Annotated in this window: 78 protein-coding genes and 1 pseudogene (2 of these 79 only partly in view); 37 read left to right on the top strand and 42 right to left on the bottom strand. The window is 63.5% G+C overall.

What is annotated here, in order from left to right; all coding sequences use genetic code 11:
• On the top strand, window positions 1-234 hold the final stretch of the coding sequence (locus tag ACZ1II_RS05320) for a hypothetical protein (RefSeq protein WP_465143375.1). The gene continues 270 nt to the left of window position 1, outside the view; 234 of the gene's 504 nt are visible here — the last part of the coding sequence; the start codon falls outside the window, past its left edge; its stop codon occupies window positions 232-234.
• A gap of 142 nt (window positions 235-376) precedes the next feature.
• Here ACZ1II_RS05320 and ACZ1II_RS05315 read toward each other — a convergent pair whose 3' ends face one another.
• Genes ACZ1II_RS05315 through ACZ1II_RS05290 form a run of 6 tightly spaced genes read right to left on the bottom strand, consistent with a single transcriptional unit; the run spans window position 377 to window position 7,007 of the window.
• On the bottom strand, window positions 377-1,819 hold the full coding sequence (locus ACZ1II_RS05315; RefSeq protein ID WP_465143374.1) for a GMC family oxidoreductase N-terminal domain-containing protein: 1,443 nt from the start codon (window positions 1,817-1,819) through the stop codon (window positions 377-379).
• On the bottom strand, window positions 1,816-2,187 hold the full coding sequence (locus tag ACZ1II_RS05310; protein WP_465143373.1) for a hypothetical protein: 372 nt from the start codon (window positions 2,185-2,187) through the stop codon (window positions 1,816-1,818). The genes ACZ1II_RS05315 and ACZ1II_RS05310 overlap by 4 nt, the downstream gene beginning before the upstream one ends.
• Complete coding sequence (locus ACZ1II_RS05305; RefSeq protein WP_465143372.1) at window positions 2,180-2,875, bottom strand: HAD family hydrolase; 696 nt, start codon at window positions 2,873-2,875, stop codon at window positions 2,180-2,182. Before ACZ1II_RS05305 ends, ACZ1II_RS05310 begins: the two co-directional genes overlap by 8 nt.
• 13 nt (window positions 2,876-2,888) lie before the next feature.
• On the bottom strand, window positions 2,889-3,896 hold the full coding sequence (locus ACZ1II_RS05300; protein ID WP_465143371.1) for a UbiA family prenyltransferase: 1,008 nt from the start codon (window positions 3,894-3,896) through the stop codon (window positions 2,889-2,891).
• Between the two features lie 53 nt (window positions 3,897-3,949).
• Window positions 3,950-5,530 (bottom strand): glycosyltransferase family 39 protein, encoded by a 1,581-nt coding sequence (locus tag ACZ1II_RS05295; protein WP_465143370.1) that lies wholly within the window; start codon window positions 5,528-5,530, stop codon window positions 3,950-3,952.
• 4 nt (window positions 5,531-5,534) lie between these two features.
• A complete protein-coding gene (locus ACZ1II_RS05290) occupies window positions 5,535-7,007 on the bottom strand; it encodes an aspartate aminotransferase family protein (RefSeq protein ID WP_465143369.1) in 1,473 nt (490 codons plus the stop codon).
• 291 nt (window positions 7,008-7,298) lie between these two features.
• On the opposite strand from ACZ1II_RS05290, the gene ACZ1II_RS05285 reads away from it, so the two are divergent.
• Window positions 7,299-9,401 (top strand): transglycosylase domain-containing protein, encoded by a 2,103-nt coding sequence (locus tag ACZ1II_RS05285; protein ID WP_465143368.1) that lies wholly within the window; start codon window positions 7,299-7,301, stop codon window positions 9,399-9,401.
• Between the two features lie 21 nt (window positions 9,402-9,422).
• Here ACZ1II_RS05285 and ACZ1II_RS05280 read toward each other — a convergent pair whose 3' ends face one another.
• Together ACZ1II_RS05280 and ACZ1II_RS05275 are read right to left on the bottom strand one after the other, a co-directional pair.
• Window positions 9,423-12,188: a putative bifunctional diguanylate cyclase/phosphodiesterase gene (locus ACZ1II_RS05280; protein ID WP_465143367.1), complete on the bottom strand. Its 2,766-nt coding sequence runs from the start codon at window positions 12,186-12,188 to the stop codon at window positions 9,423-9,425.
• Window positions 12,189-12,431: 243 nt separating this feature from the next.
• Window positions 12,432-14,153, bottom strand: coding sequence for an ATP-binding protein (locus ACZ1II_RS05275; RefSeq protein WP_465143366.1), 1,722 nt, complete (start codon window positions 14,151-14,153; stop codon window positions 12,432-12,434).
• 142 nt (window positions 14,154-14,295) lie between these two features.
• On the opposite strand from ACZ1II_RS05275, the gene ACZ1II_RS05270 reads away from it, so the two are divergent.
• From ACZ1II_RS05270 to ACZ1II_RS05255, 4 genes are read left to right on the top strand one after another with little or no spacing between them, the layout of a single operon-like run.
• On the top strand, window positions 14,296-15,705 hold the full coding sequence (locus ACZ1II_RS05270; RefSeq protein WP_465143365.1) for an aldehyde dehydrogenase family protein: 1,410 nt from the start codon (window positions 14,296-14,298) through the stop codon (window positions 15,703-15,705).
• Between the two features lie 20 nt (window positions 15,706-15,725).
• Window positions 15,726-16,067 carry a gamma-glutamylcyclotransferase family protein gene (locus ACZ1II_RS05265; RefSeq protein WP_465143364.1) on the top strand — a complete coding sequence of 114 codons (342 nt, stop codon included), beginning with the start codon at window positions 15,726-15,728 and terminating at the stop codon, window positions 16,065-16,067.
• Window positions 16,064-16,960, top strand: coding sequence for a bestrophin family protein (locus ACZ1II_RS05260; protein WP_465143363.1), 897 nt, complete (start codon window positions 16,064-16,066; stop codon window positions 16,958-16,960). The genes ACZ1II_RS05265 and ACZ1II_RS05260 overlap by 4 nt, the downstream gene beginning before the upstream one ends.
• Window positions 16,961-16,970: 10 nt before the next feature.
• Window positions 16,971-17,648 carry a M24 family metallopeptidase gene (locus ACZ1II_RS05255; RefSeq protein ID WP_465143362.1) on the top strand — a complete coding sequence of 226 codons (678 nt, stop codon included), beginning with the start codon at window positions 16,971-16,973 and terminating at the stop codon, window positions 17,646-17,648.
• A gap of 42 nt (window positions 17,649-17,690) precedes the next feature.
• Here the strand turns inward: ACZ1II_RS05255 and ACZ1II_RS05250 are convergent, their stop codons facing one another.
• The 3 genes from ACZ1II_RS05250 to ACZ1II_RS05240 form a co-directional block, all read right to left on the bottom strand.
• Entirely contained in the window at window positions 17,691-19,193 is a 1,503-nt protein-coding gene (locus ACZ1II_RS05250; RefSeq protein WP_465143361.1) for an alginate export family protein, read from the bottom strand.
• An 82-nt stretch (window positions 19,194-19,275) separates the two neighbouring features.
• The gene (locus ACZ1II_RS05245; RefSeq protein WP_465143360.1) at window positions 19,276-20,583 is read right to left on the bottom strand and encodes an MFS transporter; all 1,308 of its coding nucleotides are present in this window, start codon (window positions 20,581-20,583) and stop codon (window positions 19,276-19,278) included.
• A gap of 304 nt (window positions 20,584-20,887) precedes the next feature.
• Window positions 20,888-22,105: an MFS transporter gene (locus ACZ1II_RS05240; RefSeq protein WP_465143359.1), complete on the bottom strand. Its 1,218-nt coding sequence runs from the start codon at window positions 22,103-22,105 to the stop codon at window positions 20,888-20,890.
• 266 nt (window positions 22,106-22,371) lie between these two features.
• Here ACZ1II_RS05240 and ACZ1II_RS05235 point away from each other — a divergent pair, with 266 nt between their 5' ends.
• Window positions 22,372-24,162, top strand: coding sequence for an ABC transporter ATP-binding protein (locus tag ACZ1II_RS05235; RefSeq protein WP_465143358.1), 1,791 nt, complete (start codon window positions 22,372-22,374; stop codon window positions 24,160-24,162).
• 84 nt (window positions 24,163-24,246) lie between these two features.
• Window positions 24,247-25,722, top strand: coding sequence for an MFS transporter (locus ACZ1II_RS05230; protein ID WP_465143357.1), 1,476 nt, complete (start codon window positions 24,247-24,249; stop codon window positions 25,720-25,722).
• Here the strand turns inward: ACZ1II_RS05230 and ACZ1II_RS05225 are convergent.
• Genes ACZ1II_RS05225 through ACZ1II_RS05215 form a run of 3 tightly spaced genes read right to left on the bottom strand, consistent with a single transcriptional unit; the run spans window position 25,643 to window position 30,320 of the window.
• Window positions 25,643-26,635: a phospholipase C/P1 nuclease family protein gene (locus ACZ1II_RS05225; protein ID WP_465143356.1), complete on the bottom strand. Its 993-nt coding sequence runs from the start codon at window positions 26,633-26,635 to the stop codon at window positions 25,643-25,645. The genes ACZ1II_RS05230 and ACZ1II_RS05225 overlap by 80 nt on opposite strands.
• Window positions 26,636-26,655: 20 nt before the next feature.
• Entirely contained in the window at window positions 26,656-27,813 is a 1,158-nt protein-coding gene (locus ACZ1II_RS05220) for a YdcF family protein (protein ID WP_465143355.1), read from the bottom strand.
• A gap of 20 nt (window positions 27,814-27,833) precedes the next feature.
• The gene (locus ACZ1II_RS05215) at window positions 27,834-30,320 is read right to left on the bottom strand and encodes a TonB-dependent receptor (protein WP_465143354.1); all 2,487 of its coding nucleotides are present in this window, start codon (window positions 30,318-30,320) and stop codon (window positions 27,834-27,836) included.
• 161 nt (window positions 30,321-30,481) lie between these two features.
• On the opposite strand from ACZ1II_RS05215, the gene ACZ1II_RS05210 reads away from it, so the two are divergent.
• Window positions 30,482-31,594 (top strand): ROK family protein, encoded by a 1,113-nt coding sequence (locus ACZ1II_RS05210; RefSeq protein ID WP_465143353.1) that lies wholly within the window; start codon window positions 30,482-30,484, stop codon window positions 31,592-31,594.
• 43 nt (window positions 31,595-31,637) lie between these two features.
• Here the strand turns inward: ACZ1II_RS05210 and fumC are convergent, their stop codons facing one another.
• The gene (gene fumC / locus ACZ1II_RS05205) at window positions 31,638-33,017 is read right to left on the bottom strand and encodes a class II fumarate hydratase (protein ID WP_465143352.1); all 1,380 of its coding nucleotides are present in this window, start codon (window positions 33,015-33,017) and stop codon (window positions 31,638-31,640) included.
• 326 nt (window positions 33,018-33,343) lie between these two features.
• Between fumC and ACZ1II_RS05200 the strand changes: the two genes are divergently transcribed.
• The 4 genes from ACZ1II_RS05200 (at window position 33,344) to ACZ1II_RS05185 (ending at window position 39,662) form a co-directional block, all read left to right on the top strand.
• Entirely contained in the window at window positions 33,344-35,617 is a 2,274-nt protein-coding gene (locus ACZ1II_RS05200) for a S9 family peptidase (protein ID WP_465143351.1), read from the top strand.
• 274 nt (window positions 35,618-35,891) lie between these two features.
• Window positions 35,892-37,559, top strand: a complete 1,668-nt coding sequence (locus ACZ1II_RS05195) for a Mu transposase C-terminal domain-containing protein (protein ID WP_465143350.1) — start codon at window positions 35,892-35,894, stop codon at window positions 37,557-37,559.
• Complete coding sequence (locus ACZ1II_RS05190) at window positions 37,556-38,512, top strand: TniB family NTP-binding protein (RefSeq protein ID WP_465143349.1); 957 nt, start codon at window positions 37,556-37,558, stop codon at window positions 38,510-38,512. The genes ACZ1II_RS05195 and ACZ1II_RS05190 overlap by 4 nt, the downstream gene beginning before the upstream one ends.
• On the top strand, window positions 38,490-39,662 hold the full coding sequence (locus ACZ1II_RS05185; RefSeq protein ID WP_465143348.1) for a TniQ family protein: 1,173 nt from the start codon (window positions 38,490-38,492) through the stop codon (window positions 39,660-39,662). The genes ACZ1II_RS05190 and ACZ1II_RS05185 overlap by 23 nt, the downstream gene beginning before the upstream one ends.
• Window positions 39,663-39,699: 37 nt before the next feature.
• Here ACZ1II_RS05185 and ACZ1II_RS05180 read toward each other — a convergent pair whose 3' ends face one another.
• Both ACZ1II_RS05180 and ACZ1II_RS05175 read right to left on the bottom strand, forming a co-directional pair.
• Window positions 39,700-40,089: a type II toxin-antitoxin system VapC family toxin gene (locus ACZ1II_RS05180; RefSeq protein ID WP_465143347.1), complete on the bottom strand. Its 390-nt coding sequence runs from the start codon at window positions 40,087-40,089 to the stop codon at window positions 39,700-39,702.
• A complete protein-coding gene (locus tag ACZ1II_RS05175) occupies window positions 40,086-40,331 on the bottom strand; it encodes an AbrB/MazE/SpoVT family DNA-binding domain-containing protein (RefSeq protein ID WP_054434180.1) in 246 nt (81 codons plus the stop codon). The genes ACZ1II_RS05180 and ACZ1II_RS05175 overlap by 4 nt, the downstream gene beginning before the upstream one ends.
• Window positions 40,332-40,673: 342 nt before the next feature.
• Between ACZ1II_RS05175 and ACZ1II_RS05170 the strand changes: the two genes are divergently transcribed.
• The 4 genes from ACZ1II_RS05170 (at window position 40,674) to ACZ1II_RS05155 (ending at window position 50,270) form a co-directional block, all read left to right on the top strand.
• On the top strand, window positions 40,674-41,876 hold the full coding sequence (locus ACZ1II_RS05170) for a tyrosine-type recombinase/integrase (protein ID WP_465143346.1): 1,203 nt from the start codon (window positions 40,674-40,676) through the stop codon (window positions 41,874-41,876).
• Window positions 41,877-42,901: 1,025 nt separating this feature from the next.
• Window positions 42,902-43,267 carry a response regulator transcription factor gene (locus ACZ1II_RS05165; RefSeq protein ID WP_465143345.1) on the top strand — a complete coding sequence of 122 codons (366 nt, stop codon included), beginning with the start codon at window positions 42,902-42,904 and terminating at the stop codon, window positions 43,265-43,267.
• Between the two features lie 569 nt (window positions 43,268-43,836).
• The gene (locus ACZ1II_RS05160; RefSeq protein WP_465143344.1) at window positions 43,837-48,909 is read left to right on the top strand and encodes a trifunctional serine/threonine-protein kinase/ATP-binding protein/sensor histidine kinase; all 5,073 of its coding nucleotides are present in this window, start codon (window positions 43,837-43,839) and stop codon (window positions 48,907-48,909) included.
• Between the two features lie 530 nt (window positions 48,910-49,439).
• Window positions 49,440-50,270, top strand: a complete 831-nt coding sequence (locus ACZ1II_RS05155) for a helix-turn-helix domain-containing protein (protein WP_465143343.1) — start codon at window positions 49,440-49,442, stop codon at window positions 50,268-50,270.
• 226 nt (window positions 50,271-50,496) lie between these two features.
• On the opposite strand, the gene ACZ1II_RS05150 is transcribed toward ACZ1II_RS05155, so the two are convergent.
• The gene (locus ACZ1II_RS05150; protein ID WP_465143342.1) at window positions 50,497-51,051 is read right to left on the bottom strand and encodes a DUF488 domain-containing protein; all 555 of its coding nucleotides are present in this window, start codon (window positions 51,049-51,051) and stop codon (window positions 50,497-50,499) included.
• A gap of 635 nt (window positions 51,052-51,686) precedes the next feature.
• On the opposite strand from ACZ1II_RS05150, the gene ACZ1II_RS05145 reads away from it, so the two are divergent.
• Complete coding sequence (locus ACZ1II_RS05145) at window positions 51,687-52,046, top strand: hypothetical protein (protein ID WP_465143341.1); 360 nt, start codon at window positions 51,687-51,689, stop codon at window positions 52,044-52,046.
• Between the two features lie 340 nt (window positions 52,047-52,386).
• Here ACZ1II_RS05145 and ACZ1II_RS05140 read toward each other — a convergent pair.
• Window positions 52,387-53,475, bottom strand: a pseudogene (locus tag ACZ1II_RS05140) (IS5 family transposase).
• Window positions 53,476-53,699: 224 nt separating this feature from the next.
• Here ACZ1II_RS05140 and ACZ1II_RS05135 point away from each other — a divergent pair.
• From ACZ1II_RS05135 to ACZ1II_RS05125, 3 genes are all read left to right on the top strand, one after another.
• Entirely contained in the window at window positions 53,700-55,163 is a 1,464-nt protein-coding gene (locus tag ACZ1II_RS05135) for an oligosaccharide flippase family protein (protein ID WP_465143340.1), read from the top strand.
• 191 nt (window positions 55,164-55,354) lie between these two features.
• Window positions 55,355-56,539, top strand: coding sequence for an IS256 family transposase (locus ACZ1II_RS05130; RefSeq protein WP_465143339.1), 1,185 nt, complete (start codon window positions 55,355-55,357; stop codon window positions 56,537-56,539).
• Window positions 56,540-56,676: 137 nt separating this feature from the next.
• Entirely contained in the window at window positions 56,677-57,765 is a 1,089-nt protein-coding gene (locus ACZ1II_RS05125) for a glycosyltransferase family 4 protein (RefSeq protein ID WP_465143338.1), read from the top strand.
• Here the strand turns inward: ACZ1II_RS05125 and glgX are convergent.
• Genes glgX through ACZ1II_RS05100 form a run of 5 tightly spaced genes read right to left on the bottom strand, consistent with a single transcriptional unit; the run spans window position 57,734 to window position 66,863 of the window.
• Window positions 57,734-59,542 carry a glycogen debranching protein GlgX gene (glgX, locus tag ACZ1II_RS05120; protein WP_465143337.1) on the bottom strand — a complete coding sequence of 603 codons (1,809 nt, stop codon included), beginning with the start codon at window positions 59,540-59,542 and terminating at the stop codon, window positions 57,734-57,736. The genes ACZ1II_RS05125 and glgX overlap by 32 nt on opposite strands.
• A complete protein-coding gene (gene glgA / locus ACZ1II_RS05115; protein ID WP_465144534.1) occupies window positions 59,539-61,002 on the bottom strand; it encodes a glycogen synthase GlgA in 1,464 nt (487 codons plus the stop codon). Before glgA ends, glgX begins: the two co-directional genes overlap by 4 nt.
• Window positions 61,003-61,018: 16 nt before the next feature.
• Window positions 61,019-62,281, bottom strand: coding sequence for a glucose-1-phosphate adenylyltransferase (gene glgC / locus ACZ1II_RS05110; protein WP_465143336.1), 1,263 nt, complete (start codon window positions 62,279-62,281; stop codon window positions 61,019-61,021).
• A 29-nt stretch (window positions 62,282-62,310) separates the two neighbouring features.
• On the bottom strand, window positions 62,311-64,485 hold the full coding sequence (gene glgB, locus ACZ1II_RS05105) for a 1,4-alpha-glucan branching protein GlgB (protein WP_465143335.1): 2,175 nt from the start codon (window positions 64,483-64,485) through the stop codon (window positions 62,311-62,313).
• Window positions 64,482-66,863, bottom strand: coding sequence for a glycogen/starch/alpha-glucan phosphorylase (locus tag ACZ1II_RS05100; protein ID WP_465144533.1), 2,382 nt, complete (start codon window positions 66,861-66,863; stop codon window positions 64,482-64,484). The genes glgB and ACZ1II_RS05100 overlap by 4 nt, the downstream gene beginning before the upstream one ends.
• Before the next feature lie 292 nt (window positions 66,864-67,155).
• On the opposite strand from ACZ1II_RS05100, the gene ACZ1II_RS05095 reads away from it, so the two are divergent.
• Window positions 67,156-68,793 (top strand): alpha-amylase family glycosyl hydrolase, encoded by a 1,638-nt coding sequence (locus ACZ1II_RS05095; protein WP_465143334.1) that lies wholly within the window; start codon window positions 67,156-67,158, stop codon window positions 68,791-68,793.
• A 50-nt stretch (window positions 68,794-68,843) separates the two neighbouring features.
• On the top strand, window positions 68,844-69,404 hold the full coding sequence (locus ACZ1II_RS05090) for a nucleoside 2-deoxyribosyltransferase domain-containing protein (protein ID WP_465143333.1): 561 nt from the start codon (window positions 68,844-68,846) through the stop codon (window positions 69,402-69,404).
• A gap of 156 nt (window positions 69,405-69,560) precedes the next feature.
• Here the strand turns inward: ACZ1II_RS05090 and ACZ1II_RS05085 are convergent, their stop codons facing one another.
• Window positions 69,561-71,120, bottom strand: coding sequence for a GNAT family N-acetyltransferase (locus ACZ1II_RS05085; RefSeq protein ID WP_465143332.1), 1,560 nt, complete (start codon window positions 71,118-71,120; stop codon window positions 69,561-69,563).
• A gap of 118 nt (window positions 71,121-71,238) precedes the next feature.
• On the opposite strand from ACZ1II_RS05085, the gene ACZ1II_RS05080 reads away from it, so the two are divergent.
• Window positions 71,239-71,505: a hypothetical protein gene (locus tag ACZ1II_RS05080; RefSeq protein ID WP_465143331.1), complete on the top strand. Its 267-nt coding sequence runs from the start codon at window positions 71,239-71,241 to the stop codon at window positions 71,503-71,505.
• Between the two features lie 105 nt (window positions 71,506-71,610).
• Here ACZ1II_RS05080 and queF read toward each other — a convergent pair whose 3' ends face one another.
• A complete protein-coding gene (gene queF / locus ACZ1II_RS05075) occupies window positions 71,611-72,072 on the bottom strand; it encodes a preQ(1) synthase (RefSeq protein WP_465143330.1) in 462 nt (153 codons plus the stop codon).
• 199 nt (window positions 72,073-72,271) lie between these two features.
• Between queF and ACZ1II_RS05070 the strand changes: the two genes are divergently transcribed.
• From ACZ1II_RS05070 to ACZ1II_RS05060, 3 genes are all read left to right on the top strand, one after another.
• Window positions 72,272-73,621: a hypothetical protein gene (locus tag ACZ1II_RS05070; RefSeq protein ID WP_465143329.1), complete on the top strand. Its 1,350-nt coding sequence runs from the start codon at window positions 72,272-72,274 to the stop codon at window positions 73,619-73,621.
• An 81-nt stretch (window positions 73,622-73,702) separates the two neighbouring features.
• Entirely contained in the window at window positions 73,703-74,929 is a 1,227-nt protein-coding gene (gene metC, locus ACZ1II_RS05065; RefSeq protein ID WP_465143328.1) for a cystathionine beta-lyase, read from the top strand.
• A 77-nt stretch (window positions 74,930-75,006) separates the two neighbouring features.
• Window positions 75,007-76,842 carry a DUF885 domain-containing protein gene (locus ACZ1II_RS05060; protein WP_465143327.1) on the top strand — a complete coding sequence of 612 codons (1,836 nt, stop codon included), beginning with the start codon at window positions 75,007-75,009 and terminating at the stop codon, window positions 76,840-76,842.
• 107 nt (window positions 76,843-76,949) lie between these two features.
• Here ACZ1II_RS05060 and ACZ1II_RS05055 read toward each other — a convergent pair whose 3' ends face one another.
• From ACZ1II_RS05055 to ACZ1II_RS05035, 5 genes are all read right to left on the bottom strand, one after another.
• Window positions 76,950-77,597, bottom strand: coding sequence for a YbhB/YbcL family Raf kinase inhibitor-like protein (locus tag ACZ1II_RS05055; protein WP_465143326.1), 648 nt, complete (start codon window positions 77,595-77,597; stop codon window positions 76,950-76,952).
• A gap of 45 nt (window positions 77,598-77,642) precedes the next feature.
• A complete protein-coding gene (locus ACZ1II_RS05050; RefSeq protein ID WP_465143325.1) occupies window positions 77,643-77,891 on the bottom strand; it encodes a hypothetical protein in 249 nt (82 codons plus the stop codon).
• Window positions 77,892-78,214: 323 nt separating this feature from the next.
• Window positions 78,215-82,351 (bottom strand): molybdopterin-dependent oxidoreductase, encoded by a 4,137-nt coding sequence (locus ACZ1II_RS05045; protein ID WP_465143324.1) that lies wholly within the window; start codon window positions 82,349-82,351, stop codon window positions 78,215-78,217.
• Between the two features lie 201 nt (window positions 82,352-82,552).
• Entirely contained in the window at window positions 82,553-83,350 is a 798-nt protein-coding gene (locus tag ACZ1II_RS05040) for a transporter (protein ID WP_465143323.1), read from the bottom strand.
• Between the two features lie 64 nt (window positions 83,351-83,414).
• Entirely contained in the window at window positions 83,415-84,539 is a 1,125-nt protein-coding gene (locus tag ACZ1II_RS05035; RefSeq protein ID WP_465143322.1) for a hypothetical protein, read from the bottom strand.
• Window positions 84,540-84,696: 157 nt separating this feature from the next.
• Here ACZ1II_RS05035 and ACZ1II_RS05030 point away from each other — a divergent pair, with 157 nt between their 5' ends.
• The 3 genes from ACZ1II_RS05030 (at window position 84,697) to ACZ1II_RS05020 (ending at window position 87,243) form a co-directional block, all read left to right on the top strand.
• Entirely contained in the window at window positions 84,697-85,797 is a 1,101-nt protein-coding gene (locus ACZ1II_RS05030) for an acyltransferase family protein (protein WP_465143321.1), read from the top strand.
• Window positions 85,798-86,046: 249 nt separating this feature from the next.
• Window positions 86,047-86,733, top strand: coding sequence for a LuxR family transcriptional regulator (locus ACZ1II_RS05025; RefSeq protein ID WP_465143320.1), 687 nt, complete (start codon window positions 86,047-86,049; stop codon window positions 86,731-86,733).
• Between the two features lie 282 nt (window positions 86,734-87,015).
• A complete protein-coding gene (locus ACZ1II_RS05020) occupies window positions 87,016-87,243 on the top strand; it encodes a response regulator transcription factor (RefSeq protein WP_086491050.1) in 228 nt (75 codons plus the stop codon).
• On the opposite strand, the gene ACZ1II_RS05015 is transcribed toward ACZ1II_RS05020, so the two are convergent.
• The 7 genes from ACZ1II_RS05015 to ACZ1II_RS04985 all read right to left on the bottom strand — a co-directional run bounded on the left by ACZ1II_RS05015 (window position 87,209) and on the right by ACZ1II_RS04985 (window position 103,095).
• Window positions 87,209-87,970: a 4'-phosphopantetheinyl transferase family protein gene (locus ACZ1II_RS05015; protein WP_465143319.1), complete on the bottom strand. Its 762-nt coding sequence runs from the start codon at window positions 87,968-87,970 to the stop codon at window positions 87,209-87,211. The two genes, ACZ1II_RS05020 and ACZ1II_RS05015, sit on opposite strands and share 35 nt — an antisense overlap.
• A 14-nt stretch (window positions 87,971-87,984) precedes the next feature.
• Complete coding sequence (locus tag ACZ1II_RS05010) at window positions 87,985-88,962, bottom strand: glycosyltransferase (RefSeq protein ID WP_465143318.1); 978 nt, start codon at window positions 88,960-88,962, stop codon at window positions 87,985-87,987.
• Window positions 88,959-95,348, bottom strand: coding sequence for an SDR family NAD(P)-dependent oxidoreductase (locus ACZ1II_RS05005; RefSeq protein ID WP_465143317.1), 6,390 nt, complete (start codon window positions 95,346-95,348; stop codon window positions 88,959-88,961). The genes ACZ1II_RS05010 and ACZ1II_RS05005 overlap by 4 nt, the downstream gene beginning before the upstream one ends.
• Window positions 95,349-95,351: 3 nt before the next feature.
• On the bottom strand, window positions 95,352-100,046 hold the full coding sequence (locus tag ACZ1II_RS05000; protein WP_465143316.1) for a MupA/Atu3671 family FMN-dependent luciferase-like monooxygenase: 4,695 nt from the start codon (window positions 100,044-100,046) through the stop codon (window positions 95,352-95,354).
• Window positions 100,047-100,160: 114 nt separating this feature from the next.
• The gene (locus tag ACZ1II_RS04995; protein ID WP_465143315.1) at window positions 100,161-101,075 is read right to left on the bottom strand and encodes a glycosyltransferase family 2 protein; all 915 of its coding nucleotides are present in this window, start codon (window positions 101,073-101,075) and stop codon (window positions 100,161-100,163) included.
• Entirely contained in the window at window positions 101,072-102,244 is a 1,173-nt protein-coding gene (locus ACZ1II_RS04990) for a glycosyltransferase family 2 protein (RefSeq protein ID WP_465143314.1), read from the bottom strand. Before ACZ1II_RS04990 ends, ACZ1II_RS04995 begins: the two co-directional genes overlap by 4 nt.
• Window positions 102,244-103,095 (bottom strand): 2OG-Fe(II) oxygenase, encoded by an 852-nt coding sequence (locus ACZ1II_RS04985; RefSeq protein ID WP_465143313.1) that lies wholly within the window; start codon window positions 103,093-103,095, stop codon window positions 102,244-102,246. The genes ACZ1II_RS04990 and ACZ1II_RS04985 overlap by 1 nt, the downstream gene beginning before the upstream one ends.
• A 150-nt stretch (window positions 103,096-103,245) precedes the next feature.
• Here ACZ1II_RS04985 and ACZ1II_RS04980 point away from each other — a divergent pair, with 150 nt between their 5' ends.
• Window positions 103,246-104,463 (top strand): glycosyltransferase family 4 protein, encoded by a 1,218-nt coding sequence (locus ACZ1II_RS04980; protein WP_465143312.1) that lies wholly within the window; start codon window positions 103,246-103,248, stop codon window positions 104,461-104,463.
• Complete coding sequence (locus ACZ1II_RS04975; RefSeq protein WP_465143311.1) at window positions 104,460-105,842, top strand: oligosaccharide flippase family protein; 1,383 nt, start codon at window positions 104,460-104,462, stop codon at window positions 105,840-105,842. The genes ACZ1II_RS04980 and ACZ1II_RS04975 overlap by 4 nt, the downstream gene beginning before the upstream one ends.
• Here the strand turns inward: ACZ1II_RS04975 and ACZ1II_RS04970 are convergent.
• From ACZ1II_RS04970 to ACZ1II_RS04960, 3 genes are all read right to left on the bottom strand, one after another.
• On the bottom strand, window positions 105,823-107,388 hold the full coding sequence (locus ACZ1II_RS04970; RefSeq protein WP_465143310.1) for an O-antigen ligase family protein: 1,566 nt from the start codon (window positions 107,386-107,388) through the stop codon (window positions 105,823-105,825). The two genes, ACZ1II_RS04975 and ACZ1II_RS04970, sit on opposite strands and share 20 nt — an antisense overlap.
• Entirely contained in the window at window positions 107,385-108,725 is a 1,341-nt protein-coding gene (locus ACZ1II_RS04965) for a hypothetical protein (RefSeq protein ID WP_465143309.1), read from the bottom strand. Before ACZ1II_RS04965 ends, ACZ1II_RS04970 begins: the two co-directional genes overlap by 4 nt.
• A gap of 167 nt (window positions 108,726-108,892) precedes the next feature.
• Window positions 108,893-109,765 carry a WecB/TagA/CpsF family glycosyltransferase gene (locus ACZ1II_RS04960; RefSeq protein ID WP_465143308.1) on the bottom strand — a complete coding sequence of 291 codons (873 nt, stop codon included), beginning with the start codon at window positions 109,763-109,765 and terminating at the stop codon, window positions 108,893-108,895.
• A gap of 237 nt (window positions 109,766-110,002) precedes the next feature.
• Here ACZ1II_RS04960 and ACZ1II_RS04955 point away from each other — a divergent pair, with 237 nt between their 5' ends.
• Genes ACZ1II_RS04955 through ACZ1II_RS04935 form a run of 5 tightly spaced genes read left to right on the top strand, consistent with a single transcriptional unit; the run spans window position 110,003 to window position 115,095 of the window.
• The gene (locus ACZ1II_RS04955; RefSeq protein ID WP_465143307.1) at window positions 110,003-110,683 is read left to right on the top strand and encodes a polysaccharide biosynthesis/export family protein; all 681 of its coding nucleotides are present in this window, start codon (window positions 110,003-110,005) and stop codon (window positions 110,681-110,683) included.
• Window positions 110,680-111,849, top strand: coding sequence for a hypothetical protein (locus tag ACZ1II_RS04950; RefSeq protein WP_465143306.1), 1,170 nt, complete (start codon window positions 110,680-110,682; stop codon window positions 111,847-111,849). The genes ACZ1II_RS04955 and ACZ1II_RS04950 overlap by 4 nt, the downstream gene beginning before the upstream one ends.
• On the top strand, window positions 111,846-113,339 hold the full coding sequence (locus tag ACZ1II_RS04945) for a GumC family protein (RefSeq protein ID WP_465143305.1): 1,494 nt from the start codon (window positions 111,846-111,848) through the stop codon (window positions 113,337-113,339). The genes ACZ1II_RS04950 and ACZ1II_RS04945 overlap by 4 nt, the downstream gene beginning before the upstream one ends.
• Window positions 113,336-114,142 (top strand): CpsD/CapB family tyrosine-protein kinase, encoded by an 807-nt coding sequence (locus ACZ1II_RS04940; protein WP_465143304.1) that lies wholly within the window; start codon window positions 113,336-113,338, stop codon window positions 114,140-114,142. The genes ACZ1II_RS04945 and ACZ1II_RS04940 overlap by 4 nt, the downstream gene beginning before the upstream one ends.
• Window positions 114,139-115,095: a phytanoyl-CoA dioxygenase family protein gene (locus ACZ1II_RS04935; RefSeq protein ID WP_465143303.1), complete on the top strand. Its 957-nt coding sequence runs from the start codon at window positions 114,139-114,141 to the stop codon at window positions 115,093-115,095. Before ACZ1II_RS04940 ends, ACZ1II_RS04935 begins: the two co-directional genes overlap by 4 nt.
• A 7-nt stretch (window positions 115,096-115,102) precedes the next feature.
• On the opposite strand, the gene ACZ1II_RS04930 is transcribed toward ACZ1II_RS04935, so the two are convergent.
• Window positions 115,103-115,343 carry the end of a glycosyltransferase gene (locus ACZ1II_RS04930; RefSeq protein ID WP_465143302.1) on the bottom strand. The gene runs 977 nt beyond the window's last position, so the window shows 241 of its 1,218 coding nt (coding positions 978-1,218); the start codon falls outside the window, past its right edge; it ends in the stop codon at window positions 115,103-115,105.

The following is a 115,343-nucleotide window of genomic DNA, read 5'->3' as shown; positions in this document are numbered from 1 at the left end:
TCGCGCGGCACGGCCATGTTCAACGGCTGGGCCGGAGCCAATTCCCCCGGCAAGCGCATCCGCAGCCATGACATGGTGGGCTGCCTTTCCGTTACCCGCATCCAGAACTGGAAGCGCGTCGCGGCGAACGAGTTCAGGTTCGACATCCTGTTCACCGCCGACGACAGCGGCGAGAGCTATCTCTGGAACACGGTGGTCCACAAGGAGCCGGACGGCACCTGGCTGATCGCTTAGGGTCTGTGGGGATTCAGTCCAGGTGGAGCCGAGAATGGTGGACTTTCGTGACCCGGAGCGCAGCGTACTTTTATGTACGCGAGCACCGGAAGCGCGAAAGGTTGCCGTTCGCAGGCCCGCATGGGCTGAATCCCCACAGACCCTAATGGAAGCGGCGGGTCAGGGCCTCGGTGGCATTGCGATGGGCGACGGCCATGACCGTGCCTTGCGGGTTCACCGAGGTCGGCCCGCAGAGCAGCGAGGCGTCGTTGATGTAGAGCCCGTCGGCGCCGTGGACTTTTCCGAAGGAATTGGCGGCAGTGCGCCGGCGGTCCTCGCCCATCGGGCAGGACGAGAAGACATGGACCGAGGTCATGTTGCCGTCGCTCGCCTGTAGCACCTCCGGCAGGTGGGCGAGGTCGCCCGGCGAGTGCAGGTCGGGATAGCCCGCGAGGCAGGGGTAGATCCGCTGCGCTCCGGCCGCGAACAGCGCCTCGCAAAGTCGCCGCAGGCCTTCGCCGAGCACCGAGAGGTCGCCTTGCGAGAAGCGCACACGCACGATCGGGTCCTCGAAGCCGGGGAGGTTGCGCACGCTGGCCTCGCCGCCGCCGGACTGGACATAGTAGATGCCCATGCGCCGCCAGCGCTCCGCGACCAGTTCCCAGTGATCGGGACGGCCTGAGAGGGCGACGCCGAGCATCGCCGGGGTGCTGATCGAGCAGCCCATGCCGAAGCGCGGCTCGAATTCCTTGACCTGATGCACCGGATCGAAGTCGTCCGGGCGGTTCACGTCGCGGTCGAATTCGGCGACGACCTTGACCATAGGGTGGAAGCGCAGGCTGTCGCCGACATTGTGCGAAATGCCGGACCGGCGCAGCAGGGCCGGGGTCTGGACGGCGCCGCAGGCGATGAACACGGTCTTGGCGCGGAACGTGACTGGGCGTTGTTTCCCGTCTTCGCCGCGGCGGCTGCCCTGGGCGATCCAGTGGCCGTTCATCCGGCGCAGACGGGCGATGCGCGTCCGAGGCAGAAGCGCACCGCCCGCTGCGACGAAGCGCCGGACGAAAGTGGCGGACATCGATTGTTTCACGCCGCTGTGGTGGTCGTGGTCGTAGCGGTACAGGCGCGGCGCCTCGATCGCCAGCCAGCCTTGCGCCAGCGCGCCTTGCTGGAGTCGCCGCGACATATCGGAGGCGGCGGTGCCGGCATATTCCACGCGGGCGACGGCCTCGCAGGCCTCGAAATGCGGCGTCATTCCGGCAAGATCGAGGTCATCGACTGCGAAGCGGCGGCGCCAGTCGTCGAAGACATAGCCCGGCGTGCGATGGTAGAGGCCGCGATTGACCTCGCTGCCGCCGCCGACGCAGCGCCCCTCCACCCAGGCCAGCTTGTGCCGCCCGAGCGCGACGCCAACCCCGGCGTTGCGGTACTTGAGCAGCATCTCCTCGCGCGAGAAATGTGGCGCGGCTTCGAGGGCGAGGTGATCGCCTTCCTCCACCATGACGACATGGCGCCCGGCCTCGGCGAACAGGGTGCCGCTGACGGCGCCGCCGGGGCCGGAGCCGATTACCAGGATTTCGGTCTCGATCTCGCTCGGGCCGTTCATGCGGCGATCCTCGCGGCCGGGGCGCGGTCCTGCGCGAGCGGCAGCGAATAGAGGCCGTAGCAGGCGAACGTCGTGTAGAACGCGATCATCGAGCGGCGGAAACCGATGCGGGACCGGCGCCAGGCTTCGACATGGGCCTGCCGCTCGGCGGGAGCGAGGCGGGAGAAGCGGTGGCCATGGACCGGCAGCGGGGCCATTTCGAACATCATGGCCAGCATACGGAAACCGATGCGGAAATAGTCGGGCATTCCCGCCAGGGTGGAGCGGACATAGTCCGCCACCACGCCGCGCTCGGAGGCGGTAAGGCCGGGGCGGGCCTCATCGACCAGCACCTCCACCAGCGCGGCGACGGTATCGGGCTTAGACATGGCGGGCCTCCGCGAGAATGGGTGCGAACGGCGGGTCGTCGAAGCGCCGGAACATCGCGTCGCCACTGGAATGGCTGCTGCGGATCAGCGCGGGCACGCCGATGGCGGCGGCCCCTGCGGCATCGCGGTCGGCCCGGTCGCCGATGACGAGGGTTTCCTCGGCGGTCACGCCCGCTTCCTCCAGCAGGGCCAGCAGGCCGGTCGGATCGGGCTTGAGGCGGCCGACGCCATGGTCTCCGGACCAGATGACGTGATCCGCCTTGAGGCCCAGCGCGGCGAGTTTGGCGTTGACCGGATAGTCCGACCAGACCGCGATCCGCCGTCCCGTCGCCCGTAGCGCCGAGAACAGGCTGTCGATCCCGCGCGCCTTGTAGCGGGGGAGGTGGGCGAGCGGGCGGCGCTCGATCCATTCTTCCACCAGCGCGCGCACTTCGCCTTCCGAGCAGCCGCAGCGCCGGGCGGTGAGGCGGAACTGTTCGTTGGTGAAGTCGTCACCCTGGACCTGTCCCAGCAGCTCGCGGATCTGGCGATAGGCGCGCAGGGTCTCGACCGTGCGCAGGCTGCGGCGCAGCAGGCTGTGCTTGACCAGTTCCAGCGCCATCGCGCGGCGGAGCGGGGGCTGGTCGTAGAGCGTGCCGTCGAGGTCGAACACCACGAGCCGGACTTTGCTCCAGGCGACCTCGGTCACGATCTCCACTCCCTTACTTGCCGTGGCCGGGCAGCATGTCCACCGGGGTGAAGCTGCGGTTGGTGAGGCTGGTGAGGCTGGGGACGTCGACGAAGGAAAGCGCGAGCAGCACGCCCACAGTGATCGCCAACGTAGTCATCAGACGGCGCGAGCGGAACATGCGCTCCGGCCGCTGGGCGATGGAGTCGCGCAGCATGGAGAGCCAGAGGTAGCAGCCGAACAGACCGGCGATGAACGGGAAGGCGAGGATATACTCGACCCGGTACTTGATGAGGAACACGCCGAGGAAGAAGGACGAGAGCATGGCATAGACCAGGCAGCTCACCACCAGGCTTTCCGCCGTGTAGCCCGCGAAGGACTTGCGGTAGCGAGTCAGTGTCTCGATCCCGACCAGCGCGGTGATGTCGCGATATTCGGAAAGGCGCTTGGAGCCCATCAGGAAGGCGCCGCCAGCCCAGTAGGCGAGCAGGAGGCTGGCGGGCGGCATGCTGACCGGGTCCATCATCAGCCAGCCCAGGGTCAGGCGGATCGGGTTGTTCACCGATTCCGAGATCACGTCGAGGAACGGCCGGTCCTTCGAGCGCAGCGGCCGCACGTTGTAGAGCAGGCCCGAGGCGAGGAACACGAACGAGACGGTGAAGAACGCACTGCCCAGGGTCGCCGCGAGCGCCAGTCCGAACACCGCGAAGACCGCGTATTGCAGATAGACCAGCATCGGCGAAAGGCAGAGCGAAACCGCCGTGCGGTGGTGCTTGCTGGGGTGATGGGCATCGAATTCGCGGTCCAGCCACTCGTTGATGATGTAGTTGGCCGAGGCGATGGCGATGGCCACGACGAAGCCGATCACGATCCGCGCCGGGGCGTCCAGCAATGAGGGTTCGCGCAGGGCATAGGCCAGGATCAGGCCGGGGATCACGAAGACGTGCTTGGTCGCGTGATCGAAGCGGGCGAGGCTCAGGTAGTCCCGCAAGCGCGCGGTCTTGCGGCCTGTCGTGGCGACCTTGATCTTGGAACCCGTCATTTCAGTGGACATTTCCGATTGCTCCTGACGCGGAGGGGTTGGACTGCGGGCGTTCACGGATGCGCCGTGGCGGCGACGCGATAGATGCGGCCATCGGAAAACAGGCCTGCGGGTTCGAGCGCCAGATCGCGCTTCAGCCGTGCTTCGCTGGCGAGGTAGAAGCGCCAGTCGATGCGATCGAAGCAGATCACGTATACCGGCAGGCCGGAATTTGCCTGAGCGCGGAGGTGCGCGATCTGTGCCTCCGGCGGATTGGCGGGATCGGGACGGTCGGTGCGCAACTGACGCTCCTGTGGCACCAACTGCGCCCGACGATCGGCCAGCAGGGCAATCACATCGGGACCGTTGGAATAGAGGATGGCGTTGCGGGGCAGGGCGTCCACGGCGGCCATCGTTGGCGAGGCCTGCCAGTCGAGGCTCAGGAAGCCGTTGCCCTCGCGGTAGTATTCGTGGGTGCGAACCGAAGTTCGCACGGTATGTCCGGCCAGCACCAGCACGGAGAGACCGGCGAGTGCCAACCAGACCTTGCGAATGCCGCCGAGGCGCCGGTCGAGGCCACTCGCCTGCGTGACGACCAGCATGACCAGGACGACATAAGCTGGAAATCCGTAGCGCCCGACGAACTGGAGGTTGGCTTCAAGCGCGGTGGAGAGCCAGACGAAGGCGAGATAGCCGACGAAGAACAGGCCCAGCGTCAGCGAGCAGGCAATCCGCAGCTCGCAGGAGATGTCGAGGCGAGACCGGCGCCAAGCGGCGAATTGCCGGGCGAACTGCCAACCAGCAAATCCAAGCACGACGGCGAGCAGCAGCACGCGCAGCGCCAGCGGAACCGCATCGGGCAGCAGCCAGGCGGCAGTCGTTTCCAGATTGGCCCACCACTGCACCGGCCCCATGTTGCCGTAAAACTTCAGTTCCCGGCCGATCGAATGGCCAACCGTCAGCGTGCTCGCCACCACCCAGCCGAAGAACAGCAGGCCGCCGGGGATCGCCATCAGCGCGCTGTCGGTCAGGCGGCGGGAGATGGTCAGGCGCGGATCGGTCAGGATCACCAGTACGATGGCCGCGCCGAGCGGCGGGGCGGTGAAGCGGGTAAGCGTCGCCATGCCCAGCATCAGCGAAGCGACGAGGAGGTCCCGGCGCAGGCCACGTTCGAAATAGTCGAGTGCGAACCACAAGGTCAGCAGGATGAAGGTGATGAACGCAGGTTCGGAGATTACGGCGGCGTGAAGCGAGACGAACTGCGGCGCCAGCGCGATGAGAGCGGTGCCAAGCGCGGCATAGCGCCAGTCGTTCGTGATGCGCCGGATTAGCGAGAAGAGCAGCAGGACATTGGCGGTAAGAGTGAGGATGGCCCAGGCCACTGCCGCAGTCAGCAGCGGAATGCCCAGGGCATGGGGGAGCACCAGCATCCAGTGATAGACCGGCGCGTCGTAGGGGACCGGGCTGATCCCCATGTAGCGGGTGCTGTCCGGCGAAACGACCATGCCCTGATGGATGTTCAGCCGGAACAGCACCAGCGACAGCACCAGCAGGACGGCACAAGCGAACCATCCACTGGACGCACTGCGGACCGTCTGCCTGTTGGCGAAGGGGTTGCGGACGGCGGGGGTGAGCCTCTCGGCGGGAGTGGCCATGGTGTCAGCTCAGCACGCGCTTGATGTTCTTGACCACGAAGCGCACCGTCGCATCGGCCACTCCCCGCCCCAGCACATCGTCGAAGGCCTCGATCAGGTGGTCGATCTGTGCTTCCGAAACGATATAGGGCGGCATCAGGTGCAGCAGGTCCCGTGCACCGGGCTGGAAGTGGACGAGGATGCCGTGCCGCTCGTAAAGCTCGCGAGCCATCGCTCCGATAAGCACCGTTTCATACGTGACGAACAGCGAGTTTGTGCGAATGTCTATAGCTTTTTCAGCTATTTGCTGTCCGAAGTTGAGCTCGATTGCCTGGAAACAGCCTTTGCCGCGCAGCGAGATGATCTTGCGTGGATATTTCTCACATAATTTCTCAAGATTGGATCGCAAGTAATTGCCAATCAATCCTGCCCGTTCGATAAGCTGCTCGTCTTCCAGCACGTTGAGGGTCTCGATGCCCACAGCGCAGCTTTCGCCCATGCCGCTGAAGCTGGAGCTGTGGAGGTTGCAGTCGTTCTTGTTGCCATAGGCCTTGTCGAACAGGGCCTGCGAGGTGACCATGGCGCCGAGTTCGCGCTTGCCGCCGCCCAGCGTCTTGGCAAGCGTGACGACATCGGGAACCACGTCCTCGTGCATGAAGGCGCAAAACTTGCCGGTGCGGCCCATGCCGACCTTCACTTCGTCGAAGATGGTCAGGATGTCGTTCTCGCGGCAGAGCTTTGCGAATTCGGAGAGGAAGCCCGGATCGGGGACATGGCAGGAGGTGCCGCGGATCGTCTCGAGGATGCCGGCGATGATGCGGTTACCCTTTTCGAACTGCTCACGGGCAATCGCTTCGCGGACCGAGGCGATGTCGCCATAAGTCGCGAAGACCACGTTCTCCTTGGGCACGCCCATGATGAAGCCGCTCTGCACGTCGGTCGCGGTGGTGAGGGAGAGGGGGCCGTGGGTCTTGCCGTGGAAGGCACCCTTGAAGCAGAGGAATTTGGTCTTGCCCTTGGGCGTCTGCACCCGCTCGCAGATCTTCATCGCCGCTTCGTTGGCCTCGGTGCCGGAGACCGCGAGGAACGAGACATTCAGCGGCTCGGGCAGGAAGCGCGAGATGTTGTAGGCGAGCGCGCCTTGCAGCTTGTGCGGGGCGATCTTGATGCAGTCCAGCACCTTGCGGTCGTGGCAGAGGCGCTCGGCGGCGATAATGCGCGGATGATTGTGGCCGAGGCCGAGCACCCCGAAGCCGCCGGAATAGTCGAGAATCTTGCGGCCACCCCGCAAGGTGATCTCCGCGCCCTGGGCGCTCTCGATATCCATGTGCGCAAAGCCGAGAATATCGAAGACCTGGAGCATGTACTTGTTGAGGTGCGCGGCATAGAGTCCCATCGCGGTCTCGTTGTCGAGCGCGAGGCTCTGCTCCAGCGTCAGCAATCCATGGTTTTGCCGATCTTCGCGGCTTGGAGCTTCGATCTTCGCAAGTGCCGTCACGCTCGTTCCCTTCCTCAAGCGGAATGGAGGGAAAATACCGCGCGGCGCGGGGGCAATGTATCTACAGGACCTTATAATACCGAATGCCCGGCCTGGCCCGCGACCTTAGCCCGAGGGGAAGTCGGCCTACTCCTGCTGGATAGGCCGGAATGACGATTATCGTCGGGCCGGGTCTGCGGTTTGTCGATTTTGCGACAAGTTTTGCCTCGCAAGCTGTCACGGAACCCCGTATTGGCGGAATTCGGCCCGCAGGGGGCTCGATCGACGGGAATTGCAGGCGAAGCCGAAGACATGGCCTTGACGTTGGATAACCTGAACAGCCTGCCGGATGGCGGGCCGGGTCAGGACGCCCTTTCCCCGCCGCCGCACCCGCTACCTCCTTCCGAAGGCCAACCCGGTACGCCTCGCAAGGGCCGTTCGCGCTGGTGGTGGTTCTCACGCGGGCTGGCGGGTCTGCTCATGCTGTTCTTCCTGGCGATTGGGTGGCTGGTCGTCACGGCGCCGCTGTCGAAATCGCTGCAACCGATCTCGCCGCCGCAGATCACCCTGCTCGCGGCGGACGGCACGCCGATCGCCCGCAACGGTGCCATCGTCGATGCGCCGGTCGAAGTGAAGAAGCTGCCGGTCCACGTCGGCCAGGCTTTCATCGCTATCGAGGATCGCCGGTTCTACGACCACTGGGGCATCGACCCGCGCGGGATCGCCCGTGCGCTCTGGAGCAATGTCAGCGGCGGCAGCACCCAGGGCGGCAGCACGATCACCCAGCAGCTGGCCAAGTTCACCTTCCTCACCTCCGAGCGCAGCCTGACCCGCAAGGCGCGTGAAGTGCTGATCGCATTCTGGCTGGAGGCATGGCTGAGCAAGGACGAGATACTCGAACGCTACCTCTCGAACGCCTACTTCGGCGACAATACCTATGGCCTGCGCGCCGCCTCCATGCACTATTTCCACCGTCGTCCGGAGAATCTTTCGCCTGCGCAGGCGGCGATGCTGGCGGGGCTGATGAAGGCGCCCTCGCGGCTGGCGCCGACCAACAATTACGACCTTGCCGAGAAGCGCATGAAGCTCGTGCTCCAGGCCATGGTGGAGGCGGGCTACATGACGCCGCAGCAGGCCCGCGCCACCCGCGCGCCGCGCCTCGACGTGCGCTCGCAGAACGACCTGCCGACCGGCACCTACTTCGCCGACTGGGCGCTGCCGCAGGCACGCGGCCTCGACGAGGCGAGCTACGCCGCGCAGACCTACAAGACAACGCTCGATTCCCGCCTCCAGGCCGCCGCCCGCCGCGCGATCGAGGCTGCGCCGCTCGGCAAGGCGCAAGTCGCGCTGGTGGCGATGCGGCCCAACGGTGAAGTCGTCGCGATGGTCGGCGGGCGCGACTATGCCAAGTCGCCGTTCAACCGCGTGACCCAGGCCCAGCGCCAGCCCGGCTCGACTTTCAAGCTCTTCGTCTATCTCGCCGCGCTGAACGACGGCTGGAAGCCCAGCGACACGATCGAGAACACGCCGTTCGAGATCGGCTACTATCGTCCCCAGAACGCGGGTGGTTCCTATTCGCAGACGATCACGCTGGCCGACGCCTTCGCCCATTCAAGCAATGTCGCCGCCGTGCGCCTGTTCCAGAAAGTGGGCGACAAGGCGGTGATCGACATGGCGCGCAAGCTCGGCGTCACCGCGCCGCTGCCGCAAGGCGATCCCAGCTTGGCGCTGGGCACTTCCAGCATGACGCTGATGCAACTGACGGCTGCCTATGCGGGCATCGCGGGCAATCGCTTCCCGGTCGTGCCCAGCGCTTTCAAGGCCAAGGAAGAGGGCTGGTTCGACGGGTTGCTCAGTGGCCGCAGCAGTCTTTCGGACAGCGTGCACGAAAATATGGAAACCCTGCTGCGCGGCGCGGTCAATCGCGGTACCGGGCGAGGGGCGCGGCTTCAGGCGGCCAATTACGGCAAGACCGGCACGAGCCAGGAAAATCGCGACGCGCTCTTCGTCGGCTATGCCAAGGACCTGGTAGTGGGTGTCTGGGTCGGCAACGATGACAATACCCCACTCAAGGGCGTTTCCGGCGGCACGATCCCGGCGCGTATCTGGCGCGACTTCATGCAGCAGGCGCTCGGTGAACGGGCCGCGCCGCGCCCCCGCGCGACCGAGAGCCCCGATCCGGAAGGTCCGGTCCAGCCGCTCGACGTGCCTGATCTGCAGGATATCCCGCTTGGCGATGCCAACCTGCGTGTGGAGCAGGGCAAGGCTGTACTAACGACCCAGATCAACGGCGCTCCGGTCGATGTGAAGCTCGACCAGAACGGTCTTCAGATCGATGGGCGGAAGGTGATCGAGCAGATCGTGCAGCCGAAGCCTCAGCCGCGTCCCGATGCGCCCCCTTCACCGCAACCCTAAACCAGGCGGCGGCAGGGAAGCCTAATTGCTGCCGAAGCGGGAAGGGACACGATCGTCGTTTCGCCAGCAGAACCGCCGGCTCGATCCCGGCCAGTTCTGGACGAAGGCGCCGACCCGTTCGGCGCCCAGCGCGCGGCCGAACAGGAAGCCCTGGGCAATGTCACAGTCCAATTCGCAGATGCGGCCAAGTTGGGCTTCGTTTTCGACGCCTTCCGCGACGGTGCGGATATCCATGCGCTGGGCGATGTCGATGATCCCGTGGACGATGGCGAAGTCCGCGCTGTTCGCGCTGCCGAGACGGGAGACGAAGGATCGGTCGATCTTGAGGACATCCACCGGATATTGCTGGAGATGCGTCAGCGAGGCGTAGCCGGTACCGAAATCGTCGAGGGCGATGGTCACGCCCGCTTTCGCCAGAGTGGTGAGAGCACGCTCGGCAGTGGAGGCCATGTGGCCGAGGAATACGCTTTCCGTCACTTCGAGTTCGAGTTCGGACGGGGCAAGATCGAGCGCGTGCAGGCGGCTCAGGATGCGCTCCGCGAAGTCGTCCCGCCGGAAATCGACTGGCGAGCCATTGATGGCGATGCGCCCCACGGCATGGCCCTTGTCCTTCCACTCGGCCATGTCGCGCAGCACCCGGTCCAACATCCGGTCGGTAAGTTGGATCGAGAGGGCGCTGTCCTCGAATGCGGCATGGATCGCACCGGGCGGTTGCAGGCCGCGCTCGCGGTGATGCCAGCGCAGCAAGGCCTCGAAGCCGGCGATCGCACCCGAAGTGAGGCAGATTTTCGGCTGATAGAACGGTAGAACCCGCTCGTCGCCCAGTGCATCGCGGGCATCGCGTAGCATGCCGTTGCGCAGATCGACAGCCTGGCGAAGTTCGGGATGGAAACTTTCGACATCGCCCGAACTCTTCGCCTTGGCGGTGTAGAGCGCTAGGTCGGCGCTCTTGAGTACAGCCTCGGCATCGTCACCATCGTTCGGCCAAAACGCGACCCCGGCACTCACCCCGACTTCGACGACGCTTTCGTCGATCGTGATCGGCTGCGCCACCTCATGGAGGATCTTGCGGACAAAGGCCGAGCAATCGTCCTGCGCATCCAGAGCCGGCAGGATCAGTGCGAATTCGTCACCGCCGAGCCGCGCGGCCATCGCGCCCTTGGGAATCCCCGCCGAAAGCCGCGCCGCCACGCTCTTTAGCACCATGTCGCCGGCGCCGTGGCCAAGGCTGTCGTTGATCGACTTGAAGCTGTCGACATCGAAAACGACGACGCCGACTTTCGTGCTCCGGGCTCGGGCGCGGCTCAGTTCCTTTTCGAGTTGCTGGTAGAAGCAGGCCCGGTTCGGGAGGTCAGTCAAAACGTCGTGATAGGCTGCCCGGCGCAGTTCGGCTTCTGCCCGCCGCGCCTGGGTCACGTCCTGAAGCGCACCGATCGATCGCCGGGCCTTGCCCTTGTCATCGCGCAAGGCATAGCCGCTCGAAAGCAGGTGGACGTAGGAACCATTGGCGGCGCGAAACCGGAATTCATGCTGCCATTTGTCCGACTTGCCCGAAAGCACTTCGGCAATCAGCGTATCGACTTTCGACAGGTCGGCCGGATGGATGTGATCCCGCCACCAGGCGATGCTCGTGCCCTGAGCGGCATCGACGTGGCCATAGACATTGTCGATGCCTCCGGCCCATTCGAGACGGTCGGTTGCGTGGGACCAGTCCCAGATCAGGTCCTTGGTAGCTCGGGAGGCCAGCCTGTAGCGCTCCTCGCTGTCGCGCAGCGCAGTTTCGGCAGCAACCTGCTGATCGATGTCCTCCAGATTCCCATACCATTTGAGAATTCGCCCCGTCTCGTCCCGGCGCGGGTAGGAGCGGGCACGAACCCAGCGATAGCCCCCGTCTGCCTGACGCAGGCGGTAGCGCACGTCGGCCACGGGATTGTCGGCGGAATGGAGCGCCCTATGCCATGCCTCCAGCACGCCCGGCAGATCGTCGGGATGGACGGCGACCGTCCAGCCCGTGCCCATGCCGTCCTCCACGGGAATGCCGGTCATGATCGTCCAACGCGGGCTGATTTCGCAGATGGAACCGTCCGGATCGCTGATCCAGGGCAATTGCGGGTTGAGGTCCACCGAAGAGCGGTAGTGTTCCTGGCTCTGTTCGAGAGCGTTCAGCAGCCCCTTCATTTCCGACCGCGAACGTAGCAGTTCGAAGAAGGTCGAGCGGTTCGTCGCCAGGGTGCGAAGGATGACGGCCGCTGCCAGCAGGAAGGTCACGCCGGTGCCCGCAAGATACCAGTCCCCCGAAAGCAGGAGGCGCCCGGTCATCGGCGCGGCACCGAACAACAGGACCAGACGGGCCGCGGAGGGCAAGGCCTGAAGGCAATAGCAGCAACCGATAGCGCCGACGAAGACATAGAGCGCGATCGAGCCGAGGTGCTGAGGATCGGTCAATTCCAGCAGGATCAGAGCCCAGCCGCCGAACAGCAGGCTGAGCACAGCGGCGGTGATCCGGGTGCCGCGCAGATAGCGGCGTATTTCATCGGTTCCGGCCTCCCGCTTGCGACGCGACAGCCACAGGACAGCACGGATCGTGGTGATCGACAGAAGACACAGCGGCATGCCGAGGCCGATCATCGGATGAACGCCGGGGCCAGCGACAAGCGCCAGAAAGGCCGCGTTGATCGTCATCAGCAGATACATGAGCGGAATCTGCTTCCGCAAGCTCAGGTATTGCTCGCGGATCAGGGCCTGGGAGGGGTCATGCAATTCCTGGGGGTCGGGCAAAGTCTTCACATGGGAGTTTATAGAATGCCAATGGGGTGTCACGTTCCGGCGGCGCGGTTAAGATTTGATGTGTCCACAACCAGGGTCCACCAAGGATTTTTCCGGCCGGTTTCCAGATGTTCGATGCCCATTTCCCAGATCATCCTGCTATCGGGTTGTAAAATAAGCTAACTTGTTCCAGCCAAAGCGGCAGCAGGAAGGAACCGTTTCGGTTTCGTCTGCTGACGGACATCCTGAAACGCGAACATGGGATCAGGCGATTTTCCGGATCAGGTGCAGGCCCGAGCTTTCTTCGAGCAGGCGCAGGCTCGGCTGTCCGGCAACGATTTCACGAAAGCTGGAAAAACGCGGCGGCTTGAGCAGGTAGCCGGCGGCGCCGAGTGCGGCGGAACGCTTCTGGTCCGGTTCGTGATCGGAACCGCTGCACATGATGACGAGAACGTCGCGCAGGGCTTCGTCGTCCCTGATCTGTTCCAGGAGGCGGAACCCATCGACGTCGGGCATATTGATGTCGAGCAGGACAAGATCGATATCGGCACCGGGCGCGGCGAGCAGGCGATGGGCTTCCCGTCCGTCGCGCGCGCTTTGCAGGTTGCAGCGCAGTTTCGGGCGCCTGAACAGCGCGATTTCGGTCATTTCCAGATCCGCCTCGCGGTCGTCGACGATCAGGACGTTGGCCGTGGCGGGAAGATCCGTCCCATCGATCGCTGGAATTTCGGGCTGTTCGGCTTCGGGAAGTGAGAAGGTAAATCTGGCCCCGCCGCCTTCGCTGTTTTTGCAGTGTATCGTTCCCCCATAGAGCGAAACGATGCGCCGGCAGATGGCAAGGCCGAGGCCGGAAGCGTCGTTGCGATGGACGAGGCGGCGGAACGGTTCGAACACCTGCTCACTCTGGCCGGGCGGAATGCCGTCCCCGTCGTCGCTGACGGAAAAGACGTGATGATCCGCGATCCGGCTGCAGGCGACGGTGACCGTGATTGCGCCTTCGTTATGGAGAATGGCATTGGCGACGAGGTTCTGGATCAGTTGCCGCAGATGAACCGGATCGGCGAACAGCGTGGGCAGCGACTGCTGGACGATCGTGATTTTCCGCTCGTCGATGATCCGCCTAAGGCTTTCCCGGACTTCGGCAACGATATCCCCGAGCATGCACAAGGAACGCCCGGACATTTCGGTCGAATCGAGCCGGGTATACTGGGCCACCGAGTCGATGAGCGATTCCATTCGGGCTGCGGAATCGCCGATGTAGCGTAGATAGTTTGCCTGGGTTTCCTGGTCTTGCCCCGCGTCCTGGAGCATTTCGGAAAACGAGACGAGGGTCCGCACCGGCTCGCGCAGGTCATGGGCCAGGGCGCGTGTGAAGATGCCCAGGCTGGCATGCTGCTCGCCGATGCGGATTTGCTGTGCCTGGAGCGTCAGGATCATGTCCTGGAGCCGGGTGTAGAGTTCGGCGTTTTCCAGCGCGACGCATGTCGTATCGGCCAGTGCCTGAAGCACGGCGATCTCTTCCGCCGAAGGGATGCGCTGCGTGGACCAGTAGTTGCCGATAGCCCCGATCGGCTTTGTCCGGCGGATTGGGACCATCGCCAGACTCTTGACGAATGTGGGACGGTAGGCGTCCACCGGCACGCGCGGGTCGTCGTAGATGTCTTCGATCACGACGTTCTGCGCATTTATCATCACCCAGCCGCTGACGCACTGGCTCATCGGGAACCGCCGCCCCTTCCACAAGGGCGTAATGGCGTTTTCCTCGGCATAGTAGCAATCGTCGCCGTCGCGCAGGACGAAGGTTGCGCCGTCCGCACCCGTCAGGCTGCGGGCAGCCTCCCGCACGACGGCCGTTACCGCATCGAGGTCCCGCGCATGGGACAGTTCCTGCACGTAAGCAACGAGCCGCTCCATGGCCGAGAGATACCAGGACGCCGGGGAAATGAGGGTCTCAGGGACGTGCGGCAGTGCCGAAGTCTGTTCCATGTTATTGGGCCTTCGAAAGCGAAGCCGATTGCGTAACCGGTCATAGTTCCGCGAAAGTTTCGGGAAAACGAAGAATGGATTAGGTATCTCGACCGGGTCGGCTCCCCTGTACGAAGCGCGGCGACGGGCCTAGAAGCGGGCGATGTCCTTCCGCCTGCTTATCGACGGCCGCCTTCGTGACGGCGCTTCCACCCTCGATGTTCTCGATCCCGCCACCGGCACGGTGCTCGCCGCCAGCTGGTGCGCCGACGAAGCGCTGGCGGATCAGGCGATCGCCGCCGCCCAACGCGCCTTGCCATCGTGGCGCGGCGCATCTGCACAGGACCGGGCAGTTGCTCTCGATGCTCTGGCGGAAGCGCTGGAGCGGGAAGGGGAGGCATTCGCCCGTCTCCTTACGCAGGAGCAGGGCAAGCCCCTGGCCGAGGCGCGGGGCGAGGTCGGCGCATCGGTTGCGGCGCTGCGTTATCATGCCGGGCTGAGGCTGGAAGACCGCGTCCTCGCCGAGACTACGGAAGAGCGGATCGTCGAGCAGCGCTATCCGCTGGGTGTCGTCGCCGCCATCGTGCCGTGGAATTTTCCGCTCCTGCTGCTCGTGCTCAAGCTGGCACCGGCCTTGGCGGCGGGCAACTGCGTCATCGCCAAGCCCGCACCGACCACGCCGCTCACCGCGCTCAAGCTGGGAGAACTGGCAGCGGACCTGCTGCCACCGGGTGTGTTCCAGACGCTCGGAGATGCCGGATCGCTGGGGAGTTTCCTGACTGCGCATCCCGGGATCGCCCATGTCAGTTTCACCGGATCGACGGCGACGGGCCGCAAGGTCATGGCATCTGCGGCGGGGACGCTGAAGCGCTTCACGCTGGAACTGGGCGGCAACGATGCGGCCATCGTGCTCGACGATGCCGATATCGCTGCCATCGCACCTCGCTTGTTCGAGGGCGCCATGTCCAATGCGGGGCAGGTCTGCCTCGGTATCAAGCGCATCTATGCGCCGCGCGGCCGGATCGATGCGCTTTGCGATGCGCTGGCCGATCTGGCGCGGCAGGCGGTGGTCGGCAGCGGTCTGGAGGAGGGGGTAACGCTCGGTCCGGTCCAGAACGCCGCGCAGCACGCGCGCCTGGCCGACTTGCTGGGAGAGGGCCGTCGTCTGGGCCGGGTGTTGACGGGCGGCACGCCGCTATCGGGGCCGGGCTGGTTCGTGCCGCCTACGGTGATCCGTGACTTGCCCGAACAGGCGCGGCTCGTGCGGGAAGAGCAGTTCGGCCCGGTCATTCCCGTGCTGGCCTATGACAGCGTGGAAGAGGCCGTGGCCCGCGCCAACGACAGCGAATACGGTCTCGGCGCTTCGGTGTGGAGCGGGGATGTCGAGCGTGCCTTGTCCGTGGCTTCGGAAATCGAGAGCGGGCTCGTCTGGGTCAACCGGGTTTTCAACCTGCCTTTCGAAGTGCCGATCGGCGGGGCCAAGCAGTCGGGTATCGGGCGCCATCAGGGGCTTGCGGGCATGGAGGAGTTCACCCAGGCCCGCATCGTCAATGCGGCGTTGCATTCGGTTTAAGACGGCATACAGGATTGAACATGCAGGATATCTTCCTCTTCTCCTACGGCACCTTGCGGCAGGCTGACGTGCAACTGGCCCTGTTCGGCCGCGAAGTGACGGGCACGCCGGATGCCATGCTGGGCTGGCGGCAGCGCATGATCGAGATCACCGACCCCGAAGTCGTGGCCAAGAGCGGCACGCGCTGGCACCCGATGGTCGAGCGCAGCGACAGTCCGGAGGATGCAGTGGAAGGCACGCTGTTCCGGATCACTCCGGAAGACCTGGCCAGCGCCGATGCCTACGAAGTCGATTATGAGCGCAAGGAAGTGCGCCTGCGCTCCGGCGTCACGGCCTATGTCTATGGAGATCCTGAGGAATGATCGTCCGGCCGAAGCCGGGGCTGCGGGAAATCCTCTTCGCGGTAAGCGGCTCGATCCTGCCTCGCATCCTCGGTCGGCTGCTGACGATCGCGGTCATCTGCGTGATCGCGGTATTGGCGGCGCGCAGTCATCCGGGGGTATTCGTCCAGATCAGCGCGATCCCCTTCACCCTGATCGGGATCGCCCTTTCGATCTTCATGAGCTTTCGCAACAATGCCTGTTACGACCGCTGGTGGGAAGGAAGAAAGCTCTGGGGATCGCTGGTCATCGCCTGCCGTTCGATCGCCCGCCGCATCGCGCCTCTCGAGGAGGCAGAGCGCCGTTATTTCCTGCTGGGCGTGATAGGCTTCACCGCCGGCCTCGCGGCGCGGCTGCGCGGCCGCGACGAACCGGAGGCGATAGAGGTCCATTGCGGGCCGGGACCGTGGAGCGCAGCGGCTAACCCCAACGACGTATTGCTGCGCGAACTCGGCGCGCGAGGCTTTGCACTGATGCAGTCGGGACGGATCGGGCCGATCCATCATTCGCTGCTGGAAGAACAGCTCCATCTCCTCGCGCAAGTCCAGGCGGGCTGCGAGCGGATCGCCCTGACGCCGGTGCCATTCAGCTATTCGCTGCTGCTCCACCGCACGGCCTACATCTTCTGCCTCGCCCTGCCGTTCGCGCTTGCTGGAACGCTGGGCTGGTGGACGCTGCTGCCGGTCCTGCTGGTGAGCTATACCTTCTTCGGCCTCGACGCGCTGGGCGATCAGCTTGAAGATCCATTCGGTCTCGAACCCAACGATCTGCCGCTCGATGCGATGACGCGGACGGTCGAGCGGGAAATGCTGGAAGCTCTGGACGAACCCTCATTGCCGCCGCCGCTGGCGCCGGTTTCCCATGTCCTGCACTAAGGAAGTCGCCGTGACCGCATCTTCTCCCCTTACGACATCACCGCGCGAGGCGGTCGGGCCGCACTATTCGATCGATGCCCTGCGCGAGGCGCAGGCGCTGTCCTGGCGCGCGCTGGAACGGATCGTGGAACAAGTCCGTTCGGGCATGCGCGATAGCGAGGCGGTGGCGATCGGCCATGCCGCGCTGGCGGACCTCGGGATGGAGAACTCCTGGCATCCGGTGCTGGTCCGTTTCGGCGAGAACACCCTGAAGATCTTCAGCGACCGCAGCGAAGGCGATGCCGTTCTCGGCGAGGACGACATCTATTTCATCGACATGGGGCCGGTGTTTCACGGCCACGAGGGCGATGTCGGCGCGACCTTTGCCGTGGGCGGCGATCCAGAGATGCAGGCCTGCGCCCGCGACGTGAAAGTGCTGTTCGACCGGGTGCAGGCGATCTGGGGGCAGGGCGAAGTGACCGGTTCTGCGCTCTATGCCCGCGCCGAGGAAGAGGCGCGGGCGCTGGGCTGGGTGCTCAACCTCGACATTCGCGGGCACCGGGTGGGCGACTATCCGCATTCGGTGCACAAGGGCGGCAATCTTGGTAATTTCGATCACCTGCCGAACAAGGGGCTCTGGATTCTGGAGATGCAGATCCGCCATCCGACGCGGCCCTTCGGCGCCTTCTACGAGGACCTGCTGGCGTGAAAGCCGGGAACGCCCCGTCGTGACGGGGCGCTCCCTATCCAATCAGAAGCGGTAGTTCGCCATCAGCCCGAAGTAGTTGCCGTTGCTGCCGCCGTTGGCTTGGAACGAGTCGCTGGCGGCGAAGTAGGTCTCCCAGAGGCGGAAAGCGAGCCGGTCGGTCGCCTGCCACGAGGCTTCGAGGTTGAGGTCGGTGCCGATCGCGCGGCTCGAACCGTAAGGCGCGAAGCTGGAACCCGAAGGGCCGATGTAGACGCCGTCGCCTTTGCGCGCGCGCCACAGGAAGTCCGGTCCGGCCATGACGGTGATCGCGGGCGTCGGCTTGATCGTCACCGAAGGATAGATGTCCATCAGGTTCGAGAAGCTGAAGAACGCCGCCTCGCTGATCAGCGGCAGACGGGCGGCGGCGGGAACGAATGTGCCCATCTTGCCGTCGTTCAGGTCCTTGTCGCCGCTGAAGTAGTTGGCGCGTAGGCCGAGGCGCGGCTTCATCGGTGCATCTAACGTGTAGCCGCCCTCGAACATCGCGCCATAGGCCCGGATGTCCTTGTCGATGAAAGTGCCGCTTTGGTAGGTGCCTTCGAGGTCGAGGTCCCAATGCGGGCCGCGCTTCCACAGACGGCCGCCCCAGTTGTTGCGGTCGTCCTTGCCGACACCTGCGGTCAGCGTCGCGCGGTCGCGCTTCATCTCGTACCAGTAGAGGTCGGTGCCGAAACCGGCAATGCGGTTGGGCGCGCTGACGTAGATGCCGTGGAAGTCCTGCGCGTGGTTCGGACCGTCGTCGAAAGTGCCCGGCTTGATCTGGACCGGCTTCACCGCGAAGACGTCCACCGAGAGCTTGCCCGGCAGGATGTAGGTGGCGCGCAAGCCCTGATAGGTGAAGCGCATGTTCAGGCCTTCGCGCACGCCCGCCAGCTTGCCGTTGCCGAGCGGCATTTCGAAGCGGCCGGGGCGGAAGGTCACCTTGCCCGCCTTGCCCAGCGGCACCGTCACGTCGACGAAGGCCTGGTAGATGTCCACCTTGTCGCGGTTGGGCGCGGTGGCGAATCGTTCGCCGAACTCGCGGTTGTCGCCGAGTTCCAGATAGGCGCGCAGGTTTTCGCCGACATGGAGATCGGCCAGCAGGCGCAGGCGGGACTGGACCGGGTCGTTGTTGTCGTTCGCCCTGAGGCCCAGCGAGGAGCGGTGCCAGTCGGTATAATAGATGCGCGCTTCGCCACCGAGCGTCAGGTAGACATCGTCATTGGCGATCGGGATATGCTTGATCTTTTCGAGCAGCGGGGCGCCGGCTTCCGGCTTCTTCGACCAGTCCTCGGTCCAGCGGATATTCTGCGGCAGGCCTGCCGGGCCGGGGCGGCCGCCGGGCATGGCCTCTGCCGGACGCGGCTGCGACTTCGCGGGGCGCACGCCCGGAGGGGCCTGGGTGGACAAAGTGCCGGCCTCGTCGGTCCTGGCACTCTCGGGTGGGACGGACTGAGCGATGGCGGGCAGGCTCGCGAGGGCGGCTGTACCGCAGGCAAGCAGGGTCAGGGCGCGGGGGGAGCGCATGGGTTATTCCTCTCTGGAGCGTCTTGGTATTTTTGGATGGGACGGCCAGCCGCACACGACCGTCCCTTCAGTACGCGCACGGTCAGGCGACGAGGTTCTCGCGGTAGCGGACCAGCGACAGCACCACGGCGGCGATCAGGGTGCCGCAGGCCAGCGTCATCGCCACCGGGGCAAGTCCCCAACCGGCATTGAACAGCAAGCCTGCCACGATCGGACCAAGCGCCGCCCCGGCGCGGCCCACACCGACCACCAGCCCAGTACCACCGCCGCGCAGCGCGGCCGGATAGCTCTGGGCGATCACTGCATAGAAACCGGCAATCGCGGCATTGGTGAAGAAGCAGGCCACGCAGGCAATCAGCGACAGGCCGCCCAGGGTCGAGAAACCCTGGCCGAACAGCATGACTGCGCCCGATCCCAGCACCATCGAGGCGACCACCAGCGGGCGGATGCCGACCTTCTGGCTGAGCAGACTGACGGTGATCGAACCGATCGCGCCGCCGATATTGGCCCAGACCAGTACGCCGCCGGCAGAGGCCGGAGGGAAGCCGAGGTCGACGACGATCTTCGGAATCCACTTCACCAGGAAGTAGAAGGTCATCATGTGGAAGAAGCAGACGGCGGTCAGCATCGTCGTCACGCTGCCAAGGCCCGGCGCGAAGAGGGCGGCGACGCTCGTCTTCTGCTTGACCGGATCGGCAGGCGGCATCTGCGGCAGCGGCTGGCGACCCTGACGGACGAGCGTGCGGTTGATCTTCTCCAGCGCACCGGCGGGACGCTTGAGCAGGAGGAAGGCCATCGTCTCGGGCACCAGCCAGAGCACCAGCGGAATGAAGCAGAGCGTGACGATGGCACCGAATTCGAACACCGACTGCCAGCGGCCGGTTTCCGCCAGCAGCCAGGAGGCGACCGAGCCGCCGACGATGGCACCCATCGGATAACCGCCCGCCATGATCGCGACGGTCAGGTTGCGACGTTTTGCATTCGAGCATTCGGCGACGACCGCGTTGGTCGCGGCCAGCATGCCGCCGATGCCGAGGCCGGTGAACAGGCGATAGGCGGAAAGGATGGGAACGCTCGTCGCAGTCGAGGCCATGAACATGCCGATACCCATAATGACCAGACAGGCCAGCAGCATCGGGCGGCGGCCGACCTTGTCGGCCAGACTGCCAAGCACGAAGGCGCCCACACCCATGCCGAACAGTTCCATCGAGAGCACCAGTCCGAGCGCGGCGCGGTCGATCCCCCAGTCCTTGGCGATACCCGGCGCTGCGAAACTGATCGACAGCACGTCGAAACCATCGAGCGCGTTGAGCGCGGTTGCGATGGCGATGGCGATTACCTGCCGGTAATGCATCGGCTCACGCGCAATTGTGGCGCGGGGATCTTCCATGCACTTCTCCTCTATCCGCCCCTGTCTTGGTTTCGGGGATCGGATCTTATTGGCGACTCCATCGTGTCCAGGCTCGGAGGCTGGTGCCTGAGGCTGTCACGAAAGTTCGGTCATGTGCTGGTCGCGAGACTCGGGCCGATCTTCAAGCATGCCTCCGCGCAATCGAGGCACAAATAGCCAGATTGGATAGCCTGAATATTGCTAAGTTACTGACTGGAAGACGGAATAGGTTGTCGAACGGAAAACCGTCCAACGGGTTGTTTGTGGGGTTTGGATCGGCGTCGCCGGTTCCCGACTCATACCATCAGAGCGGAGCGGTTCGCTCGAAGCGGGACAGGATCAGGCCCAGCGGGACCAGCACCAGCGTTATTGCCGCGATCATGCCGAAGGCCAGCCACCAGCCATAGGCCGTTCCCTGTAGCCAGCCGGTCAGCGTCGGGCCGAGTGCAGCGAAGCAATAGCCGATGCTCTGGGCCTTGGTGGAGGCGCGGCGGTTCTCGTCCATCGTGCGGGTGAACTTCATGATCATCATGAAGACAAGCACGAAGGTGCCGCCGTGGGCGATACTGCCGATCGGCGACCAGAGCATCCATTGCTCCGGTGCAAGGAGAATCCAGATGGGCGTGATCGTCCAGATCGCGCCCATCGCCATCATCAGCGTCCCCAGCGAAAACCGGCGGGCAAGCAGCGGAATGCCGAGCGAGCCGGTCAGCGAAAGAATCTGGAACGAAGACGAGACGATACCGGCCTGCGTGGTACTCATGCCGCCCATTCCCGCAAGATAAGTCGGCAGCCAGGCGGTCAGGCTGTAGTAGGCGAAGATGTGAACCGCGAAGGCCAGCGTCATGATACGGATCGCCTGTCGCTGGCCGGGGGTCGGCGGTGCGGACTTTCCGGATTTTTCCAAAGCGATCATGACGTCTGAAGATTGCGGCCCGGCGGCCAGACGGACGATCATGGCGATGACGGCAAGCCCGGCCCAACTCGCCAGCGCCCAGCGCCAGCCGATGCGATCGGCCATCGGCGCGGTCAGGGCCAGCGTGAGCATAGCGCCGAGATTGAGGGATATCGTGTAGAAGCCGGTGACGAGGTTCGTCCTGCCCGCGAAATCTCGTGCGATCAGCATCAACGTGACGATGTTGCCGATCGCGATGCAGAGGCCGATCAGCAGCGTCCCTGCAAACAGTCCCTCGATCCCCGCGAAGGGCCGCAGCAGCATGGCGATGGCCACGCCGCCGAGGACCAGTTGAACCGAACGGTCGATGCCGAGCCGGGCGATCAGCGGCGAAACCAGCGGCGGCAAAAGACCGAAGCACAGCACGGGGATACTCGTCAGCAGCCCCGCGCCCACCGAACCGAGACCGATGCTCTCTCTGATCGGTTTCAGCACGGGCTGGATCGCGGTGATCGGGCCGCGCAAGTTGCAGCCGAGCAGGACCAGCGCCAGCAAGGGCATCCAGAACCGGGCTGCTTTCGTTGCGGGGGCTGCGGTGCGGGTCTGCGTCGGCGACGATGAAGGCATTGTGGCTGGATGCAGACCGGGGCTGCAGTTGGCAATGGTCGACTTGTGCGAACGAGACCGGCTCTTCGCTGGCCTTGGCAGGACATATCTGTTAGGAAGCGCGCGTCGGCAATCAGCAGGGAGGGCGACGATGAACCATCCGTATCCGCCCTTTGCGGCTCGCATTCGCGACTGGGGCTGACCGGGTTTTCCCGGAAAACCTGTCCCCTCATCCCGAAACAATCTGCTGATACAGGGACCGCGCAAGACCGCGCGGAAATCCATCCATGACCGATACCGACGAAGACCTGTTCCCGCGCGCCGCGGTCCTGCGCAAGGTTCTGGCTTTTGCCTTCGGCCACTGGCGGCGAGCGCCGGTGCTCGCCGTCGCCTGCGCCGGGGCGATGATGCTGGCGACCGTCACCGAAGTCTTCGTGCCGATCTATGCCGGCCACATGATCGACGCGGTCGGCGGCGGCCTTGCCGCGGAAGCCTGGCGCGCCTTCGCGGCGATCACCGTGCTGGGGCTCGGCCTCGTCGTGTTCCGTTATCTCGGATGGTGGGCGATCACGCCGCTGACCCTGGGCATGATGCGCGATGTGACGCAGGAAGCCTTCGCCCGCGTCCAGCGCCTCTCCACCGACTGGCACGCCAATGCCTTTTCCGGTTCGACCGTGCGGCGCATCACGCGCGGCATGTGGGCGCTCGACACGCTGAACGACGTGCTGCTGCTCTCGCTGCTTCCCTCGCTGACGGTGCTGGTGGCGACGGTGATCCTGATGACCCTGCACTGGCCGGTGCTCGGGCTGGTCATGGCCGTGGGGGCGCTCGCCTATATCACCCTGACCGTCGGGCTGGCGACGCGGGTGCTGGCGCCGACCGCGCGGCTCTCGAACCAGTGGGATACGCGGATCGGCGGTATCCTGGCCGATGCGATCGGCACCAACGCGGTGGTCAAGGCTTTCGGCGGCGAGGAACGCGAGGAAGAACTGCTCGCCCGGACCGTCGCCAAATGGCGGCGGCGGACCTGGCGGACCTGGATGGCCTTTACCTGGGCCGGCACCGGGCAGACCAGCCTGCTCTGGCTGGTCCGCGCCGCCGTGACCGCCGCCGCGCTCTGGCTGTGGATGCAGGGGCAGGCGGGCCCGGGCGATGTGGCCTATGTGCTGACCAGCTATCTCGTGCTCAACGGCTATCTGCGGGACATCGGCCAGCACGTCCACATGCTCCAGCGCGCGGTGAACGAGATGGAGGAACTGGTCCAGCTTCACGACGAGCCGCTGGGCGTGGCCGACCGCGCCGATGCGCTGCCCATCCGTATCGGCGACGGTGCGATCCGCTTCGAGGACGTGACCTTCCACTACGGCGGGCAGGACAAGCCGCTGTTCGAGCACCTCGACGTGACGATACCGGGCGGCCAGCGCGTCGGGCTGGTAGGGCCTTCCGGCTCCGGCAAGACCAGCTTCGTCAAGCTGATCCAGCGGCTTTACGATGTGGAGCAAGGCCGGGTCGTCATAGACGGGCAGGACGTGGCCCGCGCCACGCAGACCTCGCTGCGGCGGCAGGTTGCCATCGTGCCTCAGGAGCCGGTACTGTTCCACCGGACTCTGGCGGAGAACATCGGCTATGGCCGCCCGGACGCCACGATCGAGGATATCGAACGTGCGGCGCGGCTGGCCAATGCGCACCACTTCATCATGCGCCTACCCAAGGGCTATCGCACGCTGGTGGGCGAGCGCGGCGTCAAGCTCTCGGGCGGCGAGCGCCAGCGCATCGCCATCGCGCGCGCCTTCCTGGCCGATGCGCCGATCCTCATGCTCGACGAGGCGACCTCCAGCCTCGATTCCGAGTCCGAGGCGGCGATCCAGGAGGCGATGGAGCGGCTCATGGTGGGCCGGACGGCCATCGTCATTGCCCACCGCCTTTCCACGGTCCGGGCGCTGGACCGTATCCTGGTGTTCCATCGCGGCGAAATCGTCGAGGACGGTACGCACGAGGATCTGCTGAAATCGGGGCAAGGGCAGTATCGCCGCCTGTTCGAGCGGCAGGCGGGCACGGTCGTGGCCGAGATCAACTGATCGCCCGGACCGTCGCAAAAGTGAAACGACGGGCGGCTAAAGGCGCGCGTGGCGCCCGGTCCCGCGCCGTTTCTTTGACGTGGCATGACGGTGCAATCGAACAGGTCCGCGCGCCCGGCCCGAACGCGGGCAGGGGCAATCTCCGGCTTCGAGAGCGAAGCGCGGCTGATCGGCTATGCCAGCGGTAATTTCGGCAAGAACCTGATTTTCCTCGGCGCCGACGTTACATTCCTCTATCTGCTGACCGACCTGTTCGGCCTGCCCGGATCGGTGGCGGGACTGCTGATGCTGGTGGCGGTGACGGGGGACCTCGTGTTCGATCTGCTGGCGGCGCTGCTGGTCATTCGCTTGCGCCGCGCGGGCCGGGGTTATCGTTGGCTCATCCTGGCGGGCGCGATCCCGGCAGGGGGCGGCTTCGCATTGCTCTACGCGCTTCCGGCTCTTGGGGCCGAGCGGGTCTGGATGGTCGCCGCCGCGCTCCTGCTGTTTCGCGGGGCCTATGCGGTGATCGATGTGCCGCACAACGCCCTGATGGCGCGCATGACGGTGGACAGCCGGGCGCGGGGGCGGGTCTCCGGCTATCGCCTGTTCTTCAGCACGACATCCGCGCTGACAGTTGCCGCACTGCTGACGCCGACCGTCCAGCACGCGGTATCGGCACGCATGCTGGAACTCCTGGCACTGACCGGCTGTCTGGCAGGCGTGGTCTTTGCCATGACCATCGCCTTCTCTGCGCTCGCTTCGGGGCGCGAGGTCGCACTGCCGGCCGAAGAATGCCGCGACGGCATTGCCGTGCCGCTGAGGGACGGGCTGGTCTTCGGCATGGGGCTTATCGCGGCGATCACCGGCTTTGCGGTGCCGACTTTCGAGCGGATGCTGCTTTACATGGGCACTTACGTTTTTCACCGCCCCGACAGCGTGAGTTCGCTGCTTGTCGCGGTGACCTGCGGGCAGTTCTTCGGTGTGCTGTTCTGGACCATGCTGACAGGACGCTACGACAAGAGCCGGTTGCTAGCGGCGGGCCATCTGCTTTGCGCGGGAAGCCTCGGGCTCTTTGCATTGTGCATGACCTCTCCGCCGCTTCTGCTCGCCAGCGCCGTGCTGGTCGGCGCGGGCTTCACATGCGTGTTCATGCTGCCCTGGGGGCTTCTGGCCGACACCGTGGATTTCGTGGCCTGGCGCCATGGACGCCGGTTCGAGACCGGCCTTTTCGCCTTCTATCTCGTCATCGTGAAAGCCGGTGCAGCGGCGGCGAACGCGACGATCGGCTGGTCGCTCGGAAGCCTTGGCTATGTGCCGGGGGCAGAGCAATCGGCGCTCGTACGCACCGGCATTCTGGTGCTCGGGCTGGGCGTACCGATCGCCGGAAGTCTGGGTGCCTTCGTGCTGTTGCGGCGTTTCGACATCGGCCATGCACGCCACGCCCGCGTGCTTGCGGCGCTATCTCGCCGCAAGCACGCGGAGCCGGCAGTTGTTCCGTTCAGGCCCCGGTCTGCGGAGGCGCCGAGCCGGTTTCGGGATCGTAGTCGGGATTGGCAGGATCGAGCGGCGAAGGCGTGAGCGGGACGGGGCTGACCGCACTCTCCGCCCAGGCCCGGCAGATCATGTCGCGCAGCATCGCCGCGCCCTTGCCGGTCTGGGCATAGACCAGTTCGCGCACGTCCCTATCCTTGAAATTGGCGAAGCGGTCGCGCTTTTCGAGGATGTAGACCTGCTCCATCCGGCTGGAGGCATCGTCGAGGAAGGCGAGGACGGCATCGAACATGTCGCCCTCACGGTGGGCGGGCGCACCGAGGCGCGGGGCGATGTCCTTGACCGTAAGGCCAATGCCGTCGACGAATGCGCTCTCGAAGCGGCCATGAATCGAGCGGTCGCGGGTGTAGCCCTTGGGATTGTCGCCCCGCCAGCCGTCGCTGTTGACGGAATCGTGCAGCGGCTGGGCGCCGTCGCCGATGTAGTGGCCGAGGCGGATCACCTGGAAGGCGCAGTGCTGTTCGGCAAAGGCGCTGTCCTTGCCCTCGGCCCGAAGCGCGCGGATCTGGCGCATGCAGGCGATCAGGCGCTCGTAGGATTCCATGGCGGCATAGGGCAGGGTGCCGGTCCAGCGGACATTGGTGCGCGCGGCCGTCGCCGGGTCGCTGTCCTTGATCGCCTCGTAATGCTTGTAAAGCGCGAGAACGAAGGCATAGCGCGAGCGCGGGATCGGCTTGAGGAAGGCGAACTGCTCCTTGAACCAGCCGTGGTTGGGGTCTTCCTTGATCTTCGAGAAAGGTTCGCTGTCGCCTCGCCAGCCGTCGGGAAGCGAGGCCGAAGCGGCGATGTAATCGACATGGCGGCGCAGGAAGGTCGGGCCGTCGTCGGGGATGGCCTCGATCGCGGCGCGGTCGATGACGGCATGGGCAGTGCCGCCCCAGGCGAGAGCAGGAGCGGGAAGAGCGGCAGCGGCGAGCGCTGCGAGAACGAAGGGACGCATGGCGGGTTCCGTCGGAAAGGTCAGGGGTCGAGCGGGTCGCGCGGATCGACCCGTGCGGACTGCGGCGAGGGACGGAATTCCAGTTCCGTCGGCGAGATGCGGCGGCCGACCTTGCCTGGCTCGTAGCCCAGTTCGGTCAGGTTGCGCTGGACGAAGGCGGAGCTTCCGATCGCGGCGCTCTGGCCGGGGTTGCAGACGATCACCGTGTCCTTGTCGAGCGGCGCGCCCATGGCCATCAACAGGCGCGTGGCATTGCGCAAGTTGGTGGTCGTGTGGCGGGCATAAGGTTCGATCACGATGGCCTCCGCCGGGATACCATAGCGCTCGATCAGGGCCTTGCGCATCTGCTCGGCTTCGGTGAAGCGGGTGGCGCGCGGATGGGCGCGGCCTCCGGTGACGATGATGAACGGCACGTCGCCTTGCGCGAAACGGTCGGCGGCGAGGCGCAGATGGTATTTGCCGAAGGGGCTGAGTGCCATGTCGGGCACTTCCGGCCCCACGCCGGTCACGATCATCGCGCTGTAGCGGAAGCGCTTCCAGTCGAGGCTTCTGGCCCTTTTCATGGCGAGAGCATTAAGACCGCCCGCGAGCGGCTCGAAGCCGATGGCATCGGTGCGGTCGCTGGCGTCGAGCAGGGCGAGCGCGAATTCGATGCTGGGGTCCAGCGCCTGCGTGGAAGCGCTGCGCGGGGTCTGGGCGAGCCAGGCGGCGGCTTGAAGGCGAGCGCGCGTCTCCTGCGGGTCGATCGTGCCGGCACCGTCGATCTGCGGGTATGCGGGGACTTGCCCGAGGCCGAACGTGCGCACCACGGCATTGACGCCCTCGATCTCACGCATGGTCTGTGCGGCGGTGCCGTCATCGGCGCTGCGCGTTCCGGCGGGCTGCACCGCCGCATGGGCGAGGAGGGCGCTTTCCGTCGGCGTCCAGACCATCGCCTGCGCGAGGCAGCCGAGGTCGATGGCGCAGGCGTCACGGCGTTCCTGCCGGGCCCGCAGCATGGCCGCGACTTCCGGCTTCGCCTTGATCGCCTCCATCGCGGACATGTCCCGGCCCAGCGCATCCAGCAGCGGGAACAGTCGGCCCGACAGGGCTTCGGTCTCGACGTCGCGAACCGCCCCGGCCGAAGCCGGGACGGAAGCGAGCGAGAGCATGGCCGCTGCCAAAAGCGGGGCGGCCATCCGGTACGCCTTTCCGCGCATTACCAGGCCTTGCTCACAACGAGGCGGAAGTTGCGACCAAAGATCGGGCGACCGTAGATCGCCTCCGAACTGCCCTGACCCGCCAGCGAGTCGGTGCGGGTATTGCCTTCGGTCAGACCGTGGGCATTGAACAGGTTGTCGCCTACCACCTGAAGCTGCCAGGTCCCGTGCGAAACGGTGATGCCCGCGCCGATGGTGCCGTAAGCCGGAAGCGCGGTGTTGTTATAGAGGTCGACGAAGCGCTTGCCCATGTACGTGTAGCGACCATAGACCGAGATGTCGGTGTCGTTCGTCGAGAAGCTGAAGCTCGGGCGGATATTGCCGTAGACCTTCGGCTGGCGGACGATCTGGTTGCCTTCCGCCTGCTCCGGATCGGCGCCGGTGCTGCTCTGGAAGTTCTTGTACTTGGGATCGCTGACGGTCAGCGCGCCGTTCAGCGTGAACCACGGCGTGACCGACCAGGCACCGTCGAACTCGATGCCCTTGACTTGCGCCTCACCGATGAAAGGCACGTTCACGTCGTTGCGGCCCGTGGTCGGGTCGAAGGCGAGGAACGAGGCGTTGAGCGGGTCGAAGTTGGTATAGAAGCCGGTGACGTAAAGGTACGAGCGACCCGAGGCGAGCTTGAGGCCCACTTCGTACTGGTCGGCGACGGTTTTGATGATCGTCGGGTTGATGCTCATCACCGTCTGGACGTTGGGCGGCGTTTCGAGGTGCGAGGCGCGGCCGTAGAGGCCGACATGGCCGGAGAAGTCGTAGTTGGCGCCGACCGTCCAGTTGGTGGCGTTGGGCTTGAGTTTCTGGTTCAGGATCACGCCGGTGAAGGCGCGGGTTGTGTCGTCGGCCAGGGTGGTGGCGTCACCGAGGTTGGCCTGCGCCGTAAGTGCGGCCCAGCCCTTGTAGCTGTAGCGCTCGTGGCGGATACCGGCGTCGATGCGCAGGCCGGGGACGATCTCCCAGGTGTCGTTGGCGTAGAGCGCGAACATCTTCGCATCGGAGTCGCCCTGGTTGAGCGTCGCGGCGTAGTTGAGCACGCCGTTGTCTGTGACGCGGCCCACCACTGCACCGGCGGCATTGTAGCCCACGAGGTCGAGCGTGCGCGGTTCGCCCGCCACTTCGATCAGGTAGTTCTGGTAGAGGGTCCGGCTGTCCTCGCCATAGAGGCTGCCATAGACGCCCAGCTTGATGTCATGTGTGCCGATGCCGGTCTTGACCTGCTTCGCGACCGAGAGGTTGGCCTGCCCCGAATAGAACTTCGAATGGATGTCGCGGTACTGGCCCTGCATTACGAGACCGGAGGCGGCAGAGGGATCGTAGACGGTATCGGTGCCCGCCAGCACATAGCCGAAGCGGGTCGCGCCGAAGGGCGCACCGCCCGCGCGATTGAGGTAGCCGTTGGCGAAGGCGTTGCCGTCGACCGGGTTTGTGGTCGAGTAGAACGCCGTGAAGTCGTTCTTGCCCTGGGTGTAACCGGCGGCCGCGGTGACCAGCCAGCCGTCGAAATCGCCTTCGTAGTGCGCGCCGAAGTTGACCATCCGCATGTGGCGACCGTCGGAGAGGTCGCTGTTCCGGCTCTGGATCACGCCGTTGCCGTCACGGTACTTGAGGTTGACGTTGCGGAAGGCGGGCGAGTTCATCGTGCCGGTGAAATAGTCGATGTACGGGTCAAGCGACTTGCTGGGATCGCGCGGATCGGCGATCGGGATCGGCAGGTAGAAGACGTTATGATCGTTGACATAGTTGAGGTTCAGCTTGATGAACCCGTTGTCCAGTTCATGCTTGATGTTGGCCCGGATTTGACCTCCCTTGTCGTTAGGGAAGCCGTTGTCGCGGTAGCCGTCGTGGTAGCGAAGGAAGCCGCCCACGGCGTAATAGGTGTTCTTGCCAAGGGGGCCCGCCTGATAGGCGTCGAGGCGGTATAGGCCGGTATCGCCGAGCGTTACTTGCGCCTTGCCGCGTGCCACGTCGCTGCCGGTAACGGTGATCGCGTTGATGATCGCGCCCGAATAGCTGGCATAGACCGGAGCCGGACCGCCGCGCACCACTTCGACGCGTTCGGTCATGAGGTCCTGCTTCAGGATCGCATCACCGCGGAAGAACACGCCGTCGTTCTCGTGGAACAGCGGCAGGCCGTCCTGCTGGAAGCTCACGAAGCCGCCGTCGTTGGGGAGGCCGCGAATGCGATAGATGTTCTGGACTTCGCCGCCGGTGATTTCGGTCTGGAAACCGGGAAGCTGGCCGATCAGGTCCGCGAAGTTGACCGGCGCGATCTTCTGGATGTCTTCCTGCGACAGCGTGTTGATCGCATAGGAGACGTCGAAGCGGCGCTGGGCACGGGTCGAGCCGGTGACGATGATGTCGTCGGTGGGCGCTGCCTGCTCGGCGCCGTCAGCCGGAGCAGGGGCGGTCTGGGCGAGTGCAGGCACGGTAAAAACGGTGCAGACGGCGGCAAGTGCCGTGCTGGAAGCGAGAATGCTCTTACGCATTGGAGGACCCCTCATTTCGTTGCAGGTCTGCCTTGGCAGGCGACGCGGGAAGGCCCTTGACCGCGGAACATGACGTTTTTAATTATTATTCGTGAAATAAATAATTATGACAGTTCCGAGGCAGGTCGCGCCTGCCCGGTAGCTGTCGGAGTCATGGCCTCATGCTTTTGCCCGCCCTGGAAAAGGATCAGCGCCGGATCATTCAGGAATTGCGCAAGTCCGGTGCGCTGTCCCGTTCGGCGTTGGCCGAGCGGCTGGAAATCAGTCCCGCTGCGCTGACCAAGTTGTCTCGCGCGCTGCTGTCGATGGGGGTGGTGGAGGAGCTCGACGATCCCGGCCATCAGGCACGTGGACGACCGGCAGTGCCGCTGCGATTGGCATCGAATGGCGGCTATGCGGTTGGCGCCACGGCGCACAAGGGTATGCTCGACATCGCTCTCGTGGATTTCGCGGGCACTGTGATCGCCAGGCATCACGAGACAATCGCGCCCATCGATCCCCGACAATTCGCGCGCAGGGTGCGCGCTATCACTCACGAGCTGGTGAACCGGCACAATCTGCTCGGGCAACGCATGCTGGGCATGGGTGTGGCGGTGCCGGGACCGGCGCTCTCGAACGACGGCGAGCGGTGGAGCGTGGTCGACGCGCTGCCCGGTTGGCGCGGCGCACCGCTGCACGAGATCCTGTCCGGTGAACTGGGCTGGCCGCTCTGGCTGGAAAATGACGCCAATGCCGCCGCATTGGCCGAATTCTACCTCGGCGGGCTGCTGCGCGATTTCTCCACCGTGGTCGTGCTGCTGCTGGGCTATGGGATCGGCGCGGGGGTGATCGTCGACGGACGACTGATGCGCGGGCAACATGGCGTAGCGGGGGAAGTGGGTTGCCTGTTCCCGCTGGATCGGCCTCGGCCAAGTCCGCTCGACCTGCTGGCCTGCCTGCGCGCGGATGGCTGCATGATCGCCTCGGTCGCCGGGATCGATCCGGGCGCTCCCGAGCAGCGCGATACCATCGAAGCCTGGATGGACCGGGCAGCGGGGCAGCTTGAGCTGGTGTGCAATACGGCTTTCGCGTGGATCGATCCGGGGGCGATCGTGCTGGCCGGGCCGCTACCGGGTGAAATTCTGTGCGGATTGAAGGACCGCCTGACGCGGGCGCCGCTGGTCACGACGGTGGAAGATCGCCGCCCGCCGGTGCAGGTCTCGAGCCTTGGTGGCTCGCCGATCACGCTGGGCGCGGCCCTGCTGCCGATCCACGCCTTCGCAGCGCAGGAATAGGGAACGCGGGAGCATTACAGCGCTCCGCGTTCCCCAGTCTGGGTCAGACCATGGTTTCGGGGCGGACGAGCCGATCGAACGTCGCATCGTCTACCAGACCGAGTTCCAGAGCCGCCTCGCGCAAGGTCTGGCCCTTGGTGTGGGCGTGCTTGGCGATCTTGGCGGCATTGTCGTAGCCGATCTCCGGTGCCAGCGCCGTCACCAGCATCAGCGAACGCTCCAGCAGTTCGGTGATCCGCGTGCGGTTCGGCTCGATGCCGTCCACGCAGCGCTCGGCAAAGCTGGTCATGCCGGTGGCGAGCAGTTCGATCGAGCGGATCACCGCTGCACCGATCATCGGTTTGAACACATTGAGTTCGAAGGCGCCTTGAAGCCCGCCCACGGTCACGGCCTGATGGTTGCCGATCACTTGCGCAGCGACCATCGTCAGCATCTCGCATTGTGTCGGGTTGACCTTGCCGGGCATGATCGAACTGCCCGGCTCGTTCGCGGGCAGGTCGAGTTCGCCGAGGCCAGAGCGGGGGCCGGAGCCGAGCAGGCGGATGTCGTTGGCGATCTTGGTCAGCGCCACGGCCAGCGTCGAGAGCGTGCCGGAAAGCTGCACCAGCGCGTCGTTGCTGGCGAGGGCCTCGAAAGTGTTCGGCGCCTTGACGAAGGCCTTGCCGGTCTGCTCGGCGAGATCGGCGGCGATGGCTTCGCCGAAGCCTTCCGGGGCATTGAGGCCGGTGCCGACAGCGGTACCGCCCTGGGCCAGCCGCAGCACGCCTTTCTCGGCATCGCGGACGCGCTGGTAGGCGTCGCGAAGCTGCTGGACATAGCCCGAGAATTCCTGGCCGAGGGTCAGCGGGGTCGCGTCCTGAAGGTGGGTGCGGCCGATCTTGACGATATCGCTCCAGGCCTTGGCCTTGGCATCGAGTGAGGCGGTCAGCCGGTCGAGCGCGGGGACCAGCACTTCCTCGATCGAGACCACCGCCGCGACGTGGAGAGCGGTGGGAAAACTGTCGTTGGACGACTGACCGCGATTGACGTGGTCGTTGGGATGGACCGGACTCTTGCCGCCGCGCTGGCCGGAAAGGATCTCGTTGGCGCGGCCCGCGATGACCTCGTTGACGTTCATGTTGCTCTGGGTGCCGCTGCCGGTCTGCCAGATCACCAGCGGGAACTGGTCGTCCAGCTTGCCTTCGACGACTTCGATCGCGGCGGCCTCGATGGCATCGGCAAGCCCGGCTTCAAGACCATGGGCGCGGTTGGCGCGGGCGGCGGCCAGCTTCACGCGGGCGAGGGCGCGGACGATCGGCAAGGGCATGCGTTCGCTGGCGGGGAAGGGGAAGTTCTCGATGCTGCGCTGGGTCTGGGCGCCCCAGTATGCGGCGGCGGGAACCTCGATTTCACCGATGCTGTCGGATTCGCGACGAATATCCATGGCCTTGACCGTCTCCTCGTTGCCGGACCGCGGTTTCCGGCCCGGTGTTGAAACTATGATCTCCCCCCGAAGGGTTCAATGGCGGCGAATCAGCGCGCCGCGTGGAGAGCATCTATGAACCTTGAGCAAAGAAAAGAATATGCGACGCATTAGCATTTAATGCGTCTCGGTCGGCGATTTTCGCATGATCGGAACTCGCTTTCGCGTCTGCTTGCTCCGCCATCCAGAAGTGCCCGAGGATGACGGAACCGGGCAAGCAAGCGTTGCGTCTCGCAGTTAATACCGTATACGATTCACATCCAACTCATCGAATAAGGTCGCGTCCCATGTCTCTTGCTGCTCGCCGTGCTCGTATTTGCGGACTGTTGATGGCGGGCGGCGCAGCGCTGATCTCGGCGACCGTAGGAGCGGCACCGGCGCGCGCGGATATCGATCGGTCGCTCGCCCTTCGTCAGACATGGCAATATCTGACTCGCGATGTGGCCTGGCCCGCGCACTGGACACCGGATGGCAGCGCTTTCTCCTATCGCAAGACCGTGGAGGGCGGTTTCGCATTCGAGACCGTGGATGCCCGGTCGCTGGAACATAACCCGGCCTTCGACCAGCAGCGCTTGGCCGCGACACTGACCAAGGCGCTGGGCCGACCGGTCGCACCGCTGCGCCTGCCTTTCGCGGAATTCGACTACGCCGGGGACCGGCAGACCATCCAGTTCTGGCTCGACGAGGACGGCTGGCGCTGCAACCTGACCGACTATGCATGCGAAAAACAGCAAGACCCGCGTCGCCCGCGCGGTTTCGGCGTCGTGCGTGACCTTTCGGTACCGGCGGACAATCATCCGCGCCTCTCACCTGACGGCAAGTGGGAAGCGCTGGTGGAAGATGACAACCTGATCGTCCGTCCCGCTGGAAGCAAGACTGCTGTTCGCCTCAGCACGGACGGTTCATCCGGCAATTTCTACGATCCTGAGACCATCGCCTGGTCGCCCGACAGCCGTCACCTGATGATCTACCGCGTCCGTCCCGGTTATGCCCGCCACGTCCTACGCGTGGAAGCGGCGCCGAAGGGGAAGGGGCAGCCGGGCCTCCAGACCCAGCTCTATCCCAAGCCTGGCGACGCTATCGACCAGGAGCAGCCGGTGCTGTTCGACGTGGCGGAAAAGCGCCAGACCGTGGTGGACCCGTCGCTGTTCCCCAATGCCTACGAACTGTCCGGCCCGCGCTGGCGGGCGGATGGCAAGAGCGTGGAATTCGACTACGTTCGGCGCGGGTTCGGGCAGGCGAAGATCGTCTCGGTCGATGCCGCGAGCGGCGCCGCTCACGCTGCCGTCACCGAGAATGCTAAGACTTTCGTCTATGCCGACCGCCGCTTCTCGCACGATGTGAAAGGCCTCGGCAATGAGATCGTCTGGGCCTCGGAGCGCGATGGCTGGAACCACCTCTACCTGATCGACGGCCGAACCGGAAAGGTGAAGAACCGCATCACCACCGGCCAGTGGGTGGTCCGCGACGTGGTCAAGGTCGATGACGACAAGCGCCAGATCTGGTTTGCCGCCAGCGGCATGAACGCAGGCGAGGACCCCTATTTCCGCCACTACTACCGGATCGATTTCGACGGCAGGAACCTCACTCCGCTGACCCCCGAACGCGCCGATCACACCGCCAGCTTCTCGCCCGACATGCAGTTCTACGTCGATACATATTCGCGCGTCGATTTGCCCAATGTCAGCGAACTCCACCGTGCAAGCGACGGCGCACTGGTTCAGACGATCGCGAAGGGCGATATCAGCCGCCTGACGGCTGCCGGTTTCCGTGCGCCGGAAGTCTTCACCGCCAAGGGGCGAGACGGCAAGACCGACATCTGGGGTCTGGTCGTGCGCCCGCGCGACTACGATCCGGCGAAGAAGTACCCGGTGATCGAAAACATCTACGCCGGGCCGCACGACAGCTTCGTGCCCAAGAGCTTCTGGCCCTTCGGCTATCACTCCGGCGGCGACAAGGTGATCGGCATGCAGGCGCTGGCCGATCTCGGTTTCATCGTCGTGCAGATCGACGGCATGGGCACGGCCAACCGCTCCAAGGCATTCCAGGATGTGGCGTGGAAGAACCTCCAGGATTCCGGCTTCCCGGACCGCATCCTCTGGCACAAGGCCCTGGCGGCGAAGGACCCAGCCTATGATATCGCCCGCGTCGGCATCTACGGTGCCTCCGCAGGCGGGCAGAGCACGCTCAATGCACTGTTGTTCCACGGCGACTTCTACAAGGCCGGGGTTGCCATGGCCGGCTGCTACGACAACCGCATGGACAAGATCAGCTGGAACGAACAGTGGCTCGGCTGGCCGGTCGACAAGAGCTATGCCGATGCCTCCGGGGTCGACAACGCCGCAAAGCTTCAAGGCAAACTGTTCATGATCGTTGGTGAACAGGACAGCAATGTCGATCCGGCTTCGACCATGCAGGTCGCCGATGCGCTCATCAAGGCGGACAAGGATTTCGACCTGCTGGTCGTGCCCGGCGGCGAGCACAGCGTCGGGCGCTCGACGGGACCGATCGACTATGTGACGCGCAGGCTGTCGGAATTCTTCATCCGCAGCCTGCAATGAAGCAAGCCTGAGCTTACCAGGGGCGTGCTGTCTAGCGGCACGCCCGACATCGCTCCGCGCAATTTGAGCGCTGAAAAGCAATGATGTCGGTTTTCCTTATTCCCCGGACGCAAGAATGGCGGAAAACCTCACATGCAAATGCCGGATCAACTCCTCAAATATCGGACAAGCGAAAGTCAGAGCGCGAGGGAGGAGGGTAAGCTTCTCTAGACTCCGCGCTCCAAAAGGCAGACACTCACCGCAGGTTTTCCAGCAAGGCTGTTTGGCTATGCAGGTGGCAAAAACCGCATCGGATGCAGATTGGGAAGAGGCGCGTCGCCGCGAGATGGTAATCCGTCCGCTGGCGCATCGCCCGCGTATCTCCGCCGAAGTTGCCACTGAAGCCATGTCGAAGCTCGGGCTTCAAAGATCCCGCTTCCACGAACTCCTTCAGGCATATCGCGCCGCGCCGTGTGCCGCCTCGTTGTTGCCGGGCAAGCGTGGCCGGACATCTGGAACTCGAAATCTCTCAGCCGATGTCGAGCAATTGATCAGCCGAGGGATCGAAGAACATTACCTGACCCGCGAAAAGCCGAGTGTCCAATCTCTGCGACGTTGGTTGGACCACGAGTGCAGGAAGTCCGGCATTCGGCCGCCGAGCACCAAGGCGATCACCGCACGCGTGCAGGCTTTGCCTCCCGTTTCCACGGCCCGGCGACGCCTCGGTGCTAAGGCAGCCAACGATCGATGGGAGCCCAATCGCGCTGCGATGGAAGCGGGCTTCGCACTCGAGGTGGTCCAATCCGATCACACACTCGTCGATGTGATCGTGGTCGATGACCTGTACCGCAAGCCCATCGGCCGCCCATGGCTGACCGTGATGATCGACATTGCGAGCCGGACGATACCCGGATTTCATCTGGACCTGTTGGCGCCCTCCGCCGTGTCGGTGGGCATGTGCATGCGCCACGCAGTGCTGCCCAAAGATGATTGGCTCGCTGAACGCGGTTTGGCTGCGCCTTGGCCGAACTATGGCCTCATGGACCGGCTACATCTCGATAATGCGCGAGAGCATCATAGCGAAGCCCTCAGGCGCGGCTGCCGCACCTATTCCATCGAACTGGAGTACCGGCCAATCAAGCGGCCGCACTTTGGCGGGCATATTGAGCGGCTGATCGGCACGATGATGGGAGCGGTGCACCTGTTAGCAGGGACGACCTTTTCGAATGTGCTGGAGAAAGGGGAGTATGACGCGGAAGGGCGGGCCTGCATGACCATGGCTGAGCTGGAAGCCTGGCTGACGGCCCAAATCATCGGCCCCTATCACGCGGAACGTCACCGTAGCCTCGGCATACCGCCCTCATTGGCGTGGGATGAGGCGATAGCCCGGCGGCCGGAACTCATGCGCCTGCCGCTCGATCCTGGTTGCTTCCTTTTCGACTTCCTGCCGTGCGCGAGCCGCGCCGTGACGCCCAACGGTATAGAGCTCTTCAACACGCATTACTGGGACGATGCGCTCCCATGTTGGTACACTCGCCACGGACAGCGCATGACGGTTCGCTGGGATCCGCGCGATTTGTCGCGTGTGTGGCTGGAACTCCCGGACGGCGATCATTTGGAAGTGCCGTATCGCGATCTGCGACGCCCGGCGATCACGCGCTGGGAACAGAGGCAGGCGGTGCAGGCCATCCGAGCCAAGGGTTTGGACGCGCGCAATGAGGCTCTGATATTTGCTGCAGTGGAAACGCAGCGTGCGATCATTTCTGAAGCCGCGCATAAAACCAAGGCCGCACGGCTTGCGTTGCAGCGCACCCGGAAAGCGCTCTCCGACGCGCATCGTGCGCGTGAAACCGTTTTCTCCGTCTCCACCGAGAAGCAACCGGAGGCGCCCCTGTTGGAAGATAAGATCACTTTGAAAGAGCCGGCGCGGCTTCCTTTCGTCGTCGATGAGATGCGGCGATGATATCTGCGACACATCTCGCCGAAGGCTATCGGCAACGGGCACAACGCCCCGATTCAGAACGCATTGCCTGGATCCGGCAGGATCGCTGGCTCGGCTTTCCGAAGGCGGAGGCGGTGCGGGCAACGCTCGAGGCGATGTTCACCTATCCGGCCCGGACCCGCATGCCGTGTCTGTTGATCTTCGGACAGACCGGGATGGGCAAGACCCGCATCGTCGAGCGGTTCGAGATGGAAAACCCCCGCAGCTTCGATGACAGGATTGGCGTCGCCACCATCCCGGTGGTCGCGGTGCAACTGCCGCCACAGCCGACCGAAGGGGAGTTTTATGGGGAGCTGCTCGAAGCCTTGGGCGCCGGTTACGCCGGCAAGGTCGCCTGGTCGGAAGGCCGCACTGAAATATGCCGGGCGCGCCATCTCGCCCGCCGGGTAATGACGCAGGTCCACGCGCGCATGCTGATCCTCGATGAGATTAACCACATGCTCGCCTGTACGCCGCGTCAGCAGCGGATTTTCCTCAACACGCTGCGGTATTTCGCGAATGACCTGAAAATTCCCATCGTATGTACGGGCAATCACGAGGCTCGAGCTGCGTTGCTGACCGACGCCGCCTTGGCCGAACGGTTCGACGCTGTGGAACTCACGCGTTGGCGAGACGATGAAGCGTTCCGCGACTTGCTCCAGACCATGGGGGCCATTCTGCCGCTCCGTCAGCCGTCCGAGCTGACGAACGATCGTTGTCGGCTCGGCATTCTGGATCTCAGTGACGGGAACACTGGACGGATCTTTCGCCTGGTAGAATCGCTGGCGGTCAGAGCGATCGAGACCGGCGCTGAGCGCATAACGGCCAGCGACCTGGATGCGGAAGATTTGGTTTTGCCGTCCGTCAGCATGAAAAGCCTGGTCCGTCGGCGGGGCGAAAGGAAGGCGAGCTATGGGAGCCGCACGGCGCATTGAAGCGACAACGGTGTTACCGGTCGCGCCTCGACCCCGACCTTGCGAGCTGGTGTCGTCGTGGCTTGGGCGAACCGCAGCCCAATATGACCTGGAAACCCCGCAACTCCTGGATTGGCTGGCGCCGAACGGGGCTATGCCGCGAAACCGGCCGGACGTTACCTGGCAGGAGGATGAAGCCGCGCAAGTGATAACGGCGTGCCGCGCTGAACCCGCCGAGATCCGAGGGCTTCAGCTTGCTGAGGTATGGCCTCGGCTCGTCGTGGATTGGCTGCCGGCGCCCGGTCCCGGTGGGCGGATGAGGGGAAACCTGGACCTCAACTGGTGCCGTCAATGCCTCGACGAAGCGCATCGGTCCGGCGGCGCCTACCTTGACCGTGAAACCGCGCTCCCGCTCAATTTCTGCCACCGCCATTGCTCATGGCGTCACGATTTTTGCGATAATTGCGATCCGCGGCATGAGCCGCGCTTTGTCTATGCCGATCCGGTCGAATTTGTCTGTGCAGATTGTGGTCATGCTCCTAGAAATCCCGGCAAGTTTGCTCCCAGGTATGCGGCGAGCGAGACTTGGCAGCCGGACGGTGCCCGCTTTGCGCGGCTAATGGCGTTCGAGCGTCAATTGCGTCGGGCGATCCTGGGGCAGAACGCCTATCTCACAGGGGCGGGTCCGGTCACGTCTCGGCAGATGCTGGATGTGGTTGGTGATCTGACATGGGCCTTGCTTGCTCCGCAAATAGGTACAGGAAGTCTGATAAATTCATTCAGTCGCCCACATCGTCATTGGGTGCGCGATCACCGCCCATGTACCTTTTCGCCATCCTTCTATTGTGAGCTGTCGCCGGTCTATCGGGCCTGGGTTTTGAGTGCCGTGCAAACTTTGCTTGCGCCGCGTCCGCCAGCTGGCCGGAGTTCGGTTCGCGAGGAGGCGGGCAACCAGCCCCGGGATCTGGAGTGGTTGCTGCTGTGGGCTTTCCCGACCTTGCAGGCCATGCTGATTTCCCGCAGCGCCCGGTGGCCGCGCCGGTTACGAGAACGGGTGGCGAGAATGGCAGGCCATCCGGAACTGCGCCATCTTGATGTCGCCGCGGAGCTTGCAAAGCTGGACGCCCGCTGTGCGCGGGAGCAAGCGATGCCATATATGCCGTGGGCATAATGCCCAAACGATGTCCGGTCGAAAGCCGCCTTCCGATTTAGCGAATGGCGACGATCTTCACTTGGACCACTTCCGCGATGGTCTTCCACGCTAGATCGCTGGTCCAGGCGGGAAGGCCGTCGCGCTGGGCGAGGGCGAGGCAGCACCGATCGCCAAGCGACAGACCCGCACTTGAGGTCACCGCGCGCAGACGGCCGGCGAGCTGGGCCAAAGCCTTGTCGACCGGCACCACTGCTAAAGGCAGCGGATCGAGCATCGCGTCCACTTCGCGCTCTGGCATACCTGCATGCACGAAGTGGCTGACCACCTCGGCGTAATTGACAGCGCTGATCCGCGCGCCGGCGATGGCGGCCGCCACCTTGGCGGCGCCGCGCTCACCCTTGAGCATCGCGAGCAGCGCGGAGGCATCGAGCACGATGTCGCTCATTCGCCGCTATCCTCGCGGCGACCAGCCAGGAAGGCTTCGACCGAGCTGTCGGGATTATCGCCGGTATAGCGCTTGGCCAAGGCCTGCGCGCGCGCCACCGCTTGTGCGGCGGTGCGCAGGACCACGCCATCGTCGGTTTCATCGAGATAGATCGCACCGCCATCCGTGAGGCCCAAGCGCTTGCGAATGTCTGCGGGCAGACTCATGCGACCCTTTGGCGTAATGTTGATCTGGACGGTCATGTGACGCTCAATTGTGTAAGAGGTTTCGAGGTCGCCAATATAAACCCATTGATAGACCGGAGCAACGCAACACGATGTGTGGCACGAAATTGTAGCAGGTGGCACACCCCCTCACCCGTGACACTCCCGTTAAAGTCACTTTCCATAATCGGACATTATGGTAATAACAGGCTGATTATTGCGTACAACAGGACGGCGGGGCAGAGCGTGAGTCACGAAGAAGACAACGAGACACTTCCGACCGATGAGAGCACGTCTTCAACGCTGAACCCATTCGCTTCGCCTGATGCAGAAGCGCTCGATCCGGGGTCGCATCCGACATCCGGGGCTCGTCCGGTACCAATGGCGCCCACGACCGTCATCATGGTCCGCGGCGCCGGGCCACTACCCCGTCGCCATGCACGACGCGCCCAGGCTGTCACGCCCGATCAGCGCCTCGTGGCGACGCTCGGCCGCGCGGCTTCGGACGAGTTGACGCCGGTGAGCGCAATCGGTCTCGAAACCGCGCTCGAGGCGATGGCGCCGGCCTCCAAGCTGGCCATCGCCGCCGATCTCGACTGCTGGCTCGACTGGTGTGCGCACGAGCATCGTCATGCGCTGCCGGCCGATCCGGAGGACCTGGTGCGCTACCTGCGCACGCTCGAAGCCGATGGCAAGAAACCGGCAACGCTGGCCCGGCGGATCGCGAGTCTCGCCACCGTGCACCGCATGCTCGAACTCGGCGGTGACACGCCGCCAACCGCGGCGCCGATGGTGCGCAATGCGCTGCGCGGCCAGCGTCGCCGCCAGGGCGTCGCGCAGCGCCAGGCTGCGCCGTTGCGCTTTGGCGGTGATCTCGCCGAAGTCCGCGGGTTCACGATCACCGCGCTGCTCGACGCCTGCAGCCCCGACTTGCAAGGCGTTCGCGATGCTGCGCTGCTGTCGCTCGGCTACGATGCCGGGCTGCGCGTCAGCGAACTTACTTCCGTCGAGATCAAGGATCTGCGACAGCAGGGCGACGGCACCGGCTTGCTCCACCTGCCCCGCTCCAAGACCGATCAGGAAGGCCTCGGCGCCTGGGCCTGGCTCTCGGCCGACACCATGCGCCGGATCGCGCGCTGGCGCTCGGAAAGCGGCATCGGCGAAGGCGTGCTGTTCCGCCGTGTCGGGGTCGATCGCCGCCGCCAGCGCGCCAAGGAAGCCGCCGATGCGCGGTGGGGCGATGAGGATGCAGACGGGGCGGCCGTGCTAGTCACTTTTACCGTTGGCGATGCTCCCCTCACCCGGCAGGGTGTCACCGGAATCTACCGGCGGATTGCACTCGCGGCCGCGCGGGAGGGGCTGATTGATGTGCCCACCGCCGATCTGGACGCCGCCATCGCTGCACTGTCGACTCATAGCTTGCGTGTCGGGCTGACCCAGGACCTGTTCGCCGCTGGCGAGGATGGTGCGGGCATCGCCCTGACCTTACGATGGTCTTCGCCGTCCACGGCGCTGCGTTATGGGCGGCAGCTACAAGTACAAAGCGGCGTGGCCGCACGGGTTTTGTCGCGGGTGCGGTCATAAGTTAGCGTTTCGCAGAATGGCCGGTTGCTGAATGGCGGGGCATTGTTTCAGATTCGCTGCCAGCTGCTTGTCGACTTCGGTATAGCCCATGGCCGACAAAGGAGATTTTCAGCGGTCAGCAGTTGCTGACGGTGCGGCCGTTGAAACTTTTCCCCCGTTGTCGCAATTCGCTTCTCGCGACCATGAAACTTAAATAAGGACAAGTCTTAATGTACGGCATTAAGTTGGTCGGCGGGCCATGCGACGGTAACGCCCTGAACGGTGAATTCGGCGATCAATTAAGAATGGTCCGTACTTATGGCGGCTACGTTTGCTAGACACAGCCTAATGTGCCGCTAATACCAAATGAGCTTTATCGACGATCACTTCGCGATCGTCACAAATTTGTTCGGCAATCATGATTTGAATTTTCCGTCAACGATCTGACCGACTCGTGCTCTGACGCGGTCCAAGTCTTTTGGACAGGTTGCTAAGCTAACCCTGACGTGAGGGAAGGGACGGCAATGAAGACGATGAGAAAGCGTATTCTGCAGACTCAAAGGCGAAGGTGGCGCTGGAGGCGATGCGTGGGGATCTGACGCTGGCGGAATTGGCAGTTCTATCTCGGCATGTATGGTTCCGATCTCCAGGGTTGCCCCAACCAGCGTATAGTTACAACTGCAGCGCAGATTGCCCATAGCTTTAATTGTGCTGGATTTGACCGGCCGCTTACAGGCATGCGACGTTAGGAGATTGGTAGAATTTTACGATGGCTACTACACGACCTGCTTGAGATTTTCGAGCCGTCATTCAGCAGTTGCAAAGATGGCATGAGGGTCGTGCTATCGAACAGTCGTTCAATCATCGAACAGCATGGTGAATTGATCAAGGCATAAAATCCTTCGGAAGAAGACTTGTGCATCAGTTTGTCTGTTCTGCTGCCCGAAACACGCGTTTGGTCTTGAGCACCATGATCAGTTCTACTTTTCATCATTCAGGATAATGTCATTGCACCTGATAACACCTTTGACGATCGGGAGCGCATTGTGCTAAAAACCTGTCTGATCGCGATCGTCGACGACGATCCGCTGATTCGAGATGCAATTGACAGCCTTGTGCGTTCCGAAGGGCTGTCGACCGCGATGTTTTCTGGGGGTGGCGAGCTTCTAGGCTTTACGCGGCAGAGCGAAGTCGGGTGTGTCGTGACCGACGTCAACATGCCAGACATGACCGGCCTCGAACTTCAGAGCAGAATCGTGAAGAATGGTTGGCAAATTCCGATAATCTTCATGACCGCGTTTCCCACACCCGAAGCAAGATCACAGGCGATGGCCACTGGCGCGATGAAATTCTTAACAAAGCCGGTCGATCCCGACGAGTTACTCGATGCAATAGGTCAAGCGATTGCGTAGAGCTATGCATTGCATAGCGCGCGTTGCCTGATCGTCGACGGGAGATTAACAGAAATGATGGCTTTGAATTCAAAAACCGGCAGCAGTGAAGGAGATGACATTCCGATCATTTTCATAGCCGGCTTTGCGATACCCTCGTGAGCGTAAGGCTCCGAAATTTGGTGCCATCGACTTCCCGCCCAAATCGTACCGTGATCAGAACTTTTTAGATGCCCTCGGGATTCACGCGATTGCGAGCGTAGCGGCTTCCCCGGCACGTCGGCCGGGACTCTATGGTCGTCTCACCTCGCCTGAAGAGGAAGTTAGGGCCCGTGAACTTGGAATCACGGAAATTGCCGTCAAGCTGCATCTTTCCGGCCTGATGAAGAAGGTGACGCCAGGACTTTAGCAGATATCATACGGATCAACGACAACCTCGTTCGGCAAAAAATGCTATTTCCGCACAAAACGATCATAAAACAACCACATATCAAAGTTTGCCTTCGCCACGTGACGACCTGCTCGCTAATGTTGTCGGTGCATAACACCATCTTAACCTCTGCATTTCGAGCGCGACAGCCCAAGAGCCTATGTACGACGAAGCATGGCTGGCCCATCTGCGGCCTGATACCTCATTTTCCGATGCAACTGGCCGACAGCGCCTTATCGACATCACATCGCGCAAGAGTTGGCTGTCGCTTGCGGCCCGTTGGCCGGCAACGGAGAAGGTCACTCAGTTGGAACGGGAATTCCGGCTATCGACCAACCTTGGAAGCGAAATCGCCGAAGTACCCGTTGCGCTCGTGCGCACGCAGGATGGTCCAGTCTTGCTTTTCGAAGAGCACGGCATTCTCCCGCTCAGCAAGATCGAAAAACCTCTGTCACTCGACAAATGGCTGGAGTTGGCCATCGCGGCCGCAACTACCTTAAGCCAGTTACATAGCCGGAATGTCGTGCATTGTGCGATCGACAATGCAAATCTTCGTCAGCGGCTCAACGGAGATATCGTTTTTGCTGGTTTTGGCCGGGCGATAGAAATTGATGGCAACCAGGACCAGCCCCGTGCGGCAAGTGATCTTAGCTTGCCTTACGCCTCTCCCGAACTGGCCGACCGAGTAAATCCACAGGCAGATGTCCGCAGCGATCTTTATTCTCTGGGCGCGACGCTTTACGAGCTTCTGACGGGTCAGCGGCTCTTCAATGTTTCGACTCCTGCGGAGTGGCTTCATGCGCATGTGGCCATTCGCCCACGCCGGCCCAGTTCGATCCGCGCGTCTCTTCCCAAACAGCTGGATCTTATCCTGCTGCGATTACTCGCTAAGGATCCTGCCGAACGCTATTCCAGCGCAGCGGCGCTTGGTGCCGACCTGAAGCTTTGTCACCGCCTGCTCGATGAGATGGGCGAAATCCCTAACTTCCCTCTGAACGGCCAGAGCGCATTATCAATTGAGCACAACAGCCGTGTGATCGGCAGAGAGCCTCAACTCCGCATTCTGCGAGAGGCAGCGCATCGCGTCGAGACCCTCGGCACTGCAGAGATCATCATCATCAAGGGCGCGCCAGGCGCTGGCAAATCCTGTCTCGTTGAACAGCTCAGGCGCGAACTCCCTCAGTGGACCGGCCTTTCCGGGAAATCCGATCAAAACCAGCGGCAGACGCCGTATCTGCCGTTGACACAGGCAATTGCGGCTGCCGTCGAACAGTTCGCGCAGCACAGCCCCGAGCAGGCTGCGGCAATCCGGACCCGGCTGCGTGATCAACTTGACGGCAAGGGCCGGCTCATTAGCGAACTGATTCCTGGTTTCGCCAAGATCATGAGCGACCTCCCATCAGTGCCAGAGCTTCCCGCAGAGCAGGCGCTGGCACGCTTTAATGCCACACTGGCCAAAGTGGTTGCGATCACTGCCGAACCGCCCGCACCAACAATCTTGTTTATAGATGATGTTCAATGGGCGGACGACTCAACTTGGTCTTTCCTGCATCATCTTGCCGCTTTCCCGTTATCGCATCTTCTGATCGTGCTTGCATCGCGCGATAACGAGCCACCGGCCCACGAAGTCCTTGATCTGCTCAAGATGCGCGCAAAGGAGTCAGCCACTAGGTTGACCGAGCTTGCCCTACCTCCGTTATCCTCACTCGAGCTAGCCCAGCTGGTAGATGCATTGCTTGGCAAAATTAGGGGCAGGGATCGCTTCGTCAACATCATTGGCGAACGGACGCAGGGTAATCCATACTTTGCGATTCAGCTCCTTCGCGCGTTGGCCGATGAAGAGTTCCTGCGCTTCGACCCGGTCGGGCAGATATGGGGCTGGGAGGAGGACAAGCTCTCGGGATATAGTCGCACCGATGATACCGCTCTCATGGTGCGGCGCTTATCAGCACTTCCTGCCGCAACACTCGAACTGCTGCGCATATTTGCTATCATTGGCCAGAAAGCCGAGACGAAACTGCTCGCAAGGGCGCTCAATTGCGAGCGGACAAACATCGAAGATAGTGCGGCGCCTGCCATCACCAGCGGCTTGCTCATCCGCGATAAGGACAATTTGACGTTTTCCCACGACCGTGTGTTCGAGGCTGCCTACGCGCTGACCGCGTCTGAGCAGCGTCCGGCCTATCACGCGCAAATTGCCAGGTTGATACTGACAGAGCAAAACGGAATTTCGTCTGAAGCTGCTTTCGATACCGCCTATCATATCAAACTCGCTGCTAACGGAGATATCGACCAGACGGACAAGGAACCGTTTTTAAAGACACTCATTGTCGCAGCCCGTCGAGCTCGTGCCGCCGCTGCTATTGATCAAGCAGAGCGATATCTCGACCTGTGCGACAAGCTTTCGCAAGGCGAGGCTAGTCTGCACCATCTGGCGCGAGAGACAAACTTGCTGCGGTGTGACTGCCTTATGCTGCAGGGCCGGATGGATGAGGCAACGGAGATTGTGGGCACGCTCATGGAGCGGGCAAACGGCAATCTGGAGAAGGCTGAAGCCTGCCGTCTGCGTGCAAACATTCAGACCCTTCGATCTGATTACGAAGGAGCTATTCGCGCCGGATTGGCCGGGCTTGAATACCTCGGAATCACATTGACGCGACGTCCTTCCGAAGACGTTCTGCGAGCGGCTTACTCGGACGTGGTCAAAGCACGTGCAGGACGCAGCGTTGAAGACTTAGTAGTTCTTCCGTTAGCGACGTCGCCCCACGCCGAGGCCGCAATGTCATTGTTGGCAACGCTAATTGCCTCCGTTTTCCTGGATGATGGATTGAGTTTTCTTCATGCTGCTAAGATGGCAGAGCTCTCCTTAAGACAAGGCATCACTCCTTCATCAACACACGGATTTGCTTGGTTCGGTGTTTTCGTTGCTCACCATTACAGCGAATACGCTGAAGGCTACGAATATGCTCAGCTAGCGATGATACTCAGCGAGCATAATGGCTGGCAAGCGTCTCGCGCGGCGGTTCTGGTAGCGGCGGACCAAGTTAGTGCGTGGACAAGACCAATGAGTTATGCGCTTTCCTTAGCCACCGAGGCGCGCCGTCAGGCGTTGGCGAACGGCGAAACAGCATACGCCTGCTTTGCAAGCAACCACATCGTTTCTGATCTTCTCATCATGGGCGAACCCTTGCCGCGCGTGATCGAAGAAGCTAATGCAGGCTTGGATTTATCCCGGCGTGTAGGTTTCAGGGACATCGAGAGGCTTATCTCCGCTCAGCACTCTTTCGCGTCCAGTATCATGACAGGGCACTACAATTTTCCGCACATCTCGGGAACCGGGCTCGAAGGCCCATTCGCCGAGTTGGGCTCCTCGGCCGTGTCCCAATCAACCCTGTTCTGGGAATGGCTTTATGCCGGCATGAGCGCTTATCATTTAGGGGACTTGGCGACGAGCCAAGTCTATCTCGATAAGGCGGCAATTTTGAGTTGGGCGGTGCCAGCGAATATCAATTTAAGCGATCTCTATCTGTATCGTTCTCTGACAATTTTCGCACGCGCGCTACAACAGCCGTTTGAGACTGCACAACAGTCACAGATCGAAATCAGCCACAATAAGTTTCGAGATCTTGCCGAACTAAATCCGGCAACATTCCTCGGACGCCACTTGCTCATGGAAGCCGAGACTGCCCGACATGGTGGTAAGCACTTCGAAGCCCTTCGTTTATACGAACGCGCCGTAACAGCATCTGCAGAAAGCCACCTCGTCCATGAACTGGGGATAATCCACGAACGGGCAGCCAGTCTCGCTTGGCACTGTAACCTTGACTCCACCGCGCTTCACTTTGCGCGATCGGCAAGAAACGCCTTCATTCGTTGGGGAGCGACAGGGCTGGCGCTGCGGCTTGAACAATCATATCCGATGCTAGCGCTGGACCGCGAGCAGGAGATGAGCGTTCGGTCAATTGAACAACATCAACTCGATGCCGCCGTGGCGCTGGAAGCAGCAAAAGCCCTGTCCGGCGAGATTCAGCTCGACCAGGTGATCGAGAAGCTGATGCGGGCAATGATCGTCCACGCGGGGGCTCGGCGAGGTGTTTTGCTCACGAGCCAGGCAGACACGCTGTTCGTTGAGGCCACCGGCGCGGTCATAGGTGATGATGTCGTTGTCGAGGTGCACACCCGCATTGCGCGGGATGACATCGTGCCGTTGCATCTTATCCGCAAGGCCATGGACGAGAAAACAGTCCAAATCATCCAAGATGCAACGCAGGATCCCTTCTTTGCGCCGGGACAGATCTGCGCGCGGGCGATGATGGCACTTCCGCTTATCAAGCAGGGCAGGCTCACAGCCGTTCTTTATCTGGAAAACGAACTGGCGGCCCACGTCTTCAGTCGCCAACGCACAGCGATGCTCGACATGCTAGCGCCTCAGGCCGCCAATGCGCTTGATGCTGCACGCGCCTATGCCGAACTGATGGTTGAGCATAAGCGCCGCATGGAATCCGACCAGGCTCTCCAAGACGCCCGTGCTGATCTTGACCGCAATTCTCGCCTGATCACTATGGGTAGTCTCGCAGCTTCAATTGCGCATGAGATCAACAACCCTCTTGCGAGCATTTCAGGACAGGCTAGCGCGGGCGTACGATGGCTATCCCGCGCTGAGCCCAATCTGGAGGAGGCAATCAAGTGCCTCCACGGTGCTCGCAACGGAGCCGAGCGAGCCGTCGAAATCGTCCGCGAGCTGCGCGCCTTGGCGAAACAGGCCCCCACCAAGATCGAATGTTTCGGTCTCACCGAGTTGATAACGAATGTTCTCGCGCTCAGCGGAGCGGAAATCGAAAACAGGAATATAAGTCCGCTCGTCGACCTGGAAGATTGCTTGATCAGGGGCAACTCCGTTCAGCTGCAACAGGTTGTCGTCAACCTGATCAACAACGCGCTCGATGCAATGGGTCAAGCCATCCCCCCGTCCGGAGGGCATAAGCTCGAGGTCACTTCGAAACTTGTCACTGACGGAGTCGTCGTCAGTGTCACGGACACCGGCGGCGGCATCCCGGACGACGTCATCACACGGATATTCGACCCGTTCTTCACGACGAAGGAGACCGGGATGGGCATGGGACTAGCGATCTGCCGCTCAATCATCGAGGCGCATGACGGAGTGCTGGAGGTCGAACGTCTCTCTGGAACCGGAACGCGGTTCCGTTTCAGCCTACCCGTTGATTTATCGTAAGACCGTTCGACACCAGAACTGAATGAATTACCGAAGTCCAGCGGAAATCGACGATCCAATGCCTGTCGGTTTCCATAGGCCGGGCCTCGTCTGGCCCGGATCAACCGCGTCCTTCGTCTTTCCTGTGATGGCGCTCCAATCGCAAACTTCCCACAGGACGTCGTTGCGACCAAATGCCGTTCACATGCCCACCAGATGCTTAAGATGGAGCAGAGCAAATTCGTCGCTTCCGGCGGGGGCGCCCGTCCGCAGGACATACAAGGTCCGAGCGGACATGAACGAGGTACAGAAGCCTAATATTGGGGGGAGACGAACAGCCATTCTTCTTGATAAAGAATGTCGGAGTAATTCAATCGCGTCGCGATCCCAAGAGACCTCCGAATCGACCTATGGACAGACCAGCAAAGAAATGGACTAATCGTGTACAGGCCTACCTTAGGGTAGAGGACGCCTCGAACGTCAGCTTCGTTGGTCCGGGCAAGTTCCCAATTGGGGCGGCAAGGCTGCGTTCCGTGACAGGTAATGTGGGAATGAGCGACCCTCACCTCAACGAAGACGCCTTCATGATCAATGTCCAGATGATCGACTACGAGGGAGATATCTTTCTCAACGATCATAAGCTTGCGTTTCGGCGCCAGGCACTCGGGCAAACGATGTTCTTTGACTATCGCAGAAACTGGCGCGCCAACCTCAAGTCTCCGTTCGCCTGTCTGAATTTCCATGTCGACAGACGAGCGTTTGGAATCGCAATCTCAAATGAGCGTCCGGCTGAGGTGGGCAGTCTGGTCTCAACTCCAGGCGAGCCCATTGTAGACCCACAACTCTATGGCCTAGCCCTTGCAATGTGGCCAGTCTTCGACCGGCCTGAAGAGCCCAACCGGCTTTTCATGGAGCATCTTGGCTGGGCACTTTGTGTTCACCTTGCGAATCGATACGGAATAAAAGAAAGTACATCGCAAAAGGCACAAGGCGGCCTTGCAACTTGGCAGGAGCGCAGAGCTAAAGAACAAATCGAGGCATCGCTTGACGGGGATATCTCCCTCGAAATGCTTGCGAAGGAATGCGGGCTCTCTGTCGCGCACTTTTCCCGCTCATTCAAAAAAAGCGTGGGAATGCCGCCTCATCAGTGGTTGCTCAGTCGTAGGGTGGAAAAAGCAAAGCAACTCCTCATGGACCGAGATTTGTCGGTTTCCCACGTTGCAGCCGGATGCGGATTTGCAGACCAGAGCCACCTCAGTCGGGTCTTCAGGAAAGTCACGGGAATGCCGCCTCTGGCCTGGCGCAAGCTTCATATGAATGGTGTGTGCAGTAGCAATGATATAAGCGATGACCGTCGAGCGATCACACAGGCCGAGCTTTGACGCCCCAGCGGTGATAGAGCATTTTACCGAAGGTAATACCTAAAGCCGATATCAGGCGAAGGTCTGACAGATGCCATACGCTTTTGGACCCTCCTAACTTTTGCATCCGAACCGGAGATTGGCTGAGCTAGGTGGGGCGCGAAAATGGTGCTTGGCGGTTTGTGCAGGGGCTTGGCCGTAAGGCTCATGATTGGCCGAATGAAAGACTTAAATTAGCCCGGACAATCTAGGTCCGGCTCGCCGGGTAAATCAGAGAAGGTCCTTCCTCTCGAGCAGCCGGTGTTATCACCGCGGGAACGATGTGGCCGAGATCCATAATGTGCAGAACTTCACGGCCCTCATGCAACAAGTAGTCAGAGACAAGACGTCGATGGCATCGCCACCAGACTGCCTCGGAGCACATGATAGCTGCTCGCCGTGAATGGCTCAGCTGCTCAAGTTCAGAAAGGCCCTCACGGAATGCCTCGCTCAGAGCATAATCGGCGTAGTTGTGAAAGCTGCGATTTTCCCAAAAAGCATTGGTTTCCGGCGCAATCTCGCGGGCAATGTTGCGCCTGCCGCCTAAAGCCTCGAGCCTTGTATAATCGATCTTTGCTACGGCGAGATCACGCTCGAGGTTATTACCGTTGAACTGCGGGTTCGCTCGGGACATGGGGATCTTGCGAATATCGATCACAATCTCAATTTGGACTTGTCTGACCATTGCAAGAAAGCGATCGATCGTCCGGTTCGAATGACCGATCGTGTAAACAGGGAAGACTCCAATTTCTATCGCGGGCATGATTCCTGCCTTTTTTCTGTCAGCGCCGACACTTACCTTAAATCGGCGCTACCACTCCCATCTAGTTCGCGCGCTTCAACCGTTTCAATCGGCGCACAAACAGACCCGACATCGGAGTGCAATAGGGGAGTTAGATTGTCCCGATCTTACCCGGTGGCGGGATAGCGGAGGGAGTAGCACCAAGGCAGCATCTCGCAACGGCGTAAATCGCTTTCTCTTCCGTGTACAGGGGATCCGCATCGATATTTGAACGGCCAGCTATTGTTGCCAGTTTCGAGAATGGTACGTGAGCCGGTCGAGCAAAGCGATCGTCATCTTTGCATCGCCTACTGTGGGCATACGTCCAAGGCGAGTTATTAGAGATATGATGATCCATGTGAGCTCATAAAGATTAGTGAGGCGGAGCAACAACCGGCCGTCGGAAGCGCCCGAATATGACCAGTCCGGCATTTAAGGTATGAAAAATTTCGCCAGTGCATCGTCCGGTGAATTAGGAAAACCGACAAATGATCGAGCCCTCTCGTCATCCGTTATTTAACATAATGATTATTATCAACTCGAATAGCGTGAGTCCTAGATAGAAATGACACTGCCTGAAGCCCTCTCGACACAACCATAGATCCCGCAGGCATTTGATGATCAAAAAGGCTTCGCTCTTCATAGAAGGTAGTAAGAGATCTGCTTCTGAACTAGACCTTGTCGATGAGCGATTTTCTCCAACGCAATTCAGACAGGCACGGATATCGCCGTGCGAGCGCAACTCTTATTGCATCGACAACATTTCCATTGATTTCGCTCTGCCTGGTCCAGTTTCCATCGGCCATATCGTTTCTTGCGGTGGCGACTTCGGCGGGTTCATTTATCATATTGCTCATACTTACATTGCACCGCCTTCGAAACGCGGCGATTTCCAGTTTATGGCTTCTGCCCATGATTTTTGTTCCGCCAATCTACCCGCAGTGGAAGCTGGGTTCGTGGTCATGGGGAACCGTTGAATTATCTCTCAGCGGATTCCTTTTCTTTATACCAGTCGTGATCGGTTGGCTCGCCATGGCGAAGGATAACGGTTCACCCACACCGACATCCCGAACATAGCCCGTTATACGCTTTCTGCTGCAGTCTGAGCTTGCATTCATGCGGATGACCGCGAGCACTCGCGTTGCAGGAATTTCGTAATCAGAAGGAAGGACTTTGCGCGAACTGGACACCTCGAAGAACCGTCTGATTTCGGCATGATGGAGGCATGAAGGCTCACGATTGGCGTATGAGCCTTGGTTTCGGTGGGTGATCTGCTGATTTTTGCTGGAGCGGCGGTTGTGCAGGCCATCTTTGGCGTCACGCGGGCGCAATTCGCCCCTCGAGCCAGGCCAGGCGCTGGAAGTTATAGGCAAGGTTGGTCATGCCGATCTTGATGCGGGCAGGAGCAATACCGATGGTGCGCACCACCAGACCCATGCGGTGCTTTTGCCCGGCAAAGACGTGCTCGACGGCGGAGCGGACCGCGGACCGCTTGGCATTGGCGCGTGCAACACGCTCAGGCATCGCTCGGCGGTGCGGCTTGCGCTGGTGGATGTGGCTGGTGAACATGGCCTTGGCGAGAAAGGCTTCGTTCTTCTTGGAGCGGTAGGCCGTATCGGCCTATACTCCCGAGGCCGTATTGTCCGGACTGATCAGCGCCGGCAGCCTTGCGCCATCGTGGGCATTGGCGGCGCTGGCATCCCAGGTGCGGATCAGGCCATGCGCCCGGTCGATGCCGATATGGTTCTTGTAGCCGAACATCGGGATAGCCAGATCGACCGGCTTGAAGGCCTTGGGGTCCGCGCCTTCCTTGACCTTGGCCTTGGTGTACTTGACGCTCCAGCGGGCATCGCGATCCTTCTGCCGGATCTTCGCAGGGTTATCCTGCCAGCGCTCGGGGATCCGGCCCTCCTTGATGGCCGCCTTCTCCTCCTCGGTGTTCCGCTGCTTCGGGGCTGGCACCACGGTGGCGTCGATGATCTGCCCGCCCATGGCGAGGTAGCCCCGGTCGGTCAGCGCGGCATCGAAGCAGGCAAATAGCCTGTCGATCGCCTTGGCCTTCACCAGACGCTCCCGGAACAGCCACACTGTCGTCGCATCGGGCACCGTGCCATCCAGGCCAAGCCCCAGAAAACGCTGGAAAGAGAGGCGATCTTTGATCTGGAACTCGGTCGCTTCGTCCGAAAGCGAGTAGAGCGCCTGGAGCACGAGGATCTTGAACATGAGGACCGCATCAAACGGCGGACGGCCACCCTTGCCGCGAGGACTACGGCGCAGCGCCGCTACCAGCGGTCCCCGGAAAACCTCGAAGTCCACGACTGCCGCCAGACGCTCCAGCGGATCGCCCGCCGCGCTCAACGCCTCATGTCGGTCCGAAAGATCGAAGAAACCCGGCTGCCCTGCCATCATCGCCTCCGCTATCGCGTAAAGGCAGTGAATCACTTCAGGCCGTCAGGCGCCACGAGTTTTTCGAGGTGTCCAGCTTCATCCGGTATGGTGGCATTTCAAACCCGAAAACAGCTTCTTGGTGATAGAACCCAGGAATGCGCGGAATGAATATTAACGACACCTCCAGAAAAACACCTGTTCCGTCGCCCCTATTTTACTGAAAATAGAGGTGGGTTATCCTGATGAATATCTTGTCCGCAACGGCTGAAAGCAATCGTCCTTATAGAAAAATTCTACTAGTATCCATCGCATTTTCAGGGCGTGCTCTTGAGCAGTTTTCGACTTTGGTCATGACGTTCATGGCTGCACATTTTCTTGATCCACAAGAATTCGGTATATTCAGTGTCGCCAATGTATTTATCATGCTTATTCACACATTGACCTATAGCGGCATTTACCAGTTCATCATCAACGGGCGCGCTAAAGACGATCTCGTCATTTCGACATCGTTCTGGATGATCATTTTACTCGTCGGATCGATATCTGCATTGCTTGTTGCAGCAGCCATGCCTTTGCAGTGGTTGTTGCAAGCGCCCGAACTGGGCTCCGTGATAATCCTGCTCGCCTTGGCGCAACCGCTTTCCGCAGTCGTTGCCTGGTCATCGGCCACTTTGTTGCGGCGAAATGCAATTGAACAGAACTTCAGGTTTGTTTTCATCGAAAACCTAACCGCGCTTGTGGGAGGCAGTGCAATACTGTTCAGCTGGCATTCGCTCTATGCCCTGGTTGCCGCTCGTTATGTTCGAGTGGTGTTTGGTGCAGGCCTGTTTTTACTGGGAGGAAGAACTCGGCCACGGCTTGAGTTGGACATTGCGCTAGCCCGTAAAGCCCTTGCTTTTTCAGGAAACCTCTATGGTTCGCGTTTGCTGGGGTTTCTGTCCCGATATGCGGGAGACGTGCTTCTGGCTTTCTTTCACTCGCCGGCAGATGTCGGCCTCTATCGCTTCGGAAATCGCATCGCGACCGGGGCAACCGATGTTCTCGGTCAGCCGATGAGCAACTTTGCCTCCACGCAGCTTGGCGCAGCCGCACGCCGGGATAAGGACCTCGCCTCTCCCTTGGCACAGCTTTCGGGCACGATTGCCTTACTTACCGGCCTGGTCGGGGGCGTCGTGATCGTATTTGGGGAAGATATCGTCGCCGCAGTGTTTCAGCCTGCCTATCTTGCGGCTCTCGCCGTAACCTATGCCATGGCCTTGCGGGGAGTGGCGGGGGTTGGGCAGCTTCTGATCGAACCGGCATTCTCGGCGCTCGATCGCACGAAATGGGTAATGGCCTACAACCTCGTCGTGGCCATAGTGTCGGTGATTGCGACGCTTCTGGCCGCACCTTTTGGTATCGAAGCGTTGGCCTGGAGTCAGGTCTCCATAGTTCTTCTGAGCACATTCTGGGCTTTCGCTCTCATGCGCAACAAGGGTGGTCTGTCGATCAAACCCGCCGTGTACAATTTCGCAAAAGGCAGCATCCTGGCACTGGTCTATGGACTGTCGCTTTATGCCTTCAGGTCGAGCGGCATTCCGGCATCGATCGGTTCGGTCAGCACGATGCTCGCGGTGGAACTCGCAGTTTCGATGTTGATGGCATTGGCGATACTGTGGCTGGGAATTCGCCTGCGGGTGTTCAGCCTTGAGGTGTTTTCCAGCTGAAGCACGATCCCTGACGACGTTAACCTCGTCCAATCCGAATACAAAGCCATGTGCCGATCGAGGTTGTGTAACCAGAGGTCTGGAAATTCGAACGTGTCGGACGCGCTGAGCTGGTGCCGGGGCATGCCCCGGCACCAGCTGCCCATCTTCAGCATTCCATGGAGTTACCACACACCTATGGAGCAAGAGAAATGGACAAGCGCGACGATACAGCGATCGAGGCGGTTCTGGAACAGTTGATCGAACACGGCCCCGAAGGGATTGCGACCGTATTCGCGCGCACCTTCGAGATGGCGATGCGCATCGAGCGTGAACGCTTCCTGGGCGCGCAACGCTATGAGCGAACGCCCGACCGGCGCGGATATGCGAACGGCTACAAGCCCAAGCGGATCGATACGCCAGCGGGCACGGTGCATGTGGCCGTGCCCAAAACCGCCGGCCATGACGGTCAGCCCTTCTTCCCGCAGTCACTGGAGCGCGGCTGCCGGTCGGTGCGTGCGGTCATGCTGGCCGTGGCAGAGATGTACGTGAAGGGCGTCTCTACCCGGCAGACCGAAGCGGTGCTGCGCGAGTTTGGGATCGATGGCATATCCTCTTCACAGGTCAGCCGCGCGGCAGCGATGCTCGATGACGAACTGGAGGCGTGGCGGACCCGCCCGCTCGGCGAGATCCGCTACCTCATTCTCGATGCGCGGTACGAGAAAATGCGCCAAGGCGGCGTTGTGCGCGATGCCGCGGTATTATCTGCGATCGGCATCGGACCTGACGAGCGCCGCCGGGTGCTGGGCGTCAGCGTTGCTCTGTCGGAAGCGGAAGTCCACTGGCGCAGCTTCCTCGATGATCTGGTCGCGCGGGGCATGCGAGGCGTCGAATTCATCGTGTCCGATGATCATGCGGGCCTTCGTGCCGCTCGCCGGGCGGTACTGGGGGCGGCCACCTGGCAGCGCTGCCAATTCCACCTCGCCGCCAATGCCATCCATCACGCTCCGGGCGTCGCCATCCGCGCTCGCATCGGCTCAGAGCTGCGCAGCGTCTGGAACGCCGGCTCGCTGGCAAAGGCACAGACTGCGCTCGAAGAGCTCGTCACCGGCTATAGAAAAACCGCACCAAAGCTCGCCGCGTGGCTCGAAAACGCCATTCCCGAAGGTCTGGCTGTCTTCACCCTGCCGGAGCACCACCGCCGCCGCCTGCGCACCTCCAACCCGATCGAGCGCGCCGTCCAGCAGGAACTCAAGCGCCGTACCGTCAAGGTCAGGGTCTTCCCCAACGAACACGCGCTCCTGCGCCTCGTCTCCGCCGTTCTGGTCGAAATCGACGAAACATGGGCCTGCGACAACAAGGCCTACATCAAATGGGAATGCCGAGATGCTGCGTGATCCTGCCCAGATTCAATTTCCATACATCAGGTTGCTCAATCGCCGATCGATATCGCTTCGCGCTATCTGCTCAAGTGTGAGCGATTTAGTCGAACTCAATCTGCAGTTCCCACACAAGCAACAGGCAGCGTGAATTCATGGCCTCCATTGCCATCAACGGAAAGTTCCTGAGCGGCGGCGTCAACGGCGTGCATAGAACGGCAGCCCACTATTGCGATCAACTCATCAAAAGAATGGCGCAAGACCATGAAGTAAGCCTGCTCGCCCCCCTCGCCTCGCCCGCCGTCGCGGATTTCCAGCACCTCGCTCCCATAAGGGTGAAAGGTCGCATGGGCAGCGGCCAGGGCTGGGAAATGCTGACCCTGCCATGCCATTCCCGCAAGTCTCTTCTTGTGAATTTCTGCAATCTTGCCCCGCTCCTGCACGCCAACAGCGTTGTCATGATCCATGACGCACAGACGTTCCTTTTCCCGGAAGACTATTCCGGACGACAGGCGGCGGGCTATCGACGGTTGCTGCCCTGGATCGGTCGACGTGCCAGACGGATACTCACCGTGTCGGAATTTGCGCGTCAGGCACTTGCCGACCATGGCATAGGACACCTGGGCAAGATCGAGGTCGTCCATAACGGCACGGATCACCTCCTCGATATAGCGGAGGATCACCGCATTCTAAGGCGCCACAACCTGGAGCCTGGCGGATATGTCCTGACGATCGGATCGCTGAAACGGTACAAGAACTTGCGCTGCGTTTTTGAGGCCTTGCGAGAGCCTCTACCTGACGGAAAAAAGCTGGTCGTCGCCGGTGGGCCGCCGCCCGAACGTTACCGGGAAAGCGGCTGGGTTCCTCCATCGGGTGCAGTCTTCACCGGTTTCGTTTCCGATCCGGAGCTGCGTGCGCTCTACCAGGGCGCGGCGGCCTTCGTTTTCCCCTCACTGACGGAAGGGTTCGGTCTGCCGCCGGTAGAGGCCATGCATTGCGGAACCCCGGTCGTTACCGCGCGGGCTGGAGCCATGCCGGAAGTCTGCGGCGGGGCAGCTCTGCTCGTTGCGCCGGAAAGCCCCGGAGGATTCCGCCAGGCTCTCGAAGCCATTCTGAACGATTCCATGCTCGCCGACGATTTGCGTGGCCGGGGACGTATCCGCGCGCAGCAATTGTCCTGGAACCGTGCAGGCGAGCGGCTTCAATCGATCATTAGTGGTCTTCTGAAGGAAACACCTCGATAATCGCCGTTCGTGCCTTACGATCCAGCAAGACACGGTGGCCGCTCGCTTCCCAGGCGAGGCGACCGGCTCCCGGTTGTTCCCAGTCGGAAACCGTCATGCCTTCACCCTCCCCGTTCAGCCAGCGAATATCCGCGGAAAGGCGCGCAAAGCCCAATGGGGCGGCCGCGCGGATCGCCGCCAGCGTAGCTGTGTGATCTTCCAGGTCGAGGTCCCGGTTTTTCCAATCGACCCAACCTGTCGCATTGTCCTGGCAATAGGCGTTGTTGTTGCCCTGTTGGCTGCGACCGAACTCGTCCCCGGCCGTCAACATGATCGTTCCTGTCGAGGCAAAAAGTGTGCCGAGCAGCGCCTTGATATCCGCCCTGCGCGCGGCAAGGACGAGAGGGTCGTCCGAAGGGCCTTCCACGCCGTTGTTCCAGCTGAAGTTTTCACCATGGCCGTCGCGGTTCTGCTCGCCGTTGGCCTCGTTGTGACGGTTTTCGTAAGACACCGTGTCGGCAAGCGTGAAGCCGTCGTGTGCTGCCAGGAAGTTGATCGAACGACAGGATGCGCCTGACGGCACTGGACCGAATATGTCGCTGGAGCCGGCGATCCGGGTCGCGAGCTTGCCGATACCTTCCTCGCCCTTCCAGAAGCGGCGTACGTCGTCGCGGAAGCGGTCGTTCCATTCGAGCCAGTTTTCCGGAAAACGGCCGAGTTGATAGCCGCCTGGCCCGGTGTCCCAAGGCTCTGCGATCATGATGCGCGTAGACAGAACCGGATCGCCCGCGATTTCCGCGAAGATCGGCGCGGCGGGATCGAAGCCAGGCCCTCGCGCCAGTACCGGCGCAAGGTCGAAACGGAAGCCATCCACGCCGCAAGTCTCGACGAAATGACGCATGGCATCGAGGGCAAGTCGCCGGACAGCGGGGTTGGCGAAGTCCAGCGTATTGCCGCAGCCGGTGTCGTTTATCAGTGCACCGTCGGGGCCATGGGCGTAGGCCGCGTTGTCCAACCCGCGCAGGGAAATCGTGCCGCCCGCAACATCGCTCTCGCCGCTGTGATTGAATACGAGATCGAGCAGCACCCCGATTCCTTCGGCATGAAGCGCGGCGACAGTCTCGCGCAGTTCCGTAACGCCGCCCGGGCACAGGCCGGGATCCAGCGCCATCATCGCGACCGGGTTGTAGCCCCAGGCATTGACGAGACCGAGCGGCGGCAGGTGCCGTTCGTCGATCCAGGCTATGACAGGCATCAGTTCGACCGCGGTGACATGCAACTTCTTCAGGTGTGCAATCACGGCTGGATGCGCGAGCGCAGCCACGGTCCCACGCACCGGTTCGGGCACTTCGGGATGGAGCCGCGTGAAAGCCCGGATATTGAGTTCGTAGATCAGCCCGCCATGCGCGAAATGTGGGTGCGCAAGAGGTAACGGCTCTGCCGCAGCGGGCACTATGGCACGAGGTACGAGGTCTGCCGTGTCTGTTCCGAACTCGGCTAGACGGCGATCCTGCACGAAGCGGCGGTCCAACTCTATCGCATAGGGATCGACGAGCAGTTTCGCCGGATCGAACCACGATCCACGTTCCGGCGCCCACTCGCCTGCCGCGCGGTAGCCGTAGAGCGCGCCGGTCAGATCACCGGGTAGTTCCAGAACCCAGTCGGAGCCGTCCCGTTCCATGGCATGGCGCTGCTCGTCATCGCCCTCGAACAAGCAGAGCCAGACCTCACTCGCCAGCGGACTGCGCACGGCAAAGCGCGTCTTTTCCGCGCCGACCGAGGCGCCGAGCATGCTCATGCCGTCAGAGCGCGGTAGAGATTGGCATAGGCCTGCCCGCTCGCGGTCCAGGAGAAATCGCACTTCATCGCGTTCTTCTGGATCGTGCGCCATTGCTCGGGTCTGCCGTAAAGGTCGACGGTACGGGTCAGAGCAGCGGAGACGGCATCGTAGTGGACGCCGTCGAACTGCACTCCAGTCGCCACTCCGGCGGCGAGCGCGGCGGGATTGGCGTCGATCACCGTGTCCGCCAGTCCGCCCGTGCGCGCCACGACCGGAATGCAGCCATAGGCAAGCCCATAGAGTTGGGTCAGCCCGCAAGGCTCGAAACGCGAGGGGACAAGGATTGCATCGCCGCCACCCTGCATGCGGTGCGAGAGCGCTTCATCATAGCCGATGCGCACACCGATCCGCCCCGGATGTCGCGTCGCTGCGGCGAGCAAAGCCTGCTCCATCGCGGCGTCGCCCGATCCCAGCAGCGCCAATCGCCCGCCGATGCCGACCAGATGGTCGAGCACTTCCAGCAGCACGTCCATGCCCTTCTGCCAGGTGAGCCGGGTGACGACGATGAACAGCGGACCGTCATCGCGGTCCAGCCCGAATTCGGTCTCCAGCGCCCGCTTGTTGGCGCTGCGCCGTTCCAGCTTGCGAGCGTCGTAGCGCGCGGCGAGCGCAGTGTCTCCGGCGGGGTTCCACATTGCCGTGTCGATCCCGTTGAGAATACCGGAAACTGCCTTGCCCCGTGCCACGATCAAACCCTCCAAGCCCATTCCGAAAGCGACGGAGCGGATTTCGCGCGCATATGTCGGACTTACCGTCGTCACGGCATCGGCGCAGGCGAGGCCAGCTTTCAACATGCCGATGCCGCCGTGATACTCGATACCGTCGATCGACCAAGCCTCGCGGGGAAGGCCGAGGCGCGGGAAAGTTTCGGCGCCGAACCAGCCCTGGAAAGCCATGTTGTGGATGGTGACGATCGACGGCACTCGCCCCGTATCACCACCGAACGGCGCAAACCGCAGGTAGGCGGGGGCCATCGCCGCCTGCCAGTCATGGGCATGGACGAGATCGAAGCGCATGGCCTTGCCTCGGCTGACGACCGCGCCGCCCGCGATATCCGCCGCAGCCCGGCCCAGCGCCGAGAAACGCTGCCAGTTGTCCCCCCAGTCCTGCCCCGCCGCATCCCCATAAGGCGCGCCGTCACGGGCATAGAGCGCCGGTGCGTCCAGCACGAGCAGCGGATAGCCGTCGATCTTTCCTGCCAGCAGCCGCGCGGGAACGCCCAGCAGCGAGTCCCAGACATGGACGCTCCGTACCCGCCCCAGCGCCTTCAACACCGAAGGATAACCGGGCAGCAGCGTCGTCATCTCCACACCATGCCCGGCAAGCGCAGCCGGAAGCGCGCCGACGACATCGGCCAGCCCCCCGGTCTTGACCAGCGGCACGGCTTCGGAAGCTACGGAAAGGACTTTCAACGATATTCCCATTGTAATCGGATCACAGGCCCAGCCGGTCGATCATCGGCTTGGTGATGAGGCAGACCCCGTTGTCGGTGCGCCGGAAGCGGCGACCGTCGAGTTCCGGGTCTTCGCCCACCACCAGCCCTTCCGGAATCCGCACGCCGGAATCGATCACCACCCGCGACAGGCGGGCATGGCGGCCGATGTTGCAGTAAGGCAGGATTACCGCCTCGTTGACTTCGGAATAGCTGCCCATCTTCACGCCGGTGAACAGCAGCGAGCGCCGTGCCAGCGAGCCGGAGACGATACAGTCCTGACTTATCAGCGAGGAAATCGCCTGTCCGCGCCGCCCTTCCTCGTCGTGGACGAACTTGGCGGGCGCGGCAACGACGGTGTCGGTCCAGATCGGCCAGTCGCGGTCGTACATGTCGAGCTTGGGCACCGTGTCGGTCAGGTCGAGATTGGCTTCGAAATAGGCATCCACCGTGCCGACGTCGCGCCAGTATTCCTCGATTTCCTCGGCGGCGCGGATGCAGGAATTGGTGAAGCGATGGGCCTGCGCCTTCCCGTGCTTGACGATGTAGGGGATGATATCGCCGCCGAAATCGCGCTTGGAATCCGGCTCGGCGGCATCGCGGCGAAGCTGCTCGAACAGGAACTCGGTGTCGAAGACGTAGATGCCCATCGAGGCAAGCGCATGGTCCGGATCGCCGGGGATCGCAGGCGGGTCCTTGGGCTTTTCGAGGAACGAGGTGATGACGTCGTTCTCGTCGACATGCATCACGCCAAAGGCCGTCGCATCCTTGCGTGGCACCACCAGGCAACCCACCGTCACGTCCGCGCCCGAGTTGACGTGCTGTTGCAGCATCAGCTCGTAGTCCATCTTGTAGATGTGATCGCCCGCCAGAATGACCATGTACTTCGGACTGTAGGCGGCGATGATGTCGATGTTCTGGAACACCGCGTCCGCCGTGCCCTCGTACCAGAGCAGTTCGGAAATGCGCTGGCTGGCGGGGAGAATGTCGAAACTCTCGTTGCGTTCGGGCCGCATGAAGTTCCAGGCGCGGTTCATGTGCCGGATCAGGCTATGCGCCTTGTACTGTGTGGCGACGCCAATGCGGCGAATGCCCGAATTGATCGCGTTCGACAGCGCGAAGTCGATGATCCGGCTCATGCCGCCGAAATAGACTGCAGGTTTCGCGCGATTGTCCGTCAACTCGGCCAGGCGGCTGCCGCGTCCGCCGGCAAGAACATAGGCCATGGCATCGCGCGCAAGTGGCGATCCGGTCGGCGTCCTCATTGCAATCACTCTCCTTCGTATCGTCGTTTTCAGCCGGCGTATTCGAACATGATCGTGGCCAATGGCGGCAATGTTACCATGGCTTGCCCGTTCGCGGCTTTGACCTGCCCCAAGTTGCCCTTCCCGCTTCCCCCGTAATGTGGAGAATCGCTGTTGAGTATCTCGTTCCATGTGCCGTCATGCGGCAGCGGCAGTCCATACCCCGTCAGGATAGCCGGGGTCATGTTCGAGATCACCGCGACCGGCCGGGCGCCGGGCGCCTTGCGCAGCCAGGCGAAGACCGAATTGGCGGCATCGTCCACCACCAGCCAAGCGAAACCCTCCCCGTCGCAGTCTCCGGCGTGAAGTGCGGGCTTTTCGCGGTAGATGTGGTTGAGGTCCTTCACGAGGTTGCGAATGCCTTCGTGCGCAGGAGCATCGCGAAGGTCCCAGTCGAGCGCACGTTCCTCGCTCCATTCGCGGCGCTGGGCGAACTCCTGCCCCATGAACAGCAGCTTCTTGCCGGGATAGCCCCACATCATCCCGTAGTAAGCGCGCAGATTGGCGAACTTCTGCCAGTCGTCGCCGCTCATCTTGTTCAGCAGCGAGCCCTTGCCGTGGACCACTTCATCATGGCTGAGCGGCAGGACGTAGTTCTCGCTGAAGGCATACATCAGGCCGAAAGTAATGTCGTCGTGGTGATAGCGCCGGTGCACCGGATCGCGCGCCATGTAGCGCAGCGTGTCGTGCATGAAGCCCATGTTCCACTTGAAGCCGAAGCCGAGCGCGGTTGCCTGCCGGCCGTCCTCTGCCTCGTAGGCGGGCTGGGTGACGCCGGGCCAGGCCGTCGATTCCTCGGCGATCGTGAAGACGCCGGGATGCTGGCCGTAGAGTGCGCGGTTGGTGGCGCGCAGGAAGTCCACCGCCTCCCAGTTCTCGCGCCCGCCCTGGGCATTGGGTATCCACTCGCCGTCCTTGCGCGAATAGTCGCGGTAGAGCATCGAGGCGACCGCATCCACGCGCAGCCCGTCGACGTGATACCGCTCGGCCCAGAACAGCGCGTTGTTGACAAGGAAGCTCTGCACCTCCCGCCTACCGAAGTTGTAGATCAGGGTGTTCCAGTCCGGCTGGAAGCCGAGGCGCGGGTCTTGGTGTTCGTAGAGCGCGGTGCCATCGAAGCGGACGAGGCCGTGCTCGTCGGTCGGGAAATGGGCGGGCACCCAATCGAGGATCACGCCGATCCCGGCCCGGTGCGCACCGTCCACGAAACGCGCGAACCCGGCCGGTTCGCCGAAGCGGGCACTGGGCGCGTAGAGGCCGGTTGCCTGATAGCCCCACGAGGGATCGTAGGGATGCTCGCTGATCGGCAGGAACTCGATATGGGTGAAGCCCATCTCGACGACATAGGGGATCAGCCGGTCGGCGAGATCGTCCCAGTTGAGGAACCAGTTCCAGCGATCGCGCTGCCAGGACCCGGCGTGGACTTCGTAGATCGAGACCGGCACTTTCCGCGGATCGACTTTGGCCCAATGCGCGCGGTGGGCCTCGTCGCCCCAGTCGAGCTTGGCCGGGTGCGCGGTCATCGAGGCGGTGGCCGGGCGGATTTCCGACATGAAGGCGAAAGGGTCGGCCTTGAGCGGCTGGACCATGCCGTCGGCGCCGACGATGTGGTACTTGTAGGCGCGGTAGTCGGCGATGTCGGGGATGAAGATTTCCCAGACGCCGATGTCCCTGCGGTCGCGCATGACGTGGCGGCGCGGGTCCCAGTCGTTGAAATCTCCGACCACGCTGACCAGCAGGGCATTGGGCGCCCAGACTGCGAAGTGGACACCGCTGGCGCCCTCGTGGCGGATGATATGCGCACCCAGCTTGTCGAAGAGGCGGAAATGCGTGCCTTGCGCGATCAGCAGGTCGTCCACCGGACCCAGCACCGGGCCGAAAGTATAAGGGTCGGTGACGAGCCAGTCGCTGCCTTCCGCCGAGCAGCGGTAACGGATCGGCTGCGGCTTTCCGAGCAGCTTGCCCTCGAACAGAAAGCGGTCATCGACTTTGCCGAGCGTGCCTAGCCGCCGACCGTCGAGACTGAAGGCCTCCACCGTCTCCGCACCGGGCAGGATCGCGCGGGCGTGCGAGCCGCCGGGACCGGGATGGAGGCCGAGAAGCGAGAACGGGTCCGCGTGCGTACCTTCCAGCAGGGATTCGAGAGCGCTGTCCGGCGGCGTCACAGGACCTTCCAGATGTCTTTGGCATATTCGGAAATCGTTCGATCCGAAGAGAACCAACCGACATTGGCGATGTTCCTGATGGTCGCGGCGCGCCAGCCCGCCACGTCCTCCCAGCGCGCATCGATCGAGCGCTGGGCGGCGGCATAGCTGTCGAAATCGGCCGCGCACATGAACCAGTCATGGTCGTAGATGCCGCCGATCAGGTCCTTGTAGCGATCCGGATCGTCGGGAGAGAACACGCCGGACGAAATCGCCGAGAGCGCCTGGCGCAGTTCCCGCGAACCGTCGATCACCTCGCGCGGGTTGTAACCGCTCGCCCGCTTGGCCGCGACTTCGTCCGCCGTGAGGCCGAAGATGACGATATTGTCGTCGCCGACATGGTCCTTGATCTCGACATTGGCGCCATCGAGCGTGCCGATGGTCAGCGCGCCGTTGAGCGCGAACTTCATGTTGCCGGTGCCCGAGGCTTCCATGCCCGCCGTAGAGATCTGCTCGGAAAGATCCGCCGCCGGGAAGATCCGCTCGCCCAGGCTGACATTGTAGTTCGGCACGAAGACGACCTTGAGCAGCCCGCCCACCGAAGGATCGGCATTGACGCGCCGGGCGATGTCGTTGGCCAGTTTGATGACCAGCTTGGCGTTGTGATAGCTCGGCGCGGCCTTCCCGGCGAAGATCTTCACGCGCGGCACCCAGTCGCGCTCGGGATGGCTGCGGATCTGGTCGTAGAGCGCCACCGTCTCGATCAGGTTCAGCAGCTGGCGCTTGTATTCGTGAATTCGCTTGATCTGCACATCGAACAGCGCATCGGGATCGAGACGTACGCCCATGGTCTTGCGGATATAGTCCGACAGCGCCGCCTTGTTGGCCCGCTTCACCTCGGCAACGCGCGCGCCGAACTGCGCATCGCCTGCGAACGCATTGAGATCGGACAGCTTTTCCGCATCGTCGAGGAAGCAGTCGCCGATCGCCTCGCGGATTACCCCGGTAAGGCCGGGATTGCACTGTTGGAGCCAGCGGCGGGGAGTGACGCCGTTGGTCTTGTTGTTGATCCGGTCCGGATAGAGCTTGTGGAGGTCGGCGAAGACCGTCTGCTTCATCAACTCGGTATGGAGCGCCGCCACGCCGTTCACCGAATGCGCGCCGACAAAGGCCAGATTGGCCATGCGCACGCGCCGCTCGCCGCCTTCGTCGATCAGCGAGATCGCGGCGATCTCGGCGTCGTTGCACCCAGCCTTGCGCGCCTCGCGCAGCACACGGCTGTTGATCGCGTAGATAAGCTGCATGTGCCGCGGCAAGAGGCGCTCGAACAGCGGCAGCGGCCAGGATTCCAGCGCCTCGGGCAGGAGCGTGTGGTTGGTGTAGGACACCGTGCGGCGGCAGAGGTCCCAGGCCTCGTTGAATTCGAGGCCATTCTCATCGACCAGCAGGCGCATCAGTTCGGCCACGGCCACCGAGGGGTGCGTGTCGTTGAGCTGGATCGCCGCCTTGTCCGGCAGGGTGCGGATATCCCCGTCATACTGGACGTGGCGGCGCACGATGTCCTGGATCGAGGCGGCGGTGAAGAAATACTCCTGCCGCAGGCGCAATTCCTGACCGGCAGGGCTGGAATCGGCGGGATAGAGCACGCGTACCAGACTGTCGGCCCGCACCTGCTCGGCAAGAGCGCCGAAGTGATCGCCCGCATTGAAGGCATCGAGCCGGATCGGATCGAGCGGGCTGGCGGTCCAGAGGCGCAGGGTGTTCACCCGCTTGCCGCGCCAGCCGACCACCGGGGTGTCGATCGCGGTCGCCTCCACTTGCTCGGCCGGGTGCCAGAACACGCCGTCGCCCTCGGCCACGACTTCGCCACCGAAGCCGATGCGGTAGGTGCTTTCGAGCCGCTCGAACTCCCAGGGGTTGCCGTGGGCCAGCCAGGTTTCCGGCAGTTCGACCTGCCAGCCGTCGTCGATGCGCTGGCGGAACATGCCGTTCACATAGCGGATGCCGTAGCCGTAGGCCGGAATATCCAGCGTCGCGAGGCTTTCCATGAAGCAGGCCGCCAGCCTTCCGAGACCGCCGTTGCCCAGCGCCGCGTCGGGTTCCAGTTCCTCCAGAGCGGCCAGATCGAGGCCATGGGCGCGCAGGGCCGCCTCGAACTCGCGGGTCATGCCCATGTTCGAGAGCGCATCGCGCAGCAGGCGACCGATCAGGAACTCCATCGAAAGGTAGTAGACCCGCTTGCCACCGGAATCGTAAGTGCGGCGGGTGGAGTCGATCCACTTCTCGATGATCTCGTCGCGCAGGGCGAGGATCGAGGCAGTGTACCAGTCATGCTGCTTCGCCGCGCGCTCGTCCTTGCCGACGCGCTGGCGCAGCACCCGCACGATATGCTTGTCCATTTCCGAGGGAAACGCAGCCTCGCTGCTGGAAACAGGATCGGTCGCCACGGGCACACTCCTGATCTGGCCGTGGCAGTCTCTTTCTCGCAAAAGTCCTGCAATCGGCGTAAGTTAGAGCCGGGATAATGCGGCATGCGCTCCGCAGTTTCCCCTGCTTTCCATCATGGCTACCACAGCCTTGCCCTGCGACAAGCGGGATTGTGCAGCGCCGCAAAAAATTCGTGGCCGCCCCTCGGCAAGGACAGGGCGGCGATGGTATGACCGCGGGCGATCCCATTCGCGGAAGGTAAGCATGAGCCTGACCGAAACCGAAGACAGCCCCCTTCCCCTTATCGCTGCCGAGACTTCGGACAGGCCCTGGTGGCAAGGTGCGGCGATCTACCAGATCTACCCCCGCAGCTTCCAGGACAGCAACGGCGACGGCGTGGGCGATCTCGCCGGGATCACCCGCCGCCTGCGCCATGTCGCCCGGCTTGGGGTGGATGCGATCTGGATATCGCCCTTCTTCACCTCGCCGATGCGCGACTTCGGCTATGACGTAGCCGATTACTGCGGGGTCGATCCGGTATTCGGGACCTTGGCCGATTTCGACGCGCTGATCGCCCATGCCCATGCGCTTGGGCTGAAAGTCATCATCGACCAGGTCTATGCCCATACCTCGGATCTCCACCCCTGGTTCGCGGAAAGTCGCGCCGACCGGGGCAATTCCAAAGCCGACTGGTACGTCTGGCACGATCCCAAAGACGACGGCACCCCGCCCTGCAACTGGCAGTCGGTGTTCGGCGGCCCCGCCTGGACCTGGGACGGCCGTCGCCGCCAGTATTACATGCACACGTTCCTGAAGGAGCAGCCGCAGCTCAACATGCACAACCCCGCCGTGCAGGACGCGGTGCTGGACGCGGCGCGGTTCTGGCTGGAGCGCGGGGTCGACGGCTTCAGGCTCGACGCGCTCAACCATGCGATGCACGACCCGCTGCTGCGCGATAATCCTCCGGCCCCCGCCGATGGCCGCATCCGCACCCGTCCCTTCGATTTTCAGCTCAAGACCTACAGTCAGTCGCATCCCGACATGGTGGGCTTCGTCGAGCGGCTCCGCTCGCTCTGCGACCAGTTCGGGGCCGTCCATACCGTGGCCGAGATCGGCGGCGACGATCCTCAGGGCGACCGCCGCGCCTATACCGCGGGCGAGCATCGGCTCAACAGCGCCTACGGCTTCGACTTCCTTTATGCCCCCGCACTTACCGCGCAGTTCGTTGCCGAGACGCTCCAGCGCTGGGAACTCGGTCCCGATGAAACCGGCGGCTGGCCAAGCTGGGCCTTCGAGAACCACGATGCCCCCCGCGCCGTTTCGCGCTGGTCTGCACCGGAGCACCGGGACGCCTTCGCCCGCGTGAAGATGGCCCTGCTGATGGCCCTGCGCGGCAACGTGATCCTCTATCAGGGCGAGGAACTCGGCCTCGTGCAGGACGAGATCGCCTTCGAGCAGTTGCAGGACCCCGAAGCCATCGCCAACTGGCCGCTCACACTCTCGCGCGACGGCGCCCGCACGCCGCTGCCCTGGGAAGACGCCCCGCTCGGCGGGTTTACCGCCGGCGAGCCGTGGTTGCCGCTCTCAACCGACAACCTCGCCCGAGCCGTGGCCGTTCAGGAGAGCGATCCCGCCTCGCTGCTCCATTTCACGCGGGAGGTGTTGGCTTTGCGCAACGCGCATGCCGCCCTGCGCCACGGTACTTTGACCGAATGCCGGGCGGACGGTTCACTGCTCTCGTTCGAGCGCACGGAAGGGGCGGAGCGCCTGCGCTGCCTGTTCAACCTCTCTCCCGATCCGCTCACTCCTGGCGAAGCTGCGGAAGGCAGAGTGCTGCTGGCCGTCAATGGTGCGACAGCCACCGCACTGCCGCCTTTCGGTGCGCTCTGGCTCGAGCTTTGAGATGCGGTTTTCGCTGGCGGCGGGCGGCGCCTCGCGGCTAGAGGCGGGCCATGAAGCCTCTCCTCGCCCTCGCCGCCCTGATCGGCACCGTTTCGATCCCCGCAGCGGCCATGGCTGAAGCCGTCGTCGTCACCTCCCCCGAGGCGCTTCCCGCCCGGCACGACCGCCCCCGCGTATTCCTCGGCGGCAGCATCGACATGGGTTCGGCGCCGGACTGGCAGAAGCAGGTGATCGCTGCCCTCCAGGGCGAGGACTTGGTATTGCTCAATCCGCGCCGCCCGGACTGGAACCCAGCCTGGAAGCCCGAAGCGAGCGAGCCGGAATTCCGCCGGCAGGTCGAATGGGAACTCGCGGCGCTCGACAGCGCCGACGTAGTGATCCTCTACCTCGCGCCAGGTTCGCAGAGTCCGGTCAGCCTGCTCGAACTCGGTCTTCATGCCCGCTCGGGCAAAGTCGTGCTGCTCTGCCCGCCGGGATTCTGGCGCAAGGGCAATGTCGACATCACCGGCGAGCGCTACGGCGTGAAGCAAGTCCAGAGCCTCGACGAGCTGATCGTGGAGACACGACGGCGCGTGGCTGACAGCGCGAAGGCCCTCAAAGGGCGGAATTGACGCGCTACCCGCGCGATCAAACACACCGTCATCCTGAACTCGTTTCAGGATCCATCTCTCGCCACAGGCGGCGGCTTGATCGGCGAAATGGATCCTGAAACAAGTTCAGGATGACGGGGGTATAACGTGCGGGCTGAGCACCCGAACGCCCACCCACTACTGCTGCGTCCACTCCACCCTATAGAGATCGAAACGGCGATCCTTGAGGTTCTGCACCGCGCCCGACTGACGCGCGGTCAGCAGCGCGTCGAGGCTGAGATCGGCAATCGCGATCGTCTCCGTATTGGGCGCGGTGTCCGCCGCCACGCCGTCCCGCGCGAAGGGAAAGTCGGAGGGCGTCAGGATCGCGCTCTCCGCATAATGCACGTCCATGTTCTCCACGTTCGGCAGGTTGCCGACGACGCCCGAGGTGACGACATAGCACTGGTTCTCCACCGCGCGCGCCTGGCAGCAGTAACGCACGCGCAGGAAGCCCCGTCGCTCGTCGGTGCAAAACGGCACGAAGAGCATCAACGCGCCCTGATTGACGAGGTGACGCGCCAGTTCCGGGAACTCGCTGTCGTAGCAGATCATCACCCCGATCGGCCCGCAGTCGGTGGGGATCACGTTGGCGCCGTAGCCGCCCTTGACGTTCCACCAGCGCCGCTCCGATGGGGTGGGGTGCAGCTTCTGCGTTTCGTGCACGGCCCCGTCGCGCAGGAAGGTATAGGCGATGTTGCGGATTTCGCTCTTGCCCTGCCCCAGCTTTACCCGCGTCGGGTGCGAGCCGCCGATGATGTTGATGTTGTAGCTCACCGCCATGCGCTGCATGAATTCGACGAAGCGTTCGGTATAGTCCGCGATCTTCTCGATGGCGGCGACGGGCTCCAGCTTGGTCTCCTCGATCGAGAGCAGTTCGAGCGTGAACAGCTCGGGGAAGACCACGAAGTCGCTCTCGTAATCGGCGGCGACATCGATCCAGTACTCCACCTGCTCCTCGAACTGGTCGATCGTCTCGATCTTGCGCATCATGAACTGGACGGTGGCGACGCGCACGTTGGAAGGCACGCGCTCCTTGAAGCCCGGCACCGCCTTGCCCGTGTCGCGGGGGGCGAGCGGGTTGGTCCAGTACATGATGACGGCATTGCCGCCGCTTTCCTTGTCGTTCGGGATGTAGTCGGGCAGAATGCCGCGCGGCTCGTAACCCTCGTTCATCTGGAACTGGATGACCTGGTCGCGGACCTTCTTGTCCTTCACCGCCTGCACGTAATCGGCCGGGTTGGGATACTGGCGCTTGCGACGGGAATAGCCCGGCATGCGTCCAGCGAAGGCGATGCCCTTCAACTCAAAGTACTGGCACAGCTCCTTGCGCTTGCGATAGAGCCGCTGGCCGATGCGCAGGCGCCGATAATCGGGATCGACGCAGACCTCGAAGCCGTAAAGCACATCGCCGTCTTCTGCGGGCGGACGGCCGTAGCCGCCGTTGCTGATCTCTTCCCAGCTGTGCGGGCGGAAGGCCTGGTCGGCGGTGACGATCATCGTCGCGCAGTGGCCCACGACTTTGCCTTCGTATTCGGCCACGAACTGGCCTTCGGGGAAGTTGATGATCTGGCCGCGAATCTCGGCTCGGGTGAAGGCGTCCGCCTTGCCGTAGACTTTCACCGAGAGCCGGGCGATGGCTGGGGCGTCGCCGACAGTGGCCGGGCGAATGATGAGCTTGGCTTTGGTCTGGTCCATGGACCGAATTCTACGCACGACGCGGCAAAGGGTTCCCGTGCCGAAAAAGACTCTTTTCCCGTCGCTTGCGGGATATTTTCGGCTTGGCGACCGTTATTCTTCCCGAAAGGAGAGACCTGTGAGCACTACACTCATCGCCCTCGCCCTGTTCGGTTGCAGCGACGACGGATCGGCCTGCGAAAGGCTGTCCACGCCCGTCCAGACCTACGAATCGCGCGCCGAATGCACCGCCCGCCTTGACGATGCACTGGCCACCGAAGCCGCGCTCAAGGCAGAAGCGCCCACGGTTTACGCTCAGTGCCTCTCAAACCGCCAGCTTGCCTCGCTTGGGAAAGGGTCGGTCGATCTGCGCCGTGTCAATGGAGTGCAGTTCGCCTCGAAATGATGCCGAGACGTATCCCGACACGGACCTCGGGAATGAAAAAGCCCGAGGGAAAGTCCGGGAGCTTTGGGGGCGTCGGCGCAAACCGGCGCCCCTGCTTAATCCCTCTCAGCCGCGGCCGCGATAACCCTGGACGCCCTGATCCGGCACCCAGAGACCCTCGGGCGCCGCGCCGGACTGCCAGAACACGTCGATGGGAATGCCGCCGCGCGGATACCAGTAGCCGCCGATGCGCAGCCAGTGCGGCTTCATCTCATCGAACAGGCGCTGGCCGATGCCGACCGTCACGTCCTCGTGGAAGCCGTTGTGATTGCGGAACGAACCGAGGAAGAGCTTGAGGCTCTTGGATTCGACGATGGTTTCGCCCGGCGCATAGTCGATCACCAGATGGGCGAAGTCGGGCTGGCCGGTCACGGGGCAGAGCGAGGTGAATTCCGGCGCGGCAAAGCGCACCAGATAGAGGCTGCCCTGGCGCGGATTAGGAACGTAGTCGAGCACGGCCTCTTCGGGCGAAGTCGGCAGCGCGCTGGTCTGGCCGAGATGCAGCGGAGTTATGGAAGTGTCAGTCATGCCGGTCTTGATAGGTGTCCCGGCCCTCCGCTTCAACCCGCTGCGACGGGGAAAGCGGTTCCGGCGAGATTGCCCGAGAGGCACGATTTCGGCTATGATCGCTCACGTCTCGCCGCGCGGACCTTCGGCATTAACGCAAGGTTCAGCGCGTGGTCCATTTGGGATCGGTACAGAGGCTGGGAGCTTGATGCGGGGCATTGTGACTAAATTCGCGACACCATTTTCACGCGCAGCGCTTGTCGTCGGCCTTCTGGCGGGACCTACGACGGCATTCGCGCAAGGCACATGGAGCCTGCCGCCGGGCCAGCAGGAAGGCCAGAACGCGCCCCGTTCGCAAGGGCCGGTCGATCCGCAGAACCCCAGCGTTTCGCCGCGCGATACGGCGCCTGAGACACCTGCGGCCACGCCTTTCGCCCAGCCGACGCCCGTTCCGACGATCGCGGCGCCGCCCCCTCCAGCCGTTCGCGTTACCGAGCGTCCGCAGCCCCGCGCGGCGACTGGACCTGCCCCGGTTCCTTCGGCTACCCCCGCACGTCCCACCGAAGCGCCGCGCGTGGAGGCAACGACCACTGCCGCGCCCTCATCGCCAGTCACGCCCTCGCCCGAGCCGGTTCCGTTCCCCGCGGCTCCGGCGACCGGCGAGACCGCCCAGCCGCAGGCCATGCCCTCCGCTGCGCCTGAAACCGCAGTCCAACCTGCCACCACGCCGCATTGGCCGGAATGGTGGCTCGCCATCCCGGCGGCGCTGGTCGGGGTGGGCATCGGCGCTTTCGCCCTGCTCCGCCGCCGCCGCGCGCCCGCCACCGCCTGGGAGGAAGCCGGTCTCGAACCCGAATCCGATCCGGAGGACGAAATCGCTGACGAGGCGGGTGCACCCTCGACCGTCGCTGCTGCCGAACCCGTCGCTGCGCTCGATCCGGTTCCCTCCGTCTCGCCGATCCCGCGCGTGCAGCCGCCGCGAAATCCCGAACCGGAGCGCCGTCCTGCACCGCAGCCCGCCCCGAAACCCGCTCCTGCCGGTCCCGGCGTGATCGCGGTTCATTTCGAGCCGGTGAGCCTGCGCCTCTCGCTCGTTTACGCGACGCTGCAATATCGCCTCACGCTGTCGGCGCCTGAAAGCGGTCTTTCGCAGCCGTGGCGCGTACTGGGCGACATGATCTCCGCCCACGCCTCCCTGTCGCAGGGCGAGCAACTCGCGCCCGATCCGGCGGCCCTGCCGCTGCGACACTCGCTCGAAGCCCTCGCCCCCGGCGAAACGCGCGAGTTCAAGGGCGAACTGCAATTGCCGCTGAATGCCATCCGCGTGATGCGCCAGGGTCAGGCCAGCCTCTTCGTGCCGCTGGTGCGCCTCTGCCTCGCCGACGAGCTGGGCCATCTGGAGCGCAGGGTCTTCACCCTGGGGGTTTCCGGCGAAGGCTCCGGCCTCGCCCCGATCCGTCTCGACACCGGCCCGCGCGACCACGCCGCCATTTCCGTCCGTGAGATCGAAGTAGCGAGAAGCTTGGGGCGAACCTTGGGCCAAGACCCCAATTCGCCCATCGCAGCCTGATCGGAGCACGATAAACGCCCTTGCCTCTCGACCCTGGCCGCACCTCACGTTAGGGCTACCCGCTCAAGAGCGGAGAGCATTTTGAGCGATTTGGACAATTTCGACGAGCTGGCCCCCTTCACCAAGCTGGTCGGCGGCGGGCGCCGCAAGGAGTGGACCGGCGCGGTCGTCAACCCGCCGGTCTGGCGCGCCAGCACCCATATCTACGAGAACACCGCCGCGCTGGCCGAAGGGCCGAGCCGGAACGAGGACGGTCGCTTCTTCTACGGTCGCCGCGGCGCGCCCACGCAGTGGGCGCTCTGCGAGGCTCTCACCAAGATCGAGCCGGGCGCCCATGGCACCGTGATCTACCCTTCCGGCGTCGCCGCCCTGGCCGGAGTCATGCTCACGCTGCTGCGTCCGGGCGATGTCGTGCTCATCACCGACAATGCCTATGACCCGACCCGCGCGATGGGCACCGGCATGCTGACCGACTTCGGCATCGAGACCCGCTTCTACGACCCGCTGGACATCCCCGCCTACGAAGCGCTGTTCTGCGAACGTACCCGCGCCGTGCTGATCGAGGCGCCGGGCAGCCTTTCGATGGAAGTCTGCGACGTGCCCGAACTCGCCCGCATCGCGCGCGCGAAAGGCGCAGTCTCGGTGCTCGACAATACCTGGGCCAGCCCGCTCGGTTTCGCGGGGCTGGAAAAGGGCGTGGACGTGACCGTCATGGCGCTCACCAAACATGTCGGCGGCCATTCCGACCTGATGATGGGCAGCGCCAGCGCCGGTGAGGAACTCTATGGCAAGCTGCGCGCACGATCGCAGCAGCTCGGCATCGTCGTCTCGCCGGACGACGCCGCGCTTGCACTGCGCGGGCTGCGCACGCTGGGCGTGCGTCTGCGCCAGGAAGCCGAATCCGCGCTGAAGATTGCGCGCTGGCTCGAAACCCGGCCCGAAGTGTCGCAAGTGCTCTGCCCGATGCTGCCCGGCTCGACCGGCCACGATATCTGGGCGCGAGACTTCACGGGCGGATGCGGCCTGTTCAGCTTCGTGTTCAAGGACGGCACCCTGGCCGACCGCAACCGCTTCATCGATGCCCTGAACCTTTTCGCCATCGGCTTTTCCTGGGGCGGCTTCGAAAGCCTCGTCGTGCCGATCGAGCCGACCCGCTATCGCAGCGTCATGGCCTGGCCGCCGCAGCAGCGCAACGAGGCCGACCGCTACGGCGTACGTCTGGCGGTGGGACTTGAGGATGCGGACGATCTGATCGCCGATATCGAACAGGCCCTCGCCGCCATGCGAGGCGCTGGAACGGTTGCATAAAAGCGGACTTCCAGCCTGATTGCATTTCCTTCCGTCCATGGCGTAGGCTCCGGCGATAAACCATCGCCGGAGCTTTCATGATCGACCGTCGCCGTTTTCTCTCCACCGCATCGGCGGGTGCCGCCGTCGTTGCCGCAGGACCTGCACTGGGGCGCGTAACCGCACCGCCGACCGCTTCAAACCCCGCGCTTGTCGCCTTCATGGACAAGTATTTCGACGCGCAGGTCGATGAATCGCCCGAAACGGCGACGCAGCTCGGTCTGGATACCGGCGCGCGTGCGGCACTGAAGTCCCGCCTGACCGTTCCCACCCGCGAGGAAGAGGAAAAGAGCCGCAACCTCGTCCGCACCGCGCGCGCCCAGCTTGGCGCGATCGACCGGGCCAAGCTGCATGCGCAGGATGCGATCTATTACGATACGATCGCGGCGAACCTCGATGCCGTCATCAGGACTTTCGCCATTCCCTATGGCCAGGGCGGATGGCCGCAGATCTACCGCGTCAGCCAGGGCGGCGGCGCCTACCTCGGCACCGGGGACTTCCTCGACAACCAGCACACGATCAAGACGGCGGCGGATGCGGAAGCTTACGTCTCGCGCGTCAACGACTTCGCCGATGTGCTGGATGCCGAGACCGATCGGATGCGCGAAGACTTCGGCATCGGCGTCATCCCGCCTGACTTCATCCTCAGCAAGACCATCGGTCTCCAAGCAGGCATGCTGGGCACTGCCGCCGGCGATTCCACGCTGGTGCAGTCGATCGTCCGCCGCACCCACGAAAAGGCGATTGCCGGCGACTGGGGCGCACAAGTGCAGAAGCTCGTCACCGAGCGCGTCTATCCGGCCCTGCAACGCCAGAACGATGCCCTCAAGGCCATCCAGCCCAAGGCCGGGCACGCAGCCTCGGTCTCGCGCCTTCCGCAAGGCGCGCAGTATTATGCCAATAGCCTGAACTACATCACCACGACCCGCCTGACCGCCGAGGAAATCCATCGCATCGGGCTGGAGCAGGTTGCCGACCTCACTGCCCGCTCGGACGCGTTGCTCAAGTCGCAAGGGTTCAGCAAGGGTACGGTAGGCGAGCGCATGGCCGCGCTGATCGCCAACCCGGCCAACGTCTATCCCAATACCGATGCGGCCAAAGTGGAACTGGTCGCGCACCTCAACGAGCAGATGGCGGCGATGCAGGCGCTGCTGCCCAAGGCATTCGGCCGCCTTCCCAAGTCAGGCGTCGAGATCAAGCGCGTGCCGCCCGAAATCCAGGAAGGCGCATCGCAGGGCTACTACAATCCGCCCAGCCTCGACGGAACGCGGCCGGGGATTTACTGGATCAACCTGACCGACACCGCCAACTGGCCCAAGTTCGGCCTGCCCACCCTGACCTATCACGAGGCCATTCCGGGCCATCACCTGCAGATCGCGCTGCAGCAGGAAAGCCCTGCAGCGCCCAAGCTGATGAACCTGCTGTTCTTCTCCAGCTATTCCGAAGGCTGGGGTCTCTATGCCGAGCAGCTGGCCGACGAACTGGGCGCCTACGACAACGATCCCCTAGGACGGGTGGGCTTCTACCAGAGCCTGCTGTTCCGCGCCGTGCGTCTGGTCGTGGATACCGGCATCCACGCCAAGGGCTGGAGCCGGGAGCAGGCGATCCGCTACTTCATCGACAATACCGGCCGTGCCGAAGGCGGCGCGACCTCCGAGGTCGATCGCTATTGCAGCTGGCCGGGTCAGGCCTGCGCCTACAAGGTCGGCCACAACGAATGGGTCCGCCTGCGCGAGAAGGCCAAGACGGCGCTCGGTAACCGCTTTGACATTCGCGGCTTCCACGACACGGCGCTGGCTGGCGGCGGGATGCCGCTGACGGTGCTCGAACGGGTGGTCGACGACTGGGTGTCCACGCGCAAGGCATCTGCCTGAACCTGAGGCATCTGCGCAGGATGGGTAACCAGACCCATCCTGCGCGCAGCTTTCGGCGCTAGAGCACCAAACCGTTCCTCATTCCTTAGGCCGTAAGATGGCCGGTCTCAGGCCGTCTGCATCCCCGATCCACCTGCCGTTACTGAGGTTTCCGTCACTTCCTGAACCCGCAGAGGCTCCTCGCGGGAATAAGTGCCGACCAGCATCCCTGCGGCGAGCACTCTGCCGCTGATCGCGCTGACGACTTCGGAACGGCCGGGATTGTCGTCCACGTCGATCGCTTCGGAGAGCGCGAAAAGCTGGAACACATAGTCGTGGACGCCGTGACCCGGCGGCGGGTCCGGCGGCAGCCAACCTTCGAGGAAGTAGCTGTTGCGCCCGACGTCGCGGCCATCGACGGTGCCAAAGCCATCGGCCACGATTTCGCCCTCGGCAAGGCGCCGAACCTCAGGTGGCATGTTCCAGATAAGGGCATGGACCATGGGGTGCGGAGCGGGAGCATCCGGATCCTCGACAAGCAGGGCAAGGCTGACCGTTCCCTCGGGCACCTCACCCCATACGAGCGGCGGAGACACCCCCTCGCCGTCCGCCGTGAAACGCTGCGGCAAGCGGCTGCCATTGGCGAAAGCCGGACTCGACAGGTCGATGAAACCCGATCCGCGCGTTACCTCATCCTGCACGATGGCGAGCTTGGCATGGCCCGCCCGCACATTGGTCATGAGCGATCCTAGCCAGCGGGGGAGATGTTCCAGCATAAGGTCTCCAGATTTCGAATGAAGGCCGCAGGCCGGCCTCGGACTTCAATCGTTTTCTTCATCCTCGTCGTCCTCATCGGAGGCACTATCCTCATCGAGGTCGAGAAATTCGAGCGGGTCCAGCCCCAGATCGGCGACAACCTCCACCGGGCTGGCGACGACAGTGATTTCCTGCCCGTCATCCAGTTCGATAAGCGTGGTTCCATCGTCCTCGCCTTCAGCGATGCTTACGACTTCGCCGGCATCCACATCGATCTCGTCGCCTTCCAGGGTTTCAAACGTCGCTGACGGCATATCGTACTCCTGATGAGAGAAACCACCGAACTCGCCATTCGCGTTCCGGTTCCAATATCGAAACGCGCTATTGGCACGCGATCTGCGTACTCTCCATCGCGTCCGATCCAGGCACCCTGTCCCGCCGGGCAAGCAGCCAGCCCAGAAACGAACGAGCCAGCCTGTCTACGGGGGCGGCAAGGACAGCATCCGCGCCGCCGGATAAGGCTACACGCGATGCCGCGTCCGGTATGGGATGTTCCAGCCTGTCAGCCATCACCGATCTCCTTGTGTGAGACAATCGAAGAAACGCGCGCGGCCCGATCCCGGTTTCATCGCCCTCTTCAATAAACGTCGCGAAGGTAACGCCGGTCCTCCCGCATCTGGGCGATATAGTCGTCGGCGATGTCAGGCTTCATGCCGCCATGTGTCGAAACGATCCGCCGCAAGGCCAGATCGACATCCTTGGCCATCCTGCTCGCATCCCCGCAGACGTAGAAATGCGCGCCGCCGTCGATCCAGCGCCACAGCTCGGCGCCCTCCTCGATCATGCGGCCCTGAACGTAGACTTTTTCCGCCTGATCGCGCGAAAAGGCCAAGCTGAGCCGATCGAGGTGCCCGGAACGGCGCCAGACCTCTATCTCATCACGATAGTAGAAGTCGCTTCTTTCATGTTGTTCTCCAAAGAAAAGCCAGTTGCTTCCCGTAGCACCGGTGGCCTGACGATCCTGGAGAAACCCCCGGAATGGGGCAATGCCGGTGCCTGGCCCGATCATGATCGCTGCGCGGCCAGGATCGGCAGGCGGCCGGAAATGCGCTGCCGGTTGTAGGAACAATCCTGCCCCCAACTCCTCCGCGCGATCGGCCATGAAAGCGGAGCACACCCCGCCGCGGCGGCGCCCCTTGTTGCTGTAGCGCAAGACCGAAACGGTGAGATGCACTTCGTTCACCTGGGCAAGCGGGCTGGAGGCAATTGAATAGAAACGCGGTTGGATCGGCCGCATGACTTGCTCGAGATCGGCCGTTTCGAGCCTGGCTCCGGTTTCATGCAGAATGTCGGCAATCTGGTGCTCACGCAGAAACCGATCGTATTCCGGTTTGCGATCGGGATCGAGAAGCGGTGCGAAAGCCGCTTCCGGAAAACGGTCCGCTATCAATTCCAGTATATTACGCGTCGGCTTTGAGATATCCCAATGGTGCAGGAGCGCATCGTGGAGCGCGACTTCTCCCACCCCTTTGACCGTTACCGGCGCTTCCGGGTCGAGTTCTAGCACTTCCACGATTTCACTTGCCAGGACCGGACAGTTGACCGGCCAGACACCGAGAGCATCGCCGGCCCGGTAGGTGAAGCCGCTTCCCTTCAGATCGAAACCGAATTGCCGGACCTCCTTCTGCGCACCCAAACCGCTGAGCAGGGTATTACAGGTCATCCGGGCGTGCAGCGGTGACTTTCGGCTGTAAGCGATCCTTGCCGGCTTCTCGGCCTGCATCCGGCTGGATATGGGCGCGACCGCAGGTTCGGCAGACATGGCACGAAGCACATCGTCCAGCCACCGGCCGGCGGCTTCCTCATAATCCGGTTCGCAATCGGCGCGCGGAACGACGCGAACCGCCCCTAGTTCTTCCAATCTTTTATCGAGTTTACGGCCAAAACCGCAGAACTCATCATAACTGGAATCCCCTAGCGCGAGGACCGAATAGCGCAAATCCGCCATGCCGGATGGCGTGTTGGCGATAAGCGCGTTCCAGAAAGCACCCCCATTGTCCGGCGCATCGCCGTCGCCGAACGTACTGGCAATGAAAAGCACCCGCCCGGCTTCCGGGAGTTCAGCCGGTTTCACACTGTCGAGCGAGGCGAGGCGAACCTGGCAGGATCGTTCTTCGAGCCTTGCTGCGCAGTGCTCCGCAAAGCTCTCCGCATTGCCGGTCTGCGAGGCCCAGAGCACCAGGATTTCAATTGAACGCACTCCTGCAGATTTGCTTCCGGTCGGCCAGGCGCTTTGCACACTATGAGAATGAGAGAGAATACACGCCATCAATCCATTGATATAGTGACGATTATCATCTCCGAATGGTGCGTTCAGGGGTAGCATTGGAGCAATTGTCGAGGGTGCGCAATTTCGCAGTCCGGCCATAAATCCGGAGAGATAGCGCTCCTCCTCAGGCAGCAGTTCCGGACGCGTCTCCGGCAACAGCCCCAAGATCTGTGCGAACATGTCCATCGCGGCCTGCCGGGACGACGGTGGGTTCGCCCCCGAGTGAGAAAGTTCCGACAGGAGCGGTGTCAGATCATCCTTTGCCGAAATGCTGCCGTTTTCTCCGGCCGGGCCTGACAGCCGGGTCAGCGCGACCGCCGAGAATTTGAATTCTGGTTGCAGCGACAGCGGGTCGACCGCATCGCTCGTAACCGCATTGACGGCAAGGTCCTCGCCGAAAACGTCGCCCCAGTGGAACGGTGCGAAGCAACTACCGGGTCGGACGCGATCGGTAACGACGGCGGGAAGCACGGCTCGCCCCCGGCGCGAGCGCAGTTCGACCTTGTCTCCTTCTCCTATCCCCAGCGCGGCCGCATCTTCAGGGTGAACCTCCAGAAAGGGGCCAGGATTGAGCTTGTTGAGACTAGGGACTTTCCCGGTCTTGGTCAGGGTATGCCATTGATGCTGGAGCCTGCCGGTGTTCAGAACGAGCGGGAATTCGGCATCGGGCATTTCCGCCGGGTCCAGGTGCGGGCGCGGCAGGAACATGGCTCTGCCGGTTTCGGTGGGAAAGACGATGGGCGCGGGATCGGTGTCCTCCCCATGCTCCCCGGACCGGCTCGCTCCGCCGCCGAGGTATCGGATGGGATTGCGATCGCTTGTGGCGTCGGGCGGGCAAGGCCATTGCAGCGGCGTTTCGCGCAGCCGCTCATGGCTGGCTCCGCGCAGGTCGTAGCCCGTGCGTGGATTCCAGAAGCTACGGATTTCCTCGAAGACCTCGGCTGCGGAGGCGTACGCGAAGGCATCAGCATAGCCCATCTCGCAAGCGACGCGGGCGATGATCTCCCAGTCCGCCATTGCTTCTCCCGGAGGGTCGACGGCCTTCTGCATCAGGGTGAGGTTGCGTTCGGAATTTATCATCACCCCTTCCGCTTCCGCCCAGAGCGCGCCAGGCAGGATCAGATCGGCATGGCGATTGGTCTCGGTATCGACGAAGACATCCTGCGCGATCACGAGTTCGGCCGCTTCCAGCCCCGCCACGACCGTCTTGCGGTTGGCCACGCTGGCGACGGGGTTGGTGCAGATGATCCAACAGGCCTTGATCCGCCCCGCCGCCATATCCTCGAACAATGCGACGGTGCCCGCACCTGCCTCCGCCCGCAGGGTTCCCCGCGCAATGCCCCAGACATCCTCCACGAAATGCCGGTCGGCATCGCTGGTTGTCGCGCGCTGGCCGGGAAGGCCCGGACCCATGTAGCCCATCTCCCGACCGCCCATGGCATTGGGCTGTCCGGTCAGCGAGAACGGCCCCGCACCGGGGCGACAGATCGCCCCCGTCGCGAGGTGGAGATTGCAGATCGCATTGGTGTTCCAGGTCCCATGGGTGCTCTGGTTGAGGCCCATGGTCCAGCAGGTCGTCCAGGCGCCCGCTTCACCGATCCACTCCGCCGCCTGTCGCAAGTCCGCCTCGGCAAGCCCCGTAAGTTCGGCAACTCTCGCGGGCGTGTAGTCGGCGAGGAAGGAGGGCATATCCTCCCAACCCTCGGTATGGGCGGCGATGAAAGCGGTGTCGATCCGGCCCTGTTCGGTCAGCAGCTGCAGCAGCCCGTTGAGCAGGGCGAGATCGGTGCCGGGCCGGACTTGCAGGAACAGGTCCGCCTTGTCCGCCGTGCCGGTACGGCGCGGATCGACGACGATCAGCTTCGCGCCGGCCTTCACCCGGTCCATCATCCGCAGAAACAGGATGGGATGGCAGTCGGCCATGTTCGCGCCGATCACGAAGAACAGATCGGCCTTGTCGAAATCCCGATAGGACCCCGGCGGCCCGTCGGCGCCGAGCGAGAGCTTGTAGCCGCTCGCCGCGCTTGCCATGCAGAGGCGCGAATTGCTTTCGATATTGTTGGTGCCGATGAAGCCCTTGCAGAGCTTGTTGGCCAGATACTGCGCCTCCAGCGACATCTGCCCGGAGACGTAGAACGAAACTGCATCCGGCCCGTCCCGCTCGATGATCCGGCGCAGGCCCTGTGCGGTGCGCGTAATCGCTTCGGCCATGGGAATCGCGCCCTGGTCGCGGGTTCCCTCGATGCGGGCATAGGCCGTCTCGGCCCGTCCCGGCGCAGTGACCGGGACATGGCAGGTGCTGCCCTTGGTGCAGAGGCGGCCGAAGTTCGTTGGATGGTCCCTGTCCCCCGCGACCTTGACGATGCGCCCTCCCGACACCTCCATGACGATGCCGCAGCCGACACCGCAATAGGGACATGCGCTCTTGACCTTGCTGCTTGCCACGTCTTCCCCAAACGAAAAAAACGCCACCGGCCGGAACCCTTGCAGGTCCGACCGATGGCGTCGTTGCCTTGTTTCCCGGCCCTTGCGGACCGATGGATCGCTGCCCGCACCGTTGCGGGCCGCAATCCGAATGTCGCGTCTATCTTGCCGTAACCGACGGCTCGCTGCAAGCGCCTGTTTCGCGGTGCAGCATGAGCCGGATCAGAACCTGCGGGAAATTCCCAGATAGACTTCGAGGTCGTCGCTGTCCCGGTCCAGCCCGGCATTCGCGCCCAGATCGATCTGTAAATCGTCTGAAGTCTGCCATGCAAGCGACAGACCAGAAACGTGTTCCAGGTGATGATCGCCGGTTTCACGAACGGCACGGAACTGGTATTCGGCGGTCGCGCTCAAGGCTTCGTCGAGCTTGACCGATGCGCCGACCACATTGCTGAACGCGAAATGACGGCCGTGCCTGTCCTCGTCCACATCGGCGTCAAACTCGGGCACCGCTTCCAGGCTGACCTCGGAGGTAAGTTCGTAGGAGAGCGGGACTCTGACACCGCCGCCCCAGTCGCCCGCCCCGATCGCACCGCCGCCGGTGGGCAGCGAGACGAACGGCATGACCGCCGCCGAGAAACCCGAACCGTCGGGATTGACGAGGTTGCGCCGCAAGGCCAGCGTCATGTCGCCGGTACCGCTGCGATGATCCAGCGCGCCGGTCTGCCGGTCGCGCGTCCGCACGAAGCCCAGGCCGGTCCAGCCGACCTGCACTTCTGCATGTTCGGCAACGCCCATGCGCAGCAGGAAATCCCCCAGCACGATCGTATCCTCGCGCTGCAGGGAATCGCGGTTCAAGGTCCAGTCGCCCAGCCCGGTTTCCAGCGAGAAGCGACCTGGGTCCATCGTGCAGGCCGGGGTGCCGATGCCCGGACGGTCAGGACAATAGTCGCGGTCCTCCGCCAGCGCCGTCGTTGGGACCGCCATCAGTGCGGCAAGAAGGGTAAGTCGAAGTTGCATGTCACGCCTTATAGACGAATGACGAGCATATCGTCCGCGACAGACACTTGTTCCCAATGGGATGTCAACGTTTGTATCGCCCTTGCCCGAACGCCTCCGGCAGCAGTTCGGCCCCGTCGATCCGCAAAATGAACCGCTCGAAAGGCGGTACCATCAGTTGTTCGGTATCTATGGAAAATCTAACTATTCCATACCGAACAGGCGGAATCCTAATGTCGACATCATGTCCTTCTGCGTAAGACGCACTCAACCTTACGGTCAATTGACCATCGCTGCCGAGATCGGGCAGGAGTGCCATCCCGTCTCCTGACGTGATCGCCTCAGCCGACGGGCCATGGCCCGACCGGAGACTTATCTTCACCCCCCGAGCCGCCTCGCCCGACTTGGAATCGATGACCTGAGCAGCCAGGCCGCGTTTCCAGCTTCCCGGTGCATCGCGCTCGACCGTTTGCCGCTCAGGTATCGCACAACCCGAAGGGAGCACCGGGTCCGAAAGATCGGGCGGGGGCAGCCCTGCTGCATAGGCCGCGCTACGGGCCGCATCGGCGGTATCGTACCAGGCGGCGGTAACCCGCTGGGCCTCGCCTGTCGCCGCTTCGTCGATACTGTTTCCGGCCATTATCCTGCGCGCCGCATCTTCCATACGGGAGCGCGCCGCCTGGGCTGCCGCAAGCGCAGCTTGAGCTTCGCCGCGAAGCTCCTCCGGCGTCGGCCGCTTCTCCTCTTCCGTCTCGCCATTTGTCGGAACCGGAGCCGCAGTGCTCACATAGTCGGCCAGAAACGGACAGGCCGCGCGGATCGCTGCCTCCTGCATGTCATGCTCACGGTCGAGCCGCGCCTGTTCCGCTTCGGCAGACCATGGCTGCGTGTCGAGATAGGCGAACAGCGGCTTGCCCTTGTCCGGCAGATGTGCCGTCAGCACGATGCTATCGCCTTCGCGGCGCCAGGTACCTTTCGCGTACTGGTCCAGCGCGCCGTAGGAAAGGTACCACTCGAAGCTGCCGTCCTCTCGCAGGAGCAGTTCGGAGCCTGTCTCCATGATGCCGGAAAGGTAATAATGCCCGGCAAAGGCGGGGTCGACGCGCCCGGTCGAGCTTGCCGACGAAACGGGCGCATCGCGGCGCGCGAAGGCCGGTCCAAAGGCGAACTGCGCTGCCAGACAGGCCGCAAGGAAATATCCGTACCGCATTGCAGGATGCTACGCCTCCCCGATCGACCTGCAACCGGAAAGGCGAAAAAGGGACACGGTACGTGCCGAGATTTGGGAGGGCGATGGCCGGGATTACGCCGTCGCACCTGCGCGGCGACAATGGCGAAGCACCGACCGGGACACGAGATAGCCGCCAATGACGTTAGCAGCGCCTGAGATCAGGCCGATGACCGGCATCCGCGGCGCTGCTGCCCTGTTCGTCATGCTGTACCATTTCCACCTGAACATGGCCGCCACCGGGCCGCTTTCCCGGATACTGCTCCACGGCTATCTTGCGGTGGACCTGTTCTTCCTGCTCAGCGGATTCGTCATGGCCCATGTCTATGGGCAGGCACTGGAAAACGGGACGTTCCGACAGCGGCGCTTTCTGCTGCACCGCGTGGCGCGGATCTATCCGCTCTATCTGTTGGCGACGCTGGCCTTCATGGCACTGGCCGCCCGTCATGGCAGCGCCGGCACACCCTTTCCGGTCCTCGCGACCAATCTCGTCATGCTGCAAGCGCTCGGCAATGAACCGAGCATCGATCCGCCCGCCTGGTCAGTAAGCACCGAGATGGTCGCCTACCTGCTGTTTCCCGCCATTGCCATGATCTGCCTGCGCTCGCGTCGCCGGATCGCGCTGGCCGCAGGAGCAGCGGCGCTCGGTACGATCCTGGCTCTCACGATTGCGGCAAGCCATCACTACATCGGCGCGCCGATCGCTAACGGCGAACTGGACCTGTTCTTCTCGCCCTATACGCTCATGCGCTGTCTGGCCGGTTTCACGATCGGGCAACTGCTCCATCGCCTGCATGACAGCGGCACCCTGAACCGGCTGCTCTCGGGCGACTTGTCGCAATGCGCGGTTCTGCTGCTGGTCATCGCCGCACTGGCGCAAGCATTGTCGGATTTCCCGGCCTATCTGGCGATGATGGCACTGATCGCCGCACTCGCCCAGGACCGGGGCATCCTGCGCCGCATCTTCGCGTCATCACCGCTCATGCTGCTCGGCAAAGTCTCCTTCGGCATCTACCTGTTGCACTTCCAGGCAATCGGCTTCGTCGAGCGTTTGAAGGCAGCACTCCATACGTACGGTTTCAGTGCGGGCGAAAGCGACGGAATGGCAACGCTGGCGGCGTGCACGCTGGTCATCGGGCTGGCATGGATTCTCTATCGCGGCTTAGAAAGCCCGCTGCGCCGGATCATCCGGAAAATGGAGAGGAGCGAGACCATGGTCGCCCCGCGTACATCATGGTGAAGTTCGCTCCCCGGCATGGTGGAAATCACCCCCCGAAAAAGCGCAAGCTGTCAAATTCGGGCGATTTGCAATAGTCTTGACCGCGAACTAACCTGAACCACGACAATTTTTTCCGAGTTCTGTTGGGCGGAACGGAGTCTTCCTCGGACATCACCATCTTCCGAAGATGCGATGAAGAAGAGAGGCCTGCGAACGACCATGACTACGGTAGTATCGGTAGCCATCAGAAATTCGCTGATCCGGGAGGGAGTGAGACGCATCCTTTCGGATTCCGGATTCACGCTCGCGGAACCCGTCGACGATCTCGAAAGCCTGGCTCCGCCCGCAGCGGATACAGGAGAGCACCTTATCGTGGTCGACGGCTCGCTGCTCGGCAAGGATGGTCCGGCAGTTGTCGCGGATATCCTCCATCGCTTTGCGGACGCGCGCGTGGTCGCCCTCGTCTCGTCGTTCGAATTTACCGAAATGGCCGCGATCTATGCAGCAGGCGCCTATGCCTATTTCCTCGATCAGGTACCCTACCAGTCGCTGGTGGCGATGATGCAGATGGTTGCGGTCGGCCAGAAAGTCGCTCCGCCCGAAATCATCGAACTGCTCGACAACCTCCTGCTGCTGACCGAGGTGCCCGCGCAGCGCCGCACCGGCCTTACCTACGACCTCGGCCAGCGGGAGTGGGAAGTTCTGGGCGCTCTGGAGCGGGGACTTCCCAACAAGACGATCTCGCGCAACATCGGCATCAGCGAATCCGCGGTGAAGGCAACCGTGAAATCCCTGCTCAAGAAGTTGTCGGTTACCAACCGGACCCAGGCAGCCGTGATGGCCCGCGAACTGGCGGTTCAGGGACAACTTCCCCTGCGGTCGGCGGGCGAAAAACCCAATGCAGGGCGCGGCGTTTCGAGCGGAGAAATACCGCCTCCCTTGATCCTGCGCCCCTGAGCGAGATGAAAAGATGCGCATGCACTTCGCGCCATTGAATGTGCAATCGTGAACATAACCCTCACGGCTCATCCTAAAGAATGAACGGTCGAATAGGGATAGTCTCTGTATCCATGCGGACCGCCGGAAATGAGGCCAAAGTCCAAACGGCTGCCATAGGATGCCAAAATATAGCGTGACTCGAATCTTCGCCAATGCAACATTTGTCTTTGAGGCAAAATACGGTCTCAAAGGAAGGTAAGGGGGGTTCGATAATCACCATCGAAATCTAGGGGGAATTTCATGTACAGATTTGACAATGAAGCTGTGCAACTTACCGCTCGTGAACTGGATGTCTTGCGCTTCGTGGCGATGGGGCGTTCGGCAAAGGAAACGGCGATCGAACTCAATATCGCGCCCTGCACCGTCGAAAGGCATGTCGAAAACGTCCGCCTGAAGACCAGGACGCGCAACCGGGCGCACATGATCGCCCATGTCATCCGCGAGGGACTGCTGCAACTTCAGCAGTAGAAACTCCCGCGGCAAGGGGACCCGCACGCAAATGCCGATGGATCCGATCAGACCGGTTCGGCGGGATGTATCGGGCCCAGGCGACCACATGGTCGTCCTTCAGGTCGTAGACATGGCTCTCGATAGAAGAGCCTTCGATCTCAACTAGAACCGACCCCGGGTCTACGTCGCATTCGAATGACGAAAGTGCCATGTTCAAGCCGCTTCCGAGCGCCTTGACACAGGCTTCCTTGCGAACCCAGACCGTCAGGAACGCGCGATCGCGGTCCTGCGCCTGGGCCAGACGGATATTCTCCGCATGCGTGAAATGGAATTCGGCAAGTTCCCCCGCTTCCGGGATCGGGCGGATGAATTCCAGATCCACTCCGATTTCATGGTCGCGCGACCAACCGACCAGCACGCGCTCCCTGCCATAGCTGACACTGCAATGGGACTGCGTGATACCCTTGAGCCGTGGCTTTCCACTTGGGCCGATCTCGTAGCACTGCTGCCCCGCGGAAATTCCGAGGAACGCCTCGCCCAGAACACGCAAGGCGACATGCGCAGTGCAATAGCGCCGAGCCAGTGCCGGAGTTCGGAATCGCGCTGCCCGGTCACATTCCTCGCCCGAAAGGCAGGCAAGCAAGTGCGTATCGAGATGTTCCGGAACCTCGATCAGCCATAGCGGGAAAGGGGCCGGCAAGCGTTCGCCGGCGATTTTGCCCTTGGCCTCCAATGTCCGGAACATGTCCATCGCCAACCTCAGCGCCGTCTGGATGCGAACAAGCTATACCTTGCGAAATCACGCAGCAGACGGGGGGGATCCGCATGCGGGGTCCGGCGGAAGAGCTGTTTCACCAGAAAGACGCCATGCGATGCCATCCAGGCCAGATCGGCTGCCAGCGCATAGGCGCCGCCGTGGTTCTTGCGGAAATAGCGGCGCCGCGATTCGAACCAGTAAGCAGGCATGCGCCGAGGCTCTGCCTGGCTGTCGGTGATGCCGGTGCTCTGTCCGGCAATATGCAGCACGCGGGCTTGCGGCAGATACCAGCACTCCCTCCCCATGGCCCAGACCGCGCGGCACAAGTCGGTCTCTTCGTAATAGAGGAAATAGCGCTCATCGAAGCGGAGGCCGCCACGCAGCAGATCCGACCGGATTGCCAGACTTGCGCCGCTCACCCAATCGGCGCGGGCCGGTTGCGCCCCCATGCGCCGGGCAACCGCGTGACGCGCGAGCAATTTCGACGCCGTCTTCCAGCGCAGGCCGCGTTCGATTTCGCCCAGAACGCTTGGAAAGCGGAATGCGAAAGGCCACGGCGTTCCATCACCTTCGAGCAGCGCCGTACCCACGACACCCGCGGCAGGAACCTGTCGCATGAAGCGGGCCAGTGCCCGCGCCGCACCCGGCATCACGCGGGTATCCGGATTGAGCAGCCAGACCAGTTCGGCCGCCCGACCATCTGTGAGCGCGGCATCGATCCCGATATTGTTGCCGGCACCGAAACCGCCGTTGCCTGGCGAGCGGATCACCTGCGCCCATGCCCATCCCGCGCGCACGATGGCCCCTTCGATCACTTCCGCCGAACCGTCAGCAGAGGCATTATCGACCACAATAGCCCGTATTCGCAGACCTTCCTCGATCTCGGAAGCCAGGGTTTCGAGGCAGGACACGACCAGTGCCCCCGTCCGGTAATTGACGATCACCACATCGATCGTGTCCGGTGCCCGACCACCGCTCATTCCGCCGCGACCTTGACCGGGTCGAAGGCTTCGTTGTCCTGCTCTCGAAAACCTCCAGGTTCGAAAGCAGCGAGAGCGGCATCGAGGGCTTCCTGAAACAGCGGCGCCAGCCGTTCGACGTGTGGCTCCTGAAGATTGCTGCTGTGCCCGCCGGGGATATCGACGATAACGATCTCATCGCGCACACGCTTGCCCCAGCCCAGCGCATAATCGCGATAGGTCAGACAATATGGCGTATCGTCGGCCAAGCCGGTAACGTCCCCCGCCTTGAACAGGGCCACTGTCCCGCCCTCGAACATGCCGAGGGGGCGATGCTCCCTGTGCGCCACCTCATAGAGCTTGAGGAAGGGAATCGTTTCCCTCTCGCCGCTTGCCTGGAGGCCCATGGCAGCATCGCCGGCCCGCATCTCGCGAACCGTTCTGCGGTCTCGTGCCTGATGAAGACGCGATCCAATCTCCCAGCGCACGGCATTCCAGGCGCGCCGACCGACATCGGGCAACAGGCCCGACATGCCGGACTGCGACAACGAGGCCCGCAGCCGCGCGAAGCGCAGACGCGTCGTAAGAAACCGAAACTTGCGAGCCTCGACGTCGGCAGCATCGATGATCCCCACGAATGCGACCCGTTCCCCCTGTTCCTGAAGCTGGCGCGCCATCTCGAAGGCGATGACGCCGCCCGCGCAGAGGCCCGCGAGAAGATAGGGGCCGGAAGCCTGACAGGTCCGCAAACGCGCGATGTAGTGCGCCGCCATCTCGTCTATGCGGGTATGGGCATAGGCGCCGTCGGGCCTTCGCAGCGGCTCGATGCCGATGACCGGACGCGCCTTGTCGAGCCGCAGGGCAAGCCCGCGATAGAGCAGGGTTTCGCCGAGGCCGTCGTGGACCAGAAACAGAGGCATGGCCCTGCCGCCTTCGCGAATGGTGACCATGCCCTCGCTTGCGTTTGCCGTAGCGGGGCGAGTTCCGCTGTCGGGATCGAGAACGGCCGCGAGACCGGCGATGGTCGGCTCTCCCAGCATGGCGGCCAGCGGCAGCGTCTTGCCGATCCGTTTGCGCAGGCGATTGGTGAACTGGACCGCCAGCAACGAGTGCCCGCCAAGATCGAAGAAATTGTCGCTGCGACCGATGGAACTTACGCCCAGCAGATCGCTCCACAGTTCGGCGATCGCCTTCTCCATCTCCGAGACGGGGGCATCGGCGGGATCACTGGAACCGGCAGTCGCAATCATCCTCGGCGGCTTGCGCAAAGAGGCCAGAACCGCGCGCAAGTCGTAGGGAGAAACGATCGCATGCGAGCGCCCGCTGCCTGACAGCAGCCTTTCGACGATCTCCACGCCTTCCTCGGGACGGATGCCTGTGCGGGCGCCCGTCCCGCCGGAGTTATCAGCAGCGCTATCGGCAGCGGACAGACGGCCGCTCAGCAGGCTCCCCGTCACGCGGATCATGGTGAAATCGCTCACTTCCGCAAGCACCAGCCCATCCGGATCGGTGATGGTGATGTTGAAAACGGCGCTCTGCCCCCCCTCTCCGTCCCTTCGATAGCGAATGTGGCTGGCGATACGGCCAGACAGGGGGCCGTGGATCACGAGGCGGCGATAAGTGAACGGCGCGTAGAAATCGGTGGCCGGATCACGCCCGGTTATAAGGGCCTGCGCGCCCGCCGTCGCGAAATCGAGCAAAGCCGGATGCAGGGCTAACTGGTCCGTCTCCCGCCGGAACGGCGCGGGAAGCTCAAGGTGGAGAAGCGCCTCGTCCGTCCCCAGCAAAGCCCGGTCGATAGTCTGCCAGTGCGATCCGAAGCTCAGCCCCGGCTGATCGTCGCTGCCGCCCTTGCCGGGGCGGCAGCGCGCTGCGATCGCATCGAGATCGAGCGCAGTGTGAAGCGGCACCGTCTCATGATGGCGCACCGTCCCCCGTGCGTGCTGCGTCCATGCATTCTGCGAGGACGCCTGCCGTCCAAGAACGGTGACGTGCCAGATGCCACCCTCTTCCCGCCGCACATGGATGCGCAGATCTCGGGAACTCCGGTCGGGAACGGCGAAAGGTTCGAGAAAGGCGAAGTCCGCCAGTTCGAAATCGCCGGTTTCCACCATGGCCACCGCCGCGCGCGCCATTTCGAGATAGGCGGTCCCCGGCAGAAGCGCTCCGCCATCCGTCAGGCGATGTTCGTCCAGCACCCAATCGCACTGCGGCGAGAGCGTTCCGGTCAGCAAGAATTCGCGGTTCGAGATCGAATGCAACCGGTCGAAGAAGGGGTGTGCGACCGGGCGCCCCATGCCCAGCTCCGGAAACGCGCTCTTCCCCTCCTGCCGCGCGAGTTTAGCCGCCATTCCAACTTCGGCCCACTGGCTCCATCCGATCGAAAGGACTTGCGTAACCGGATCATGCCGACGCGACTGGGCATAGGCATCGAGGAAAGCATTGGCCGCGGCATAATCGACCTGTCCCGGAAGCCCGGCAAAGGCGCTGATCGATGAAAACAGCAGAAGAAACGCGGGCGGACGGGACGCGAAGGCCTGTTCCAGCGCCAGAGTCCCGGCGATCTTGGGTCGCAGAACGGCCTCCATGGATGCGCGGCTGCGTGTTTCGACAAGTTCGTCGTCGATGATCCCGGCCGTGTGGAAGATGCCGTGGATCGGGCCGAAACGTGCCTCGGCCCGCCTGATCCCCCGCCCTAATGCGCGTGCGTCGGCCACGTCCGCAGTGACGAGTTCAACCTCGCCGCCCGCGGCCTCCAGGGCCAGGACGCGGCAGATCTTTTCCTCTATCTGAAGGGGAAGTTCACCGCCTTGGAGCAGCGTGTCCCAATATGTCCGGTCCGGAAGCGCCGTTCGCGAGACGAGGACGAGCCGCGCAGATTCCGTGCGCGCAAGATGATCCGCGATCGTCAGGCCGATGCCGCCGAATCCGCCGGTTATCAGATAAGTCCCCTGCCGTTTCACCCAGCTCTTGCCGCTCCGCATCGCCGGGATCGGACGATGATCGAGCGACCAGCGCTCGCCGCCCCGCAGCGCGACGTCGCGGCTGTTCGCCAAAACGGGTTCGCGGATCAGCGCCTCGACGATGCGTTCGCGCGCGCGGCTGTTGGAGGTCTCATCGATATCGACGGCCAGAAACCGCAGTCCCGGATATTCCGTGGCGATACTGCGCCGCGCGCCGAGCAATGTCGCCTTGAGCGGCATGACCTCGCGCTCTCCCACGACGCTCTGCGCCCGATCCGTGACCAGCACGAGTTCGACTTCCGCGCCCTCGCTGACCGCGGCCAGTTCGGGGGCCATCGCGGTCAGGGCGAACAAGCCGTGCTCCAGCAAGGTCCTGCCGCTGGTGGCCTTTCCGGTCACCAGCCAGCAGTGATATATCCGCGACGGCAGGCGGCCCCGTTCGACCAGCCGGGCGAAGAGCCAGGCCCAGTCCTCGCGAACGGCTGGATGGATCATGAAGGCGTTGCCGTTGCTTTCGGAGCGGCGGCGCCCGCTCCGCACGGTGACGACGTCCACACCGTCCGCACGAAGTTTGCCGATGAGCGCATCGGACAAGCCCTGTTCGTCGCGGAGGACCAGCACCGGCGTCCTGTCGGCCTGCCGTGCGGTCACCTCCTCGCGCGTCCAGACCGGCTCGTGGACCCAGTCCTCCAGATCCATCCGCTCGTCGGGATCGGCATCGCCGTCCTCGTGCCCAAGCGAAGCCGGCGGCTCGAACCAGTGTCGTTGCCGATCGAAGCGATAGGTCGGCAGCGGAACGCGAAGGCGGCTCTCTGCGGCCCAGAAGGCATTCCAGTCCACCGCGACGCCCAGCGACCAGAGTTCGCCGAGCGCTTCGAGCAGCCGCGCGTCGTCGGAAACATCCTGGTCCGGATGGCGCATCGAATGGACGACCGGCTGGTCCGGCTTGCGGGCCGGATGTTGCCGGGCCAGGCTGGTCATGGTCCTGCCCGGACCGACTTCCAGCAGGACGCGCTCGGGATCGTCCAAAAGGCGCCGGAGACCATCCGTGAAACGCACGGGTTCGCGCAAGTGCCGGACCCAATATTCGGGCCAGTCGGCAACCTGTTCGGCACCGACCCAGTCGCCCGTCAGGTTGGAAACGAACGGAATGCGCGGTGCCTGAAACCTGATGCGGCTCAGGATCGCGCGAAATTCGGGCAGGATACCGTCAAGCATCGGTGAATGGGCAGCGACGGTAATCGGGATGACCTGTGCCTCGACCTCCCGCCCCGCGAGCATTTCCCGAAATGCCGTGATCGCGCCGGTAGCTCCGGAAACGACGCAAAGCTGCGCTCCGTTTATCGCCGCTATGGAAAGGTCTTCAGGCAGCAACGGCGCCAATTCGGCTTCGGAGAGCGGCACCCCCAGCATAGCCCCGGCCCCAGTCTTCTCGAACAGGGCTCCGCGCGCGTGAACGATGCGCAAGCCGCTTTCGAGGTCGATCACCCCGGCAATATGCGCGGCGGCATATTCGCCGCAGCTATGGCCAATCATCGCCGCGGGCACGACCCCGAACGACATCCAGAGCCGCGCCAGCGCCGTCTGGACGATGTAGAGCGCAGGCAAGGCGTTCGACGGGCGTTCCAGTTCGGCGGCACCCCTGGCGCGATCGCTCTCATCCGGAAAAAGCCAGCGGCGCAGGTTGTTCGGTGCGATCCCGTCGAGCAACGCAAGCCCGCGATCGATTTCGGCACGGAACAGCGGCTCGGTTTCGTAGAGGCCGCGCGCCATGTCGGCATGTTGCGGGCCGCCGCCGCAGAACAGGAAGGCTACGCCCCGTCCGGGAATGCAGCGCGCGGCGGAAGCGGGCGGCGCTGCTGCCGCTTCGAGGGCGCTCGCGGCCTGATCCGCGCATCCGGCGCTCGCCACGGCGAAGCGCCGGATGCCGAGATGGCGGCGCCCCGTGCTCAGGGTAAAGGCGGCATCGGCCAGCGACAGGTCCGGGCGACCCGTAACATGCGCAGCCAGAGCGGCAAGGTTGGCCTGCACCGCACTCTCGCTCTGGCCCGAGACGGTCAGGAGTTGATGGCGGCGACTTGGCCCACCCGGCGCCCGCAATGGCGCTTCCTCCAGCACGGCATGAGCATTGGTGCCGCCCACACCCAGCGAACTGACCCCGGCGCGACGGGGGCTGTTATCGCGCCGGGGCCAGGCTTCCCGCGAGCCCTGAACCCGCATCGGACTCGCGGCGAATGCGCAATCAGGATTGGGAGCCTCGAAATGAGGCACCGCGGGAAGCTCTTCATGGCGCATGGCCAGGGCCACCTTGATGACCCCTGCCGCGCCCGCAGCCGTATCGGTATGGCCGATGTTCGCCTTGACCGAACCCAGCCCACAGGGCCGGGTTCGGCGGGCGGATTGTCCGAATACCTGTGTCAGCGCGGCGACTTCGATCGGATCGCCGATCGGCGTGCCGGTGCCATGGGCCTCGACGTAATCGATTTCGGAAGGATCGAGGCCGGAGACGGCCAGAGCCTCGGCAATGACGGCGGCCTGTCCTTCCACGCTCGGCGCCAGATAGCCGACTTTGCCGCTCCCGTCGTTGTTGATCGCCGAACCGCGAAGCACGGCATGGATATGGTCGCCACTCTCGATGGCATCCGACAGACGACGCAGGGCCAGAACCGCCACGCCGCTGCCGAAAACAGTGCCCTGCGACGAGGCGTCGAATGGTCTGCACCGCCCGTCCGGCGAAAGGATTTCCCCTTCCTCGAAGAGATAGCCCTGCCGGTGGGGCAGTTCGATCGAGGCACCGCCGGCCAGCGCCATGTCGCATTCGCCCGCCAGGAGGCTCTGCGCCGCCATGTGGATCGCCACCAGCGAGGTCGAGCAGGCGGTCTGAACATTGATGCTCGGCCCCTTGAGATCGAACAGATAGGAGGCGCGGGTCGTCAGGAAGTCCTTGTCGTTCCCAGTGTGTCGCAGCAGGAACAGCCCGGTGTCCCGGACGAGGCGCCGGTTGCCGAGCAAGTTGCAGGGCATGTAGGCGTTGTGCCCGGACCCGGCGAAAACGCCGATCACACCGCCGAAACCCTGCGGCGTATGCCCGGCATCTTCCAGCGCCTCCCACGTACATTCCAGGAAATGCCGGTGCTGGGGGTCCATGATTGCGGCGTCGCGCTGGCTGAGACCGAAGAGCGCGGCATCGAAACACTCCATGTCGGCAAGCGGAGCGCCGCGCCGGACATAGCGGGGGTTGCGCAAAAGCGACGGGCTGACACCTGCGGCGAGGAGTTCCTCCTCGCTGAAGGTCTCGATCCCCTCACGCCCTTCCCGGAGCAGGTCCCAGAACTGCTCGGTTCCGCGCACACCGGCGAAGCGACAGCTCATGCCGACGATGGCGATGGAGGAGAGGTCGGGTGCGCTTTCGCGGTCCTCGAACGATCCGAAGGCCTGGTCCATCGTTCAGGTCCTCGCGATCACGCGGAAGCCGGTCCGGCGCGCGAGTGCAGCGCGGCGGGCCATGGCGCGATCCTGTCCCTCGCGAGCGGCTGCGGCGTTGCCGACCTCTCCCGACAAGTGGCTGCCCAGCGCGGCGATCGTCGGGAAGCGAAAGATATCGGTCAGCGCCACCGGACGCGGTGCCACCGCCGCCAGGCGTCGATGCACCTGGATGGCGAGCAGCGAGTGCCCGCCGATATCGAAGAAGTTCTCTTCCCTGCCGACACGGGCCACTTGCAGGAGGTCGCACCATATCTCGCGGATCTGCGCTTCTAGCGGACTGGCCGGGGTTTCGGGCGACGCTTCGATGGAGGCGGGTTCGCGGACTGCGAGCGGTTCCGGCAAGGCCTTGCGGTCGATCTTGCCGTTGGGGGTTCGCGGCAAGGCATCGAGAACGACAAGATGGCCCGGAACCATGAATTCCGGCAGATGAGCGCGCAAATGATCGCGCAGGATTTCCGGCGACGGTCTTGCCGGTCCCGGCGTGACATAGCCGATCAGCCGCGTCACCGCGCCGTCGCTGCGGGCGATCACCACGGCCTCGGTCACGTCAACGTGTGCGGCGAGCGCTGTCTCGATTTCGCCCAGTTCAATACGATAGCCGCGGATCTTCACCTGATGGTCGAGACGGCCGAGGAATTCCAGCGTGCCGTCGCGCCGGTGCCGGGCAAGGTCGCCGGTGCGATAGGCGCGCGCGCCGGCAAGGAATGGGTGGGCTACGAAGCGCTCGGCAGTCAGTTCCGGGCGCTCATGATAGCCGCGGACAACACTCGCCCCGCCGATCACCAGTTCACCCGGCGCGCCCGGTCGCACCGGCTGCAGGCGGCGGTCGAGAATATAGACCTGCTGGTTGGCGAGCGGACGGCCTAGCGGCGGAACCTTCTCTTCCCCTGTCAGCCGATGGACGACAGACCAGACGGTCGTCTCGGTGGGGCCGTACATGTTCATGACGGCCCCCGAAACCAGTGCCTGCATGTCCTGGGCAAGGCGGGGCGGGAACGCCTCGCCGCCAACCATCAGGCAGCGCAGTTTCGCGAGTTCAGGACGGGCCGCCGGATCACCGGCCATGGCCTGAAGCAGCGAGGGCGTGCATTGGAGATGCGTCACCCCGTGCCGCCGCATCAGCTCGGCCAGGGAACATTCCCCCTCATTCGTCCGCTCCTGCACCAGCGCCCGCAGACGGTCTATGGCCGGCAGATGGGCGATCACCGTGTCGGTATCGATGCCGAAGTCTATGAGGCAGCCGATCTCATCGACCCCAAGGTCGCTGAGACGCCGTATCAGGGCGAGATTATCCTCCGGCGTTCCGAACAGGCCGCTGGTCTCGAAATAGCGCTCGAAGGCGTGTTCCAGCAGCACCTCGGTCTCCTCCTCGCTGAGACTGCCGAGATCGACCTTCCCACCCGTTTCGACGCCGGCAGGGCGCTTGAAAGCAGGGAAAGACCAGGCATATTCGTGGAGCAACGCGGTGGCGGTGCGCAGATATTCGATAAGCGGTTCGCGCACCTTCTCACGCACCGTCGCTTCGTCCTCGCCCAGGAACGTGTGGAGCATGAGCGTGACATGCCCCTCGCCGAAATGCCCGGCTTCGCGCCAGGCGCGGCGATAGGCGGCGATCTTTTCGGCTACTTCCTCGATCGACTGGCCGAGCAGGTGGGTCAGGACGAATGCTCCTGCCCGCCCCGCCTCGACGAACGTGGCGACATTGCCCGCCGAGGTGATCCAGCACGGCAGTTCGGGTTGCACAGGTCGAGGATAAGTCCGCAGTTCGACGTCAGCGCCAAGCGGTCCGGCAAAACGCCTCGCCTCGCCGCGCCACAGGGCGCGAACGTCCTGCATGCAGCTACGCAGCGAGCCTGCCCGGTCGGCGAAAGCGGCAGGGTTGAGGACGAAGTCGTTCGGCTGCCATCCGGACGCGAAGGCGATGCCCACGCGGCCGCCCGCGAGATTGTCGACCAGCGCCCATTCCTCGGCGATGCGCAGCGGGTGGTGAAGCGTGCCGACGACACTTCCGGCCCGAATGCCGACCCGCGATGTCACTGCCGCAATGGCGGCCGAGGCTACCGAGGGGTTCGGATAAGGGCCGCCGAAGGCATGGAAGTGGCGCTCCGGCGTCCAGATCGCCTCGAAGCCGTGACTATCCGCGAAACGCGCGCCCTCCAAGAGGAGCCGGTAATGATCGCCCGCGCTGCCGGCACTGGAACTGGCGAAGTAGAAGAGGCTGAACCCGGTATCGCGCAGGGGCGCAAGGGGCGAGACGTCACCCCTCACCTGCCGCTCGCTGGCCACGACGACATGATCGCCGTGCAGGAGCGGGTAGAGCAGTTCCAGCACCGAAATGTCGAAGCTCAGGCTGGTGACGGCCAGCCAGGTCCCTTCAGGCTCAAGTTTTTCATCCATCCCGGCGAAGAAGTTGAGCAGGTTGCGATGCTCCACGAGGACACCCTTCGGCACCCCGGTCGAACCCGAGGTGTAGATCATGTAGGCAAGGTTGCAGCCTCGCGCGCCGCCGTCGAAAGGATCGGACGAAACCCCGGCGCATGCCTCATAAAGAGCCTCGATGCAGAGCACCTCTGCATGCCCTGCAGCAAGCGCCCCGGCAAGCCGGACTTCGCTGAGGATCAGCGCCATGCCGGAATCCGCGATCATGTGGGCCAGGCGATCGGCGGGGTAACCGGGATCGAGCGGGACGTAGGCACCGCCCGCCTTGTGCACGGCGATCAGGCAGGCGACCATCTCCACCGAGCGGCTGAGATGCAGCCCGATCAGCGTTTCCGGCCCGACCCCGCGCGCGGCCAGGTATCGCGCAATCCGGTTGGAGCACGCGTCCAGTTCCGCATAAGTCAGCGATTTCCCCCCCGCCGTCAGCGCCGGACGATCGGGGGTACACACCGCCTGTTCTACGAACCGACGATGCCAGCCCTCTCCTCGCCAACTCTCGCCCATGGGGATGCCGGCCGGTCCAGCGTTCCACGCCTCGATCACCATGGCGCGCTCCCCGTCGGTCATCAGCGGAAGCTGGCCGAGCGGCTTTTCCGCTTCGGCCTCCGTCGCTGCCTGGAATATATCGAAGCCGGTCCAGAGGTCTTCCGCCTCGCGTTCCGCAAGGCGCTCCGCGTCGTACGTCCAGCGGCAGGTGCCCGCCTCCACGCTGATGGCAAGGTCGAGCACCGTCGCATCCGCCGGCCTGTGCTGCCCATGCCGGTCGACGAGGCGCACGGTCACCGGATGTTCTATGCTGGCCTTTCCGCGCAGTTCTGGGCTACGTGCGATCAGGTCCGCCGAATAGCCGACATGACGATGAAGTGCGGCGACTTCCCGCTCGACCACATCCGCCAGAACCGAAAGCGGGGTCTCGAAATCGATGCGGGCCTTCAGGGGAAGTTCCGAGGCGAACCAGACCGCCACATCTTCCAGTCTCGCCGCACTGACCGGATCGGCATAGCCGATCTCCACGAGGTCGCGGTCCGCGATCCGCGCAAGCCATCCCGTCAAGGTCGCGAGCAACGGCATCTCGGATTGCCGGATCGGTCGATCCACGCTGATCCATCGCGGCGGAACATTCTCCGGACGTGGTTTGAAGGCAGGCAGTTGCAGGCTGTCGCGCTGCTGGAGCCGACGACGCCACCACCGCTCGTGCAGTCCCGCAGCGGCATCGAGCAGATCGAGCCGACCGCGCTGCTCCGCATCCAGCGCGGCGAAGACGCCGGTAACCATCGCACCGGTGGCGTCCCAATTCGCACCATCGACAGTCGAGACGCGATCGATACGCAGGTCCCGGTCGCCCGTCGCCACCACCGGGACCGTTCCCCGCGCCAGCAATGTTCCCGGCTCCGCGCCCGACCGGCTGCCAAGCACCGTGACCTGCCGGATCAGCATAAGCCGACCTTCCAGCAGCGCCTTGGGCAGCCCCATGGGATTGGCGTAGAGTCCGAAATCCAGCGCCGAGACAAGCCGCGCGATTTCCTCCGCCGGGCGGGTCCAGTCGATGGTTGCGGCCGCCGCCGGGCGATGCTCGCAGCCGAACATACGGGTCGGCGCATGGCGCTGCGGCACGGCGGCGGACACCGCTCCTTCCAGATCGTCCACGATCCGCGCAAAGCTGCGCAGACCAGCCTCGAAGCATCGCGTGTTAAGCGAAAAGGCGCTCTCGCCCTCGTCCACCGCGATTGGCTCGGTCGCCAGCAAAGGGCCCGCGTCGACCGCACTCGTCATCAGATGCCAGGTCACGCCATGCTGCCGCTCGCCTTCGAGCAAGGCCCATACCGGCGTGTTGAGACCGCCACGCTCCGGCAACGGGCCATCGTGGAAATTGATCGCCCCGCGCCTGGCGAGAGACAGCACGTCCTCCGACAGGATCGACAAGTTCGAAATGCTGAAGAGCCAGTCGGCCGGCTCAGTGCCCGCGATCAGCAAGTCGCGCGGACGTTCGAGTGCCGGGATGCGATGGCGGCGCGCCCATTCGGCGGCGGGAGATCCCGCGGCAGCGACGACGGCGACCACATCGTGTCCCCGGCTTCGCAGCAATTCGCCGCATTCGACAAGAAGCGTCTCTTCACCCACCAGGATCGAACGATACCCGCCAGTCTCCTTCGGATTTCCAGATCCGGAGAGATCGACAAGATCGGCGTTCAACATCGGATCGAATGTCCCACCCATGGATATTCTCCTCATCGGGCAAAGCTATCGATTCCAAACTTGCACCACTATTTCGCCTACTCCGTCCGGAATTTCATGGTGGTGTTACGGGCACAAGGATTATTCTATAGGATTTTATTTATATTCTATAAGCCGAGTTTCGGTGAGAGACGCATCTTGACGAAACTTTCGCCACCAATACTGCACCTGCCCCTGACAATGCGGCAATTTTCCGAGCGTAATGAAGCTGGCAACCAACGGTCCGCTACGCAGGCACACACGGGTCCAGAGAGCCGGCCAGAGCAGCCACATCGGCGGCAGTGCCCAGAACACATTGCTGATCACGGTTCGCCGGAACCGTTTATTGCCCTCGCCGCGCAGCGCGAAGCCCTCGGCAATGGCATAACCGCTACGGCGGTTGCGTTGCCACCACTGCGAGAACCGGGTCATCGCCGCGTCGTGGACCGTCATTTCGGCTTCGATGCGGCGGATCGTCCATCCTTGCCGCCGGATGCGGTGGCACAAGTCCGGCTCTTCGCCTGCGATCAGATCCTCGCGAAATCCGCCCACTGCGCGAAAGGCAACGGCTCGAAACAGGGCATCACCCCCGCAGGTTTCCCGAAGACCGATCGGTGTGTTCCATTCATGGTCGCAAAGCCGGTTGTAGGGACTGGCGTCGGGATCGCGCTCGCGTCGGCGGCCGCAGACGGCGGCCAGACTTCCATCCGAACGGATCGCGGCCAGCGCCCGGTCGAGCCAGCCCGGAACGAGTTCGCAGTCGCCGTCGATGAAGTGCACGAGCTCGAGCATGGGATCATGACCAACCAGCCATGCGAGACCGGCATTGCGAGCGCGGGCAGCAGTGAAGGGAACGGCGGGATCGAGTTCCACCACCGGAAGCCCCTTGCTTCGTGCAAGGGCCACACTGCCGTCGCCCGATCCGGAATCGACATAGACCGCCAATGCCGTCTGCTTCAGCACACTGTCGATGGATAGGGCGAGCCTTTGCCCCTCGTTGCGGCCGATGATGACGAAACCGATCGCGGTCATGGTTCGCGTTCCGTACGCAGCCAGTTCCGCTCTCGCCGGGTGACGAACTGGGCGAGCAGCGGCAACTTCCAGAGCATATAACCCGGAACACGCAGAAGGTCGGCAAAAGGCAAGATCGTCCGGCCATGACGTCGCCACTCGGCAAGCAGTGCCAGGACAAGGCTCGCCCCGGCTGCCAGCAGGCACTGCAAGGCCGGACCGAAACCCGCCAGACCCGCGACGAGCATGATCGCCGCCCCAAGGATCGCGCCAAGCAGCACCGTAGGCGGCAGGAGCAGATCGAGCGCAATAACCGCCAACCCCGGCCGTCTCTGCCGCAAGGCAGCGCCAATCAGCCTCGGAACGAAGCGGGCGGCCGTTTGCAACATGCCGTGCTCCCAGCGTCGGCGTTGGCCCGCAGTCCCTTCCCGCGAACTGGCATTACTGAGAAACCGCGCCTCCCGCTCGAAAATCACGCGCCGCCCTGCCAACAGGAGCTCCAACCCCATGTCGAGATCCTCGACCAGCGATCCTGTCCGCCAGCGCATCTGGCCGAAAGCGGCGCGCGGGAAGGCCATGCCCGACCCTTGCAGAAGAGCAGCACCGGCAAGCCGGTAGAGCGCGGTCTGCCGCACGAGGTTCTTGACCAGAAAGGCGAAGCACGAGACGCGCACCACCGCGTCCGCGGCGGGCGGCGGTACCATCAGGTAGGTCCCCTGCACTACGGCGTCCTCACCAGCCGCACTCGCTGCGAGCCGGAACAAGGCCCCGTCCTCGGCGATGCAATCGGCATCCACTACGATGACCACGCTCGCGGCATGGCCGGATCGCTGAAGGGCAAGAAAGTGCCGCGCGAATTCCAGGGCATGGCCTTTCCCTCGCCGTGCCGTCTCCCTCCGTTCGATCACGGTGGCGCCAAGATCACGGGCGATCGCCGCGGTAGCGTCGGTGCAGTTGTCGGCGATGACGACGAGTTCGTCCTCGATCCGCAACTGGGCGAGAATGGCGCAGACCGCCGAAGCGATGCCGCGCGCCTCGTCATGCGCCGGCATGAGGACGATGAATGGGGGAACGATATTCGCCGCCCTCTCCCGCCGGACCGGCAGCAAGCCCGCGAAACACTCGATCGTAAGTCCGCAGGCGGGAAGCGCCGCCCCCAGCGTCACCGCCCAGATGATAGGTCCCGGCATCAGAGGGGATCGACCGGCGGAAGGTCCAGCGGCTCCCGCCTCCGGCGCTGAAGGATCGGCGGAAGCCAGTCGGATTTCAGGTTATGGAGCCGCACCCGCCAGTCCGCCTTGTCGCCGCTGCCGGGGCGGGCACGGAAATCGGTGGTCCGCTCGATCGCGGGCAGAGCTGCCGCGGCGGCCGTGTAATAGTAGGTAGCGATAGAGCGCCGCGAGCGGCCTTGGGGACAGCCAAGCGGTTCGGGATGGCCGTGGTAGGTATCCCGATCGGTACTGAAGATCACGGCACGGCCGAATTCCGGCTGAATGCGGAGATGGGCGCGCGTCATGCTCCGGTCCCAGAGTTCCAGCGCTCCGCCGTAGTCGGGCGACCAGTCCTCGTTGAGATAGATAAGCAGGTTGAGCCTGCGCTCGACCTTCATCCGGCCATGATACGGGAAATCGGCATGTATCCCGAGATGCCCCCCCCGACGCGTTTCGTGCAGTCCCGCCCCGGCATGGTAGGGGTCCGCGATCAGGCCGCGTATGCCGGTCAGGGCGGAAAGAAAGCTCAGGAAGGCACGCGAATTGAGTTCTGCGAAAAGCATGCGGGTGGTCGGCCCGGCGCACTCGTCCGGCCGGAACTGGAATTTGAGGCGCTCCTGATCGCGATCGAAATAGTCCTTTCCCCGGCTATCCGGGAACTCGCTCAGCACTTTGCGCAGGACGTCCGCATCCAGGAAATCGTCGATCGCGATGTGGGGGAAAGGCTGATTTGCACGATACTGCGCGGCGTGCTCGGTCCCGGCGACCTTGCAGGCGGCATGGTCGAAGCACCGATAGCCGCCGATATCGGTCAGATCGAGAAACGCCATTGCACCCCTTCCCAAGCCTGCCCCGCGCTTCAGGATATCCGCCGCGACCGAGGCGGGGCAGCCGTGAAACTCCCTTGGAAGTTCTCATGATCGACACTCCCGAACCCGCTCCGTAGATTTTTCGGGCCATTTGCTGCGGGAGGAATTCGCGTGCATATCGGGCTTTGTTCGCCCCATTGGCCGCCTTCGCGGGGCGCCAACGGTATCGTCAGCTACGTTTCCGCAGTCCGCGATCATTTCATCGCGCGCGGGCACGAAGTCTCGGTGATATCGCAGGAGCGGCTCTACACCAGCGATGGGGGAAGCCAGTCGCTCGCGCCGGGCCGGACTGCGAAAGTCGCCGCGAGGATGCGGACGCTGATTGCCCGCGTCCAGGGCCGCTCCAGCGGCGCCTTGCCGGAGGTCGGCCGGAACGTCGCGCGCCAGATCGCCGCCGCGCATCGCATCCGCGCCTTCGATATCGTCGAGATGGAAGAGAGCTTCGGCTGGTCCGACTATGCGGCCCGCGCGATTCCCGCCCCGGTAATCACCCGGCTTCACGGGCCACAGACTCTGAAGCCTCCGCACAGCCTGGACGAACAGGCCTTGCAGGACGAACGCGCCCGGTGCAACGCCGAGGCCCGCGCCGTCCGCAACGCGGTCATGGTGACGGCCCCCACGCATGCCGTCATGTCCGAGACCTGCCGGAGTTATGGCCGCGACCCGACCGGCCGTTCTGCCGTGATCGCCAACCCGATCCGGCTGCGCGAGGACACACCGCGCTGGAACCTCGATGAAGCGGAACCCGGCCACATCCTGATGGTCGGCCGGTTCGACTATCTGAAAGGCGCCGACACCATGTTGCTGGCTTTCGAGAAACTGCTCGCAATGCACCCGAACGCGCGGCTGACTCTGGTGGGGCCCGACGAAGGGCTGGAAATGCGACCGGGCGGACGCATGGGCTTTGATCGGTTCGCAGAGACCCGCCTCTCGCCCGAAGCCCGCTCCCGCATCGCCTATCGCGGCCTGCTGAAACCGATCGAGATCGCGCCGTTACGCCGGAAGGCCATGGCCACCGTGGTCAGTTCGCGCTGGGAAAATTTCCCTTACATCCTGCTGGAGGCCATGGCCGCGGGAAGCCCGCTCGTCTCGACGGACTGGCCGGGCGCAGAGGAAATCGTGATCGATGGCCTCAGCGGTTTGCTCTCTCCGGTCGCCGAGCCTGACCGCCTGGCCCTCGCGCTCGACCGGCTGCTGGGCAACGGACAGCAGGCAGCAGCCATGGGCCACGCCGCCCGGCTACGCTGCGCATCCGAATTCTCGCTTGAAGTTGTCGGCGACAAGCTCCTCGCTTGCTACCACAAGACGGCAGGAACGCCCGGCCGATGAGCGAGCAGGCAGCAATCCCGCCCTGGCCGTCCGTCCTCTGGAGGCGCGGCATCCGGGGCCGCCTGCTGTCCTTTGCCGCCCGCGATACCAATGTCGTCATCGTCTCGGTAATCCTGAACAACCTGCTGCGCGCGGTCTCCGGGATGATCCTGACACGCCTGCTGGTTCCCGAAGTCTTCGGCATTTCCGGCGTCATCGCCTCCGTGCAGTTCACTGTCGCGCTGGCGACCGACCTCGGCTTCCAGGCCTTCGTCGTTCGCCAGGAGAACGGCGACGAAAGGCGCTTTCTCGATACCGTCTGGACCGTCTCGCTGATCCGCTCGCTCCTGCTTGCCGCGGTGCTCGTGATCTCGGCGCTGCCGCTCGCCCATGTCCTCGCCAAGCCGGAACTGGCCCCACTCATCGCCGCATCGGGGGCGACGTTCGTGGTCGAGGGCCTGGCATCGACCAGCCTGCTCACCGCCTTGCGCCGCCGCCTGATCCTTCGTCTCTCCGCCCTCGAAATCGCAGCCTTGGTCGTGCAGATCGCCGTCAGCGCCATTCTCGCCTGGGCCTGGCGCGATTATTGGGCGATCCTGGGCGGAATTCTGGCAGGCGGCGTTCTAAAAGCCATGCTCAGCTACACGGCGTTCGAGGAGTCCCGTCGCGGGTTCCGGCTCGATCCCGAGACCTTGCGCGCGCTCTGGCGTTTCTCGCGATACGTTACCGGATCCAGCCTCATCTTCCTGCTGATCTCCCAATGCGACAAGTTCGTGCTGGCCAAAATGATGCCGCTCGACCAGTTCGGATTTTACATCCTCGCAGGCAATCTCGCATCCGCCCCGCTGGGTTTTGCCGGAAACTACGCGAGCCGGGTGCTCTATCCGACTTACGCGCAGCTCTGGCGCGACCACGCCGAAGACCTGCGCGCCCGTTTCTACGCCAAGCGGCGTCTCCCCTCCCTGCTTTACGGCTTTGCCACCGGAGGGATCATCGGCAGCGCACCGCTGATCGTCGGCATTCTCTACGACCCGCGCTATGGCGAAGCCTCGGGCTATCTCCGAATCCTGTGCCTGTCCTCGCTGCTCGCCCTGCCGTCCAATGCCGCGAACGAGGCGCTGACCGCCACGGGCCGGGTGCGCGCGACGCTGGAGGCCAGTGCGGTCAAGCTGCTCTGGCTGACCCTGGCTGGAACGGCTGGCTTTCTGTTCTGGGGGCCGTGGGGACTGGTGCTTGCCGTAGGCATGATGGAGGCCCCGGCGCTTGGCCTGAAATGGCTGCGCCTGCATCGGGCAGGATTGCTCGATATCCGCGAGGAACTGCTGTTTCTGGTCGCCGGTCTGGCCGGGGGAGGCTGCGGCTTCCTGGTCGCCGAAAGCGTCATGCCGGGACTGAGATAGCAAGCTCGATTCCAGGCCGCCGTGCCTGTGGCTGCTCGGCCAGGATCGTGGCGGCTAGGCCGAACAGGCCGAATGTCAGGAACGCCGGTCTTCCTCCGAACGACGTGAAGAACAGCATCTCTGCAAGCATGACGAGACAGCCGAAGACGAACGCTGCGGGTGCCTGTCCCGGCCTGTGGCGCAAGGCGCGCCGTCGCCGCCAGAGCGCCGTGAGCGGATCGACGAAATTGCCGATGAACACGGTCAGGCCCGCCGCCCCGCCGATCAGGGCGATCCACAGGTAGGTGTTCACGAAGTCGATGATCCCCTCACCCTGGCGCAGTTCGGCCATCAGCAGGTTGAGGCGCGGCATCGAATGGCCGGTCAGGGGGCTGAGCCGGAACACTTCCTTGCCCTTCTCGAACAAGTCGCGGCGATAAGTCGTGGTATCGCTGGCATTGCCTTTCGACAAACCCAGCGATTCCGCGAAATCGGGCGAGATTCTGGCCGCGACCAGCAGCGTGCCCAGCAACAGCCCGATCATGCCTGCGTTGACCAGCAAGGCCCGCCAGCGCCCGCGATAGGCCGCCATAGCCACCACCGCCAGCGCCAGTCCGATCCACGCCCCGCGCGATTGCGGCGCGGAAACGCCGAGGAAGACCAGCGCAAGCAAACCCCTGTGCCTGAGCCGCGAACGGAAATCCTCGCGCAGCAGACTGAGCGCGGCAAAGCACATGGCCAGCACCAGCGCAATCGAAGTCGGCTCGACGAACGGCCCCCCGGCGCGCAGCATTCCCCCTCGCGCCTTGACCAGCAGTTCCACCGGCACGTTATAGAGGCCGTAGAGATCGTTGTAGATCGGCCAGCTTCGCGAAGCTTCGAACAGCAGTATCGTGCTCAGGGCGACGCCTCCGCAGGCGAACCAGCGCAAGGCAGCGCGCTGCCCGGAGGTATCCGCGATCCCCCGACTCAGGATGTAGTAAGGCAGGCCGAGGTCGAGCACGAGATTCACCGAGGTACGCAGGAAATTTGTGGCGCTCGTTTCCCGCGACAGGCTGATGCCGAGCATCAGCAGCAGGGCGAGGACCCAGCCGTCGCTCGCCTTGCGGCGCGTCGGGCCAGGCGGACGCAGCCAGATCGCGGCAGCAGCGCCTACCGCCAGTCCGTCCTGCACGCCGAAATCGAACAACTTCAGCGAACCCAGCGAAACCGCAAGGTCAAGCCCCGGCAACAGCAGCAGGCTGAACAGATAGACCGGCGCGATCCGCTCTCTGCGCCCGGCGAAGACCGGCACCCAGAAGCACATGACCAGATGCAGCAGGTGCACCCCGGTCAGTCCCACAGCAGGTAGCAACCATGCCAGTATCGGCATCGCCACTACGCAGAGCAGGCTTCGTAGCGCCATGTCTTCACGGTAGACGCGGCGCAGGCAAAGCAGGAACAACATGACCCCGACACCGCTGACGATGGCCACATAAAGCGCGACGTGAAGTTGGCGATAGGTCAGCAGCAGCAGCGCCAGGGCAGTCGCCGTGCCGAGAACCGCCTGCGCGGCGTGACGGCTCATTGCATCTCGCTCTGGAAACGGCGCAAGGCGGTCAGTTTGGGCGTCTGGGAGGCGGGCTGGCCTGCATATTCCTGTAGCCCCCAGGCGCCGTAGTCGGCGATCGGCGCGGTGGTGGCGTAAAGCACGAGGGTATCCCCGAACCGGCGGCGCCAGCCTTCGAGGTAGCGCGCATAGACCTCTCCCATGCGCGGATCGCGCTGTACCGCACGGGCGAGATCGAGGTTCGGGGTGACGAGGTGCTGCCCTCCTTCGTAGGCGATATAACGAAGCCCACGCGTCTGCGCGACCGCGAGATTTTCCTCGGCCATGGCAAATGTCCGCGACAGGGAATCCGGCATTTCCGCGAAGACCCTGTCGGCATCCCGGCTGCCATAGCCGTCGAGGTCGAGCCAGAGGTAGGGCGCGGTCGCAAGCGCATCGACCCAGCCTGCGCTGTCCTCATGCCCCAGCACGATGCGGGCCAGTTCGGGATTGGCATGCTGACTGGCGCAGACGCGGATAAGCGCCGACGGCCGGTCCGCATAGACCCGTGTCCAGATCCGCATTGCAGCGACCATCTTGTCGGCATAGCGCTCCATCCGCGCGCGAGTGGGATCACCGCCGCCGAGGCCCAGCACCAATCCTTCCCGCTCCGCCTGGGCAGCGGCATCGAAGATGTCGTTCCACACTTCGTTGCCGAGTTCGACATAGACCCTGCGATCGGGATCGAGGCGCCGGTGCACCAGCCGGGCGAAGCCTTCGATAAAGGCCGGGTCCGCATTGTAGGGCATCAGGAACCAGGGATCGGCATGCACGATGTTCGCAAGGTCTACCATATCCTCGACGGAAACCCCGGCGACGCCAACCTGAGAAGCGCTGTCGGGACGGGCACGATCGCTCCACCGAACGCGCATGTTGTCGTTGGTTCGCTGCCAGTCGAGGAAGCGGATCACCTTGAAGCCGGAAAGGAATGCCAGGAACTCCGGGTCGAATCGCGCCTCGCGCGGGGTGCCGGCCTTGCGGCAATCGAGATCGCGCAAGGGATCGGCCGGATCGGTGGCGAGCAGTTCGATCCAGGCCCCCTCCTCTTCGGTTCCCGTCGGCGTGAGTTCGAGGTCGATTTCCTGTGCCGCCCGGCTCGTGACCCGAGCGACACCGCCGGCTTCCAGTTCTCCGCGCCCCCGAAACGTGCAGCGCACGCCAATCGGGCGAAAGGGCGCTGCCGGAAGGACCAAGGGGCGCGGCGCGGTCTGTCCGGGGGCCAGTCGCAAAATCCAGCCCTGCGGATCGAGCTGCGACGCTGGCATCGCGGTCCAGCCATTGCCGTTTGCGGAGAACCATTCGCTCTGCGCGACCATGTTCGCGAAGACTTGCTGGCGATTGAAAGTCTGAAGCCCGAAAAGGTTGACCCCGACGATTGTCGCCGGAACGGTCCTGGGCGATTTCGGTACGGCGGGAGGCGGGCGCAAAGTTCCAAGCGTCGCGGTCGCAACCGCCAGCAGGACGAGCGCCGCAGCAAGGATTTTCAGCGCGGCAACCCTCTCACGCTGCGGACCGCCATGCGATGCCAGATCTGGTGGATTCGAAATATCTGCGGGCCTTCGACCAGATAGCGCCGCCAGAGCCGCTGAGGGTCCGATGCCAGTCGGTAAAGCCATTCCAGCGACATCCGCTGCACCATGCGCGGCGCACGCTCCTGGTCGCCGGTGAGGAATTCAAGCCCAGCCCCGACGCACAGGCCGGTCCCGATCGCCCCGCGCGTCTTGGCGAAGCGCCGCGCCACGATCTCCTGCTGCGGCGATCCCACCGCCAGAAAGATGTAACGCGCCTGCGCCTCGGCCAGGAAGCGCACGGAGCGAGCGATCTCGCGCGGGCTGCGAATGAAGCCCATCGGCGGGTTATAGTGCCGCACGTCGCGAAGGCCGAAGCGGGCGGTGATCCGGCTCACCATCTCCGCGCTGCCGCCGAGTATCGCGATCCGGTCATCGGCGGCGATGTGCCGCTCGAAGAGGGCAGCGGTGAGGTCGCTGCCGGTCACGACCGGCAAGTCGCGTCCCACCGCGCGCGCCATCCTGGCGAGGATGCGGCTGTCGCAGAGCGTCATCCAGGCCCCGCGATAGGCCGGCCAAAGGTCCGAACGCCGCCTTTGCAGACGCACGACATGATCGACATTGGGCGTGACTACATAGGCGAAAGGCGCCGATGGCGAACGGGACCGGATCCCATCGAGTGCGCGCGCCATGTCGACAGCATCGAAGGCAAGGTCGAGAAACTCGACGCGATCCGATTTTCCAGGCGCCCGTTGCGTAAGGCCGACCGGGCCGAAAACCCCGGTCAGATCCCGCAAATCGGCCGCTTCGAAAGCACCCGGTGTCTCGTGGATCTTTTCCAGATACATGACATTTCTCCCGCAGCGACTATGCCGCAGAGGCGTGCCCCGATCTCTTGTGGCTACTGCGCTCCGCTATCCGCTTGCCGCAATTGCGGACCTGTCTTTCACCAGGCGGCATTTCCGGTCTGGCGAATTCTCCGACCCGTGAAGACAGCCCTCGGATCCGACGATTTCAGGTGTTCCAAGCTACCGATAGCCTTGACCTTGAACCGCACGAGAACAGCCGTCGGTCAGGGAGGTATCGTGTTCCGTGCCCGCGCTTCGTTTTCGCGTTCCGAGATCGCCCTCGTCGCACTCCTGTCTCTCGCGCCGGTCTGCGCGGCGGCCCAGGAGGCGAGCGAGACGGTTGCAGCCGTTGCAGTCACGGCGGCTGGAGCGGCCCCGCCCCTTACCGCTTCCCCCTCCATTGCCGCATCTCGCTACACCGTGAATGCCGGGGACGAACTCGATGTCTTCGTCTGGGGCGAGGAGCGGATGCAGCGACAGGTACTGGTGCAGCCGGACGGAACTTTTGCCTTCCCGCTCGCCGGAACCATCAAGGCCAGCGGGCGCAATGTCTCTGACATCGCGGCGGAAGTCCGCCAGCGCATCTCGCTCAATTATCGCACCGCCCCGCCGGATGTCACCGTATCGGTGCGCGAGGCGACCGGGATGCGGTTCTACGTCCTCGGCAAAGTCCGCACGCCCGGCAGCTTCACCAGCGGCACCGCGCCGAACGTGCTCCAGGCGCTGAGCATGGCCGGAGGAACCGCCGACTTCGCCGACCTCGGCCATGCCGTGATCCTGCGCCAGACACCGCAGGGCCAGACCGTCGAGCCGGTCCAGCTCAAGCGCCTGCTCAAGGGCGGTCGCAGTCTCGATCCGGGCAATCTCGCCAAGCCGCTGCCGACCCTCGCCAGCGGCGACGTTCTCGTCATTCCGTGACGCGGCGCGCGCATGGTCCGGCCTTTCATTTCAGCCTCATCCTTGCCGTCCTGCTGCCGGAACCGCTGGCCGCACAGAGCCAGCCCCATATCGAGGTGGACATGAGCCTTTTCGGTGCCAGCAACCCTTTCCTACGTCCTGGCGACGAGGCGCTGACCTGGGGCGGCCAGATCACCGGAAAGGCGGGGGTGATATGGCCGCTCGACTATCGGACCAATCTGGAGACGGATGGCACCCTGTCTTATCGGCAATATGCGCAGGAATATGGCGAGTTCCTGACCGGCGCAATGGAACTGGCACTGGACCACCGCCGGAACGAATATCTCTCGCTCCGGACCGAAGCCTCCTTCGAACGCATCCTGCCAATCGAGGCCCTGGCATCGAGCCTCGACGGCGCCGTCGATCCGATCAGCCTTCAGGACCGTTATGAGATCTCGCAGGCGCTGACTTATCATACGAGCACGCTCACCACGTTCAACGGCCGCATCGGCTGGAACCGGATCACGCCGCGCCGATCACTGCTCCTGGCTCCAACGCGCGCCGTCTTCTTCCATTTCGGCGCCGACACCAGGATCGCTGCAGCAACGACCCTGGGCATAGCCGGACAATTCGTCACCAGCCGTTCGCGCATGGGCGGCGATCCGCGAACCTGGGCGCTCGCAGCCCGTGCTACACGCCGTTTTCCGAAAGCCTGGAACCTGACGGTCGAGGCCGGTGTGACTCGCATCTCCCGTTTCGAACCCGCGGGCAGGCGCGAGGCGGGGCCGGTGCAGTTCTCGGGCAATGCCAGCATCTGCCACGAGCCGGGGCGCATCCGCTTCTGCGCTTCGGGTGCAGTCGCCTCCATCGTCAGCAGTTTCGGCGGCATCCAGCGGGAAGTCTCTGCCTCCACCAGCCTCGACTGGCGAACGAGCGAGCGCGGCACCATCCTGTCGCGGGGCGAGTATCGCCGTTCTGCGCAGGGCATGGGGCAAGGTATGGGGGAAGGCAGCGCCCGGCCCGATCTGGAAGTGCTGAGCCTGGACGCACGCTACGAGCACCGCCTGGATGGCCGCTTCACTGTCTACGGCGGCGCGGAATACCAGCAAAGGACCGGCCTCGCTCCCGATCGGCTGAATGCGGTGACGGTCCGCGCCGGGCTGATCTACCGGATACCCCGCCGATGAACCTGCCGCACACCCCCGCCGCAAGCCGCATCGATCCCGACAGCATCGGCATCTATCCGACCGAAATTCTGGCGATGTTCCGCCGCCGCTGGCGCTGGATGATCGCCCCGATCGTGCTCGGTCTTCTCGCTTCCGGGATCGCCATCGCGCTACGCAAGCCGGTCTACCAATCCGCCGCGACGCTGCTGATCGATTCCCCGCAGATCCCGACCAGCCTGATCGCCTCGCCGCTCACCGATATCGCCGACGAGCGCATTGCCAAGATTCGCCAGCAGATCGTCAGCCGCGACAGTCTGGCCGGGCTGATCCGTGGCAACCAGCTCTACCCCGAGCAGCGTGAGGCCATGGATTTTCCCGGCATTCTCGACATGATGCGCCGGGACATCGGCGTCGATCTCGTCGGGGCGGACCAGGCGCGCGGCGGCGGCAGCACAATCGCCTTCACCCTCTCGTTTAAGTATCCCGATCCGCTCAAGGCCCGCAGCGTCACCGAACAACTCACCCGCATGTTCCTCGTGGAGGACAAGCGCTTCCGTACCGAGCAGGCGACCGGCACCGCCGCCTTCCTCGAAAGCCGCTCGGAGGAGCTGCGCCGCCAGTTGCGCGATCTGGAGGACAAGCGGCGCGAAGTGGAAGCGCATTATGCCGGTGCCCTGCCCAGCAGCGTCGCCCTCAGCGCCCAGTCCAGTTCCGCCCTGCGCGCCGAGATCTCGCGCACCGATGCCGAGACGCAGGGGATCGTCCAGCAGAATGGCCTGCTCGCTGCTCGCCAGCAGGAACTGCAACAGGCCCCGCCAAGCGGCGCCGACGGACTGCGCCGCGCCGAGGACCGTCTGGCACAACTTCTGGCCGTTCATTCGGAGACGTTCCCGGATGTGATCGCCGCGCGGGCCGAAGTGGAGCGCCAGAAAGCGGCGCTTTCCGACCTCCCTCCCGCAGGATCGAGCGTGATCGGGACCGAGATCGCCGCAGGCCGCCAGCGGATCGACGTGCTGGCAAGCCGCCGTTCGGAACTGATCCGCACGATGGCAGACCTCGATCAGCGTGCCGCTCAGGCGCCCCAGGCCGCCTACGAACTCAATATGATCGAGCGGGAGTACGACAACATCAAGCGCCAGTACGATTCCCTGCGCGAGAAGCAGCTTGAGGCGCAAGTCGCCGCGAACCTCCAATCGGAGGACAAGGGCGAGCGCTTCACCGTCGTCGACCAGCCCAGCCTGCCGCTTCAGCCGCTCGGCCTTAAACCGGCCATGCTGCTCGCGCTGGGCCTAGCGGGCGGCGCGGGCTTCGGCCTCTGCATGATCCTGGCCTTCGAACTGCTGAGCGGCACGATCCACGGCGTAGATACCCTGGCCCGGACGATGCAGGTGCCTTCCTTCGGCGTGGTACCGCTCCTGGCCGAGGAGACGCGGGTCTCGCGTTTGACGCAGGCGCTCGTCGTTCGATTGGAAAGCTATGTTCCCGGCCTGCGCGGCGGAACGCGATCATGAACGCGGAACCCGGAATTCCGCCGCTGCGACGCCGCAGCAACGAGGCAGGCCCTGCGGCTTTCACGCTCGATCCGGAACATCTCGCGGCAAACCGCATCTTCGGCTTCGGACAGATGAGCGAGCAGCTCTATCCCTTCTTCATGATCCGCTCCGCCCTGCTCGCCCATGTCGAGGCGAGCGGGGACCGTGTCCTGGCGATCACCTCGGTGGAGGCGGGCAACGGCAAGACCCATGTCGCGGCGAACCTCGCCGCCGTGCTCAGCCGGGTGCGACCGACCGTCCTCGTCGAACTGGACTTGCGCCGCCCGAGTCTCGGCATCCGGCTTGGCCTTGTGAACGACATGGGCATCGCGAACGGCACAGGCATGATGAAGGACAGGGCAGGCATCGACGACTACCTCACAGGAGAAGCTGCCTGGCTCGATACCGCCATGGTCATCGACGGTTTCGACCTCACCATCCACCGTGCCCGGCGCCCTCATCCCTGTGCCGAGCAATTGCTGGCCTCCCCGCGTCTGAGCCATGCCCTGCGCCACATCGCTGCCGAGGACGAGGCCACCATCTGCCTGATCGATACGCCGCCTGCGCTGATCGGCGACGATCTCCTCCATATCGCGCGTGCCGCCGACGGGGTTCTGCTGGTCGCGCAAGAAGGGCGCAGCCGCAAGAATGGCGTTCTCGAAGTGTCGAACGCGCTCGGGGCAACGCCGATCGTCGGTACGATCCTCAACATGGCGCTTTCCTCTCCGGCACGGCTCGGTAGCTACGGCTATTATCGCAATCCGACAGGTGAGGCACGATGATCGGCTCCAGGGATAGCCAATGGCTCCGCGACCTGCCTGCGCGAACGACGCTCAAGCTGTTCAACCAGCCTCATGTCCGGGGCTGGTTGGGGCGTCGTTACGAGCAGGCAGTGCTGCGCCACCGCGCCGCGCTGCCCCGTCTCGGCCCGACCGATGCGCCAGTATTCACCGACCTCCAAGCGCGCGGCATCCATGTGACGACCCTCGATGCGCTTGGCATCCCAGGCAGCGATGAAATCCTTTCACGCGCCGCCATGCTGGCCGAGGAATTCGCTCATTCCGCCCGCCGCCTTGCCGGTGAAGGACGCTCCTTCATTATCGTCCCGCCCGATCGTATCGTGCGCAGCGCCATGATTTACCGCTGGGGTCTTCAGGACCGGTTGCTCGATATCGCCGAAGCCTATCTCGGCCTACCGGCCGCCTATGACGGCGTGGCGGTGAACTACACCGTCGCGGACGGGCGAGCGATCTCCACTCGCAAATGGCACCGCGACTGGGAGGACCGCCGAATGCTGAAAGTTGCGGTCTACCTTCACGATGTGGACGAGGCGGGCGGCCCATTTCAGCAGATTTCGCGGCCCGACACGCTCCAGGACGATACCCGAGGCTTCACTTATGCCCTGTCTGACGACGCCGAACTCGAACATCGTCTCGGACCCGGCTACCAACAGGATATCGTAAGCTGCGAAGGACCGCGCGGGACCGTGGTGTTCTGCGATACGGCCCGCTACTTCCATCGCGGCAAACCCGCGATCTCGCGCGACCGGGCCGCGCTGTTCTACAGCTATTTCGCCAATCCGCCGCGCCATCCGTTTCTCTGCGAGCGGACCGGACTGTCCCGGAGCGATATCGAATGGATGGTCCGCCGCCTGCCTGCACGGCAGCGCCGTGCAGCACTCTGGCGGCGGCACCTGCCAGGGTTGCTGATGCTGATCCCGCCCGCCAGCCTGTGATCTACCGCTAGAGGAAAGGCGCCAGCAGCGCCGCGAGCCTGGCTGCATTGCGCTCCGGATCGTGGCGTTCCAGCACGCGCAGGCGCCCCTGTTCGCCCTTGGCAGCCAGCTCCTGTACACTGGCGTCCAGCACGGCATCGAGCGCGGCGGCAAGAGCCTCCACGGAGCCGCAAGGCACGAGCCAGCCCGCACTTCTGTCCACCAGTTCGGGGATGCCGGCGATGGCTGTCGCGATGACCGGGCGGCGA

This window comes from Novosphingobium sp. BL-S-20, from assembly GCF_055521635.1.
Note: the sequence above shows the minus strand (reverse complement) of the source record. Positions and strands in the feature narration are given on the sequence as shown.

Excerpts from the sequence above, each read along its gene's own strand:
- ACZ1II_RS05315 (WP_465143374.1), bottom strand. The coding sequence starts at position 1,819 with ATGAACGGCCCGAGCGAGATCGAGACCGAAATCCTGGTAATCGGCTCC.
- ACZ1II_RS05160 (WP_465143344.1), top strand. The coding sequence starts at position 43,837 with ATGTACGACGAAGCATGGCTGGCCCATCTGCGGCCTGATACCTCATTT.
- ACZ1II_RS05300 (WP_465143371.1), bottom strand. The coding sequence starts at position 3,896 with ATGACGGGTTCCAAGATCAAGGTCGCCACGACAGGCCGCAAGACCGCG.
- ACZ1II_RS05015 (WP_465143319.1), bottom strand. The coding sequence starts at position 87,970 with ATGTTCCGGACATTGGAGGCCAAGGGCAAAATCGCCGGCGAACGCTTG.
- ACZ1II_RS05005 (WP_465143317.1), bottom strand. The coding sequence starts at position 95,348 with ATGGACCAGGCCTTCGGATCGTTCGAGGACCGCGAAAGCGCACCCGAC.
- ACZ1II_RS05145 (WP_465143341.1), top strand. The coding sequence starts at position 51,687 with ATGATCAAAAAGGCTTCGCTCTTCATAGAAGGTAGTAAGAGATCTGCT.
- ACZ1II_RS05030 (WP_465143321.1), top strand. The coding sequence starts at position 84,697 with ATGACGTTAGCAGCGCCTGAGATCAGGCCGATGACCGGCATCCGCGGC.
- ACZ1II_RS05270 (WP_465143365.1), top strand. The coding sequence starts at position 14,296 with ATGTCCTTCCGCCTGCTTATCGACGGCCGCCTTCGTGACGGCGCTTCC.
- ACZ1II_RS05035 (WP_465143322.1), bottom strand. The coding sequence starts at position 84,539 with ATGCGGTACGGATATTTCCTTGCGGCCTGTCTGGCAGCGCAGTTCGCC.
- ACZ1II_RS05170 (WP_465143346.1), top strand. The coding sequence starts at position 40,674 with ATGGCGCCCACGACCGTCATCATGGTCCGCGGCGCCGGGCCACTACCC.
- ACZ1II_RS05185 (WP_465143348.1), top strand. The coding sequence starts at position 38,490 with ATGGGAGCCGCACGGCGCATTGAAGCGACAACGGTGTTACCGGTCGCG.
- ACZ1II_RS05215 (WP_465143354.1), bottom strand. The coding sequence starts at position 30,320 with ATGCGTAAGAGCATTCTCGCTTCCAGCACGGCACTTGCCGCCGTCTGC.
- ACZ1II_RS05150 (WP_465143342.1), bottom strand. The coding sequence starts at position 51,051 with ATGCCCGCGATAGAAATTGGAGTCTTCCCTGTTTACACGATCGGTCAT.
- ACZ1II_RS04985 (WP_465143313.1), bottom strand. The coding sequence starts at position 103,095 with ATGGCGTTTCTCGATCTGACCGATATCGGCGGCTATCGGTGCTTCGAC.
- ACZ1II_RS05310 (WP_465143373.1), bottom strand. The coding sequence starts at position 2,187 with ATGTCTAAGCCCGATACCGTCGCCGCGCTGGTGGAGGTGCTGGTCGAT.
- ACZ1II_RS05235 (WP_465143358.1), top strand. The coding sequence starts at position 22,372 with ATGACCGATACCGACGAAGACCTGTTCCCGCGCGCCGCGGTCCTGCGC.
- ACZ1II_RS05245 (WP_465143360.1), bottom strand. The coding sequence starts at position 20,583 with ATGGAAGATCCCCGCGCCACAATTGCGCGTGAGCCGATGCATTACCGG.
- ACZ1II_RS04975 (WP_465143311.1), top strand. The coding sequence starts at position 104,460 with ATGAGCGAGCAGGCAGCAATCCCGCCCTGGCCGTCCGTCCTCTGGAGG.
- ACZ1II_RS05250 (WP_465143361.1), bottom strand. The coding sequence starts at position 19,193 with ATGCGCTCCCCCCGCGCCCTGACCCTGCTTGCCTGCGGTACAGCCGCC.
- ACZ1II_RS04960 (WP_465143308.1), bottom strand. The coding sequence starts at position 109,765 with ATGTATCTGGAAAAGATCCACGAGACACCGGGTGCTTTCGAAGCGGCC.
- ACZ1II_RS05010 (WP_465143318.1), bottom strand. The coding sequence starts at position 88,962 with ATGAGCGGTGGTCGGGCACCGGACACGATCGATGTGGTGATCGTCAAT.
- ACZ1II_RS05275 (WP_465143366.1), bottom strand. The coding sequence starts at position 14,153 with ATGGAACAGACTTCGGCACTGCCGCACGTCCCTGAGACCCTCATTTCC.
- ACZ1II_RS05060 (WP_465143327.1), top strand. The coding sequence starts at position 75,007 with ATGATCGACCGTCGCCGTTTTCTCTCCACCGCATCGGCGGGTGCCGCC.
- ACZ1II_RS05240 (WP_465143359.1), bottom strand. The coding sequence starts at position 22,105 with ATGCCTTCATCGTCGCCGACGCAGACCCGCACCGCAGCCCCCGCAACG.
- ACZ1II_RS05180 (WP_465143347.1), bottom strand. The coding sequence starts at position 40,089 with ATGAGCGACATCGTGCTCGATGCCTCCGCGCTGCTCGCGATGCTCAAG.
- ACZ1II_RS05230 (WP_465143357.1), top strand. The coding sequence starts at position 24,247 with ATGACGGTGCAATCGAACAGGTCCGCGCGCCCGGCCCGAACGCGGGCA.
- ACZ1II_RS05125 (WP_465143338.1), top strand. The coding sequence starts at position 56,677 with ATGGCCTCCATTGCCATCAACGGAAAGTTCCTGAGCGGCGGCGTCAAC.
- ACZ1II_RS05265 (WP_465143364.1), top strand. The coding sequence starts at position 15,726 with ATGCAGGATATCTTCCTCTTCTCCTACGGCACCTTGCGGCAGGCTGAC.
- glgX (WP_465143337.1), bottom strand. The coding sequence starts at position 59,542 with ATGAGCATGCTCGGCGCCTCGGTCGGCGCGGAAAAGACGCGCTTTGCC.
- ACZ1II_RS05020 (WP_086491050.1), top strand. The coding sequence starts at position 87,016 with ATGTACAGATTTGACAATGAAGCTGTGCAACTTACCGCTCGTGAACTG.
- fumC (WP_465143352.1), bottom strand. The coding sequence starts at position 33,017 with ATGGATATTCGTCGCGAATCCGACAGCATCGGTGAAATCGAGGTTCCC.
- ACZ1II_RS05095 (WP_465143334.1), top strand. The coding sequence starts at position 67,156 with ATGAGCCTGACCGAAACCGAAGACAGCCCCCTTCCCCTTATCGCTGCC.
- ACZ1II_RS04940 (WP_465143304.1), top strand. The coding sequence starts at position 113,336 with ATGAACGCGGAACCCGGAATTCCGCCGCTGCGACGCCGCAGCAACGAG.
- ACZ1II_RS04935 (WP_465143303.1), top strand. The coding sequence starts at position 114,139 with ATGATCGGCTCCAGGGATAGCCAATGGCTCCGCGACCTGCCTGCGCGA.
- ACZ1II_RS05190 (WP_465143349.1), top strand. The coding sequence starts at position 37,556 with ATGATATCTGCGACACATCTCGCCGAAGGCTATCGGCAACGGGCACAA.
- ACZ1II_RS04965 (WP_465143309.1), bottom strand. The coding sequence starts at position 108,725 with ATGGTCGCGCAGAGCGAATGGTTCTCCGCAAACGGCAATGGCTGGACC.
- ACZ1II_RS05085 (WP_465143332.1), bottom strand. The coding sequence starts at position 71,120 with ATGGACCAGACCAAAGCCAAGCTCATCATTCGCCCGGCCACTGTCGGC.
- ACZ1II_RS05200 (WP_465143351.1), top strand. The coding sequence starts at position 33,344 with ATGTCTCTTGCTGCTCGCCGTGCTCGTATTTGCGGACTGTTGATGGCG.
- ACZ1II_RS04995 (WP_465143315.1), bottom strand. The coding sequence starts at position 101,075 with ATGACCGCGATCGGTTTCGTCATCATCGGCCGCAACGAGGGGCAAAGG.
- ACZ1II_RS05100 (WP_465144533.1), bottom strand. The coding sequence starts at position 66,863 with ATGGACAAGCATATCGTGCGGGTGCTGCGCCAGCGCGTCGGCAAGGAC.
- ACZ1II_RS05220 (WP_465143355.1), bottom strand. The coding sequence starts at position 27,813 with ATGGCCGCCCCGCTTTTGGCAGCGGCCATGCTCTCGCTCGCTTCCGTC.
- queF (WP_465143330.1), bottom strand. The coding sequence starts at position 72,072 with ATGACTGACACTTCCATAACTCCGCTGCATCTCGGCCAGACCAGCGCG.
- ACZ1II_RS05050 (WP_465143325.1), bottom strand. The coding sequence starts at position 77,891 with ATGCCGTCAGCGACGTTTGAAACCCTGGAAGGCGACGAGATCGATGTG.
- ACZ1II_RS05090 (WP_465143333.1), top strand. The coding sequence starts at position 68,844 with ATGAAGCCTCTCCTCGCCCTCGCCGCCCTGATCGGCACCGTTTCGATC.
- ACZ1II_RS05040 (WP_465143323.1), bottom strand. The coding sequence starts at position 83,350 with ATGCAACTTCGACTTACCCTTCTTGCCGCACTGATGGCGGTCCCAACG.
- ACZ1II_RS05295 (WP_465143370.1), bottom strand. The coding sequence starts at position 5,530 with ATGGCCACTCCCGCCGAGAGGCTCACCCCCGCCGTCCGCAACCCCTTC.
- ACZ1II_RS04990 (WP_465143314.1), bottom strand. The coding sequence starts at position 102,244 with ATGCCGGGACCTATCATCTGGGCGGTGACGCTGGGGGCGGCGCTTCCC.
- ACZ1II_RS04970 (WP_465143310.1), bottom strand. The coding sequence starts at position 107,388 with ATGAGCCGTCACGCCGCGCAGGCGGTTCTCGGCACGGCGACTGCCCTG.
- ACZ1II_RS05000 (WP_465143316.1), bottom strand. The coding sequence starts at position 100,046 with ATGGGTGGGACATTCGATCCGATGTTGAACGCCGATCTTGTCGATCTC.
- ACZ1II_RS05285 (WP_465143368.1), top strand. The coding sequence starts at position 7,299 with ATGGCCTTGACGTTGGATAACCTGAACAGCCTGCCGGATGGCGGGCCG.
- ACZ1II_RS05225 (WP_465143356.1), bottom strand. The coding sequence starts at position 26,635 with ATGCGTCCCTTCGTTCTCGCAGCGCTCGCCGCTGCCGCTCTTCCCGCT.
- ACZ1II_RS05135 (WP_465143340.1), top strand. The coding sequence starts at position 53,700 with ATGAATATCTTGTCCGCAACGGCTGAAAGCAATCGTCCTTATAGAAAA.
- ACZ1II_RS05210 (WP_465143353.1), top strand. The coding sequence starts at position 30,482 with ATGCTTTTGCCCGCCCTGGAAAAGGATCAGCGCCGGATCATTCAGGAA.
- ACZ1II_RS05260 (WP_465143363.1), top strand. The coding sequence starts at position 16,064 with ATGATCGTCCGGCCGAAGCCGGGGCTGCGGGAAATCCTCTTCGCGGTA.
- ACZ1II_RS04945 (WP_465143305.1), top strand. The coding sequence starts at position 111,846 with ATGAACCTGCCGCACACCCCCGCCGCAAGCCGCATCGATCCCGACAGC.
- ACZ1II_RS05155 (WP_465143343.1), top strand. The coding sequence starts at position 49,440 with ATGAGCGACCCTCACCTCAACGAAGACGCCTTCATGATCAATGTCCAG.
- ACZ1II_RS05130 (WP_465143339.1), top strand. The coding sequence starts at position 55,355 with ATGGACAAGCGCGACGATACAGCGATCGAGGCGGTTCTGGAACAGTTG.
- ACZ1II_RS05055 (WP_465143326.1), bottom strand. The coding sequence starts at position 77,597 with ATGCTGGAACATCTCCCCCGCTGGCTAGGATCGCTCATGACCAATGTG.
- ACZ1II_RS05175 (WP_054434180.1), bottom strand. The coding sequence starts at position 40,331 with ATGACCGTCCAGATCAACATTACGCCAAAGGGTCGCATGAGTCTGCCC.
- glgC (WP_465143336.1), bottom strand. The coding sequence starts at position 62,281 with ATGAGGACGCCGACCGGATCGCCACTTGCGCGCGATGCCATGGCCTAT.